This is a genomic window from Bacillus sp. LSHTCR4 (assembly GCF_057197025.1).
This window is the reverse complement of sequence record NZ_JBXUNO010000001.1, coordinates 876,508-991,850: the sequence shown is the minus strand read 5'-3', so window position 1 is coordinate 991,850 and position 115,343 is coordinate 876,508. Positions and strand designations below refer to the sequence as shown.

Here is a 115,343-nt window from a genome sequence, read left to right as displayed (position 1 = left end):
CGATTGGTACAACCAATAACTAAAATAAAAGGACCATTAAATTGGTCCTTTTATAATTTTTAAAGAATGATATGAAATTTTTAAAATAATATAAATTAAGACTAAGCCTCACTCTTCTTTAAAAACTTCTCTATTTCTTTTATTAAATATTTCGCTCCATCTATACTAACAGTAATGTTTCCATTTGCTAATGATATGTTTTGATTTGAAACATCACCTGTTATTTGACAAGCATTGTAAGGTTGATATTTTTGTAAAATGACTTTATCTTCTTCTACGAAAATTTCAAGTGGTGATTTGATTTGTATTCCCAATACATCACGTAATTCTTTAGGAATAACAATTCGTCCTAATTCGTCTACTTTTCGAATAACTCCTGTTGCTTTCATATTACTTCCCCCCTTACTTTTATTAATTTTTCCACCTTGCTTTTACCATTTTATCACTTTTTGGTAATACCTGCCTCTTTTTAGAAAATTTTGTACTCAAGTTAAAAAAACACATTTAACGAATACGTAATCTCTCTTTCAATTGTTTTAAATAACGAGATCGAATCAGTAAGAAATATACAACTTGAATTCCTATGAAAATACTTAATACAATCGCATTTTCTTTAAATAGTGAGTACTCAAACATCTGTCCGAGTGCAGTTAACGCTACTGCCCCGTGTAATGTTGCAACACATATTGGAACGAAGAATAAAAGTCCCAATCGGATTGTAACTACTTTCGATAATTCTCCGTTCGTTAAGCCTACTTTTCGAATCATTTCAAACAAACGAGCATCATCCTCCAAATCAGAAAACAAACGGAAATAAAGGAAGCTTCCTGCACATACGAAAAATACAATACCAATAAAGAAACCTACAAATAGAATTGGTCCTGCAATTTGTAAGCTTTGGTTTTGTTCGTACTCTTCTGCACTAAACGTTGTATGTTCTTCATAAGGCTTCATCTGATGCGTTAGTTCTTTACCAACCTCAATTTCATCTTTCGTCCCTTCTGTTTTGTACACATAATCTTTTTCCTCTTTAAATCCATCTTGTAATGCATCATACTGATTGTTAGAGATTACATAAACGTTACCTCTTATTATTTTACTTAATGAAGAAGTATTAACTTTTTTCACTTTTAATGGTTCATTCAAATGTGGCAAAGCAATTTCTTTTCTTTCTTTCATCGGTGGTCCTGGTATATCGACTGTCAAAAATAAAGCTTCTTTTTTTGATACCGCATGAAAGGGTTCTCCTGTTAACTTCGCATATTCCTTATAGTCTGATTCCTTTATAAAGGTGGCGCTTTTTAACGACCGCTCCTCTGTTTTCTTCGTCGAAATATTAGTTTTTGAAGCTGCTATACTATGTTTCTTTAATCCTTCGTCAATCATCTTCAAATGCTGTGATTCATTACTATTTTCTTGCTTAGAATGATAGTGAAACGCAATTGGTCTCTCCATAATTGCCTTTGTCATTGATGTAAAGCCCACTAATGTACCTATTGCTGAAAATGCTACAGTTGAAATGATGGTTACAATAAAGAACATTCTTGCGTTATCTCTCATACGGTAAGCTAAATCTGACAACGTAATAATATTTGTCTGTGTCCAATAGAAACGTTTACTTTTTTTACACAGTCTAATAATAAAGACACTCAACTGCTTATACAGCAAATACGTACCAATAATGACTACCGTTGTAACAGGAATCATCATGATAAATACCATTGCACCGTGTGACATAAGTGCTCCTGCATATCCCGCACTAAGCAATATGACTGCTAATATAGAAGAAATAATGGATGCTTTCGGTTCCGGCTTCGCTTCTGCCGATCCTCTAAACAATTTCATAATTTTATTCTTCCGAATCATTCCTGCACTAAACAATGAAATGATCATAAATAATACGAAAAACATAATACTCGTTACAACAATGGCTTTCATTGGTATGTAATAAGCTAAGGAAATATCTAACTTTAATATCATCGGAGCTACAAATATTAGTATTCCTGAAAATAGCATTCCAGCTACAATTCCAAAGATAATTGCCCCTATCCCAATCATAATATTTTCAAAAAAGATAAGACGCTTTAATTGATATTTCGTCATACCTAACATCATTAAAATTCCTAGTTCACGCTTTCTCGTTTTTAAAAACATTCCCATCGAATATAAAATAAAGAAAAATGTAAATAAGTAAATAATGGACTGTGCAAAAGACATACTTACGAACACGTACTTGCCCAATTGTCCAGCACTTAATGCCGGATGAAACGCAAAAAATGAATACACAAAAAAGGCCATAATAGCAAATGCACTACTTAAAAAATATGCTGAATATGTTCGTCTATTTCGCGTCACATTCCGATATGCGAGTTCTCTAATATTCATATTACTTCTCCGCCCTTCTACTAACTATGTTCTTATATTAGTAAAGTACGGAAATACCTTCCATCGATTCAAATGACAAAAACCTTACATTATTGAAAGGTTTCAAAAAAATTGCTTAAACGATGCAGTTTCATTATAATGACTACATTCATATTCATACACACATCCTATTGTATATTCGTTAATTTTGCGAAATAATAAAGGATAGAAGTATGTACCAATATACATATAAACTTATTTACCGCTTTAATATGAATAGGAGGAAAACATAATGACATTGCAAGAACAGATTATGAAAGCATTACACGTTCAACCTGTAATTGATCCGAAAGCAGAAATCCGTAAACGTGTTGATTTCTTAAAAGATTATGTAAAAAAAACAGGTGCGAAAGGATTTGTACTTGGAATTAGTGGCGGACAAGACTCTACATTAGCTGGACGTTTAGCTCAGCTTGCAGTGGAGGAAATTCGTAATGAAGGTGGTAACGCAACGTTTATCGCCGTGCGCCTTCCTTATAAAGTGCAAAAAGACGAAGATGATGCGCAATTAGCATTACAATTTATTCAAGCTGATCAATCTGTTGCATTTGATATCGCTTCAACAGTTGATGCTTTCTCAAATCAATACGAAAACTTATTAGGTGAATCATTAACAGATTTCAATAAAGGTAACGTGAAAGCACGTATCCGTATGGTTACGCAGTACGCAATCGGTGGTCAACAAGGGCTACTTGTGATTGGAACAGATCACGCTGCAGAAGCTGTAACAGGATTCTTTACAAAATTCGGAGATGGTGGTGCAGACCTATTACCATTAACAGGATTAACGAAACGCCAAGGACGCGCTCTATTACAAGAATTAGGTGCAGACGAGCGACTTTACTTAAAAATGCCAACAGCTGATTTATTAGATGAAAAACCAGGTCAAGCTGATGAAACAGAGTTAGGTATTACGTATGATCAACTTGATGACTATTTAGAAGGTAAAGCAGTTCCAGCTGACGTTGCAGAAAAAATTGAAAAACGTTACACAGTAAGCGAACATAAAAGACAAGTACCAGCTTCAATGTTTGATGATTGGTGGAAATAAATAACATATAAAAAGAAGCTAATCTCATTAGCTTCTTTTTATATGTTAGCGATACATTCCTACTCTTTTCTCTAGTAAGTCCTGCAAACAATCCTCATGTTGTTGATTAAACAATGGTGGCATTTTGTTTAGTGGGAAAAACTTCAAATCCAACGTTTCATCACCGTCTATTTTTTTCTCTCCTCCGGTAATTGAGCATGAAAAGAATATTAAAATGGACTGGGCTCTGTCTCCATTTGGATATGATTGAAAATATTTTGTGTACACACCGATAAGCTCATTTATTTCTACATCATAACCTGTCTCTTCTTTTATTTCTCGAATCGCAGTTTCTGCGGCAGATTCTCCAATTTCCATTGCCCCTCCAGGAAATCCCCAAGCGTTAAAATCGCCTCTTTTTTGCAGCAATATTTCTCCATATTCATTCAATACACAACCACCCGCAAAATTTATGAGAACACAGTCATGCCCTACTTTTTCACGTAATTCTTTTATATAATTAGCCATACTCTTCTCCTTTTCATATATCGCTATTTCTTATCTTTTTCAAGCAATTCAATAATTCGATCTAGCTTCTGATTCATATGCATCACCTGTTGTTTTTTTACGGCACTGCTTTGTAATACTCTTTTAATAAACAAAGTAAATGATATGAAAAACAAAACGATAAGTCCGATTACTAAACAAGTATATATCAATGTAAATATATTACTTTCGAACAAGTTCATTCAGCATTCACATCCTCTCTTTTTATTTTATCACATAATTCTTAATATTTTAAAGTGATCAAAAAACATAAAAAGAGCATCTTTTACAGATGCTCTCTTTCACCAATTAATACGTAAACGTAATTGTAGCTAACGAATAACCCGCCATAGCACTATAAGGCGCTACTTGATAAGACACACGCTTTGCACCCTTTGGCCAATTTATTTCATTTAATACTTTCTTTATATCTTGCATCGTCCCATCCATAGACTGCTTATATCGCACTTCTACTTTTTCTGGTTTAGCTGCAAACTGTTGCTGTAACTTTTTCTTAAATTCACTGTAATTGTCTGCCCCGTATTGTGCAGACAAATATTTTAAATTTGTTTCTTTTAACATTTGTTCATACGCAGCAGTTTTTAAACTGCCCGCTTTTATTTTGTTTGTTAATTCGTTAAAGTAACTTGTAGTTGCTGCTGGATATTTACTACGATCCCAATCGTGGTCTTTACTTAATTGCTCGTCAGACATATTAAAATATGAATATGTTACGCGCCCAGCTTTATCTGGTACTGGATCATCGAATGTTGTATCAAGATGATACCATTTGTTTTCAATGTTTACTAAATTCCATGCGTGAGCTTGTCCATTTCCTGTACCTGTTACAATATGGTTTTGGATACCTGCTTCTTTTAGCAATTCATATGTTAATAACGTATATCCTTGGCAAACGGCAGAGCGATTCGCTAATGCTTCATATGCTGTATATGCTTGATAAGACGTATCATACGATACATGTTTTACAACGTAATCATGAATAGCTTTTACTTTCTCATGCTCATCCATCCCTGGTTTTACAATCGAGCCGATAATCGCTTTTGCCTGAGATTTCACATATTGTGTTTGCTCTTTCGATTCACGGTACTTCACTTGCAGTGTAAACGTATAGTTTCCTGGTAACCCTTTAATGGAATATCTAGTAGACGCTACATTATATTTTACATACTCATCTGCATCTACAATTTTATTAAACTCGCCATACAATTGATCCATAATACTTCTAGCATTTCTATCTTTTGTTTTATATGTGATTGTAATATTTTCTTCTCGATTATCAATCTGTTTTTTTAATTCTTTTTTGAAATCATTTAACAACTTTGTATCTGATTGCGATGTCGCTACAGTTTGATTTGTAGCTGCATAAGATACAGATGACGCGTGTAAGCCCCCCATTACTATAGTTGAACAAAGTGCGGCAGCTGTCACATACTTACTTGTCTTTCCCATCTCGTCACTCCTTACATTCTATAACTATACGAAAAAGTATCGTATAGTTTCAGAGTATACAATACTTTTTCGTATAGGTCATATGAGATTATGCATATTTAACATTGTAAAAGGGTTGTTCTTTTTACAAGAACAACCCTTTTCATTAACAAGTTTGTAATACACAACACGCATTTTCAAAATGTCGATTTTTCAAGTCTTCATTTCCTATACAGAAATAAAGCATCCCTAAATCTCCCCACATCATATTACAATTTTTAGTATCTGAATCAATTTGGAATAAAAGCGTCATTTGCTGCGGATCTATGTCCATATATTGTCCAGTCTCGTACAATACCTCATTTTGTACAGAGAATGGTTCTCCAAACATTTGATGGTTATCGTAGTTATCTGGGATTAGTTCTTCAAGTAATTGCAAGAAACGATCTGAATCAGCCTCATCTTCAATGAAAAGCTCTGGCAATTTATACGTTAGTTCAAAAGTAGTTGCACACTGGTTATAATTCGGTTGCAATTCATCTGCTCTTCGTAATTGCTCTACAGGAACATCATAATAAAGTACACGACCTGCTTCAGTTGGATTCACGTCTTCTTCAAAATAATTTTCAATAGTAAAGAAATATAGCATCCCTGTCTTAGGAAGGTCGTGTTCCATACCAATACTTTGTAAATCCTTTAAATTAAATTGTGCAATAAACTGTAACGGATTTCCTTTATGCGTTGGATATTCAAATGCAAATGGCAAATCAGGAATTCCTCCCATTTTCGAACTACCTATCGTAACGGTTCTCTCCTGCCTTGGCACAACTATCACACAAGGAAATACAGTATTAATAAGTTCCTCTTTTAAATGTGTCAGCCCATATTTATCAATTAATACTTCAATTTGTTTATTCATACATTCTCCTTATATTTACATACTTATTTGTATCATCGCACAAAAATTATACTCCATTCTTCGCAAAAACAACAAGCCTTCAAAAAACGGGCTCTTCCTCCATACGCGAACAAGTTTAAAAAAGCATAGTATACATTGTTCCTACAAACACGATAGTTCATTATTTCTTCCAGTACATTTTCCCCTCGTTCATTTTTATTTTTAATTTAAGGAGGAATTCCACATGGGTTACGGATATAGTTGCGGCGGTTACGGTTACGGCGGTAGTTGTGGTGGATGTGGTTATGGAGGTTTCGCTTTATTAATCGTTTTATTTATCCTTCTAATCATCATCGGAGCTAGCTGTTGGGGCGGCTTTGTAGGCTGCTAGTAAATTTAAAAACTATTGTAAAAAAGCACGTACTATACGTGCTTTTTTTCCATTTTCAAATTTTTCACGTGAAAGGAAGTATGATTTATGAAGATTGATGGTGTTTTTGAAGGAGGCGGTGTACGCGGAATTGCGCATGTAGGGGCAATTTGCGCGTTAGCTGAAAAAGGCTATGAATGGGAACGTGTAGCTGGAACATCAGCTGGTTCGATTATCGCTGCGCTCCTAGCAGCAGGATACTCTTGCTCAGAGCTAAAAACGATTATAACAGATATTGATTATAATAAATTTACGAAGAGAACCTTTATTGACAGAATCCCATTTATCGGAAAAGGATTAAGCGCATGGACTACTCTTGGTATTTACTCTAATATTTTTATCGAAGAATGGATTGAAGAATTACTTCGAAAAAAAGGAGTTCACTTATTTACAGATTTACCTGATCTAAACAAGCTTAAAATTATTGCTTCTGATATAAGTAATGGTAAAATGGTTATCTTTCCTGATGACTTACCGAACTACGGATTTTTAAATTATCGCTTCTCTATTGCTAAAGCTGTAAGAATGAGTAGTACAATCCCCTTCTTTTTTGAACCAGTAAAATGGAGAACCCCTAAATGGAAGCAACCTTGTTATATGGTTGATGGAGGGATTTTAAGCAATTATCCGATTTGGATTTTCGACTCACCTACCTCTCCTCGCTGGCCGACTTTTGGATTTCATTTCGTAAAAGATGAGATCCAAGCTGATCCTGCCCACTATAATGAGCCTATCTCCATGTTCAAAGGACTATTTAAAACGATGATGCAAGCCCATGATTTACGTCATTTAGACAAAGAATCTAAAGCAAGAACAATTACAATTCCAACAGGGGCCATTACTAGTACAAACTTTGAGTTAACAAAGGAAGAGAAAGATTGGCTTTACAATTCTGGTTATAATGCCGCAAATAAGTTTTTACAATCGTGGAACTTCAGACAATATATTGATAAATATAGAAACGGAAATCAGGACCGAAAAACGAATCGTTATTTCCGTCAACTTGACTCATAACACTATTATTTTTCATACGAGAACACGTAACGCTTTCAAAAAAAATAAGCCTAGTAATATTATATATATTACTAGGCTTATTTACTTCCTGTATAATTTATTATACATTGGTTACGGATACGTTAAACCTTCAGCTTCCTCTGCAGTAATAACTGTGTATCGATTTCCAGTTCGTAATCCTAACAATTCTGCTTTTTCAATTGCCTCTTGCTTCGTCTCCGCATAAGCAGCTAAATATTTTTCTCCATTGATAATTTGGCAAATTACATATTGTTTCATTACTTTCTCCTCTTACTTTTTTATTAATTGTGCAAGTTTTTTTATACCTATTTCAATTTCTTCTAACGTTGCGTATGAATAGGATAGGCGCAAAAATTGATTTGCACTTCTATCATACAAAGTACCTGGATTTAATAAAATCTTTTCTTTCAAAGCTTTGTCAAATAAGCTACGGTTCGAAACGGATACATTCATATGTAACCAAATATAAAAACCACCTGTCGGTTCATACCATGTTGCTATTTCACTACAATACTTCTTTAACATACTCACCATAAAGTCCCTACGTTTTGTAAGCTCACCTCTTACAAACTGTAAATGTTCTTCATACAATCCATCTTTAAACCACTCGGCGGCAATTTGCTGCGATATAGAACTCGATCCATAATCTGTTTGCATTTTTATGTCTGCCAATCTTTGAATGACTGGCTCAGATCCAACAATCCATCCAATTCTTAATCCTGGACTAATTACTTTAGACATACTTCCAATATGTAGTACGATCCCATTTTTATCATATGCTTTTAAAGGTTTCGAAATAGGAGCATCAAACCATAAGTCTTGATACACTGCGTCCTCTATAATAGGCAATCCAATCTCATTGCATACCTCCATCACTTCTGTCCGCTTCTTCGTATCCATACTAAAATTCGTTGGATTATGAAAAGAAGGGATTGTATATAAAATAGAAGCATTAAATTGCTTCTTATATTTCGCAATATATGACACATCTAGCCCACTCTCATCCAATGGCATTCCAATTAAACGTATTCCTGCTGATTGAAAAACATTGAGAGAGTATAAATATGATGGTTTTTCTAATAAAATTGACGCTCCTTTCGGAAGAAGCCCAATAGAAATAAGTTGAAGCGCTTGAATTGCTCCTGAAACAATCAATATAGAGTCAGGAGATACATATATACCATGTCCTTTTAAATAGTCCGCAATTTGCTTCCTTAAATTAAGATTACCTTTTGGCTGTTCATACCCAAGTATCACGTTTGATTTTAAAAGCTTATTCATTACTACTTTCATCTTTTTTTCAGGTAAAAGACTTGGCGCGAGCTCACCTGTTCCTAAACGAATTACATGCGGATAAAACTCAGCTTGATTAATCTCTTGAATAGCAGGCAGATTCGGATAATGAATTCCTGTTTCTACATAAGACTGCCAATTAGGCGGGGGTGCGTATGTTGAAGCATTCTCATTATTATTTACAACAATTGTTCCTTTCCTGCCATTCCCTTCAATGTATCCCTTTGCGACTAGTTCATCAAAAGCCATTACAATCGTACTTCGATTCACACCAAATGTATGTGCCAAATCTCTTTGTGAAGGTAATTTCGTTCCAACAGTCCATTCTCCATTAACGATTTTTTCTTTTATATACGTTTCTATTTGTTTATACAAAGGAGTCGCTAGAGACGTATTTTGTTTCCAAACGAATCTTTCCATCATATCACCTTACATTCTTTTTGGTTGGCAACCTCCCCAACCGTATGGATGGATACAAATTTTCATTTCTTCTATACAATATACACTATCATAATGAATTTAAATAGGAGGTAATATGATGGGTGAAGCAATTATTCATGGTATCATTCTTGCATTTGGTCTTATTATTCCATTAGGCGTCCAAAATGTTTTCGTCTTTAACCAAGGTGCGAGCCAACCAAACATTTGGAGAGCAGCTCCTGTAGTATTAACTGCCTCTATATGCGATACGTTACTCATATTAATTGCAGTGCAGGGTGTCTCCCTTGTACTACTTACTTTTTCTTGGCTAACTAACACGTTATATATGATTGGCTTTTTCTTTCTCCTATATATGGGGTTGGTTATTTGGAGAAGTAACCCTTCCAACGATATAAAACAAGAAATAAGCATGCCAGTAAAAAAACAAATACTTTTCGCTGCATCGGTTTCATTATTAAATCCACATGCAATTTTAGATACAATCGGTGTAATTGGAACAAATTCGATTCAATACATAGGAAGTGAAAAATGGGCTTTTACAGTTGCTACTATTATTGTTTCTTGGATTTGGTTTATTTGCTTAGCTTTAGCGGGGAAATTTTTAAAAAGGCTAGACTCAACCGGAAAGACAATCGTATTATTAAATAAATTTTCTGGTCTCATCATATGGGGGGTCGCGCTTTATATGTTAAAACAAGTTATTTATTCCTAATGAACGAAAGAGAATTGCATGTTACTGAAAGCATCATGCAATTCTCTTACAAATTATGAAGTAGGTTCCGGTTTCTGTTTTACCGTCTTTGCATCTTTTGCTGGTTTGATCCAAATGATCGCTATAGCAGCACCGATCCCAGCGAATATACTTGTTAAATAAAATACTTCATGGTCAGCACCTTTCATGAAAAAAGAATATAGAGGTGGTCCAGCTGCTACACCGATAAATCGCATTGAACTATAAAATGACGTAACCGTTCCCCTTTGCTCCTTTTCAATTCCTTGTGTAATTAAAGCATCTAAACATGGGAGCGCCATACCAATTCCTATCCCCATAATAACGAGACAAAGAAGTAGTAAATAAATCCCTTTTATAAATAAAGGAATAATGACTGATACAGCTGCCATTAAAAAACCAATATAAATACATTTCTTCATCACATTTTGATTATCTCCAATTTTTTTACCAGCCATATAGGAACTAATTGACAGTACAAGTAATGGGATCGCAAGCACACACCCTTTCCATATACCATGAATGTCATACTTTGATTCCAGTATAGTTGACAAATAAAAGAGAATTCCGAATAAAATAAGCATAATAATTGCACCTAATGCAAAAATGGCAATTAACCATCTTCCTTTTTCACGAAACGTAGTAAGAATTGATTTTATAAACTCTTTAAGTGGTGGTACTTCTCCCTCTTGTTTCTTTGCCTTTACTAGAACAAGTAATAAAACAATTGATACTACGCATAAAACTGGAATCGCCCAAAAGGGTAAGAACCATACAACGGCAGCAAGAGCAGACCCTAAAATAGGGCTCAGAACTTTCCCAAATGTATTGGATGTTTCTATGATTCCTAAACCTGTACTAACTTGTTTTTCATCCTTGTATAAATCACCAACACACGGTATAACAACTGGCATTGCACCAGCAGCACCAATACCTTGAATCGCTCTACCAATCAATATCCAAGTGTAGGGATTATCCACTTTCCAAGATACCCAACCAGTTATCGCTCCTCCTATAGCCGCAATCAGCAAACTCGGAACCATTACCATCTTTCGTCCCCATCTATCTGATAAATAACCAGCAATCGGTATAAGTAGAATGGCTACGATAGAGTAAATTGTAATAATCATGGATACTTGAAACGATGAAATATGTAATTTCTTTTCAATAGTCGGCAAGATTGGGATGAGCATTGAATTCCCTAATGTCATAACAAGCGGAACTGATGCAAGCGCAATTAAACAACAGTTTTCTTTTTTTAACATGTTGGCTTCGAAACCTTTCATCATATATTTCTTACCATATAATAGCCCTGCTGGAACGTAATTTTTCATTCCACCAGGGCTATTACATCTTTACTACTTCCCATTTACAACAAAAGAAATTGGGGGAAATATAGTATTATTTCTATTCTTTGAATCCAGTTCGCAATATATTCATACCAATTAATTGAAAAAAAAAGAAAGGAAGAATCCTTCCTTTCTCCTATAACCTTCTACAATTAGCGAGTATATCCGCCACCAAGTTGTTGTTCTGCCATCGCTACTAGGCGTTTAGTGATTTCACCGCCTACAGAACCGTTTGCACGTGAAGAAGTGTCAGCGCCAAGTTGTACACCAAACTCTTGTGCAATTTCATATTTCATTTGATCTAAAGCCGCTTGTGCTCCATGTGATGCTAATTGATTAGAATTACGATTTCTAGCCATTACCAATCACCTCCTTATTTATATATAAATTGTGTTAAATTTCAATTTAAATACATGGTAATTTTTGGTTATTTATATTTTTAAAAAAGAGTCTCTACAATGAGAGACTCTTACATCATTTTATATTAAGAGGTTACTACTTCTAAATTTCTATTTGTTAATACTTTCATTTCTTCTTTTAATATATCTTTCGTATTATTTCCAAACCATTCAAGTGAAGCGAAATGCTCAGTATCTCTCACTTCCTGAATAATCTCATCATAATTTACGATACCTTCAAATAATGGAACCATACCAGTACGACTTCCCGCTGCTGCATATACATTACTCGGTTCAAACACATGTAAATAATCTGCTGACGATATATTCTTAAAATGGTAATGTTGTATCCATGGCTTTAGTTGATGAAAGCTGTCTATTGGCTTTGCTCCAGACTCCCATATATGAAGAAAATCAAGATTTATTTTCAAATTCGGATGATTTACTTCGCCTAATAGTTCCAAAGTAGAAGGCAACGTATCCGTTAACGTATTTGGATGTGTTTCTAAAAGTACATACATATTATGCTGAGCAAATAAATCACAAATCATGCGAATACGATTCACATACTCCTTTCTCTCCTGTTCCGAGAAATCCTCACTACCTTTTTGTCCAGCAAACGTACGAATTTTGTTCGTTTTAAACCAATTAGCTAGTATTGCAAGTTGTTCACATTTCTCTATCGTTTTTTCAAAATCTGCTGATAATGATATGTCTAAGTAATCACTTATCATCGTAATTTCCAAGGTTTTATCCTTTAAACAATTCAATTCTCGTTCTGTTGTTTCATACTCTTGCATATACAAATTTTGCGCATGAGTCCCCCACAATTCAATTCCTTCAAAACCGTTTTCGTATGCAAATTGAACAATATCAGTAAATGAAATTAATTGATGGCGAAATGAAATGGTACATAGTGAATATTTCATAGGTTTGAACTCCCTTATCTTAAATTCAGTTAGCTTTTTAAAATACTAAGACAGACTCGTTTGATTTCATTTCTTTCCATGATAAAAATTGTTTCTCTAATTCTTCCTTAATTTGCAGTTCAATTGCATTCATTTCATCCAGCTTTTCAACAATTGATAATAACATACCTTTATTTTTCGTCATTGCCATTTTAATTGCACGATACTGTACATTTGTAAATCCTTGTACAATATCCTCTACCCGATCACACCAATAATCAAATTCTTGCTCCGAATATTGCAACGTTTCACGGAAGTATGCAAAGGCATGTTCATAACTATATTTACGAATTGCAAGTACTGGTATTTGTTTTACTGCCGCTACAAGACCAGAAAGTGAATACCCTTCTTCTTCATTTGCCATTTTTATAATTAAGTTTTTCAGCTCCATAGTCAGTTCATTATCGTCTCTTTTGAAAGTTTCTATGAAATAACGTGCTACCATTTCTGCTGTTGGCTCCCGAATTTCTTCTACATCAATGAAATACCCTCCACCAAATGGGGTATCTTGAACAGAGTGAAGTACTTTTTCTCTTTCCATATTCCCTTCCCAGCGAAAATCGGGATCTAGCATGAACCACTCTTCTTCTTTCTCTGTCTTCGATATCATTAAATAATGTGGAAACGGTTTTTGATGAAATTTATTTTCCCTTTCTGGTAATAGAGACATATCAACCATTACAATGACATAGCGATTCTCTGGCTTATTTTCTACTAATTGTAAAAACGTTTCTACATTGCTATCTTTATCTTTTGCATGATTATACCATTCGTTTACTTTCATACCGTACAACTTTTCGTACCATACTAAATAATGATCATGGTTAATATTTTCCGAATGATACGAAATAATGCCGCCTTCTGTTATATCAAAATCGCCGTCCCATAGTCCAAAATAAAAGGGACGAAAATCTATGTCGCTACGCCTTTTTATAATTTCACAAAAACAACTCACTAAACAATGTACTTTAATTGATGTCATACTCTCATCCACTTTCCTAAAGGTTAGTTATTCACATTTATGTCCTGTAACGGCTGTAACTCTTCCATAAAATCAAGCAAAGATCCTACGGTAAGAAATGCTTTTGGGTCTACCTCATCCTCTGGAACGCATAGCATTACATCCATTTCTATGTAAACTATGAGTTGTAACATCATTACCGAATCAATATATAAATCTTGGTTTAAACGCATCGTTTCTTCTAAATGCGTTACATTTTTCAGTTCCATTTTTTCTGTCATAATTTTTAATACAGCATCCTTTAACGCTTCCCGCCTCATGTTGCAACCTCTCCCATCTCTAGTAACTTTCTACTTACTTTTCCAGTTTTATTTTTCGGAATTTCAGTTACACTTTCAATCTCATGCGGAACTTTATAAGATGGTAAATGCTGCATACACCATTCTCTTATTTGAACTGGATCAATATGAGAGATTACTTTCGCTTTAACAACTTCGCCCATCACAGGATGTTTACCTCGATATACAATTGCCTCTTGCACACCTTCCAATCGAAGCATCGTTTCTTCTACCTCTATAGGAAACACTTTTAATCCTGAAACGTTAATTACATCATCCATACGCCCCATAAAATGAATGCCACGCTCAGATTTATACCCTAAATCTTTCGTGAAAATTTCCTTATCATTGATTTTCACTACGATTTCTTCCGGTACATTTTCATCTGAACTGATGCTTATACTCGCATGAGGTAGAGGGTTTCCTAAATCTAAATGGCTTTTCATATCATGGCATATACTAATACAACCTGCTTCAGAACAACCGTATTGCTGCATCATATATGTTGTCATTTCTTTTAGTTTATAAAACAATGCTTCTGGCAAAGGCGCTCCAGATGTCATAATTTTATGAAACTGAAACGTTCCTTGCGGGAAACTTCCCATAATATGTAGCATAAGTGGTACTGCATATATGATATGTTTTTCTGTATTGCGAACTATATTTAATGCGAATTTAGGGTTTTTATTCGTAATGACGATAGGTTTGCTTCCCCTCGTAATTGCAGATAACGTACCACATATGAGTCCGTATGAATGTGAAACAGGAGCCATAACAATCGGCACTTCATCTACTTCACAGTTTAAAGCCTCATTATAAGCAGTAATTTCTGTATCCACTTCTGTCCATGCTCTACGAATCAGTTTCGGTTCTCCCGTAGTTCCAGAACTATATTGCAATAAAGAAGGCTCTTCTGCTAAAAAATTCACCACTTCTAATTTCGTAAAATCGCTATTTTCTCCATATAAAATTCCGATACAATTTGCACGCTTCGCCATTTCAATAGCCGTTTCTTTTGGCGTATCTTCATGTATAAGTAACACTGACGATTTCTTTTCTTTTAAGTAAAACACAAGCGTAATAATATCGAATGGATTTTTCAGACAAAGCGCAAATCTATTTCCTGCTGCTTCTTGAAATTGTTCCATTTCCTCATAACCTTGTAATCTCGAATCAAAATCACTTTTGCTATACTCTTCTTTATTAATGATTAGCATAATTTCCCCCTGTAACAACTGATTTTTGTTCCATAAGTTGCTTTGCTCTATACAATGGATTTGGAACTTCGTGAACAAGCGATTCCACATCCCTATATAATCGGCGCTTCGTTAATTGCTCAGCATTGAATGTAGGATTGTATAGTTGAATACTTTCAAACCTACCTTTCAAGTATGGATATTTTCTAAAATGATTTTCAATTTCCTCAACCACTATCATCCAAAAAATTTCTTCTTTCCATTCATATTCATCCGCAAGTACGAAAGCTAATTCTCCTACATTAAATAAGAACAGTGCATCTAGTACCATCTCTTGTAAACATTCGATACGATCCATTTCAAAGAAATCATTTATTTTTCCATTTGCATACGTTTTATGCATTTTAGTAAAGTCCGGACATTTATTCATTTCTTTTAAGAATGGACGATAAAACTCAAGTCCTTCATGGAAATCCTTTAATGCAATACGGACAGGTAGTCCTTCTTTATGAGCTAAAATCATATTTTGACCGTGTGATTCTAATGCGATCCCATGCTCTACAACAAGATGTATAACTGGTATTATCGCTTTTTGAATAAGTAATCGTAGCCAATTTTCTATCCCATATTTGTTTAACCATGCATCAATAACTGGTGTCCCGTCCTTCTCTTTTGCATATAATCCGTTAAAAGGAACTGCATCTTCTTGCTCATCTAAATAATGATGAACACTTTCACGCCAAATACACCCTATTGAGCCATATGTGACTTTTTTATTCGTATCATACGTTACACTCGAAAATTCCTTTAGCAAAATTACACGTAATTCATCCCTTAAATAAGTATCCTGACTTATGACATCACTTAACCAATTCGATATAGCTGGTGCACTCGCAACTGAATATGGTTTCAGCGTACGGAGTGTTGAAGTGTTAAGTATGTTCAGCGATAACTTTACATATGGTCTCTTTGGATTTGTAACATTTCTTAACGTTCTCATCGACTGTTGCGCACAATAATCGTCTGCTGATTCCCCTAAATAAATAATATTTTTATCTTGTATATGATCAGCGTAATTAGGAATGATAAAATTTTCCCACTGCCAAGGATGAACAGGTATAAACATGTACTGTTTTGGATTACATCCCGCGCTGTAAATTCGTTCCTTATACGCTTTTAATTTACGCTCGCCTACTTCGCCTTTTAAAATTTTGTCATAAATCACTTCATTTCCATAACCTACAGTCGCATATTTTTTATGCGCTGCAATCCATATAAATTTTATTGGCCTCATAAATTCATATCCATATTGAAAATTGTCACGATATTGAAACCCAATGCGCGCTTTATAACTAGGATGATAGGGATGACCATCTATTAAATGACTTTCAAACTCATCGTAAGATTTTTGAATGTATTCTTCCTTATTATTTCTTTCATATTGTGCAATCGTGTCTTTAAATATCGTTTGTTCTAATTCGTGAATAAAAGAATCTAATTTCGTTTGTTCTACGTTAACAACCCGAAAAACTTCTTCCAAAAATTGCGAAACTGATTGTACTTCTTGTTTTTCCTCTTGAACTCTTACTATTAATGAATCTATAGAGATGCGTCCAAATGTCATTCGTTCTCTTCCGTAACATTCGTACGTGACAATTTCGTTGTCCTCATCAAGTCCTTGTATAAGAAAAAGAATTTGTTCTTCTTTTTCTATACGAACTGGCGTAATGATCGCCTCATAAATTAACGACTCTACTAATTGACGTAACACTCTTCTTCGTACTGAAATGTAATCTTCTGACTCAAGCGCTTTCAATATTTTCGTATGATACATGTCCATTCTCATAACCCCCTCTACCTCGCGATAAATACCATTATTTGTATTACGTGAAATTTTAACGTTATTTATGAACGAACAGCCACTTCTCTAACGAGCGGATTCTGTACCTGTACGTAAATTGCTTGTTCTAAAGGATTACTTAACTCGTCAACATCGAAAAATCTCGTTAATAAATTAGCTTTACATGCCAACTTATCTTCGTCCAACAGTTCTCTTAAAAATGTAGAAGGTTCACGATTATAAGGAAGGTAGGATTCAAGTACAGATCTTAATTCCTTGAGAAGAATTTCCTCCCTAATTAATCCAGCTGTACCAAATCCATTAATGAGTCCAAACATATGATTAAAAATTAAGTAGTAACGAAATCTTTCATCTACAATATAGTCATCATATAAATTTCCTGTACGTTCTCCAATACCAGCTAACTCATTATTCAGCATCTCTTTCATTGAATTACAGAAATAAAAACCTTGATTATCACGGAAATAATATTTGACCGGATAACCATCCTTTAGCTGAACAACGCTATTTTGCTGATGAGCTTCTAATGCAATACCATACTGTAAATACATCCATACCATCGGTTTTAAAGAAATATTCATATATCGTCTAAACCACTCTAAACTTACTTCTTCACAGCTTCTACTTTCTAAATCTGCTAAGCGGTGAATAATATTTGATAGCCGAGTACGTTCTCCAGGTATAGCATCTTGAACTAGCCCAGCAATTAATGTAGCATCATTGGCATGTTCGCTATAAAAAGGATTCTCTCGAATAATCACTTCAAATCCAGATTCTTGTGTTCCATAATTTAATGTAATAAAGGCTGGATCGCAAATAAAATAAAAGCCAGGAAACTTTTCTAACACTTCACCAATAGCCGTATTTAACATTTCCTTCCCTTCAAGACCACTCTCAAGTTCCTTCAATTTATTAATGCGCATTGAATTTGTTACTTTTACCGGAAATGAAAACTTAAGCATGTACTTTGAGTCGGGATGATATAACGTCCTAAGTGATGATGTTGCCATATAACACTTACCGGCAGGACCGATATATTCAAGTACCCCTTGCGCTATCCAATCCTGGACGTAAGATTGGTGTAATAACCATTCTGCCTGAAGCGGATGAATTGGAAGTAATGAATATTCATCTTCATTACAATACTTCGATATAAATTCCTTACTAACCATTTCATCATTACGTAACTCTTCTTTTAAAATTACTGTTGTAGAATCTAATAATAATGATTTTTCATTCACTATACTTTTATGTGCCCGAAAATAATGAAGCTGACATTCTCCTTTTAATTCTGGAGAATACATTGCACTTTTCCATTCCAAAATACCTTGTCTACTCTTTGGAGTTGGATGAGTTAAATGTCCAAATAATAACGATTGTTCCGCTTCTATAAAGGATGTATGGACACCGTATAATGCAGATGTATCTTCTATTCTCTCTTTCGTAAATTCCTCAATATTTTGACAACTACGAATAACTCGAAGCATAAGTTCAGCAGGGTTCGTCCCTTCTCCGTAGTTGATAGACATCTCTTTTATTACGAATGTTATAACTGTAACGTAATCTGCTTTCATAACAGAATTACTATCTCCCATTTGGTAATAAAATTGTTCTCCAAACAAATGGCGATCTGTTGGTGATTTATATATAACTTCTCCATACAAAGTAATGTTTTGTGCCGATAACCGACAGCATAAATATGTGGGGACTGTATCTCTATTCAATGTATTACCGAACATACTTTCAATTCTTTCATTCTCTGTAATCCATTCTCCACTCCCTGTTTCTCTTAAATAACAGTTTAAAAAGCTTTGTAATGTTGCATGTTCTGCGATTTGTTTCGCATGCTGCATACTTGTCCTCCTCTTTATATTAAAGCTATCGAAATTTTATATAACAAACGATAATTGAATATCGTTATCAATTATGATTCTAATTGATAATGATATTCAATTCAATAGTATATTTCAGAATTTTTTTATGAAATGTAATTTTTATTTTTTTCTTTCTTTTCTTTAATCTAGTTAAAAATACACTAAAATAAATTCTTGTTTTCAAACTATTTAGCTACTATTTTTATAAATCTATCAAAAAGTGGAGAAAGGTATACCTTTCTCCACTTTTTGTTTACATAATAATATTATTTTAACTTATCTGTATAACTGTTTGTATAACAAATTCAAATCTCTCCAACAATACGCTGTCTCTTCCACCTGTACTCTCTCTAAAAATTTCGTATCCATTTTTTCTGGATTAAATTTTTCATAAAACTTTTTAGAAGGATTATTCGTAACGACCCAAACTAATAGTGATTGCATATCATTGTTTTTACAATCCGATAATAAAGCTTGAAATAACTTTTGTCCTATTTTCATTCCTTGATACTCTTGTAATAGGTAAATCGCATATAATTCTCCATCACAATTATATGTACCAGTTCTTTCTACTCCTCCATCGATGAATCCAACTATTTCTCCATTTAACGTCGCTGCTACAAATCTAAATTGATAATTACCTTCTTGTTGAAAAATGTTTTCCCATTGTTTTTCCCGTTGCTCATATGTTATATTTTCTAAAATCTCGTTAGGGAATATGCCTTTATATGTTGTTTTCCAACTATCAGCGTGGACCTTCGCTATACCTGGTATATCATCTTTTATCGCTCTTCTAATATGTATCTCCATCATTTTTCCCCCTCGTTTACTCATCATTATATCAATTTACTTCCTTAAAAATCCAAAAAAAAGAGTGAATTCGCTTCACTCTTTTTTCTTACAATTATCTACTTTCCACTTCAACTGAAACAACACGATCTATCTCTTTTAGTGAGCTATATAACTCAGTTGTATATAAATCTTCTGGAGCTAAAATAACCATTTCCAATTGCTGAAATGCTCCACTATCTATATCTTTAATCTTCACTCGTTTCACATGCATACCTAAATTTTTAATTTGCTTAAATATGCCATCTAACTCATGATGCTCTTTAACAGTAATTTTTATAGATAGATCCTTTTGTCTTAATGAATATGGTCCTGCAATTTTCACAAGTTGCGGAAGTACATTAATTGCTAAAATAATTAAAATCATAGCAACCGTCGCTTGTAAATAAAATCCTGCTCCAATCGCAATACCTAAAGCTGAAGCAGCCCACACCATAGAGGCGGTCGTTAATCCAGAAATAACATCATTACTTCTTCGTAAAATAACACCTGCCCCAAGAAAACCAATTCCACTCACAATTTGAGCAGCTAGACGCATTGGATCCATATTTGTATGCCCTGGAACAGAATATACATTTACGGATTCAATTGAGACCATCGTAATTAAACAACTTGCTACAGAAATAACCATACTTGTTTTCACACCAAGTGGTTTATTCTTTAGTTGCCTATCTATCCCGATGAATAATCCTAAAAAGAGTGCTAAACCTAATTTGAGTAAAAATTCATATGACATATTTCCAGTCTCCTTACTTAACAATGTTTCCCTTAGAATAATTCACTATAACTCTTTTATGATATCAATTCCAGTCTTTTCTATTCATTTAACGTAAAAAACCGAAAAAACATTTGTGACGATGTTTCTCCGGCTTTTTATTACGCTTAAGACTCTTCTTTATTTCTGATCTTTAATCTTAATCTCTGCATCTTTGTAGAATGCTAATTTACTGTCATTATACTCTTTTGTAAAATTGTTAAATTGCTCTTTTGATTTTTGTGCTTCCACAGTTAATTCATTAACAGCCTTAACTTTTTCACCAATCTCTTTTAATTTCGTTTCTTTTACTTTTAATTTTTCATACAGTTCTTTTTCAGTCGCTAGCGCCTTCGTATAATTTTCATTCATCTTTTGGAATGCATCATAACGGTTTTTATACGACTCTTCTACTGCTTTCGCTTGTTTTTGTAACTTTTTATCTTCAAGCTTCTCTATATTTCCTTGAACAGATTTTGTTTCTTTCTGAGCTTTTTCTAGCATTTCTTTCTCATTTTTCAATGCTTTTTCACGATCATCTACATTTACAGTAGCTTGTTCTATTTTCTTCATAACAGCGTCATTATGATCTTTACCTTCTTGTAAAATTTGAGAATATAGTTCTTGGCCTTCCTTCTCTAACTTCTCTAATTTTTTCGCTTCATCAACTAATGATTTCTCTTGTGTCGCCGCTGTTTCAAAAGCTGTATATAGGTTTTCTTCTGGTTTTTCACCGAAACAACCTGTTAATAGTCCTACTGATAGTGCTCCAACTACTGCTATTTTTCCATACTTCAACGTTCATTCCTCCATTACATACGGTTATCATGCCAGAAATTCACTGGGAAGTGACTCTCTTCATGATAAGCTTCAAACTCATAACCCTTTTCTTTTAACCCTTTTAAAATTGCTGGCACAGCAGCAACTGATTGCGGATGAATGTCATGCATTAAAATGACTTCTTGTGGTTTTGTTGCATTTGTTAATACATTTTGAGCAATTTGTGCTGCAGCTGCATCAACTTGCATTTTGTTATATTTCCAGTCTAATGAATCAATTGTCCAATCCCATACTTTAAAGCCGCCTTCTACCACTTTATTTCGAAGACTTTCATTTAATCCAGGCATTGAACCGTATGGTGGACGTGTTAATTTAGGTGATTTCCCAATAATATTGGCGATTAAGCTTTGATCTTCTTTCATCTCATTTACATACTCGCCATTTTTATATAACTTTGCAAAATTATGCGTCATACTATGCATTCCTACATAATGACCTTCTGCATTTTCACGTTTCACTAAATCTGGAAACTCCTTTACATTCGCTCCAATTAAAAAGAATGTCGCCTTCGCATCATGTTGTTTTAACGTATTTAATAATTCAGCCGTATATTTCCCTGGGCCATCATCAAATGTAAGATAAGCAACTTTTCTTTCCTTGCCATTAAAACGACTTGGTGCCGTTTTATTCATTTCTACTTTTGGTTGTTCACTTGCGAGTTGTACTACATTTTCTTGTTTTGCAACAGCCTTTGCTGGTGAAGTAATGGATTGAAACATGAAATACCCAATGGCTACTGCTGCAATCGCTATTAAAACGAATACTACTCGTTTAATTTTAAAAGCTTTTTCCATTCTATCGAATTCCTCTCCCTATTAATCTTATATATAAATCACCCAATATAATTATACATCTATTTATTTTATTACACTATATAAACAGACTTTATATGTATTATAATGGGAGTTTTATCAAAATGGTCGTTCCTATTCCTTCTTTACTTATAATATTTATTGTACCTCCATGAAGCTCCACCATTTTTTTAACGATGGCTAAACCAAGACCCGCACCTGTAGCATAATTATTAATCTGGTAAAATGACTGTTCTATATATGGTAAATGCTCTTTAGCAATTCCAATCCCTTCGTCTTTCACCTTTATCACTGCTTGTCCTTCACTTTTAGTCGCTTCAATATATACTTTACCATTTTTATGTGAATATTTAATGGCATTTTGAACAATATTCAAGAAAATTTGCTTTAGCCTATTTCGATCTCCTATTAATTCAATTCGTTCTATAGTTTTGATGAACTGCATTTGCTTCTCTTCAGCATTAGGAGTTAATTGCCAAATCGTCTCCTCTAGTATATCGTATAATTGCACCTTTTGTTTATATAAATTAAAATGATTTGATTGCAATCTTGAAAAATCTAGCAATTCTTCTACTAAATGAATTAATCTGTCTGTCTCACCTGAAATAATTCCCATGCCTTGCTTTATTTCTTCTTCCGTTAAATGATCTACCGTTTTTAACGTCTCACTCCAACCTTTAATTCCAGTTAAAGGCGTTCGTATTTCATGAGAAATAGAAGCAATAAATTCATTTTTCATCTGTTCCGCTTTTTCTATTTTATGAGACATATGATTTAAACTATGTGCTAACTCACCTAATTCACCAGGATAATCTTCTTTAATTTTCTTCTTTAATGTACCCTCTGCAATTTGGGAAGAAGCATGAATTATAGATTCGATCGGTTTAACAAATGAATTCGCTAATCGTCTACTGATTAAGAATACAATTCCTGAAATAATGATACCTACAGAAATAGTAAACATAATAATTTCAATAATCTTGGCATTTACATGTGTTAATACAGTCGTATATTTTAAAACACCGATCGTTTGTCCTTGATGAATCAGTGGACTAAGTACTTCTAATTGTTTCACTTTATCTTTCGTAGTAGTCACTTGATGGTACATTTCTCCTTCTAATAACGAATACGGAATAACTACTTTACCTTCTACCTTTTGTCCATTTGACGATTGTATAATCGTACCATGTCGATCAATTAATTGTAATTCGGTTCCTTCTAACTGAAAGCTCTCAATTATATCCCCACTATATTCTTGCAAACGAATAAAGTATAATGAATTGTATTCAGAGAAAAATCGTGTACTTGTCTTCGCATGAGATTCTATATATTGCACAATACCGTTATAATAATATCGATAAACGGAGACTGAAAATACGACTTCAAATAATACAAGCATAAGTATAATGACCGTCATAAAATATAAAGTCACTTTTCTTTTCATCTTATACTTTCCTTCCACACATATCCTTTTCCCCAAACAGTAAGAATAAATTCAGGGTCTGATGGATTACATTCTATCTTTTGACGTAACCGCCTCATATTTACATCTACTACTTTCGTCTCACCTACATAATTCGTTCCCCAAATCATATTTAAAATTTCATCACGTGAAACCGGCTTTGAAGCCTGGTTCATTAAATACTGTAATATCATATACTCTGTTGGGGTTAATTCGACTAGTTGTCCATTTTTATATAATCTTTCTTCTATTATATTTAAAGAAAACGGACCAGATGTGATAGTATTCGCTTTTTCATCATGTACTTCTATTCTTCTTAGTAACGATTGTATACGTGCAGTTAGTTCCACTGGACTAAACGGCTTTGCGATATAATCATCTGCACCAATTCCTAACCCTTGTACCTTATCTTCATTTTGTACGCGCGCGGTTAACATAATAATTCCTATTTTTTTATTTTCTTCGCGGATCGTTTTACAAACTTGAAAACCATCCATTCCCGGTAACATTACATCAAGCAATGCTACATCAACAGTATGTTCACATAAAATCTGTAACGCCTCTTCTCCAGTACTTGCTTCTAATACATAAAATCCAGCACGTTTCAAATTTAAGACGATAAAACTACGAATAGGCATTTCATCTTCTAAAACTAAAATTGTTGGCATCATTTCCACCTCCCTACTCTTGTTGATAATCTGCTAGCGGCTTTACATATGCTTTTACTTTTTCAAAATGTGGTTGTTTCGGTACAGCATATACGTGAGAAGCTGTTTTAACTGCTGCGCTGTATCCTTTTATTTCGAACCATTCTTTCCGCTTAAATATATGAACTTCAAGCCATGTTTCATTTGTACTTGTCTCCAAAAACTTTTGAGAATTTGATTCCTTTTGCTCATCTGGTATCGTAATTTTTCCTATTAACTCTTTAGGAATTTTCACATAATATCCTTTTTCTATATCGATATATCTTTCTTCAATTGGTTTAATTCCCGATTCACTCCACTGTATGTAACGTTCAAAGAGTGGACTATCACCATGTGATTTATCTTCCCAACCTTTTGGACGTACAGTGCGAACAAATTCAATAATGCCATCTTCATTAACATCTTTACTTTCTACAACATATTCATTGAATAAATCTTCTTTTCCATCTATAGGTAGTTTCTCATAATGACCCTTATCAAATTTCGCTACGTAAGTTATCCCTGAATGAGCCCCAGTTCCTGCATCAATGACAATGGCCTTTAATGTCTTAGAAATACGTCCCATTTGTATTCTTTGAATGCTATTTATAAATGGATCGAATGACGCTTCAGATAAAGTCTTAAATTGTTCAATGAACTCCACTGTCAACTTCTCATCTTTTTCATACGTAACAAGACTTAAATCTTTCAGTCCATTTTGATTTAGATCGTCTATGAATAACTTCGTATAATTTCGATTATATATTTCCCTCATATCTTCATTTTCTTCCGAAAAAACATACATAACATGTTTTAACGATTCACGGTCTACAGAGATTCCAATTAACAACTCTCGTTTCCCGTTCCCTGTAAAATCACCAACTTCAACAATATCTACATCTCCACCATCAAATTTATGTGTGGACTTCATTTTGCAACCATTCTCGTTTATTTCGTATACAGCTAAATATACACTATGATCTGCATTCGGCAATTTATAAAATATGATAGCTTCTTTCTTATTATCTTGTTTAAAATCCATTGACCAAATCATCTGTTTATCTTTATTAGACATTGGAGTAAGCAATCGATAATTAACAGGCAAATCTTTATCTATTTGCTCTTTTAGTTCACTAATCCATTTTTCATTAGCAGGAGCTTCCATTAAATTTGTTGGAGCTTCAGACATTTTACATCCAGTCAATATAAAAATGATTCCCATAATGCCTATCCATTTCTGCATATAATATCTTTCCTTATTACAGATTTTAATTATTTCTTTTTACTTTTTGCTTCTCCAATATTCTCATACATATGAGTATAATTTTTCTAAAATAAAAAATCGTTACAGAAAAGTTACAAATCGACTCCGATAAAAAAAGATTGGCAAAAGCCAATCTTTTTTATTATTCATTTCGAACTGATTTTGGTGTTACACCTAGATGCTGATTCAATTTATTCGAAATGTCTTTCACATTTTGTTCATTTGGAATGTAATAATAAATACCGCCGATACGTTTATCCGTACCTTCTACTTGCATTTTTTCCATTTCCAAATTAGATCCTGCCATATTTTTCGTAATAGCAAGCATATCATCGAAAGTTAAGTTCGTTTTCATATTTTTATCAACTGCATCAAGTAAAGAGCCCATTTTGCTAATTGATTGAACAGACATCGCTTTTTTTGCAATTGCTTCAATTACAAGTTGTTGTCTTTGACCACGCATTGCATCACTGTCAATTTTACGCGTTCTTGCAAGCGCAAGTGCTTGTTCTCCATTTAAATGTTGATACCCTTTTTCTAAATGAATCATACCAGCTTGGTCTTTACTATCTTGTTCTGTGAAAGTAACTGGTACATCAATATCAATCCCACCAAGTGAATCGACAATTTGTACGAATGATTCAAAGTTAAACTTCACATAATAATCAACAGGAACATTTAAAAATCTTTCCACCGTATCGCGTGTACTTTCAACACCACCAAATACGTGTGCATGTGTAATTTTATCTAATTTCTTTCTAGATGGAATATATACACGTGAATCACGCGGAATACTTACTAATTTAACAGATTTATCATCTTTATTAATTGTTGCTAATAAAAGTGCATCTGTTCGAACAGCTTCTCCGTATTGACTTTTTCTCATTTCACTACCATCAACACCCATGATTAGAATTGAAATGTTATCCTTTAAAGGTTCGACTTCTTTATCACGCTTCGATGACTTATCAATTTTTGCATACGCATCACTTACAACTGCTTTTGCTTTATTATATATTAACGATCCATATCCTACTCCACCAAAAATAAGTAGGAAAAATGGAATTAAAATGAACCATTTTATTGACTTTCTTTTAGAACGTTTTTTACTGCTTCTCGTATTCTGTTCTAATTCAGAGCTCATATCCATTCGCCTCTCTTTCTCTTTCCCAATTATAATGCAAGTCTATTAACCTTCATATTGAATTTCCTTTCAATTACCTTACAATTTTGTAAGGTTACTGAGCGAATCCAATAGGTACTCCATTTCACATTATACTCTCGTGCTTATTTTTGGCAAGTCACTATTTATATAAAATTATAATAAAATTTATATATTATAATTTTATTCGTTTGGTGTATACATAATTTGCTTTCCATTATTAACAATGAAAGCTGATTTTGCTTTTATTTTCGTCTTTTCTATTTCCTTATCTTCATTTGAGAAATTCACAATAATTTTAATATTTTTTCCATACGAAGCTGATTGTACTAACTTATCTTCTGACAAATATGCAAAGTTCGTCATTTCTTCTTTTACTGCCTTTTCATGAACTTCATTCCAAACTTTCAGATGCTGCGTAATTTCTTGTTTATGCTTATTCCACTCTACTTTATCTAAATGGTACAACGGAGGAACGTTATACAATAATTCATATAACATACGGTTTCCTACCTCATCTTTTACTTTCAAACTTCCCCATTCCCAGTGATGCGTTGTAATTACAGAATCATTGTATACTAATTTATATAATGGTACTGAATATACTGGATTTAAATACACTTGTTTATACTCTTCTTTTAACGGTACTTGTTTTGCATATTTTTCTGGAACATTTTGATTCGGTGACCAATATCCGCCTACATAATACGGACTTATTTTATTTTTCCTCATATCTTCATCGTCCCATTTAATAACAGGCGTTTCAATGCCGTGAGCAAATGCTATCGTGCTACTTGCAAAATCATTTCCACCCTCAGAGCCAACTACCATACCTTTTTCTTGCGCAATATAATCCATTCGTTGCAGTCTTGCTTTTACATCTTGTTCTTGTGTCGTTATATGTTTAGCCGAATAGTCATCATAAATTTCACCTGTTGCATCACAATCAATAAACCATGAATTGTATTTAGGTCCATTTTGTAATATATCGTTCATTCGTTCCTTTACACTAGGAAGAGATAAAGTGGGATTTAATTTTCGCCCTCTACCTAAAAACCCTTGCACCTTTTCTCCATTTTTCTTCGTCACAGTTGCCTCTTCATATAACGATGGATCAGTAAAAGAAGCTGTATTCCAATTTTTATCAGCTTTTTCGTGAATAGAATGGTAAGAATCATACGGACCAACTAAATAACCCATTTTCTTAGCTTCTGTCACGAAATCAGGCTGCATATACCCTTGTTCCCAGTTTGGTAACCCAATCCATGCATTGTCTATTCCTGCTTCTTTCATTTCCTTTATAATATCTGTTCCATCTGCGTTACCCCATTTACTTACTTCTTCAACCGCATCACCGAATACTGACTTTAATAAATGTTTATTTAAGCTATACAGCTCTGTCTTCGATAAGTGATCTAGACCTTTCTTTAATAACACACTAGCTTCCTGATCAACTTTCGGAAATATATCCTCTTTATAAAATTCCTTCATTGATAATACTTCGTTTATATAACGTAAAATAACATTTTTTTGATACTTATCAATGAAATCTTGTTTACTTACTTGATCTAATACATTCAGTTCCCCAGGCTCTGAACTATTCTTTTGAATAAGTTCTTTTATATGGCTAAACAGCGGACTATTTATTTGCTCTCTTAATTTTGGCCAATTTACATTACTTTCTGATAAACCATTTTGATTCCAAAAATAAAAATGCGCCGCTCCATATAACTTTTCGATTTCTTTATTTTTTCTAGCCTTTTCTTGTAATGTTTTAAATTCACCTTTTTCAATAATATAATCCTTATACAATTTAGCAATACTGACTGCATCATTATTTGTCACATATATTTGAAATCCATATGTTTTATTTTTATTTATGCTCGGGAATTCATGTGTAAAATCAAATCCTATTTTCGGATCCGAATGAAATTTCAATTCATTATTAAACATATTGTTCGCAATATATACAATCGAATATTTCGAACCATTTAACGCGAAAAACTGCATAGAAAATGATTCAGCAAATGAATATGCATCATCCTTTAAAAACTTCTTCCAATTTTCATCATTACTCGGAATTTGTTTCCCTTCCCATAACGGAAGTGTATAATTTTCAGCTTGTACTTTCGGCCAAGTAAAGCTTTCTGCACCAGTCGATTCCACTTCAATGTTTAGGTGATCTTTTTTCTTCTCTAGATTCACTTTTACTTTTTGATCTGGATATTCCCAAGATGTATGATCCTTATCTTTTTTTACATTCGACACCTTCATTTTCGGAAAAGGCTTTGATGCCAGTTCCTTTACGCCATCATGTTCTACAGTTAACGTGAAAGTCTCTGGATTTACATCGTAAGTAAAATCTTTATACGTCGCTTTCTTTATTTTAGACTCTTGTACAGCATTACTACCTTTTACATCACACCCGACTAAAGTCGAAAATGACATCGTTGTAAGAAGACATATTGCTATCATTTTTTTCATCTTCTGCACCTCCACCACTGAATATACAGGGGCTTTGTTACAGGAATGTGGCAAAAAAATAGAACCAGCATAACGCTAGCTCTATTTTGGGTATTAAAAATAAATATAGATATATGGACAACTATAATCTGCTTAATATATATGTAGTACAATAACCGTGTTTTTTTCATCCTCACTAATTATAAAAGCAAATCATTCAAAGCTTTAGCATGCATTTCTTAACTAAAAAAATAAGTGTATATACTATACGCTAAAAATAGCACTAAAATTACTAGCGCTGTACCTTTCCAATTCATACCACCCGTCATATCAACTGGACTACCCGTTTCAGCTCTGTTGATTCCATCATGTAAAGAACCGGTAGGATTGTTTTTCAATTCAATTTGCCTTATACGTTCTCTTTTTTCTTCCGGTGACTCTTTCTTCATATGATCACCTCCAAATGAATACACGCTTTACTAAATTATATATTAATATTTTTCTTTTATATACAATCATATTTACAACATAAAGAAAGCTAGTGATGCTAGCTTTCTTTATGATCCAATATGTTCTTCCTTATTTACAGTAATTCCTCTATGATCGATTTCTAGCTCACACACTTTCATAGACGTAAATACTCTCGCTAATTGCTCAGCAATTTCTCGGCGCTTTTCATACGGTGTTAATATAAAAATGGATGGTCCTGCACCGCTAAGCGCTGTGCCGTATGCTCCAAACTCTTTTGCACATTTACGAATAGATGGTAATAACGGTACAAGTTCTAAACGATAGGGCTCGTGAAAATGATCTCTTTCCATCATTTCGCCTACAACTTCCCATTTCTTTTGACAAAACGCAGCTACTAATACGTTACTGATCGCACTAGCCTTAACAGCTTCATGAAACGGAAACATATCTGGTAATACAGACCGGCTTTCCTCTGTATTTAACTCTTCATTCGGAATAAGAGAAATTACGCCTAATTCCTTACTTTCAATTCTTACAACCGAAACATTCTTTCCATCAAGTGCTCCGATTACAGTCCCTCCTAATATAGAAGCAGCAACATTATCAGGATGTCCTTCAAAATTTGTAGCAATTTGTACTTTTTGATTCGTAGTTAAATTCAAATTGCCTAGTTGATTCGCAAGCTCTATCCCAGCTACAATTGCTGATGCACTACTTCCTAGTCCTCTTGTTAATGGGATATTACTAGTAACTTCTATTATATAGGGTGATAAAGAAGGACTCACTTTACATGCCGTACTAACGATTAAATTTTTATCATCTGTCGGAATTGAATCATCAAAGGAATGGATTACTTGCCATTTATCAGCTTTCTCCTTTACTACTACATGTAAATACAATGACAACGCTATTCCTACTGAATCAAATCCAGGTCCAACATTCGCTGTACTAGCAGGAACACGAATACTGAATGGTATCACGACATAATCACCCCTTTAATATGCTCTTTAATTTGTTCTATATCATTTGAAACACTTGCAATATCCAATGTATTAGAAGAAATTGCGATATCAGGATCTTTTAAGCCATTTCCAGTTAAAACCGCAACAACTGTTTCTCCTTTTTTGATTTTTCCGGATTGCACATGTTTCATTACGCCAGCTAATGAAGCATTTGACCCTGGCTCAGCGAAAACCCCTTCCGTTTTTGCTAACAATCTATACGCATGTAATATTTCCTCATCTGATACCATATCTATTTCACCATGAGACTGCTCAGCAGCCTCTACTGCATATGACCAACTTGCTGGGTTACCGATGCGAATCGCCGTTGCAATTGTTTCAGGTTCTTCAATGACATGTCCTTTTACAATAGCAGCTGCTCCTTCCGCTTCAAACCCGTGAATTCTTGGCTTCTTATAGCCCTTTTCTTTCTCATATTCACAGAAACCTTTCCAGTACGCTGTAATATTTCCGGCATTCCCAACAGGAATCGCTAAAACATCTGGTGCACTTTGTAATTGATCACAAATTTCAAACGCTGCTGTTTTTTGCCCTTCAATTCGATAAGGATTCACTGAGTTTACTAATGTAATTGGCTCTTCCGCAGCAATATTTCTTACAGCCTTTAGTGCATCATCAAAATTCCCTTCAATTGAAATAATTTCAGCACCATAGGCAACTGCTTGCGCTAATTTCCCATGAGCAATTTTCCCTTCTGGGATTACGATAATACATTTCATTCCAAGACGTGCTGCGTATGCTGCAGCCGATGCTGATGTATTACCTGTTGACGCACAAATGATTGCCTCTGAACCTTCTTCTTTCGCCTTTGCGACTGCCATTACCATACCACGATCTTTAAAAGAACCTGTCGGATTCGCTCCTTCATACTTACCGTATAACTGAATTCCTAATTGTTTTGATATATTTAATAACGGGATAAGCGGTGTATTCCCTTCCATTAAGCTCACATCAGGTGTATTTTCATTCACCGGTAAATAAGAAGCATACTGTTTTAATAACCCTTTATACATATTGTTTTTCCTCCTCAATAATGTAATAACTGTTTATTTCACTTGCAACCTCTTCTATCACTCCTAAAACTCGTTCAAATTGATACTTTGAAGTTTGATGTGTCACAACAACGACTTCTGCAAGTTCACGATTTAAAGGTAACTGAATAACTTCTTTTAAACTTACAGAATAATTAACGAAACATTCTGTTATTTTTTGTAACATCCCAGGTTCGTCTCGTAATGAAATACGTAAGAAATATTTCGAAACAACTTCTTCATCTCCCTGTAATTCATACGGTTCTGGCTCTTTTAACGCACTTTTATTTTTCGGAACTTGATTCATATTTTTAACGATTGAAATAATATCACTTACTACAGCAGAGCCAGTCGGTAACTTCCCAGCTCCAGGTCCGTAAAACATTACTTCTCCCACCGCTTGCCCGTGAACATACACTGCATTAAATTCATTATTTACATTCGATAATGGATGATGACTTGGTAAAAGAGTCGGTTCTACACTTAAATGAATGGCTGATCCTTGTTTCTCTGCTTTCCCAATTAACTTCATAGTAAATCCTAATTTTTCAGCCATTTGTAAATCTTCTTTTTCAACCTTTCGAATCCCTCTTACTTGCACATCATCTAAAGAAACATTCATCGAAAAACCTAAGTTTGCCAGAATGGCTACCTTTCTCGCCGCATCTAGCCCATCTACATCCGCTGTTGGATCTGATTCTGCGAAACCTAATTTTTGTGCTTCCTGTAAAGCCTCTTCATACGACCATCCATTTTGACTCATCTTTGTTAACATGTAATTTGTTGTGCCATTTACAATTCCCATTATTTTTTCAATTTGATCTGATGCTAATCCGTCTGTTAACCCTCTTAACACCGGAATACCGCCCGCTACACTTGCCTCATAACATAAATCACAATCATTATCGTTTGCCAGTTGGAGAAGTTCTGCACCGTATACAGCCATTAAATCTTTATTTGCTGTTACGACATGTTTCTTATTTCGTAAAGCCTTAACAATATGCTGCTTCGCTTCTTCAATTCCGCCCATTACCTCTACTACAATATCAATATTTGAATCATTTAGAACTTCATCGACATGACTTGTTACTACGATTCCATCAATGCAAACATCACGTTCTTTTTCTAAGTCACGTACAACGACTGTCTTTACCTTCACTTCATACCCTGTATCAAGTGCAATTTTTTTATAATTTTCTTTCAAAATATGGACAACACCACTTCCGACCGTACCTAATCCTAACACCCCAACATTAATAACGTTATTCATCTTCTAATCTCCTCCTACAATTTTATTATTTATCTCTATCAATCACCTTGCTCTGCTTTTCAACTATGCAGGTGGTGGTTATTTCTGTACGTACAAATCGTTTCATGTTACTGCACCTCCTTTCAAAATAATAAAAAAAACACACTCATCCCTAGGAAAGGGACGAATGTGTTTTCGTGGTTCCACCCTTGTTCCAATCTAGACGTGCTCCTCCCTAGATTGCTCAAGTTCAGATAACGGCTGATTCCGTCAATAATTACTAGATTGCTCGTTCACTATTGAAGTTCAAAGGTGGTAAAATCATTTCTCGTGTTAGGAAGCTCACACCCTTGACTTCCCTCTCTGTAAACCGTAAAAATGATTTCATGTCCTTATCGTTACTTTTCGTTCATGTTTATTTGTTAACTCATTATACTCGCATAAAAAACAAAATCAATACTATTTTTAAATTATTTTAAATTTTCAATCTTTAAAACTATAAAAAAACACACTCATCCCTAGGAAAGGGACGAATGTGTTTTCGTGGTTCCACCCTTGTTCCAATCTAGACGTGCTTCTCCCTAGATTGCTCAAGTTCAGATAACGGCTGATTCCGTCAATAATTACTAGATTGCTCGTTCACTATTGAAGTTCAAAGGTGGTAAAATCATTTCTCGTGTTAGGAAGCTCACACCCTTGGCTTCCCTCTCTGTAAACCGTAAAAATGATTTCGTGTCCTTATCGTTACTTTTTCGTTCATGTCTATTTGTTAACTTATTATAGTTATCAACTTTTTAAAAAGCAAGCCTATTTTTACTAACAATTTTCAAAATCATTTTTTATTATATTTTACAATAATATTATGCCACTACCGCTCGATTTACCTATTTTGTTGTTTATTCCTCTTGTAAATCAACGATTCGTATATAAATATCCCATTCTAATACATTTACATATTCACCTTATAAAACTATATAAATAAAACTTTTTTAATACAATCTTTTCGTATAACTTTCTTCTAAAGAACGTGCAACATCCTCTTCAGAAGTATTTACTTTCGCGTGCTCCAGCAACATTTTCGCTGCTGAAGGTAACTCTTTTTTATTCAACCAAGATTCTGGATCCCACATTTTCGAACGAATAAAAGCTTTTGCACAATGCATGTAACATTCTTCTATTTCAACAACAATTCCAAGTAGCGGAGTGCGTCCATTTGCCTGCATTTCTTGCAAAATTTCTTCGTCTTTTGTTATATACGCTCGGCCATTTATTCGGAGTGTCTCCCCAAGACCTGGAATAAAAAAGAGTAACCCTACACGTGGATTGGAAATAATATTCAAAATGGAGTCTATACGGCGGTTGCCTGGTCTTTCTGGAATAATAATTTTATTATGATTTAATACGTAAACAAATCCAGGTGCATCTCCTCTCGGCGAAGCATCGCATTCTCCTAATTTATTTGCAGTAGATAATACTAGAAAAGGAGATTTAGACAGAAAATCTACGCAATGATAGTCTAATGATGAAATAACCTTTTTCAAAGCTCTCTCACTTGGTTGCCCTAATATTTTCCGTAATTCTTCCTCTGTTGAAATAATCGATTTTATTTCCGCGCTCTCTATTCCCATTAATAACGACCCCTTTTTTCTTTATTTTCCCAAAATTCAATACAAATATTGTATAATAACATTTGCAGAAAGGGGAATTAAAATGACAGAGTGGTTAACAATATTTGATACTGAAAAAAATATACTTGGGAAGAAATTACGTGATGAAGTGCATCGTGACGGTGATTGGCACGAAACATTTCATTGTTGGTTTGTAGAAAAAGATGATGAAGATATGTTTTTATATTTCCAATTACGCTCTAAAAATAAAAAAGAAGCTCCGAACATTTGGGATATTACTTCAGCCGGACATATTATGCATGATGAAGATGTACAAAGTGGTGGTCTTCGTGAAATTGAAGAGGAATTAGGACTTTCTTTCCAAACGACTGATTTAGCATACAAGGGCATCTTTAAAATAGATTATGAAATTTCAAATCTTACGGATCGCGAGTTTTGTCATATGTATTTCCACAATGTCATCAATCCACTTCCATTCGCACCAGGTGAAGAAGTAGACGATGTGATGAAAATACATGCAACTTCTTTTCTACAGTTATTAAAAAGAGAAATTTCATCATTTACAGCTACTTCTGTTTTGAGCAATAAACCGATAATGATAACTTTTGATGATATTTATCCATATGATCTTGCGTACTATGAATTTGTTGTTGAACAAGGAAAAGACTTACTAGAAAAGAATAGTTTATAAATAAAATAGGACTCCTAGCATTCTATTGCGTGGAGTCCTATTTTTTCATTATTGTTCAAGTATTTTCAATCTACTCTCTATTCGTATAAATAAACGAATGATTAATAACAACATAATCACCATAATCGCTATCATTGTATGTGGATATCTAAACAGTATACTAACAACACTTCCAATTAACATCATGATGAATCCGTTTTGCTTCATCACTTCTGCACTATACCTATTACCTGTATCCCATAACTCTTTATTTTTCATAGATCGTTTCGTACGATAACCATATGCCGCATTAATATCGGTCGGTGGATTTTTTTGAAGGACAATTGCCGCAAGTATAAATATAATACCTATTAAAATACTCATTCCTATGTTTATTAGTGCATACATCAATTATATCCCCTCCTAACCTACAGCTTCATTATACGAAACAATCCTGTTTTTTCTAATTCCACAATACATTCACTTTCGCTCTTTCGATGTTTGGAACATACTTGGCAGCGTTACAAAGCGTGCCCCTTTCGTTTTTAACTGCGGAATGATTTTGTCTAATGCATCTACAGATCCTTGTAAATGCCCACCTGGTGTTGAATGCTGAAGGATGACACTTCCAGGAAATGAATTCCCTAACACATTATTTGTAATTGTATCAGCGCTTACGCCTTTCCAATCAACTGTATCAACACTCCACTGTACAATCATAAAATTTTGCTCTGTTGCCCACTTCAATTGATCTTCAAGTATTTCACCGTACGGTGGACGTATAAACTTCGGTGCATAACCAGCTAAACGATTTAATATTTCTTCTGTTTTCATAATTTGATTACGGTACTCAGCATCATTTACTTTCGCTAAATTCGGATGGCTATACGTATGATTGCCAATTACATGCCCTTCATTCGCAATACGCTTTACTACATTCGGAAACTTTTCTGCGTTTTCACCAAGTAAGAAAAAAGTAGCTTTTACATTATGTTGTTTTAACTTATCTAATATTTTTGGCGTAAATTCTAAATCCGGCCCATCATCAAATGTAAGAGCGACTTCCGCTTTATTGTACGGTCCTGAAAATGCGTACGCATATTTTTCAACCCAAGAAAATGGTGTCCACGATCCACGCTCATCTGCTTTCATTTGTGCTTCATAATTTTTAGGGATATATGCGTATGGCAATGAGTTTATATAGTCTCCATAATAAAATGAGTTATATGGCATATAAGCATACGAAACATCTCGTTCTAGTCCCCATTGATATGGAGCAAACATTTCTGGTGAATAAAAATAATACATGATAAAAACCTCCCTAAAATTTCATATGTGATTCATCTGCACTTTGTTAGAGAAATTGTTATTCATAAACAAAAATAAGACTGTCCTTAATTAGGACAGTCTTACTGCTTTACATTATTAATAAATCGATGTACTATCTTTTGGCAAAGCTTTCACATGTTTTAAATAGTTCGTCACTTTATCATCATCATCTTGCGGATATCGATACCCATATGTGTTAGCAATTTCATTCGCCACTTCCCTAAATAAATCACCCATGACAAAGAATGACTCCCATATGTTTTCATATTCTGCATTAGAACATGTCCTTTTAAATTGCTCCCACATATCTTTTTCAATATATTGCTCGAAATGCTTTCCAAACTTTCCTGCATTAACTGTAAAGTCTGTTTTCATACCAATATGCCATTCTAGCATTACGATGAACATATCTCGCACTGGACCATCAAGCATTCCTTTTGCATAAGAAAGTTCCTCACGCCATAACCCTTTTGCCACATTCGTACTACACCACCAAAACTCATTACAGCAACCTAAAAACTCTTTTTCTGTAGGCTTTTTTATTAAGTAATCTTTATCGCTTGCTGGCGGGAATTCTTCTATACAATTATCTTTATCGAGAAGTAATTTACTTAAACTATCTTGTCCAACGAAATTATTTATTAATTCAACTGGCACTAGTGTTAAATCAATCCGATTCCCATCCATGAACTGCATTAAATACGGAAACTTTCCGTCTCCATCTGGTGGAACTAATGACATTTCTTCCGGCATTTGTACAATCATTATTTCTCCAAATCTATGAATCCAATTATGATTAGACGTAAAGGATTGTATATCTTTTACAACATAAATAATATCATAGTCTTGAAAACAATCTCTTTTCACATGTGGATTTACACGCGATCCATTCATAATGACAGCTCGAATTCTTTCATCCTCTTTTGCTGTATTAATAATTAAGTCTAACATTTCTTTTTCAGTTCTCATCTATTCCTAACCTCCAATTTTTAATATAAACTTATATTTTTAAGTATGTTGGAGGTCCACGAGCTAACTGCGTTGTATACGATACACGTTATAATTTTTCAAACATCTTTTTCATTCTATTTATCTCCTTTCGTTATTCTTTTACGACTGCCATTACAAATCCATCGTACCCTTTACTTCCGACTGTTTGAAGCGCTGTAGCACTTACACGCGGCTCAGCAGCTATTAGCTCATAGAAACGACGTATTCCTTGTATGCGAGAGTCGCTGCTAGTACTATCAATAACTTCTCCTTCACGTACTACGTTATCTCCAATAATTACAGTACCTGGGCGTGATAGTTTCAGTGCCCATTCAAAATAAGCAGGGTTATTTTGTTTATCCGCATCTATGAAAATAAAATCAAAAGGTTCATACTTCTCATTTTCTATTTGTTGTAAAGAATCTAACGCTAATCCTGTTCGTACTTCAATTTTATCATTCAAATTAGCAAGTTCAATATTATTACGTGCAATTTCTGCATGTTTTTCATTTGCTTCCAATGTAACAACTCGGCCTTCAGATGGCAAGCCCCTTGCAAGCCATATCGCACTATATCCACCTAGAGTACCAATTTCTAAAATGTTACGAGCTCCTTGAATTTGTACTAATAGTTGTAAAAACCTCCCTTGCGTTGGCGATACATCATGTGCCGGTAAATTAGCTGTAGCATTAGTTTGAAGAACTTCTTCTAATGTAGAATCTTTCGGTATTAATACATCACTCATATATTGATCAACAGCCGTCCATTTCTCAATTGTACTCATATAAATACCAGCCCTTTCAATTTTCCAGTGCTTTCTACCATTCACTTTTAATTATACCGAAAATTCCGTCTCTAATACAAAAAATAAAGAAGGGACATCCACTCCATTACAGAATAGATATCCCTTCTTTTAAATATAAATTTAATTCCTATGGATTAGTAGACCAAAGCCCAGCAGATTTAATAAATGTACGTTTATTTAATTTCAGCTGCGCTACGATAAACTCTGCAATATCTTCCGCTTGCATAACTTTATCAGGATTTCCGTCAGTTAATCCTAAATCTACAGCCATATCTGTTGCTACTGTACTTGGTGTTAAAGCCGTTACACGAATATTATGTTTACGAACTTCCATCGCTAACGATTCTGTTAAGCCAAGAACACCAAATTTAGAAGCACTATATGCACTTGTTACAGGTGCACCTTTTTGTCCCGCTGTAGATGAAATGTTAATGATATCACCAGATTGTTGTTCAATCATGCTTGGTAAAGCTGCACGAGTTGCATAATATACACCCATTAAGTTTACTTGAATGATTTTTTCCCAATCAGCAACGTCTAATTCTAAAAACTTACCGAACTTAGAAATACCAGCGTTATTAATTAAAATATCGATAGAGCCTAAACCGTTTTTTAACGTCTCAATTGCAGTAGTCACTTCTTCATATGAAGAAACATCAGCAGTCGCAATAACAGCTTTTACGCCTTCTGCTTCTACTTCTTTCGCTACAGCTTTTAAGTTTTCTTCTGAACGAGCTAATAGGCCTACATTTACGCCTTCTTTCGCTAATGCGATTGCGACAGCGCGACCAATCCCTCTACCTGCTCCTGTAATTAAAGCATTTTTACCTTGTAATAATTCTGCCAAGTGTAACACTCCTTAATCATCTCTGTTATGTATTATATTAAAATTGTATCTATGTTTATGTAAAAAGGCAATGATGCACTTTCATGTGCGTAGGTTACTTGTAGGTAACTATAGAAGGTTTTATTTATAAGTCTCATGTTTTTTCCATTATTCATGTAAAATAAAAATAAATCCACCATAGGAGAGGATATGTGTATGAAAAGAAAAAAATGGTTCTTGTCACTAACTGCAATCGGACTATGTATCATATTTTTGGCTATGTACTTTATATTTGGTAATCCTCTAAACTATAAAGTTATAGAAAAAGATACCAGTGATTACCTTCATACTATAAAAGGTTATAAACAAGAAGATATACAAAGTATCACCGGAAAATATACTCCCCTTTATAATATCGGCTATTATGCAACAGTAGTATATAAAGACGAACCTTATTTTACATACTCTTATACATACGATAATAATAAAGAAATAATACAAGACAACAGCATTTTAGGAAGACATACTGAATCATTTGAGCATCTTAATTTAAACTGGTCACTGTTCGACCAATTAATAAAAAGTATTCATACAAACTTACAAGAAAGGGGTTTAAGTGAAAAAAGGGATTATTCTATACGACACGTTCAATTCATTGATATAGATAATGATAAAAACGGTGCAGAAGCATACGTTGATTTTAAGAAAGATAAAGAATCTGATTACTCTTATCGTATGAACAGTGAAGGAAAAGCTTATCAATATAGCTGCAGCAATGGTAACTGTATGTATAAAGAAAAATAGTGTTAGAAGATATCCTCCTAACACTATTTCTCTTTATACTTAGGAATACACACAGTAAATTCAGTACCATTCCCTTCCTCACTCTCGACTTTTATTTCTCCTCTATGAAGGTCGAGTACTTTTTTTACGATAGCCAAACCTAAGCCACTTCCTCCATACGCACGATTTCGTGAAGAATCCGCTTTATAAAAACGTTCAAAAATATGTTGCTTCTGTTCTTCGGATATACCAATTCCCGAATCGCGAATACACACTTCCACTACTTTCTCATATTCGTTTAACTGGATTGTAATTGTGCCACCACTTGGAGTAAATTTAATACTATTATAAATTAAATTAATCCACACTTGACTCATACTTTCTTGATCGGCAGTTATATGCACTTTTTCTAAATCCAGGTCTAATTCAATTTCTTTTTCATCCCAAAGCGGTTCACTATTTAACACAATTTGCTTTAATTGTTGATCTAATCGATAGTTCACTTTTTCTGGTGTATATTCTTCCGACTCTAAAAGAGTTAACTTCAGTAAATTTCGACTTAGTTTAGATAATCTCGTTGTTTCCGTTTCAATAATGGTAAGGTAATGCTTTCTTTTTTCCTCGGAAAGATTATGGTCTTGTAGTGCTCTAGCAAATCCTTTTATAGAAGTTAATGGTGACTGTATTTCATGAGAAACATTCGATACAAATTCCTGGCGCATTTTCTCCATCGCATTCAGTTCATCTGTCATATCATTTATGCTTTTTACGAGCACACCAATTTCTCCATCATACTTCTCTTCATTTCGTATTTTTACGGAGAAGTCTCCTTTTGCAATTTTTTGTATCGGTTCAATAATAGTCCAAATCATTGCCTCTCGCTTCGGTCTCATTAATACTCCAATCAATACCCAAATAAGAACAATAAATACAAAGCCGACCATATCACTAATTAAAAAAGTAATAAAAGGCGATACTTGTATTTCAAGAGCATTCATTACACTTGATGATACATAAAAGGCTATAGACCAAATTATAGTGAGAAAAGAAAAGAGAGCTATTATCGCTCCAATTACTTTCAGTATCTTCACCTTATTCATTCGCTCTCTTCTTCTCATTTACTTACCTCTAAGCGATACCCTAAGCCTCTTATCGTTTTAATACTAAATTTCGACTTCTCTTCTCGGAACTTCTCACGCAAACGATTCATATGAACATCTAGTGTACGTTCATTTCCTTCAAAATCATATCCCCATACATCTTCAATTAATTGTTCTCTTGAACATGTCCTTCCCGCTTTAGAACCTAAAGTAAATAGCAATTCGAATTCTTTTAGCGGTAACGTAACTGTTTGTTCTCCGGTTGTAACTTCAAATGTTTTACGATTTAACAGTACATTTCCAACTTGAATCGATTGCGATACTGTAATTTGGTAACGTTTCAATAACGCCTTAACTCTCACTACTAGTTCTATCGGATCAAATGGTTTTACAAGATAATCATCCGTACCAAGATGAAACCCTTTTACTTTTTGAGATGTTTCTCCTTTAGCAGTTAGCATCAAAATAGGGATATCATAGTATTTTCTTAATTCAAAACATACATCAAACCCATCCATATTCGGCATCATAATATCAAGAATAACCATTTCAACTTTCACTTCATCTATTTTTTGAAGTGCATCTAGACCATCAATTGCCTCATATGTTCGAAAACCTTCTCGCTCTAAAAATACAGAAACAAGTTCTCTAATATGTGGATCGTCATCTACTATTAAAATTTTTGGTAGCAAAGAAAACCTCTCCTTTCTACGTAGCATCTTTTATATAACTTTTAAAAATGAATCATCAGCGGAGTATAAGCCCCACTGATGATTCATTTTATAATACGCCCTCTTTAATTTTCAATTGTTGCGTTGCAAATTCACGATACATGTCATGTGTGCGTAACAATTCATCATGTGTACCGCTTCCTGTAAGATTCCCTTTTTCTATAAAGATAATTTTATCTGCATCTACAACTGTAGAAAGTCTATGTGCAATAACTAACGTTGTTCTGCCTTTCATTAAGTTATTTAATGCCTTTTGAACGACAGACTCTGATTTACTATCTAAACTTGAAGTTGCCTCATCTAACATAAGAATTTTTGGATTTCGAAGTAATGCTCGGGCAATGGCAATTCGCTGTCTTTGTCCTCCGGAAAGCTTCACACCACGTTCTCCAACTTCTGTTGCATATCCGCTCGGTAAATCATGAATAAATGCATCAACATATGCCATCGCCGCTACTTTTTCAATTTCTTCATCTGTCACTTCGCCCTCAACACCGTAACAAATATTATCACGAATCGTTCCATCGATTAACGGACTATCTTGTGAAACGTAACCGATTTGACGTCGCCATGACTGTAATGAATAGTTCGTAATTGAGTCTTTTCCTAATTTAATGGCACCGTTAGTTGGCTCATAAAAACGTTCTAATAATGAGAATAACGTTGTTTTCCCACTACCACTTGGCCCTACAATCGCTGTCACTTTTCCTGATTCAATTGTGAAATCAATATTTTTCAAGACTTGCTCTTCTTCGTTGTACTCAAAATGTACATTTTCAAGAACGATTGGTTGTTTAGCATTTGTAACTTTCACACCAGTTTCATGGTCTTCTACTTCATATTCTAATATCATATTAATTCTTTCCGTTGCACCAATTGCCTTTTGGAATTGTGTAAAGAACATAGATAATTGACTCATCGGCATAATAATTTGAACTAAATATAAAATAAACGCTACAAGTTCACCCGTTGTTAATGCACCACTAGAAACTCGCATTCCACCATAGCCTACGATGATAACAAGTAATGCCATTAAAACAAACGACATAACTGGTGAAATTAACGCTTGCACTTTTCCCTCTTTCAAACCAAATTGTAATAACTTTTGTATACCTGTATTCCCTGTTTCATATTCTCTTTTTTCTGTATTTGAAGATTTCACTAAACGAATTTCTGATAATACTTGCGTTAGCACACTTGTAAAAGAAGCTGTTTCATCTTGAAGTGCTTTTGAAATCTTATACATTTTTCGTCCAAGTGGAACTAAAATTAGTACTGATAATGGGATAACCGTTAAAAGTAAAAGTGTCATTTTCCAATCTAAAACGAATAGTACAATTAATGATCCGACGATTGAAATACCACCTGTTAATAAGTTTGATAAATGCTCAGAAATTAATGTTTTCACAACTCCTGTATCATTTGTCATTCGGCTAATTGTATCGCCTGTTCTATTTTGATCATAATAAGATACTGGCAATATAAGCACCTTTTTCCACAAACGTTCTCTCAGTCCAGCTACAATCTTCTGTCCTATATAATTTAATAAATATATAGATAATCCTGCAGCTACCGTTTGCATTATAAAGAATGCAACTAGCCCAACAATTTGTCCTGTACTAATTGACGAAAATGAAAAATTATCTACTAATCCTTTTGTTAACATCGGAATAAATAAACTTGCTCCCGTAGAAAGCAAACTCATTAATAACGCAAAAACAAGAATCCCTTTCGGAGGATTTGTATCTTGAATAAGGCGTAAAAACTGCCTCCAGCTCCCTTTTTTCTTTGTCTCATTTCTAACTTCCATACATGTCATCTCCTCGTGTTAAACCAAACTGTTCTTTCTAAAAATAGAATACAATACAAATGTAAACTGAATGTAAACACACTTTTTCTGTTTTTACAAAATATACATACAAACGCATCTTTACAACAGATATAAACATCTGATATTATTACCTAGTACTAATTATTATTCTATGTGAATTATAGATAACTAATTTACAATACTATATAAATCTCCAGTTATTGAAAGGAGTATCCTTTTTGCAAACAAATATACATTCCGAAAAGGAAACAATCATTTTTATTCATGGATTAGTCGGCAATCGTCGTGCTTTCAAAAAAGAGCATAAACGATTTTCCGCCTCTTACAACATTATTACTTATGACCTATTAGGTCACGGCGATGATAAAGGAGAAGCTATCGAATTTTCATTACAGCGTCTCGTGGATCAATTATTGAACTTATACGAAAAAGAAGGCATTCAAAAAGCTCATATTTGCGCTTTAAGCTACGGTTGTTATATCTCTACCATTTTTGCACAAATGCATCCAGAAAAAGTATTAAGCATTTGTCATATTGGTGGACATTATAATAATCCTTCCCTTTTATATAACGTATTTCAAAAGTTTTGGGAGAAGCGAGGAGACGATTACTCTAAATGGCTCTCTCAATACGCAAATACCATTTTTCCAAGTGGCATACTAAAGGTAAATCCGTTCGCAGTCATTTCAAGAAATATTTATTACCGTTTCGGATTGCAATTGCATTCATCAATTATTGCCCAATCATTACGCCACCGGTTAGAATTCGATCTAAAATCTAAATTAAAATCACTTCCCCACCCTATTTTATGGGTAATGGGCGAACATGATCATCTCTATAAATCTTGTCTTTTTGATTTAAAGTCCATTCTTCCTAACGTTTTATATAAAGAAATACCTTTAGCAGGACATGCAGCAAACTTATTCCGTCCCAACTACTTTCATGACCTATACGATCAATTTTTAAACGGGAAGTTACAGTGAAAACTATTACATCCCAATTTATGAAACTATAAAAAGGCTTCCCAAGTTTCCCTGGAAAGCCTTTTCTCTATACAAATAGTATATAATCTACTTTTTCTTAGTATGCTTTTGTGTAACCTAATAGGTGCTTGCTCCAGTAAGAGTTGCTTACAGAACTAATACGTACACCAGTTGCATCAGTTTCTGCACTAATGAACTGACCGTTTCCTAAGTAAACACCCATGTGAGAAGGACCTGATTTATAAGTATTTTGGAAGTATACTAAATCACCTGGTTGTGGATTGCTAGTTTTTGTTTTAGAGCTCCAGTATCCAGCAACTGTTTGACGAGCGCCTTTATGACCAGTTTGATTTAATACGTAGTGAATGAATCCACTGCAGTCAAAACCAGCAGGTGTTGTACCAGCAGTTCTGTATGGTGAACCATTTAAAGATCTAGCGAATCCAGCGATTGAAGATGTATCTCCACCAGTTGTTGGTTTTTGTACGTCTTTACCTGGTTGTTGAACGTTATTGTTATTTGTAACGTTGTTTACTCCGCCTTTTACAAACTTAACAAAGTCTGCACTTACGTAACCTGTGCGGCCGTTATGGTTAATTTTGTACCAACCATTTTCAGCGCCAGTAACGTTTAATACTGTACCGTTTGTTACACCACCGATTACAGCGTTGTATGTAGCTGGGCCTGTACGTACTTTTAAAGCACCAGTGTTAACAACATAAGAACCACCAGTTTGAACTGTAGTAGTATTGTTGTTTGTAGTTGGTTGTTGTATTTGGTTAGATACAGCAGAACCACCTTTTGTTACGAAGTCTTTGCTTACGTATCCAGTTCCACCATTGAAGTTGATTTTAAACCAATCTTGTACTTCACCAACAACTTGTACTGTTTTACCTTTATTTACAGAGCCTAATACTGTATGAGATGTACTTGGGCCTGTACGTACGTTAAGTGAAGAAACGTTTACTGTGTAAGTACCAGTTCCTTGTTGAACAGTAGTTCCTGTTTTACCGCCAGTTGTTACGAAGTCACCACTTACATAACCAGTTTGACCGTTTACAGTTACTTTGAACCAACCGTTTTCTTGTCCAATTACTTGTAGTACTTGACCTTGTTTTACTTTAGAAATAACGCTATGTCCTGTACCAGCACCTGAACGAACATTTAATACATCAGCAGTTACTGTGTATTTTAAGTCAGATTTTGTTTCTACAGTTTTTGTTTCAGTTACAGTCGTTTGAGTTTGAGTTTGAGTTTGTCCATTAATTTCTTTTAGCGCTTCGTTTGAAACTTGTGCTTGAGCAGAATCCATACCTGGAACTGCAACACCTACTACAGAAGCTGCTGCTAAACCTGCAATTACTTTTTTCATAAGTTGTCTTTACTTCCTTTCCCTACTATCCTCTTAAAAAAACTTTTAAACTTAATACTTTACAATATTATCAAAGTAAAATATTCATTAAGTTCCATTTTTTAGCAAGAGTTTTATTTTTCACACAGAGTTCATTTTAAATGAATGAAGTGAAATCCGTGTGAACTTCATGTGAACTTTACCATTAAACTTACTGTTTTTGCAATGCTTTTTTCATATTTCTTATGTATTTTATTGAAAATTCGACATACCATTCATTATCTTAGTAAATATTTTTCTATCCACCTTGAAAAATTCTATTCATCTAACACAATGCAAAGAATGTATTGCTTAGTATAGTTCCTCCCATGAAGCATACTCTTATCATGACAAAAAATACTTTTTTTATCAATAGTATAATATTTTCAGAAAACTATTTTTGATACTATTTATCGTTTTTAAAAGATTTGACGATTTGTAAGATTTAACTTCAAAATTCGTGTTCTAATTTGACGAAAAAACGCATTCCACTACCTATTTTTCACTATCTATGGAATTTCCAGGATATTTATATTATCATATATATACTGACATTTTAATCTATTCAAGTTCTATTTATCCTACACGGAAGTCTTATTGCCCGCAAATAGCGAGATTAAAAAGGGGGGATATTTATGAAAAATATAATAGACAATCCTATAAATAAAAATATAGAACTGTACTATGCTTTTTTTCAATTCGTTTCATGTATCACCTTACAAAAAATATCAACTATTGAAACACGTAAAAAAGAATTAAAAAATTATATGAAGAATTCCTATCAAGAAAATCCTTATTACTTATAAAAGGTGAACAGGTTGTATTCCTGTTCACCTTTTATCGTGCCTACCTTATTTATAAATTTTTACACGGTTTTCTAATGGTTGGTATTCTTTTTCACCTGCAGGTACCACCGGTTTACCAAACGGCATTTGCGCAGTTAGTTTCCATTTCTCTGGAATTCCCCATTCTTTTCTCACTTCTTCATCAATTAATGGATTGTAATGCTGCAATGTAGCACCAAATCCTTCGATTTCTAAAGCTGTCCAAATTGCAAATTGTAACATTCCTGAGGATTGTTGAGACCAAATTGGAAAATTATCTTTATATAACGCAAAGTTTTCTTGTAGTTGTTCCACTACTTGATTATCTTCGAAGTATAAAACCGTTCCATAACCACTTTTAAATGCATTCATTTTTTCTTCAGTAGATGCAAAGTTATTTTCAGGTACAATTTTTCGTAACGTTTCTTTCGTAATATCCCATAACTTATCATGTTGTTCTCCTAACAAGACAACAACGCGAGCGCTTTGAGAGTTAAAAGCTGAAGGTGTATGTTTTACAGCATGATAAATCACTTCTTGAATTTTCTCATCAGAAACTACTTGCTCTTTACTAATCGCATAAATAGATCTTCGGTCTTCAATTGCTGAGTAAAAATCTTTTGCCATCATAATTCCCTCCAATTTTCATTTGAGGCTTTTTCATATGTATACATCATAATCCGCCTCCCAAAACTTATCATTAATAAGTTTCTAACTTTATACTATCAATAAATAATATTAAACTCAAATAATAATACTCACATATTTTACCTTTTTATTCCCTACTATTAAAAATAAAAAGGCGATGTATTGTTACTCGTAATACGTAACAATACATCACCTTTCTTATATGATGATCCAACTCAATATTTCACTTAATTAACTAAGCCAAATGCATAAGACATTAGCTTATTCGTCTCTGTAAAACGCTTTGTTTTACCTTTCGTTCCCATTACAACTGTAATAATACGAGTATCGCCTTGTTTTGCTGTCCCCGTAAAACAATACCCTGCGCTATCTGTGAATCCTGTTTTTAATCCGTCTATTCCTTCTATATATAAAGCTTTATTATTTTTGTTTAACATATCATTTGTACTTATAACATTAATATTATTAAATGCTAACTGACTTTGACGTAAATGAGTTACTTCTAATATTTCTGGATAATCTTTTATAAGATGATACGCCAAGTTTGCTACATCAGCAGCTGTCATCTTCGTCTCACTTCCATCGGGCTCCTGTAGTCCTGAAGCATTTGCGAATTTTGCATAATCCGACATTTTTAACTGCTTTGCTTTTGCATTCATAAGCTGAACGAAATCTTTCTCCGTCTTTGCCATATGTTCTGCTAAAGCTACAGCCGAATTATTTGCTGATTCAATCATTAATGCATGGTATAAGTCTTTTACAGTTAATGTGTCATTAACTTGAACTGGGATTCTCGCCCCCTCTGTTTGTGCCGCTTTCGCACTCATTTTCACCGGATCTTCCCAGCGAACTTTCCCATTATGTACATTTTCTAATAGAAGATATGCTGTCATCATCTTAGACATACTTGCTGGCGCAAAAGCCTCATTTTCATTCTGTTGATAAATAACATCTCCATTACTCGCATCAATAATCATAGCTGCTTTTGCATCAATTTCCGGTGGTATGTATTTTGGTGGCACTACTTTTTCAGTTAACCCTGTTTTAGGTAGTTCTGCCACTTGTAAAGGTTGTCCCTCTACATTCGTTACACTCTTTTGAGTTCCTTGGAATAAGAACCAACATATTCCTAAAACAATGACTACTAGGATCGTCAGCCTTCCCCATTTTAACCGCTTCATTTCAAAACTCCTTTAGCAAACCTTTTATACACTCACATTCAACCATAACAACTTTCCCTTAATATCGTCAAGGTAAAAAGCATATTTATTCATCTACAGCAATTATTATTTCAATGTATTTATGTTACAATAAAAACACTGAAATATAAAAATATTCAATTATAAAATCTCGCGAATAAACTTTTTAATAGAAGGGATTTATACAAATGCTACTTCCAAAATCATTAAAATACGGAGACACAATTGGGATCTACTCACCTTCTTCTCCAGTAACCTACACTTCTCCCAAAAGATTTGAACGAGCGAAATCTTACTTACAACAGAAAGGATTTCATATATTAGAAGGTTCACTAACAGGTCAATATGATTATTATCGTTCAGGTAGCATACAAGAACGTGCCGAGGAACTGAATGCTTTAATAAGAAATCCTAATGTATCCTGTATTATGTCAACAATTGGCGGTCTAAATTCTAATTCCTTATTACCTTATATTGATTATGATGCTTTTCAAAATAACCCTAAAATAATGATTGGCTATTCAGATGCAACAGCTTTATTACTAGGGATTTATGCAAAAACAGGAATCCCTACATTTTACGGCCCGGCACTCGTTCCCTCCTTTGGAGAATTTGAGCCTTTTGTAGATGATACATACAAATATTTTGTAGAAACATTACTGCATGATCAAGCGCTTCCTTACAACATAAAACAACCTTTATTTTGGTCAGACGAATTTATTAATTGGGAAGAGAAAACGAAAGAAAAAGAACTTAGACCAAATAATTGGATTTCTGTAACAAATGGACAAGCTACCGGACGGATAATTGGCGGCAACTTAAATACAATACAAGGAATTTGGGGCAGCTCTTTTATGCCATGTATTCAAGAAGGCGATATTCTATTTATTGAGGATAGCTCAAAAGATGCAGCTACTATTGAAAGAAGCTTTTCATTACTTAAAATTAACGGTGTATTTGATAAAATTTCAGGTATTATTCTTGGAAAACATGAGCAATTTGATGATTGTGGCTCAAATCGCAAACCTTACGAAATACTTTTAGAAGTACTGCAAAACAAAAGAATTCCTTTACTAGCTAACTTTGATTGTTGTCATACCCATCCGATGATTACTATGCCTATAGGTGTTCAAGTGAACCTGGATGCAACCAATAAAACAATACATATTTTAGAAAAATGGAAGATATAAAATGAAACTTTTATCAACTCTTACCAATTGGAATGCCCTGCAAACAGCGTGATAAAAAACACTTATACTATAGGAAGAAAATATAATGAATTTTTCCATTAGACAACATAAAAAGCTCCGTTATTACAACCGGAGCTTTTTATTATTGCCCTAAATTTTGTATCTTATCTTTCAAATCTCGAACTTGATCTACTGTCTGCATAAGCTCAGAGTTTTTAAATTGCTCTACATCGACTTTCCCTTCTTCTATCTTTGTCATCGCCGTATCAATTAACGTATTTAGCTTTTCGTTATATCCGACGATTTGCTGATGAAGATCCTTTGCTACATCAGGTGGCGTTAATTCATTGAAGGCAGGTATATCTTGTTTAATTTCACTAAGTTTTGTTTCTAATTCTTTTCGAGCTTCGCTATCATTAACGGCCTTTTCAGCTAATGCTGGTGCATCATTTGCAAACGCACTTATTTCATTTACATAGTCTGTCGCTTTTTGAGCATAATCTATGGAGTTCTTTCCTTGTTCAACTAGTGAACATCCCATCAAACCAATTGTAACTATACATACTAATAAAATTGATTTTATTTTCATTTTAGGCTCCCTTCGTCTTTATAATTGTCTGTAAGTTTCTCTATCCTAACTTCTAGCTAAATTACTTATAACCTTTTTTCAAATAGCTATTTACCCTCTTACATGCCCGATTACTGTTACAACATCTACTTCTATATGTACGCTAATAATATCTTCAATTATATCCGTATACCCTTGTCCTATAGCTGTTCCATAGTGTAATGTAAGCCCCTTCTTTTCATACACTGACTTTGGTACTGAAAAAATAAATCTCCTCCAGTTTCTTTCATCAGCCGGTTCCATAATTAAAACAATCCCATCCTCATCAAACATATACGCTCGCCCTCCAACTTTACATTCACTATGGCTCAGTATTGCCTTGGTCAGCAAAATTTAAAACATAATAAGTTAAGATACACACTCTGCTGCACCATAAAAATAAAAAACATTCATTCTTTTTGTTAAGAATGAATGTTTTTTAAAAAATCAATTTCTAACTCTAGCATCTTTCTTTGACGAGGTTTTATTTTTCTTACGGGAACTCCAGCATAAATATACCAATCTTCTAAACTCTCTTTCACCATACTCATCGCACCTACTGCCGTGCCTTCTCCTATAGTTACATTTGGAAAAATAATAGAATTAGCACCAATAATCGCATGTTTTTTAAAAATAACTTTTTCTGTTTTCACATTCCTATATTGATTCGGGACGGTTGGCCCCATTAATGTATTCCCACTGAAATCATCAAGTACTGCATATACGATGGTTTTAGCTGAGATATTTGCAAAGTCATGCATTTCAATCCCAACTTCCCCTCCATATAACGCTGTATACGCTGATATATGCGAATAACTTCCAATTGTAATTTTGCCACTTAAAATGCAAAAATCATCAATCCTTACATGATTACCAATTGATATAACACCTGGATTATATATACTTGCTTTTTTACTAATCAATACATTTTTCCCAATAGATAAAAATCCAATTTTCTTTAGTTCTTCTTGGCTATAAAAACTATTCATCTACCGTCCCCACCTTCTGTCCTAAACAGATTACAATTTGTTCTACTATTTCTTCCGTCATTCCTTCCCATAAAGGTAAACTTACTATTCGTTTTGCTATTTTATTCGTTGTTGTTAAATCTGTAGACTTATAGTTTCTAAAAAGAACTTGTTGGTGGCATGATGGCGAAAAGTATAATCTAGCTTCTATTTTCTGTTTTTTCAGTTCTTCTATTACTTGTATGTTGCGAACTTCTTCTGGACAAAGAATAGGCATAAATTGTTGAATAACTGCTTCTGTCTTTTGGACTTTCCATCCTTTTTTCATTAATCCATTACTTTGTAACAATTGTTTATACCATTCAGAAATACGGGTGCGTTCTTTTAATTTTTCATCCCATTTTTTCATAGTTGCAATCCCAATAGCGGCTGCATATTCAGACATTTTACAATTAAACCCCATCATCGTGCATTCACGATTTGTATCAAATCCGAAATTCCCCATGCTTTTAATACGTTGTATATCTTCTTCATTTTTACTATATATGAGCCCTCCTTCACCAATTCCGAAAGGCTTTGTTGCATGAAAACTATATACGATCATCCCACTAAAATCCTGACCATAATGCACGCTTCCATTCATTAATCCGAATCCCGGTGCCGCATCTACGACAACCGGAACACCCTTTTTCTCTAATTCTTCATAGTCTTCTAAGTTCATCCATGAGCCAAAAGTTGCGTATGGGACAACAATCGCAACCTCTTCTTTTAATTCTTCAATCTTATCCAAAAGTACTGTTTTATCCATATACCAATCATCTAGTGAAATATCAATAAAATAAGGTTCCAACCCACACCAAATAGCCGCTAATGGGGTCGCAGGGAATGTAAAACTAGGCATGAGGGCATACTTTCCTTTTTTTCTTTTCTTAAGTTGAATGGCCACCATTAACCCTAACGTTGCGTTTGCTACTGTTGTAACAGCTCCCCTGTTCTGAAAAAATCCCGACATAATTGTTTGTTCAAAACGTTGATTTATAGGTCCGTAATTCGTATATATGTGAGATATATCAATTTCCTTCAATTCATCCAAATACTCAATTACAGGTACAGTTGAAGCACGTAAAAAAGGAATATTCTCCATATCTATCTATTCCTTCCTATCATTTTCGGACAATATAGAGCATATCTGTTTCAGATAAGCCAAATTTCCTAGCACTTTTCATCCCTTCTTTTTCCACTATGTTATATAATTCCACCTTAAACCCCGCATTCATTAATCGTTGAATGAACCCTGATTGATTATAAATTCTCACATGATCTTCTTGACCAAAAGCTAATTTCCTCAATTGTGGAGTTACAATTAATTCATTCTCTATAATAGAATCCACATTCATTACGATGGGTACTTGAATAATTCCCCATCCACCTGGTTTTAGAACCCTATATAACTCTCGCATTGCTTTGCCATCATCAAGAACATGTTCTAATACGTGGCTACATAAAATTACATCAAAAGTATTACTATCATATGTAATGCTTGTAACATCAATTTCCTTCATTAATGGATCCTTTGGCTCTAAATCCCCACATACATACGTAATATTTTTATACTCGTTAAGCCAATCTCTTACATTCGCTTCAGGTGCAATATGAAGCATAGTATATTTTCTACTTAACAAGTCCGTTTCCGTTTCAATGTACACACGATACAACCTTTCACGATCCATCGAACTACAAACTGGACATATCCCTGTATCTTTATTCCACATCTCAAATTTATATTTTGGAAAATCATAATCTGCCGGCCAAGGTGAAAATTTTTCAAATTGTTGATTGCAATATTGACAATAACAACATTCTTTCTCAAACATATGGGCAACTAGTTTGTTTAACCCCTTTTTAATCTTTTCATTATAAATTTGATCTAGTTCTCCATTTCTTACTGCATCCTTAACTATAAATCCCGCATTCTCTAAACAATAGGATAAGCTCTCTTTATAATCTCTTTCAGAACTTAAAAACCCACTATTATATGCATCAATAATTAATTCAATCCATTCTTCAATTGTCATTAAAATAAAATGCATTTGTTTTTGATTTTGTCCACTATGTTGTCTAAAATAACTAAGAGGTTCTTGTATATAAACTACTTTTCCTTTCCTCATCATGTCTAGCCAAGTTGCAATGTCATTAATAGCAGAATAAGCCTTCCCTTTAAAATACCCAAACTTCCCTTCAAACATATCTCGATTAAATAGAACAGTTGTCGGCTCACCCACTATATTTTTTAAATTTTTCAATATGTAATTCCCTAACTCTTTTCCTTCAAAAAGTGTATTTTCTTTCGCAATTTTCATATTCAATGTTGAGGCTGGTAATATCTCTCCGTTCTCATCAATCAGTTCACGATAAGACGTCACAAATGAAATATTTTCTAACGTCAAAAAGTATTTCATCATTCTCTCGATCTTTTCATGATGAAATAAGTCATCATCTAATAAAAAGTTTATATAATCCCCGTTCGCAAGTTCTATACACTTATTAAAGTTTTCAGCAACTAACGGCGTTTCATTTTTAACATATGTAATACACTCATATTCACGTAAATACGGTTGAATCATCGTATTGACTTCATTATTTGTACTGTCGTCAGAAATAATAATTTCAATATTTTCATATGTTTGATTCAGAGCACTATTAAGCGCCAATTCCAAGTAATACGGTCTATTGTACGCAGGAATAAGTATACTTACTTTCGGTAAAGGAGAATTATTATTTATATATTGTTTTTTCTTTTCTATATTTATTTTCTTTTCTTTAATTTTTTGATAATAGTCTAATGTATATAATATTGATGATGGAACAATCCTTCTTGCATAATCTAGAAAATTAGTTATCGCTTTATCTAACTCTTTTTCGTTAGATAAGAAACCATATTTTTCTCCTGCTATAATACTATGTGAAAAATCTTCTAATCCATCCATCATTTTATTAGATTCATTTAACTGTTGATCTGGATGTAATCGAAAGTAACTCAGCGTCTCTGCTATATATACCGCTTTTCCTTTACTTAATAAAGACAACCATGAAGCTATATCTACGTTACAAAGATACCTCCTCTTATCAAAAATCCCATACGGTTCTTGTAAATCATTTTTACGAAATAAAACTGTTGTCGGTTCTCCAATATAATTTTTTTGATCCACAATTACCCTATTTGCTAATTCTGTTCCCTCTATAATCGTATCCTCTTCAAATAAACGGACAGTTGAATAAATATGTCGTAGCTCTTTCCCTTTTTCATCAATTACTTGACGATGGGATGTTACAAGCTTAATTTCATTATCTAAATCATTGAAAAAACAATTTATCATCTTTCTAATTTTATCCACATGAAATATATCATCATCCATTAAAAAATTTATATACTCACCGTTCGCTTCATGAAATAACATAAGCGCATTTTCAAATTGTCCGAGAGTTGACCTGTTTTTTATATAAATAATATTTGAATGATCACATAAGTATTTTTGTAACACCTTTTCTGTTTCGTCATTCGTACTATCATCTCCAACTATAATTTCTATATTAGGGTACGTTTGTTCCAGCACACTACATAACGCCTCTTCAAAGTAGCGAGGACGATTATACGTAGGAATTAATACACTTACTAACGGAAGTTGCTCTACCACCTCTTCAGTACTTTCAATACAAGTGCTCATTTTACTCTCTCACCTCTTCGCATATTATTTATATACGCGACACAAAAATCACATCACTTTAACCGAATGGAGCCTATATACTTTTATGCAGACATGAAACGAAATATCATACTTTTCGTTCTTGAATAAACATATTTAATAACACGGACATTTTATTTGCACCTTTTTTATTCATATGATCACTATCATAAAAATCTTCATCACAAAATAATGGTGAATCAAATAAATCTATAATTTCAAAAGAATATTGAGCTTGAAAATCGTTTATAACTTTATAAAAATCTTCTTTTAATTTCTTACTACTACAATTGAAATAATGTGAAGTAACGGGAAACACAACAATTAATGGCTTTATATCGTTTTTCAACAGTAATTCTAAATATTTCTTAAAAATCATTTTATTTTCAACTAAAGTATGAGGATATGACAATTTAGCATGTGAAGCTGCTCTTATTTTTCCGTGTTCTTCAAAAGGAATGTGAAGAGGAGTGATATTCCATTCAGCATTTATCCAGGGCAGTATCAATGATTCATCTTTTAGTTCGTCTAATAAAGTATATTCAAAATGCAAATTAAAAATAGAAAAAAGTGGTTTCGGAGTATTTAAATGTGAGAATCCATCAGTGGGTAGAGGAGAATGAACTACAGTATGATGACCATCTTGAAACAATGGATAATATACTTTGTGAATTCTATATGATTCAGATGATAACGACATATCAAAGTAAAACGAGAAATAAGCTATTCCTATTATACAATATTGAAAGGAATGATCGCTTGATAGAAGTTGTGACGCTATTAAATAATCATAGTATAGATCTTGCGATGGAAGTGTAAATTTTATTGACTTTTTTGAAAGACACTCTGTACTTATACCACAATGCGGATAAGACAAGCCCGTCGCAAACAATTCATACGTCGAATCACTCTTTGCTTTTTTCATAGAAATGTATAGAGACATAAGATCCGGATTTATTTGATAGATAGAAATTAATTTATTCTTCCATTCATACATGTATTTTGTTAAATTAATAATTTTTGTACTTTGCACGCCCCTGTTTATCAATTCATTTGTAAGTTTTTCTGCGTCCACTCTCCAAATGACTATATATTGAAAAGAATTTTCTATTTGAACAATAGCTGAAACGTCTACAACATAAACGATTGTTTTACATTTATTTTTGTCTAATACATTTTGAATCTTCTCCCTTGATAATTCATCACTTAAAACAATAATTTTATACTGCTCCTTCATGTATATCCCCTCCATTATATGTATAATATAAAATTCATTTTTCATTCGTAACAATCATATGCATTTGCCATCCATCATTAAAACAGAATAGAATATTCATTTCAAAACAAAAAAATAGCTCCACCATTAGGCGTAGCTATTTTTCCATTACATACTTAATAAAATTATATTCCTTTGTCTAACTCATAAAGCATACGATACTTTTCGTTTTCTTTCAGAAGTTGTTCATGACTACCTTGCATCACAATTTGACCATGATCAAGGAATATTACTTCATCAACATGCTCCATTCCTACAAGATGGTGCGTAATCCAAATTACTGTCTTTTCTTCCGTTGCAGAAAACATTGTTTCTATTAAAGATAATTCTGTCTTTGGATCTAAACCGATTGTAGGTTCATCAAGTACAATAATTGGAGCTTCTTGCATGAGCGTTCTAGCAAAAGCAACCCGTTGTCTTTCTCCGCCAGAAAACCTTTTTCCCATTTCATGCATTTTTGTTTGCAATCCGGCTGGAAGAGAAACTATATGCGAAGCTAATTGTGCTTTCTCTAAAGCTGTCCATATCTCTTCATCCGTAGCCTCTGGTTTACCGATTCGTACATTATTTCCAATTGTCGTATCGAATAAATGCGGCTTTTGATTCAATACAGAAATATATTTTGATAAAAGATTCGTATGAGCATGTTCACTATTCAATAAAACTTCACCCTGTAACGGGCTTAGCGCACCTGTTAACAATTTTAACAAAGTAGATTTTCCTGTTCCGCTTCTTCCTAAAATGGCGATTTTCTTTCCTGCCTTTATTTCCAGTGATACTTCTTTCAATACAAATTCATTACTATCTGGGTAACTATACGATACATGATTTAATTCAATGTCTATATGTTTTGATGCAACATAATCTTTATCTCCATGTAATTCCTCTTCATCCTGTAAAACACTATCACCTTCTACTTGATTTAGACGATGAGCAGATTCTACATATGATGGAATTCGATCGATAGCATCTGAAAGAGGAATAAGCGCGTTTGTGACTGATAACGTCATTAAGACGAAAGCCGCAATAACGGTAGGTGCAATCTGTTCACTTGCCGCCTCATTTCCAGTCCATATGATCATTGCAATAACTACAATCCCCACTACTAATTGAATGATACTGTCCCGAATATGATTCCAGCGTTTCATTCTTTTTTCCGTTTTTAACAACTGATTATTTTGCTCTACATACTTATCAATGAATTCATCTTTTCTACCACTTGCTTGCCAATCTGATAATCCAAAAACAGCGTCTGTTAATTGTTGATATAAACGGCTTCTTCCTTGTTTTAAAGTAACATGATGTTGCTTCATTAAAAGTAATGATACAAATGGAAGCAGAAAAACGATAATCGCTAACATACACCCCGCAATAAGTGCAAACACTACGTCAAATGCACCGATAATAAGTACGAATATGCTATATACAACTAATGCTAATATGCTAGGAAATATTGTACGTAAATATAGGTTTTGCAAATGCTCTATATCTTCGGATAATACACCTAACATATCGCCCGTTTGAAATCGTGAACGGAAAAATAACGCCTGCGGTTCTACTATTCTATATAGTTTCGTTCTCATTTTTTCTAATATGCGTAGTACGACATCGTGTCCAACTAAACGCTCTAAATAATGAAATACCGCTTGTCCTATACTAAACGCACGTGTTGCAACAATAGGAACATATACAGCCATTACATTTTCTGGTCTAAGAGCAGATTTAGAGATTAAATAACCTGAAATGAAAAGTAACATCGCACCTGAACTAACTCCAAGAAGACCAAGGAAAATAGTTACAGTCATTCTACCTTTATTTTGCTGTATATAAGGTTTAATCCAGTTACTCATCTCTATTCCCTCTCTTTCCTGTGAAAATGTAATGCCTCATTCTTTACAAGTTCTTCATACGTTCCACTTTCTATCATTTTCCCTTCATTTAAAATAAGAATATGATCCATCTGTTTCATCCAGTGAAGACGATGTGTTGCAAGAAATACTAACTTACCTTCAAACAGACGTAACATCGCTTGTTTTATTTCAAATTCAGTTTCAATATCAAGATGTGCCGTAGGCTCGTCTAATAAAATAATTGGCTTTTTACTTAAAAGTGCACGCGCCATAGCGACACGTTGTTCTTGTCCACCACTAAGCATACGTCCACCTTCTCCAATTCTTTCGTACATTCCATTCGGAAGCGATGCAACGAGCGTATGAAGACCAACTTCATTAATAACTCTTTCCACTTCTTCATCAGTTGTATTTGTTTCATAGAAACAAATGTTATCTTTTAATGAAAACGGGAAAATATAAGGTTGCTGCGGAATATAAGCAATATTCTTTTGCCACTCTTCACGAGTAGCCCCTTCAATTTCCACACCATTTACGATCATCTTTCCACCCGAAGGAGTTAAAAATCCTGCTAATACGTCGATTAACGTTGATTTCCCTGCCCCACTTTCACCAATTACACCTATAGCGCCGGTGCCTCTCCAAGTAAAATCAATTCCCTCTAATATAGCTTTTTCAGATTCATCACTCTTTACTTTTACATCTTGTAATTTCAAGTTACTAGAGGAATTCCATATTAAATCTACATTTGATTCTTTCTTTCCTATTTCTTTTTGTTGCTGTAAAATCTCTTCTATTTGCTCCATTGCAAGTTGTCCATCTAACGTAGCATGATAATTCGCTCCAACTTGTTTAATCGGCAGAAAATATTCCGGAGCTAAAATTAAAATCGTAAGGGCTGGCAATAGTACAATTGTCCCATCTATTAAACGTATCCCTAATCCGACCGCTACAAATGCTATGGATAAGCTCGTAAAGAAATCTAATGCAAAAGAAGAAAGAAAAGCAACTCGCAAAGTACGCATCGTTGCTTTTCTATACCTTTTACTTACTTTTTCAATCTTTCCCTCGTGCTGCTTACTTTTTCCTAAATACTTTAATGTTTCTAATCCTTTTAACGTATCTACAAAATGATTAGAAAGAACACGATATGTTTCATATTGGCTATCCGCCATTTTCTGCGCTGCTAATCCTAGTAGGATCATAAAAATAATTACGATAGGAATCGTTACAACTAAAATGATTCCAGACTCAATATCTAACGTAAAAACATATAGTACAATTAGTCCTGGCACGATACTACTTCTAATCATTTTAGGAATTGTTAATTCAATATATGTTTTAAATTTCTCAATACCTTCAATCGATAAGGTAACCAGATGACCTGTTCCAGCAGTTTGAACATACCGTGGACCTAATGTGAAATACGCCTCTATTAATTGTTTTCGCAGTAGCGATCCTGTTTTTTCAGCGAAACGTTCCACTAATATTTGCGATATTCGAACTAGCATGTGACGTACTGCAAACGTGATTCCAAAATAAACCGTTTCATTTAACACAGATTGCACTGTTTCTCCTTGAAATAAAAACGTAATAGCCCGCGCTAAAAACACTGTTTGCGCAATAATACTTATAGCTTCTAAAATGCTAATGATTGTTAACACTACATATAAAACTCGGCTACCAGGATACGATGGAAGTCCTCTTTTTCTTTTCATTAGTACTCCAAATCTTTATCTGACTTAACAGGTTGTCTAAACACATAGAAACTCCATATTTGACTTCCCAAAACAAACGGCAATATAGCAATTGAAAAATACGTCATCAGTTTTAGTGCATAATCTCCCGATGCTGCATTATAAATTGTTAAATCGTATATTGACCCTAACGAGCTAATTAAGACACGTGGGAACATGCCGGCAAACACACTCGCACTTAGTAAAATGATTGTTAAACTCGTCATAACGAAAGCCCAACCATCTCTTCTTCTTTTATTTAATAATGTTGACGCACATAATGCTACAAAAGCTCCGATTGGAACCATAATCCACTCTGTACCATGACCAGTGAATATATCTGTTTTCCATAACCCTACACCGGCAAAAATAAGAAGTGCTATAATTGTAAGCGGTGCAATTTTCAACGCAGCAATACGTGCACGTTCTCTTAACTTACCAGTTGTACGTATAGTAAGGAATTGCAAGCCGTGAACAATACATAGCAGAAGGAACATAACTCCTCCAAGTAATGCAAATGGATGTAGTAATTGTAAGAATCCACCTACAGCATTTTTCGTCTCATCAATTGGAATACCTACCATAAAGTTAGCAATGGCAACTCCCCAAAGGATAGGCGGTAGTAAACTTCCTAAAAACATACCCCAATCCCAAAAACCTTTCCATTTATGATTGTCTATTTTCGCACGGAATTTAAAGGAAACACCTCTAATAATTAAAGCAAGAAGCATAAACACAAAAGGAATGTAAAACCCACTAAATAAAGTTGCATACCAGTGCGGGAATGCCGCGAACATAGCGCCACCTGCACAAACAAGCCATACTTCATTCGCGTGCCAAAATGGACCAATTGTATTTAAATATATTCTTTTCTCTAAATCGTTTTCTCCTAAAAACCTTGAAACTATACCTACACCGAAATCGAAACCTTCAAGTACAAAGAAGCCAACGAATAAAACTGCAATAATAATAAACCACAACTCATTAAGAGATAACATACTCATCCTCCTTATCAAATGGATCATGGCTTTGAGAATCCTGTTTCGCTTTCTTATTCTCATGTCCTTTAATGATACGAACGAATAAGTAAACTGTAATTCCACCTATAATTAAATATAGTGATGTGAACGAAACTAAAGAGAATAACACTTCTCCGAACGTAACATTTGGAGATACAGCATCTTCCGTTTTCATAACACCGAAAACTACCCAAGGTTGACGTCCCATTTCAGTCATAATCCATCCTACTGTATTACCGATAAACGGTAGTGAAATTGCATACACCATTAATTTTAAATACCAAGTTTTTTCAACTAATCGATCTTTTCTCGATAAGAACCATCCGTACGCTCCTAGAAGAAGCATAAATGTTCCACTCATTACCATCGCTCTAAAACTCCAGAACATAGTGTGTACCGGTGGAATATAATCTCCGGGCCCATATTTTTCTTCATATTGCTTTTGAATTTGATTCATCCCTTCTACTTGACCGCTAAATTTATCATATGATAATAGACTTAGCATATAAGGGATTTGAATTTCAAACGAGTTTTCTTGCTTCTCTGCATCAATTTTCGCAAATACTGTAAATGGCGCTGGATCCTCACTCGTATTCCATAACGCTTCAGCTGCTGCCATTTTCATTGGGTGTGTCTTAATTAATTGTTGTGCTTGCGCATGACCAAAGAATAGTACTAGCGCAGTTGTAAGTGTTCCAACAATGATAGAAATGCGGAACGATTTTTTAAACACTTCAGTTTCTTGAGCTTTCGTTATTTTCCATGCACTCACACCTGCAATAAAGAATGCACCAGTTGCAATTGCCGCTGTAATTGTATGCGGGAATTGTACCCATAATTGTGGGTTTTGAATAATCGCTAAGAAATCATTCATTTGTGCACGTCCATCTGCTGCCATTTCATATCCTACTGGCGATTGCATAAATGCACTTGCAGTTAAAATCCAAAATGCTGATAACATTGTTCCAATTGAAAGGAGCCAAATACATAAAAGGTGAATGCGCTTCGGTAATTTATCCTCACCGAATACCCATAAACCTAAAAATGTAGACTCAATGAAAAATGCTAATAAACCTTCAATCGCAAGTGATGGACCAAACACATCACCTACGAAACGTGAGTAGGTTGACCAGTTCATACCAAACTGAAATTCTTGTAGAATACCAGTTACTACACCTACCGCAAAGTTAACAAGGAATATTTGCGTCCAAAACTTCGTCATCTTCTTATAAATTTCTTGTCCCTTTACCACATATAACGTTTGCATTAACGCAATGATAAAAGCTAAACCAATAGACAGCGGAACAAAAAAGTAATGGAAAATCGTTGTTGATGCGAATTGTATTCGTGCCAATTCGAGCGTTTCCATACTACAATCACTTCCTTCATAATTTTTTATATCGTAATTTCGATTGAGTTGTATTCATAAAACAACAAACCTTAGAAATATAGAAAGATAAATTTGTTTATGTACTTTTAGAAAATATAAATTTTCAGTTTTCAAGATAATTACAAATGAACTTTCTCATAAAATTTACCTTTTCACTATTTCAGTAGTGTTTTATTCGTTAATCGAATTGTATAATATACCTGCATAGTAAATTCAGCTGATTTTTGACGTATTATTGACATCATTTTGTCTGAAATATGTCTTTTGTCATTTTTTTGAATTAGATTTTTCTCATTAATAAAATGTATTTTTTTAATATAAGACTTACTTTCATATCGATAAAATAATCATTTCTCTCTTCATACACTTGACTTTCACGCAAAAAAATGTCCTCTAAACTCACGAAGAAATCAGTTGGTTTTTTGTCAAGAAAAAAATATATTTCTAAAATTCAAACACGAAATAATGTTATTCAAAAATAGAAAACATCCTCCCTTTCCCTATACTAAAAATTCATTTTTTTGTCATTTTTCCAAACGAAATTCATACATAAAAAATACCGAGAATCAATTAGACTCTCGGTATTTTTTATATTATTTTGCTGTATGTTTTCTAATAGCCGGTAAAATTTCAGTAGCAATTAGCTCGATGTTTTTCTCAATTTTATCAAATGGTACGCCACCAAAATCAATTTGTGCCATAAAGCGTTGTTGCCCAAACAATTCATATTGGTAAAGCATTTTTTCAATAATTTGTTGCGGGCTACCAACCATTAACGCGTCACGGTAATCTACCGCATTTGTAAATTGTTCTTTCGGATACTCACCACCGCGTAGCGTAAGCATACCAGCATTAATATGAGGATAGTATTCGCTAAATGCATCTTGTGAATTTTTTGCTGTATAAAATAAACTCGTTGTTGCAACTGGCAAACTTGCTGGATCAAATCCACTTTGCGCAGCCGCCTCACGGTAAGCATCTACTGATCCTTTAAAGTTAATAGCTGGACCACCTAGTGTTGTTATCATCATTGGCACACCCGCACGTCCTGCTTTAATCGCACTAGCTGGTGGGCCACCAACTGCACGCCAAATTGGTAAGTTATTATTTTTAGCTCTTGGAATAACCGCTGCATGTGCAAGTGGTGCTCTAAACTGTCCATTCCATGTTACATGTTCCTCATTATTAATTTTTAATAAAAGATCCATCTTCTCTTCAAATAATTCTTCATAATCATTTACGTCATAACCAAGTAAACTATATCCCCCAATACGTGATCCACGACCAGCCACGATTTCTGCACGTCCATTAGAAATCATATCAATTGTAGCAAAGTCCTCATATACTCGTACCGGATCAGACGTACTTATTATCGTTGCTGAACTTGCAATTTTTATATTTTTCGTAGCTTGTGCAATCGCTCCTAAAATAACTGTATGAGCTTGCGTTGTAAAATGCGTTTGATGACTTTCACCGACAGCAAATACATCAAGTCCAGCTTCATCGGCTAACTTAGCTGTTTCAATTAATTCATGAATTCTTTGTTCTGCACTAATTTTCTCTCCATTATGCGGATTTAAAACGTGATCCCCAATTGAATATAATCCAAACTCCATTCCTTTACTTGTATCCATACGGTATTTTTCCATCATTACTCTCTCCTTTGATGAGATGTTATTAGTTTCTCTTTTAAAAACATTTGTAAATCAAATGTTTTTCCCTATTGCTTACAACATCACTTGATTAGTCAATTCATAGCGTAAAAAAAATTACTCTTGCGGTAATTCTTTTTTTTCACTATGCTTATGAACTTTCGTCATTAGCTCGTATAACATTTTCTGTTCCTCTTCATTTAATACGTCATCAAAAAATGATGATTGAAATGCAAGTTGCTCTGGCAATGCTCTCTCTAAAGCTGCTTCTCCTTGCTCTGTAAGACTAATCGTTTTCGTTTTCCAATCTTGTTTTCGTACTATATATCCTTCTTTTTCAAGACGTGTTAACATTCGAGAAATACCGCCCTGTGTAACAGTTACCTTTTCTGCTAACTCCATTTGTGTTAATGGCTGATACGTACGTATTTGCAAAAGCACATCAAATTGAGCAGTCGTTAAATCAAAACGTTTTAAAAACTCATTTGACATCTGATTACTTTGGTTCGTAAATCGTATTAAACGTAACCATATTAATGATCCTATCGTATTATCACGCATATTTGATCACTTCCTATCGTGAATCTTACTATCACTTTACTACGCAAGTGATAAAAAAGCAAGAGAAAAAGTGAAAAATATCTGATTAGAGTATTACATAAATAACGATAAGAAAGAATTCATGTTTAAGTGAATTTTTTCTTATCGTTATTCTTAACTTTCCATTTCAATCATTGCTATATGTAAAGCTACCACCGCTTTTGGCCAACCAACATAAAAAGCCATATGTGTTATTAAAGCAATCATTTCATTTTCCATAATTCCATTTTGCTTTGCCAGCCGCAAATGAAATGGTAATTGTTCTGTCTGATTAAGACTAATTAATGCCGCCACTGTACATAAACTTCTTTCTCGTAATGTTAAAGTGTCATCCCGCCACACTTCCCCGAACAATATCTCTTCACTATAATGTGCAAATGCAGGTGCCTTTTCTCTCATTTTCTTTTGAATACAATATTCAATGGATTCATTCATCATTTCTCTCCCCTTTCATTTCACTAATTGCGCCAATCCTTTACCAAACGACCAATTTTCAGCGGCTGTCTCGTTAAGTGTAATAAAAATGTCTGCACTTTTTATACTAGAACATTCAGAAACCCTCAAAGATATTGACTGATACAGATCGCGTTTCTGTTTTATCGTTCTTCCCGGTCCACATGTAATAGAAACATAAATCATATTCTCTGTTCTCTTTTCTCCTCTTTCTAACAAATAATATGGATCATATAAAAATTGATTTTGTTGATAAGGTAAAAACATTTCAAAAAAATCATTTTCAGGGATATTAAAATGTTTAATTAATGAAAGATGAATACATTCACCTATCTTTTTCAATTCTTCTTCATTTAATATATTTTCATGATAATAAACGTTCACAAAAGGCATACATTTTCATTCCTTTTTCTTAATTTAACTTCAACATATCTTCATCGTGAAATGTGCAAAACCTCATATACTGTAGTACCTTTATTCGATACCATCTCAGGCTTTTCTTCATAAAAATTAAACTGGCTATATCCCCATTTATCTGGATTATATACTACTACATTGCCTAAACAATTCTCTACCTTTTGATCCACAATGGTAGATTGAATCCCAATCAATGATTCACTTTGAGAAATACTTCCTTCATATTCAACAACATATCTACATTTCTTGAAATCATTTTTTAAATTAACAACTAATGGAACACCTATATTTATTTGTTGCCATCCAAAAGATTGTAAAATATTATCGTAATACCCTTCAAAGATAAATTTGTTCATTCCTTCATGGCCATTCCAAATATATAAAGGTGCATAACAGTTATAGAAATCCCCATGCTTACCTGACTCAGTAATTAAATATGCTTTGAAATTCAATTCTTGAAAACCATCCGTTTTATGTCCATTATCCTCTACCCTTTTCCTAATAATCTCCATGTCATAATCCTTTGGCAAAATGACCTTATATTGCATTCCAATCATATTTATCACTCACTTTCTATCTTATATACACAATGATAAAGCGATGACTGGCTAACGTAAAATAGGTATAAATTATGTTTGGTATCATTTATAATGATATTGTATAAGGGGCTGTGATAAATGGAAATCAATGATCTTATTATATTCAAAACTGTAGCTAGCGAAGGTTCTATTAGTAAAGCTGCGAAAGAATTAGGTTATGTTCAACCGAACGTAACTGAAAGAATTAAAAAATTAGAACAAGAGTTAGAAACACCTTTACTACATAGAGATAACAAAGGCGTTTCGTTGTTACCTCCTGGTGACATTTTATTAGACTACACGAATCAAATATTAACTTTAGTAGAAGAAGCGAAAGACAAAATTAAAACGAGTGGGTCTTCTTATATAATCGCGACTTCACAATCGATTTTGACTAATTATGTAAGTAAGCGCATTAAAGAAAATTTCAGGAATTATCAAATATATGTAGAAAATAGTAGTCATTTGCAAAAATTACTGCAGCAACAAAAAGTTGATATGGTCATTACTTATGAGGATTACCCGGACACAGCGTTTAAAAAAGTATTTTCCACTTCAATTTCTACAGGTTTATTAAAAGCCAAAGAAAAGTATACCGTTGACTATTCAAAGGAACTCTTCTTCGTTAGCAATGACAAAAAGTGCCCTTTTAGAAATAAGACGATACAATTTCTAAAAGAAAATAATTTATCTCAGCGTCAACTTCAACAACTAGATTCTTATTCGCTTATGGAAGAGTTTATTCAGGATGGAAAAGGGGTAGCCTTTTTACCGATTAATAATGATAAATTGGTACCAATTGAAGATGTTCCAATTGAGAAATTAACTGTTCATTTCTTTACAAATCAAAACTCTTTAAAACAAATCCCTGATGAATTATTTAATTAATAAAAGATCCCTCCTTTACGAATCTAAAAGAGGGATTTTCATATTTTATACAATCGATTTTTCACACGTTTTGCTCCACTTCTGCACTTTTCTCCTTCTTACTCCGCTTCGTATTCTTCAACCTCTTAACCGTGCCAACTAATCCTTTCGGAAAAGCTAGCAATACGATAATGTACAATAAACCAAGGATAATCGTCCATCGTTCAAAGATCGGATACTCTGTAGCTAGTTCTGATAAATAATATTTCAGTGATTCAATAATTCCGGCCCCAGCAATTGCCCCTATTAACGTTCCAACGCCTCCAATCATTGTCATCAATAATGCATTTAATGTCATTTCAATTGAAAATACAGTTGTATTAACAAAGCGTAGTGTAATAACAAATAAACCACCGCTAATCGCAGCTACTACTCCTGCAACAATGCTAGCAATAATTTTATAATGAAGAACTTTATATCCTAATGCTTCAACACGTTGCTCATTTTGTGAAATTGCCTTTAATACTTTTCCAATAGAAGATTTGGTGAAAAGACGTAGTAGAATGAAAATGAAGAGTAAACATATAAGTGTTACATAATAAAACGTAAAACGATCACGGAATAAGTCTGGTACACCAAATGTAAAACCATCCCCTCCGTGAGTGAGCCCACGCCATTTTTCAGCAAGAACGAAAAACAACTGTGAAATAGCAAGTGTTAACATTGCATAAAAATGACTTTTTAACCGTAAAGAAAGCAAACCGATTATATAACTAACAATTGCTGAAATGATAATTGCAGCTACTATCCCTATAAAAAAGTTCGTTATGGATACTCCTTGTCGATCAAATAAAAGCGCTACGCCATATGCTCCTATTCCAAAGAACATACAATGGCCGAACGATACAATTCCGGTATATCCAAGCAATACATCAAAACTCATTGCAAAAATAGCAAAGATGAAGATTTGAGTGAACAAAATTAACAAGCTCCGTGAATCATTTACGAATGGAAATACACTTAAACAAATGAGCAAACATACTCCGAAGTATACTTTAATTCGATTTGATGTGCTGTTCACCATTTCACCCCTTTTCACCAACAAGTCCATTTGGCTTCACGATTAAGAAAAACAGTAGCATTAACATATTGATTGCAAGTGATAAATCCGGTATAAAATACGCTGTAAAAGCACCCGCTAATCCGACAATTAAAGAAGCGATTGCTGAACCTTGTACGCTTCCTAACCCTCCAATGATTACTACGATGAAAGCCAAAATCGCATACTGCATACCCATCTCGGCGAAAATAACGCCCGAATACGGTGCTAATAAGAAGCCTCCCAACGCTGCCATTCCTGCGCCTAATAAAAAGACGAAAGAAAATATCGCTTTTACGTTAATACCGAGCGCTTGAACCATCTCTTTATCCATTACGCCTGCGCGTATCATAAGACCTACCTTTGTTCTTTTGAGCAATAATAGTAAGGCAATATAAATGATGATCCCAATTAAAATAACAAATAGACGATATTTAATTAATATAATGCCTTCAAATGTATAGCTGCCTTGTAACCATAACGGTAATTTCGCCCCAATTGGATTTGGCCCCCAAAATACTTTAATACATTCACTAAGTACAAGCATTCCTCCAAGCGTCACAAGAAGCTGTCGAACATGATTTCCATATACCGGTCTAATAAGGAATCTTTCTAAAATGAATCCAAGAAACATCCCCATAGCAATTGCTCCAATTAACGCTAATACATAACTACCTGTCATATTAAATAGCCAAACACCTGTAAACGCTCCCCACGCAAATAAACCACCATGTGCGAAGTTTAGAACGCTCATTAAACCGAAAATAAGTGAAAGACCTGATGCTAATAAAAAAATGAGCATCCCTGTTGAAATCCCATTTACAAATAAATTGATTAACACATCCATCCTTCTCACCCCGGATTCATGTTAAGAGATTCCTAAATATTTGTGACACATTTCCTTATCCTCTTTTAATTCATACATAAAACCGTTATGAACAATTCTTCCGTTATCCATAATATAAAAGTAATCACCAATTTGACTAGCCATCATAAAGTTTTGTTCAACGAGTAAAACTGTTGTTTTCTCCTTCATTTTTAAAATAGCTATCATTAACTTTTCTATCATTATGGGGGACAAGCCTTTACTCGGCTCATCAATAAGTAATAAACCATCACTATTAATAAATGCTCTTGAAATTGCTAGCATTTGCTTTTGTCCTCCGCTTAATAGTCCGCTTTTTTTATGCCAAAACTGCTTCAAATCTGGAAATAGTTCAAGCATCCACTCAATTTTCTCTTCCGCTTCTTCGCCCTTCCCTCTGGCAAGAGCAAATGTTTCTTCTACTGTTAGATCGTGAAAAATACCTTGATTTTCTGGTACATACCCTATTCCTTTTCTTGAAATTAAATGTGTAGATAGTCCATTTACTTGTGTACGATCATAATAAATTTCACCATGTGCGATATGGTGAAATCCCATAACCGAACGTAATGTCGTAGTCTTTCCTGCCCCATTTCTTCCAAACAGTACAGTAATCGTCCCTTTCTCAACAGCAAGAGACACCCCTTGTAAAATATGAAACTGATCTAAATACGTCTCTATATTATTTACTTGTAATAGTGCCACTATATAATCCCCCTAAATAAGCACTTTGTACACGCTCATCTTTCATCATTTCTTCGGGCAAACCTTCAGCCAATAGCTCTCCATGGAATAAAACGATAAGATGGTCTGACAAACCTAGTACCATATCCATTTTGTGTTCAATTAGTACAATTGTGCTCTCTGGATGTTTCTTAATATTTTCAATCACTTGTAAAATAGCCGGTACCTCCTCAACTGATATACCTGCCGTCGGCTCATCAAGTAGTAACACATCCGTTTTTAAAGCTAATAACATCGCAAGCTCTAACTTTCGTTTTTCCCCATGTGCTAAATCTTTCGCTAATACATGTTCTTTCTCATGAAGTAATACTGTTTTTAAGAAACGTCTCGCCTCTCCAACTTGTTGCTTACATTTTGCTGAACTTGGAAAAAAACTATAGTAATCTTGCACGAATGATTGAACACTTAAACGAACATTTTCAAGTACCGTTAACTCTGGGAATATATTTGTAAGTTGAAAAGAACGACCAATTCCTAATCGAGTTCGATCTGAAATTGATAACTTTGTAATCTCTTGTCCTTTAAAATATACTTCACCCTTTGTTGGAGAAATTTGTCCACTTAGTAAATTAAATAACGTTGTCTTTCCTGCACCGTTTGGTCCAATAATGGAAATGAGCTTTCCTTTTTGTACTGTTACATTCACATCCTTAATAACATGATGCTCGCCAAAAGACACGCTAAGATTTTTCGTTTCAAGCAAATGTGTCACGAAATCCCTCCCTTTAAAGCTTTAAATTTGAAAGAAATACGTATAAAGAGGGTGTCACCCTCTTTATATAAAAACAACAGAAAATTCAGTCTATTTATTTTGAACTGGTGGTTCTGTCTCTTTCATCGTTAATTCTCGCTCTAATACTGGCACCGGATAGTCAACACCATCTTGCTTTTTCAACGTGATAGAATAAAGCGTCTGCATCGCTTGATGATCCTTCTCTCTAAATTTCATCTTTCCTTTCGGCGTATCAAATTCCATTCCTTCCATTTTCTTAATCAATGTATCTACATCTGTATCACCTTTTGTTTTCTTTAACGCCTCTACAATAGAAATTGCCGCTGACATTCCTCCTGCTGTAAACAAATCTGGCACCGCACCATTAAATCGTTTTTTATGTTCTTCCACTAACCAATCATTCACCTTATTTTTCGGAAGTGTGTGATAATATACAGAAAAACCTTGCATACCTACTAATGCATCCATTGTTTTTAATGCTGGTATATCTGGCGCACCTGTAGAAATTTTAATACCTTGCGCTTCCACATTCATATCTTTCAACTGTTTCCAAGGTGAATTTGCCCCTGCCCAAACGATAAATAAATAATCTGGTTTTGAGCTAATGATATTTTGAATATTTGCAGTGAAGTCAGTCGAATTTGTATCTGCGTATTGCTCGTTTACAATATTTGCCCCTAATTTCTTCGCTCCAGCTTTAAATGCTGCAATTCCCTCACGGCCGTAAGCATTATCTTGTGCTAATGTTGCTATTTTCACATCTTTTTTAGCGATTGACGCCGCACCAGCGACTGCATCTTGAGAGGAATTTCTACCTGTTCTAAAAATATATTTATTCCAGTTCTTCCCGGTAATACTATCCGCTACTGCTGGTTCTACAACCATTATTTTTTCATATTCTTCAGCTAATGGTAAAACCGCTAATGTATCACTTGAACTAGACGATCCGACTAAAAAATCGACTTTCTCTTCTTCTAATAGCTTCGTAGCTTTTTTAACCGCCACATCAGCTTTCGTTTCCGTATCTTCTACAACAAACTTAATCTTCTTCCCTTCAACTTTGCCAGTTCCACCAGTTGCATAGTCTAACCCTAATTCAAATCCGTTCATGGTTTGTTTTCCATAGGATTCTAATGGACCTGTTAATGAAGCAAGAACACCTACCTTAATCGTCTTGTCAGCCTCTGTACTTGTTTTCTTTCCTGAACAAGCTGCCGTTATTAATAATGAACCTAAAACACAACCAGTAGCCATCATTCTTAGCCATTTACGTTTTTTCATCGACATTGTGATCCTCCCCATACTTTACTTTCTGATAGAATCAAACACGCCAAAGTTACCCAACCGTAATTATGACTTTTCCTTTGAATCATACAAACAAATCTGTTGAGAAAATTTAATGAAGTACCATTACATTCGCCACCCCTTTCCAAATACCTCCATTTCTCATATGTTCATTTCGAATTTTTCACCACCTAATCACAGTAGCTGCCCACGTATACCCAGTCCCTGCACTAACTACTACTGCAATATCTCCGGCCTGTAATTTTCCCTGTTCATTTGCAAAGTGAAGACCAATGCAAGGATCAAGCGCTGACATATGTCCGTAATGATCTAAATATACAACTTGTTCTTCTGCTAGCCCTAGCCCCTGTATCAATTCTATTAACATAGAACGTTTTGTATGCAGTGGTAACAATACTTTAATATCTTTAGGAGTAAATCCACTTTTTCTTAACGCCTCCCGAATCACCTTATCAAAATTAGGGGTTGAAACCCTGTCTAGACGTTCTTTCATACTAATAGGATCTATTACATCAATATAATGCTGTCGATTCTCAACTGTATCGTAGCTCGCAACCTGCTTCGATCCACCTGCTGGAATACGAACATCTTCATGAAATGAACCATCTGTTATAATCGCACTTCCTAATATTTCACCGTTTCTAGCGTCTTTTTTCACTAAAGCTGCACTTCCGCCATCAGCGAAATTAAACATAAAACGTGAGCGTGGATTATCATAATCTACAATTTGAGATTCTTTACATCCACCAACTAATAATATATTTTCAATTGAGTTATCGGAGTAGAGCATATCTTTTGCGACTTTGAGAGCAATAGGAAAGCAAGAACTAACATTCATAATTTCAAAAGCATAAGCATTTTTCAATCCAAGTTCATGCTGAATTTTTGGGGCACTAGACCATACGTGGTAATCTTTATGTGGGCTGCCAAAATAAATGACTACATCAATAGATTGAGGATCAACTTTTAATAATATTGGCTTTGCAGCAGCAATAGCTAAATCTGATGCATGCATCGTTTCGTCTGCAACATGTTTTTCATATAACCCAAATTTTTCTATAATAATATTCTCTGGGATACCTGTTTTTTTAGATAAATCTGCAGCCGTCTCTATGTCTTTTGGGAAGAATACTCCAGTCGCTTCAATCCCAATATTCATTAGACTACTCCCCCTTCTATTGGCACCATCATAGTCGCTACACCTGTTAATACTAAATCTCCTTTTTGGTTATGACACTGTGTTAACAATTTCAAAACTCTCTTTTCTATCATAAATTCTTGTACTGTAGCCGTAGCTGTAATCGTATCTCCTATAAAAACTGGTGCTGTAAATTTAATAGTTTGTTCCATATAAACGGATCCTTTTCCAGGTAAATGAATCCCAAGCAATTGAGATAATAAACTTGAAGTTAATAAACCATGTGCAATCCTTTGATTAAATCTAGTTTGTTTTGCATACTCATGATCAATATGAATCGGATTAAAATCCCCACTCAAACCTGCAAATAATACAAAATCCGTTTCTGTTATTGTTTTACTACATGACGCCTGTTGACCAGCGCTATATATAGTCATCTCTTCACCTACTTTTTAATTGATTTGCTAATTGTGCTTTTTGAATTTTACCCGTTGCATTTTTAGGCAATTCTTTTAGAAAAACAATTTCTTTCGGTATTTTATATTTTGCTAGAAATAAACGACAATGTTCAATGACTTCCTTTTCCGTTAATACACTACTATTCTTTTTCACAATAAAGGCGATTGGAACTTCTCCCCATGTCGAGTGTTTCATACCAATGACGGCTACTTCACATACCTCTGAAAGCTTGTTAATGACTTGCTCTACTTCAAGTGGATAAATATTTTCACCACCTGAAATAAGCATTTCTTTTTTTCTCCCAACGATGTATACAAAACCATCTTCATCAACTCTAGCTAAATCTCCCGTATATAACCAACCATCTTGAATCGCTTCTTTTGTTGCATCTGGCCGATTCCAATACTCTTTCATTACATTTGGTCCTCTAATAAGTAGCTCTCCAACTTCACCAATCTCAACTTTATTTTTGTTTTCATCAACAAGTACATACTCACAAAACAGAACAGGTTTCCCAATTGAGCCTACTTTACGTCTTGCATCTTCTTCTGAAAGCATAAATACGGTTGGTGATGTTTCAGTCATACCAAAACCTTGACCAAATAATAATCCTCTATCTATAAATTCTCTCATCAACTCTTCTGGACATGGAGCACCACCGTTATAAAACCATCGAACTGATTGTAAATTTGTAGTTTCAAACTTTGAACAATTTATTAATGCTTGATGAATTGTAGGTACTCCCATCACAACAGTCACTTTATGTTTTTCTATCATAGAAAGAGCTGTGGTTGGTTCAAATTTTCTTGGAACAATGATTACACCGCCTGCAAATAAAGTTGGAAATGCGAACAAGCCAATACCACCAATATGAAATAAAGGCAATAATACAATGGAGCAATCGTGCATAGTTAGATCAATCGCAAATGTATTATTAAGCGCATTCCAAAACATATTTTCTTGTGTAAGTACAGCTCCTTTCGGTTTTCCAGTTGTCCCTGAGGTATAACATATAATAAAGGATGCGCTTTCATTTATCTCTTCAAAGTTATCAATTTTTCTATCTTCTATTTCTTTTAAACTTGTAATCGAAATAACTCTTTGTACATACGATGCCTTCTGCACTGACAATGCCATATTTTGAAATGTTTCCTCTACAAATAAAACTGTAGTTCCACTATCTTTCAACTGAAATGTAAGTTCATTTTCTGTTAACCGTATATTAAGTGGAACAGCAATACATTCTACTTTTGCTATAGCAAACAAAAGAACGATATATTCCAAGCTATTTTGTGATAAAATAGCTATCCTTTCTCCTTTTTGCACATTTAAGTCGTAAATGAAATATGCGGCTACTTTACTTACATACTCATGTAACTGCTTATATGTTATTTCCTCCTCTTCTGTAATAATGGCAATGCGATCTGGATGTAAATAGGCCCGTTTTTCAATCCAATAAGCAATGCCTTGCATATTCTCTCCACTCCCTTATCTCTTTCTCAATCCTTCAAATATTAATGACATCGCTGCTTCAAATACATCTTCCGGAACATCTTTCTCTTCCCAATAACCCCATCGCATTCCTAAAAATTGCCCAATTGACATAAGACAATACGCAATTGTTTCTTTATCAAGTTGTTTAAACTCTCCCGCTTCCATACCAGCCGATAAACTTTTTAAAAATCCATTTGCGAGTTTTGCATAGTACCATCTATATAAGTTATCATCAACAACTACTGCCTGTTGTACAATGTTATACAGATTAGGTCGATCCTTCACCCACCGAAAAAAAGCCTGAAAACCTCTTCTTTGCGCCTCTTCATAACTTGATATTCCCTTCATTTCTTCTTTAATAATTAAGCGTAACTCACGGTTTAATCTGCGAATCAATTCATCAAATATATCTTTTTTAGATGGAAAGTAATTATAGAAAGTTCCGTGTGCTACCTTTGCTTCTTGTGTAATATTCACGATAGAAGCCTCGTAATATCCTTTACTACCAAACACCTTTTCTGCAGCACACAATAATTTCTCTCTCGTTTCTAGTCCTTTTGTTGTTAGGTTTTTTACATCCATTATTATTTTTTCTGACACCTGAATCACCTCTTAGATTTGATTATAAATATTTTTCTGAATTTTACAATTATTATTGTTAGACAAAATCTGCAAGTGTTTTTCTACATACAAAAAGGCCTAACTTAAAAATAAGTTAGGCCTTTTATCTTAATTAGAATTATTTTCTACTTTCTCTAATCCTTCAGCCAATTGTTTCTTATCTAGCCCTTCCCCTATCACTACCAAGTTCGTCGGGAAACCGAAGTCTTGTTCCAGTAAAGTCGGTACCCCGAACGAATATTGGAATAAGTGCGGGTATTTATCTCCATGAAATTTCACAAAACCTTTCACACGATAAATACTATCTGGTAAATTCGAAAGCCATTCGTATAATTTATCTTGATCAATCGATTTCGTAAATTGATATGTCATCGTTTGTATATGTAAATGCTGTTTTACATGTAGTGTCTCACGTTCCGCGTCATTCGTAAATTCAGCTTCTTCTATGTCTTCTAAAGATATATTACAATATTTTGTTTCAAACAATTTCGCATGATTATTTATCGTCTTCACTTCTTCAATTACTTTGTTCTTGTCCGCATCTGTTAGTAAATCTGATTTATTAATTAAAATGTGACTACCAAACTTTAGTTGCTCATGCAATAATTGCTGAACGTTTGCACTTAATACACTTCGATTTAACCATCTTACTGCATCTAAAACGACTACAATGGACTTCACTTCTAAAAAAGGTGCTAAAATTGGTGATACACATGCATCTAACACTTCAATTGGATGCGCAACACCTGTCGTTTCTATATAAATGACATCTGGTCTTTCTTGTTGGTATAACGAATGTAATTGTATTTCAAGCTCTTCTTTTAACGTACAACAAATACACCCTTTAAGAAGTTCTCTTAAAACATTCTCTTTTCCAATAATATCTGTATCTACCGAGTATTCACCAATTTCATTCATTAATACTGCAACTTTTCTATTCTTCTTTTTCTCTGCTAACAATAAATTTTGTAATAATGTTGATTTTCCACTACCTAAAAAACCACCTAATATATGAATCTCCACTTTATTCATTCAACCGACCATCCATTTCTTTACTTCAAATGTATTCAAAGCGTAATAATTACGATTTATATTTATCATTTTATTAAAAGAATGACCATTTGTAAATATAAGAGATTCACTGTTCATTTACTTCATATGCAACTCTAACTCCAGACTCAATTGCCCCTTGCATCCATCCATGTGTTAATGTCGTATGCTCTCCTGCAAAGTGTACTTTTCCAGATGGTGGTGTAATATACGGAAATAACTCGAGCTCTTGGCCCGGTTCAAAAGCTGTAAATGCACCGCAGGAATACGGATTTTTACTCCAGCTAAAAGATGTTCCAGTAACAAACTCACTATAGACGATGTCACCGTATATTTCCGCTAAATTTTTTAATGTGTAACGAATACGATCTCTTTGCGAGAGACTATCCCATGTTAACGCTTCATCTGCCCACGTATAACTTGCTATAACGATAGCTGGTCCTGGAGTATGAATACCATAGCTCGGATAGTATGTAAACCGTATCGGTAAATCAGTAATAGATTTACCGCCACACTGTCCCGCTTTCTCCCAAAATCTACTTTTAAACTCTATCGCAATTTTCGTTGCAGCAATATAATTTAATTCACGAATTGCTCTTCTTTTAAAATAAGAGAATAAATAATATGGCCGAACTTCTACAAATCGTAACGCTGAAAACGGAATTGTGACAATAGCAATGTCGCCTGTTACCATAAACGATTGTAACGTTTGTTCATTTGTTACTTGCATCATTACCTTATTATCTTCCTGTATAATTTTTTCTACTTTATACGGCATAAAAATATTATCTTTTAACTCTGGTAAAAATGAATTTGGTAATGCATCCATTCCGCCTGTTATCTCATAATATTTCGTCGTTGAAGTAAAGAAAATCATTTCACGTAATACTTCAATTAAGGACATTCCCATATAAGCTTCCATATCAAGAAGTACCCCAATCATATCTATTGCACCATCTGAATAATACTCCATTAAAAATGAACCAAGCGAATACGTTTTATACTTTTTTTCAACGATAAGCCAATTTTTATCAGGATCCTTCTTAATGTAATTTAGTATTGGTTCTAATACCTCAAGCATTAGCTCTTCTGCCGTTTTTCCTCTTTCCTTATCCAAAACCGGATATTCAAGTACACTTGGATCATTTTCAAACACATTCAATCTTGTTTGAATGTTATTCGTGTAAATGATATCTGCAAAAGTTTTATTTATAAAAAGGTTTAAAGGTAGTTTAAATTTATGAATATACGCTAAGGTTAACTTATGGGTATCAGGGATTCTCATCGGTCCAGCATTAAAATATAAACCCACACTAAATGGTTCCCGAATTGTATACACCCTGCCACCTATTCTGTTATTTGCTTCTATAATCGTTACTTCATGCCCAGCCTCTTTTAATAAAGAACCTGCAACTAATCCAGAAATCCCTGCACCGGCAATCGTAATTCGTTTTGGATTATTCTTTTTAACAAGCCCTTCATGAATAATATGAAGCATTTCTTCCATTGCTAATGGGTTTCCCATGCCATTTCCCCTTTTACAAAGGATTTTACTGAATTATATTCGATTCACTTACTTCCTATGTTTCATGCAAAGAATTGCACTGATACATTTTCAATTACTTGAATATCTTTTATAAAATGTAATAAACTAGATATGACTCTATAGAAGTAAGACGTATTATCTTACATAATAAAATCAATGAAATTGCGAGGAATTTTGAAATGAAAAAAGGGATTAACCGTGTTGTATTAGTAGGAACAGGAGCAGTGGGATGTAGTTATGCTTACTGCATGATTAACCAAGCTGTGGCTGAAGAATTTGTTTTAGTTGATGTAAACGAGGCAAAAGCTGAAGGAGAAGCAATGGATTTAAGTCATGCAGTTCCATTTGCTCCAGCACCAACTAGAGTATGGAAAGGTAGCTATGAAGATTGTAAAGATGCTGACCTTGTAGTCATTACGGCTGGATTACCACAAAAGCCAGGTGAAACACGTTTAGATTTAGTTGAGAAAAACGCTAAAATCTTTAAACAAATCGTTCGCAGTATTATGGATAGCGGTTTTGATGGCATCTTCTTAATCGCGACAAATCCTGTAGATATTTTAACTTACGTAACTTGGAAAGAATCTGGTTTACCGAAAGAACGTGTAATCGGTTCTGGTACAACGCTTGATTCTGCTCGTTTCCGCTATATGTTAGGTGAGTACTTCGATATTGGCCCACACAACATTCATGCCTATATTATCGGAGAACATGGCGATACTGAACTTCCAGTTTGGAGCCACGTTTCCGTTGGTATCCAAAAACTACAGACACTGCTTGAAAAAGACAACACGTATAATCAAGAAGATTTAGACAAAATTTTCATAAACGTTCGTGATGCAGCTTACCATATTATCGAGCGAAAAGGCGCAACTTACTATGGTATCGGCATGTCACTTCTACGTGTTACTAAAGCAATTTTAAACGATGAAAATAGTGTATTAACTGTATCAGCTTACTTAGAAGGTCAATACGGTCAAAAAGATGTGTATATCGGTGTACCTGCTGTTTTAAATCGCGGCGGTGTTCGTGAAATTTTAGAAGTAGAATTAAGTGAAGACGAAGAATTAAAATTCGATCACTCTGTTCAAGTGTTGAAAGAAACAATGGCTCCGGTTCTTTAATTAAGATAAAAAGCAATCCAATTTATTTTGGATTGCTTTTTGCTTTATTTTCTATTTTTTAGCCAATTCCTCATTATTTACATCAAGTACATCTAATAAAAAGATGAAGATCGGTATCCCGATAATAAGTCCCCATATTCCAAGGAAATGTTCTGAAAAGATGAGAATCATAAATGTATAAAAGATTGGTAAATTCGTTTTCGCAGACATAAACTTCGGGTTTAAGAAATAACTTTCAAGAGCATGGATTACTGTAATGAAAATAAGTATGTATACCACGTACATAACTCCGCCTACGTTATATGCAATAATACAAAGTGGAAACAAGGAAATAATTACCCCCGCAACAGGAATTAATCCAAGTAAAAAAATCATAACAGCTAATACGAGAAGCTGCGGAAATCCTAAAACAATTAATGCAATGACAGTAAGAATACAATTTACAACCGCAATCAAAAACTGCGCTTCAATTACTTTACCGAACGATCTTGCAAACCTTTCGCCAAAATATGCAATCTCCTCATAAAAAATCTTTAGCTTACTCTCTTTAAATTTAGAAGTAAATGTAATAATACGCTCTTTTTCTAATAAGAAAAATAAGCTTAATATGAGAGACAATAATATTTGTAAACTTACCTTCCCTATATTTGCTATCGATTGATAGATGACATCTACACCTTGTTCTATATACTTTGATACTTCCATTCCGTTAATTGTCGAAAGTGCATATCTAATGATTTCATTATCAGGCGGGTTTTGAAAAAACAATTTAAATTGATAAATCAATTGCGAAATTTGTATCGTTAACACAGGTAAATATTTATACAACGTCGTGCCAATAAAGGAAACTAATATGATATATAAACAGGCAATAACAATTTTCCGGTTCACTTTCAATTTCTTTGAAATAAAACGTTGAAATCGATCCATTAAAAATGTCAGTATAAACGTAATTAATATTAAATTGATCATACTTTTTAATCCATATAATACTAACGCTACTATTATTAAAACGAGAAACCGTTGAAACCCTCTACTTCGAAAGAAATTTTTCACTTCATTCATTAAAATTTAACCTCCCCCTTCAATGGATGGAAATTGAATATATTACATTTTATGAACTTCTATAGACAATCTTTCTTACTAATTAGGAAGAATCCTTTTTTTCTTCTTATATTGTTAGATTCTGTTTATATTAGCCCACCTACTTACTTCAGTTGAGCTCTTTTTTTCGTTTACCCTTTTACAATTTAGGTGATTTTCTATTTTTAGACTGCTGCTCATACGCATATCCAATATTGAAAAGCTCTTTTTCACCAAACTGTTTCCCTACAAACACTACACCGATTGGTTCTCCATTTTTATCATATCCAGCAGGAACCGCTAATTCCGGATAACCAGCTACAGCGGATAGAAGAACTTCATCGTTATTAATCATAACTAGAGCATCCAAACCTTTTTCTACTAAATATCTATCTAGCTCTTTTCTAGCATTTTCTTGACTCGTTTGCACTACTTTTTCAAACTCATCTTTCGTTATAGCAGATTTTTCAGATCCCTCAATTAATGTTTGTCCATATTTTATTCGTCTCTTACTATCCTTTTTATTAAACGCTATAATCTCTTCTAACGATTTTACCGGTACATTTTTTTGCTTTGAAAGAAAATCGTTAACATTATGTTTGAATTCATATTCTAATGTTTGTAGATTATCTACACCCTCAGCGTTTAACTGAATATCATCGGTCAATATTGCACCTGCATCTTGAAGGTCTTTTCTTATCTTTTGCGCTACTTCTTTTCTATTGTCATCTTGTCGATCTATTGAAAATAGTACTCCTACTTTTTTCCCTTTCAAACCGTCTATTGATAAGTCCTTCGTATAATCCATTCTTTCTTTATCTTTCATTTTTTCTGTCATAGCATCTTTTTCATCATAACTTTCCATTATGTTAAATAACGTTGCAGCATCCTTTACCGTTCTTGCCATTGGTCCTGCTGTATCAAGTGTTTCAGCTAATGGAATAATGCCTGATCTACTCACCATACCTAGTGATGGACGTAACCCAACTACTGATTGCTGCGCCGCTGGTGCAACAATCGATCCCGTCGTTTCTGTTCCGATTGCAAGCGGCGCAAAATCTGCCGCAACTACTGTAGCAGATCCTGAACTTGATCCTGAAGTATCAAATGTGACCGGACCGTACGGATTTAAATTTTGTCCTTTTTTCCCGCTATATCCGCTGGGCATTGTAAAAGATAAATAATTCGCCCACTCAGACATATTCGCTTTTCCTAAAACAAAAGCACCTTCTTCTTTCAACTTTTTCACAATCGTCGCATCCTCATCTGCAATCCAATCTTTTAACACATACGTTCCTGCACTAGTCGGCATCACTTTTTCCGTCTGTACATTATCTTTTACAACGACAGGAATACCATATAAATTCGACTTTTTGTTTCTACCTCGCTCTTGATCTAACTTTCTTGCTTCTTCCATCGCATTAGGATTTATCTCTGTAACAGCATTTAATGTTATTCCATTTTGATCATGTTCTCGTATTCTAAAAAGATAAATACTCGTTAACTCTTCATATGACAACTTTCCATCATCAATCATTTTTTGAAGCTCATCTACAGTCGCATTTACGACTTCTTTTTCTTTTATCTTTACATTTTCTATGTTAATTCCTTTTAACTGGTTATGTATCGGTTTTAACACCCTATCTTTATCATATACGATACGCTCAGGTTCCTTTGGAAAATAATTTTTATATACGTAATATCCGCCAGCACACGCTAATAAGACAATGCCTCCAGTGATAGACAGCGTTACCTTTACCCATTTCTTCATGTTGCTTCCTCCACTCTATAAGATGCTTAGCTATACAAAAAAGAGAGTTACCTTTTACTTAACTCTCTCCAATCAAAATGCTAAATGAAAAAATGAAAGATTTCAATCTAATTACTTCTTTTTTTGCATTTGCTTTGCTAACATTTCTTTCACTTGATTATACGTTAACCCTGAATTTTTATTTAAACGCTTTACTTCCTCAACATCAGTACCTACCACTGTATATTTTTTCTCATCACTCATTTTCCTAATTCCCTTCTCAACGGATTATTTCTTATATTTCTTCCCTAAATGCGCATAATTTAACACCACTACAAAAAAGGAAGCTGTTTTTAAGCACAGCTTCCTTCTCGTTACATATTGTATTTCTTAATAAAATTTCACTACATCTTCAGTAGGCAAGAACGTTCTTTCTGCTGGTTGTTCATTTGGTTCACCAAATGGCATTTGACCTACTAAGCTCCACTCTGCTGGAATGTTCCAAGTTTCTTTCACTTCAGCATCTACGATTGGGTTGTAATGTTGTAATGACGCCCCAATTCCTTCAGCAGATAATAGCATCCACACAGTATGTTGTAACATCGCATTTCCTTGATGAGACCAGAATGGGAACTGATCTTTGTATAATGGGGCATTTTCTTGCATTTTTTCTACAGTTGCTTGATCTTCAAAGAATAGAACTGTTCCTACACCTGCATGGAAGCCTTTTAGTCTTTCTACAGTCGCTTCAAAGTTTTCTGCTGGTACGCGGGCTCTTAGTGTTTCTTTCACAATATCCCAAAACTTTTCATGCTCTCCATCCATTAATACGACCATACGACCACTTTGCATATTGAAAGATGTTGGTGCGTGTAAAGCTGTTTTTAAAACTTCTTCAATTCTTTCTTTCGTAATTGCATCGTTTTTTGTTACTTTACGAATCGAACGGCGGTTCACGATTGCTTCTTTTAAGTTTGTTGTAGTTGCTGACATTTTAATTCCTCCAAATATTTGTTTTTTAATTTATTTTGTTATTTCATAACAAGCGAATTAGCAGTATCCATCTGTATTACATTGCATGCCTTCAAATGAATTTGTTTTTTCTTTTTCAATTTCTTTATCAATGACTCTTTGTAGCGTTTCTTTACTAGCAAGCCCTTGAATGACTTCATCTCCAATCATGACAGTTGGAACAGCCATAATATTCGCTTCATCATATGCGTGCTGAATTTCTTCTTGATGCTTTTCTTTATATTTACGAGTTACTAAAGCATCTTTAAATTCGGCCTCAGGAAGCCCTACTTCTACCGCTAATTTTGTTAACACATCAATATCTTCAATGTTTTGCTCTTCTTGGAAAAACGCTGTGAATACGCGATGATGATACTCATTACCTAGTCCACGTTCTTTCGCAAATTGACATCCTTCGAAAGCTAAATGTGTATATGGATGTGGTGAAACACGTGGCAAGCGCATTTCAATTCCTAACTTCTTCGCTGTCGGAAGAATGAAAGCGTCCCATGAACCTAATTTTTCTGGCTCATTCCATGGATCTATTTTTGAATATGGACTTGGACGCAGCTCAAATGGCATCCATTCAATCTCTACATCTTTCTCTTGCGCTACCTCATCTAATGGACCTTTTGCTAAAAAACAAAACGGACATATAAAATCTGAGTATACTTTCATTTTTACAGTCATAACTTTTACACCTTACCTTTATCGTTGTAATCAAACTAGTTACATTAATGACAAAAAAATATAAATATGATTTAAGCATTCATTTTTTCTTGCAAAGTTTCAAACAAATGCCCCATCGTAATATTTCTCAAAACTTCTTCCATCGCGGATTGCGCCTGTATTAATATAACTTCTAACACCGCTTGAATATTTGCTCCAATTGGACAATCTGGATTTGGTTGCTCGTGAATGTGAAATAATTTATCCTCTTCCACTACATTCACTGCATGATATACATCCAACAATGTAATCTCATGTAAATCCTTTAATAATCCCGCACCACCTGGGCCGCGATTTACATATACAAAACCAGCTTGCTTCAGGTACGACATCATTTTACGAATGACTACCGGATTCGTATTTACACTCTCAGCCATATAGTCTGAAGTACAAAGTGAAGATGGATTGTTTTTCAAAATAGATAAAATATGAACAGCTATGGAAAAGCGGCTACTAATTTTCATCGTAATCACCACCTCGATGTAATCATTATAGTTACAACTAAAAAATAAGTCAATCCTTTTCACAGATTTTTTATAAGTAAATTAAAAAGTGTCCCATTACGATATATGAGACACCTCTTTTCATTCTGCAAATAGCGCTTGAAATTCTTCAATAAATAGCTGCACAGCGATTGAAGAATCCTTTAATGAAGGAACCGCTAAAGCAATTTCTCTCCATACTTGCGGTTCTAATTCTCTCGTTTGCACATTTTTTGGTAAATTCGTTAAAGATAATTCAGCTAATATTGCAATGCCTAACCCTTCTTGAATCATATTTAAAGCTGTCGTAACTGTCGAAATTACATACTCAGCTCGAAGTGGTACGTTTGCTTGTTTAAACATATCGATAATGGGTGGTTCGTATCCGCCCTTACATAATATGATCGGTTCATTCTCCAAATCACGAATTGTAATAGCGTCCTTCTTGCAAAGAGGATGATCCTCTCTTAAGATAGCAACCATTTTTCCCTTCGTTAATGGGACAATCTCCATCTCTTTATTAGGCAAAATAACAATTCCTATATCAACAACCCTCGAGACTAACCAATCTTCAACTTCTTTAATTGTTCCTTCGCAAAGAACGACCTCTAAGCTCGGATATTTCTCCTTAAAATGGTTTATCATTTTCGGTAAGAAATGTGCAGAAGCACTCGGAAAACTCCCAATTCGAATCGTCCCCACTTCGTGTCCTTTCTCCATCGCAACTTCTTGTTCAATTTTCTCTACACCGTTCAAAATCTCTCTAATATGTACAAGAATTCTGTTTCCTACATCCGTAACAATTAATCCTTTTCGTTTATCACGTATAAGAATCGTAACTCCTAACTCTGACTCAATACTTGAAATGGCATGACTTACAGCCGGCTGTGTCATATTTAACACCCTGGCAGCCTTCGTAAAACTACCTAACTCAACAGTTTTTATTAACACTTGCAGTTGTGTTATGGTCATAACTAATCACTTATACTCCTTATAAAAAAGATTCATTTTATTTATTACATTCGATATCATATCATAGTGAAATGAATAACAACAAGGAGGTCTTACCGTGACACAGCTTTCTCGAACTAAGACGGCCATAATCCTTACCTTCCTGGTTTTTATGTGGGGAATCAATTGGCCTTTATCTAAGTTTGCCCTGCATTATACACCACCCGTTTTATTTGCAGGCGTTCGAACTTTAATTGGAGGATTCATTTTATTACTTTTCGCTCTACCAAAATATAAAGAATTACATCTAAAAGAAACTTGGCATTTATACGTTATTTCTTCTTTACTTAACATTATTATATTTTACGGGTTACAAACTGTTGGTCTTCAATATATGCCTGCTGGTCTATTTTCCGCCATCGTATTTCTACAACCCGTTTTACTTGGTATTTTCTCGTGGATATGGCTTGAAGAATCAATGTACGGTTTAAAAATTTTCGGGCTTGTACTCGGATTTATTGGTGTAGGTGTTATTAGCTCTAGTAGTTTAACTGAACATATTTCTGTCATTGGCATTCTTCTTGCATTAGGATGTGCTGTTGGCTGGGCACTTGGAACAGTATTTATTAAGAAAACTGGACACCGCGTGAATGCTATTTGGATGGTAACACTGCAGCTTATTATTGGTGGATTTTGCTTAATTGGATTTGGATCAGAGTTTGAAAGCTGGTCTAGTATCGCTTGGAGCATACCATTTGTTAGCGTACTTCTCTTTATTTCATTCTTTGTTATTGCAATGGGGTGGCTTGCTTACTTCACACTCGTTGGAGCTGGTGAAGCAAGTAAAGTTGGCGCTTATACATTCCTTATTCCTCTAATTGCGATTATTGTAAGTTCAATTTTCTTACATGAGGGCATTACAATGAGCTTATTTATTGGCCTATTATTTATTGTTGTGAGCATTTGTTTTGTAAATATAAAGCCGAAAACACTTGCTGTAAGGCAGCAGGTTGAAGTGAAATAAATATGAGAAAGAGCCTACTATTTGTAGGCTCTTTTTATATCTTATTTTTTACGACGCACTACAAAAACACACGCACCTACCGAAGATACAATTGCCAAAATAGATAAAACAATCGCTATCAATTGCATATTACTAGTACCTTCATTCTTTTCTACATTAGATACTTCACCATGTTCTCCTGTTAATGACGTACCTTTTGCAATTGTAGTAAGTGAATGCGGTTTTTCAGCTTTCTCATCGCCTGTCCATTCAACAATTTCTCCATCTTTATATTGTTGATATGCATCCCAAGCTATTCTTTGTTCTTTATCCGGATTTTTAGCGACGAAAGTAAACCGCTGGAATTGGCCAGGTAAAATCCCTTCTCCTGTTGCTTCCCATACTACAGTTTTCACTTTTCCGGCATTATCTTTTTGCTCTTCCATTTTCCACCCTGGCACTGGTTCATACTGTTGGAATTCCACACCAGACGGTATTTTCAGTGTAACTTTTGTTGTTGCTACATTCTTTTCAACTGGTACTTTTATCGTGTAAGTCTCCCAAGAGCCGATGTCAGAAGTTGCTGGCTTCACAGTGACGTGCGCACTAACAGGTAACGAAAAAATTCCCATCGCAATTACTGTTGCGATCATTGTTGTTCCTAATTTTTTTATGCGTTTCATTTTCTATTAGCTCCTTTTTATCTATACCTACTCTTTATCCCGCTATTCGCCGGGCAGCCCAATTGATGAGGGCTGCTTAAAGTTTCACTTTATCTGCCACCTACAATAAATTTATAATCCGTATCGAAGCTATCAAGCGACTTCGTTAATCCGTGTACTTGTATATTCCAGTTGCCTGTCATGTTAATATACATACCTTCTGCTTCATATTCTCCCGGTGAAACTGCCGAGACTTTAAATGAACCTTTTCCCATATTCATATCTAACGATTGAGTCGTTAATATGATTTGTTCCATATCAGTAACAGCTTGTCCATTCTCATCCTTTAAAGTAATATGGAATATATTTTGTCCTACTCTATTAGGACTTACATTTAGCGTCATTTCATATCCATTATCTAATTGTTTACTCTCTGTAAAAGGTCCAGTAGGAGGCATCGGTGGTGTTTGTACGTTTGTCATAAAAGCTACGATTACGAAAATGATAATTCCAATGATAAACTCTACTTTCACCGTAGCACCTAATCCTTGCTCCGCTCTCATTTTCCCTTTCACATAATGAATAATTCCCAATATCCCCATGAAAACGAATAAAAGTATCTTTGCTAATAAAGCTAATCCATACTTCGTATCAAATAACGAGTGGATTGTTGGAATAAAAAATGTACTGTTAAAAAGACCTGTTATTAAAATCACAATGACAGCACATGTTGCCCACGGTGAAAAACGCTTAATCATATCCCAATACATATTCCATTTGTTATCCTCTTTACGTAACAGAAGAATAATGGACGATAAACCACCAATCCATAATGAAGCTGCGAATAAATGTAAAAAATCCATAACAACAGCAATGTCTTTAAACCTTAAACCATATGCGTGACTATTACATGCTTTCATAACAAGTATCCCGATAAACAATACTATTGGAATACTCCATACTTTAAAAGACGATAGCTTCTCACGCCTCATCGCAAAATACGTAACGATTATAAGCGAACTAATTAAAGCCATTTGAGTAATCCATACATAACTAAAAACAGAAAGCTGTAACGTTTCTTTTAATAGGAAAGGATTGAATACTTCTAGCCATGAAACATCAGCATTTATTTTCGCTTGCAGTGGTAGATTAAATAACAAGCTAATAAATATCCCTAATAAGGAAATCCATATTATGTTCTTACTACTTGATCGAACCGAGGTTGCATTCCCTTTATACATAATAAGATTAAAGAATAGCACTCCTATAAATAGTGAGAAACTTGTATATAAAATTCCACGTTCCATGATCATATCAATTTGCGGAACATATCCCATCTCTTCTACTTGTATATCATCTGCTCCAGCTTCCGCTAATCCAATACGGAATGGAATAACTCCTTGAATGGGATGTCCATCAGCTGAAATCACTTTCCACTGAATAGAGTAGAGACCATTTTTAAGATTCTCTTTTAATCCAGCTTCTAATAGCTTTTTATTTTTTTTATCAATATGAGCATCTTTTAAATCGACCCTTTTACCTGATGTATCTCTCACATACAATGTATTAAAACTTGAAATTTGTATGTCCTCATCGAACTCGATTTTCACAACAGACGGTGCTTTCTTCAATGTTTCATTTTCAATAGGGTTTGATTTCACAACGTATGCATGAGCAGATGCACTTTTCGGTATCAATATGATAAGCATACATACAATGAATAGCAATGTCCCTAACCTTTTCATTACTTTCACACTCATTTCACTTCTTTCTTCCTCATCGCTATATTTTCATTATTTTTACTTCCCGAGTTGGATTCTCGGGCGAAATATTAACCTGATTAAATATAATCTTCTATACAGTATAACTATTTATTTCTCTCTCACCTCTAAACTTCTAATACAATAGTAACTACCTTCATACATACAACTTACATTTTTAAAGCAGATTGTTATTATATCATAAAATATATTTATGTAAGTCCCTGAAGAGGAAAAGTTATCGTGAATCATTTGTGAAGAAAGTGTGAAATACATAAATAAAAAAGGTATTACGTTATTACGTAACACCTTCTTAAAAATATCCTTCTTCTATTTCTCTTCCGGATAATCACAATACTCTATGATTGTTCCCTCTGTATCCGCTGGATTAAGATAGATTAATCTTCTGCCGTGTTTATTAATTCGAAGCGTATGCTCTAACGTTCGAATGCCTTGTTCTTTCAATTCCTCTAAAGCTACATCTAAATCATCTACTCGATATGCAACGTGATGAACACCTTTACCTTTTTGTTTTATAAATCGGGCAATTGGTGAAGTGGTGTTATTTGTCGGCGCAAGCAATTCAATTCTATCTCCATCCACTTCAAGAATGGCTACTTCACTTTCAACACCAAGCGCTTCACTTACGTAACGATCTATTAAAGTTCCTGACAACACTTTTTCATAAAAACGTATCGTACTATCTATATCTCGAACTGCGATGCCGATATGATCAATTGTTTTTTTCATTTTATTTCCCCTACTACTTTATTTTCTTTCATTATTAATAGTAACAAAAAAAGCTATAGAAACAAGTTCTATAACTTTTTTATTTAACCTATTTTCTTATTCGTATTTGCTGCTGGTTGAATTTGATTTTTTACTTTTAAAACGCTAATGCCATATCCGATAAATCCACCGATAATCGCTGGGAAGATCCAGCCTAATCCTACTTCCTGCATCGGAAGGAATTTAGTGAACACTTGACTTACTACTTCAACGTTAACTCCAGCTGCACTTAATCCATCGAATAAACTGATAATAAATGTTACAGTTAAGCTCACTTGATAAACTTCAGCTCTTCCTTTGAATAATGAATGGAAGAATGTTAAGAAAATCAATACGATTGCTAGTGGATAAATTGCTGTTAATACTGGAACAGAAACTGCAATTAATTGTGTTAATCCTACATTTGCAACAATTGCACTAAATACACATAGCGTGATTGCAATTGCTTTGTAAGGAACATTTGGGAATAACTTATGGAAGAATGAAGAACATGCTGATACAAGTCCCACACTAGTTGTTAAACAAGCTACTGTAATCATTAACCCTAATAATACTCCGCCATATGATCCAAAATAGTAGTTAGAAACTTTCGCTAATACTTCTCCGCCGTTCTCTAAATGTCCAAGCTTTGCAACACTTGAAGCACCCATATAAGAAAGTGCTGTATAGATAATTGCTAAAATAGATGCGGCAATGATTGTTGCTTTCGCACAAACGACCATAATTTGTGTTTTCGTTTTTGCACCTTTTTCTTTAATTGCATTAATGATGATGATTCCGAATACGAACGATGCAAGCGTGTCCATCGTTAAGTATCCTTCTTGAAACCCTTTAAAGAATGCATGTGATGTATAAGCTTCAACTGGTGCTTGCATTCCTCCAATCGGATGAATAAAAGCAACGATTACTAAAATACCGATGAAAGTTAACTTAATTGGCGTTAAGATTTTCCCAACAATATCGACAATTTTCGCGGGATTTAGCGAAAAAAAACAAGTGATGCTAAAGAATACAATTGTGAAAAGAATTAAAGGTGTAGAACCTAATCCCTCTGGCATAAACGGTTTAAGCCCAATTTCATAAGAAACATTTCCTGTTCTTGGTATTGCAAATAACGGGCCAATCGCCAAGTATAAAACTGTTGTAAACACAATCCCGAACACTGGGTGAGCACGACTTGCTAATGACTGTAAATCATCTTTACCCGAAAAACCAAATGCTAGTACACCTAGTAATGGTAATCCAACACCTGTTACTAAAAATCCAGCGTTAGCAATCCATACATTTTCTCCTGCCGATTGACCAAGCATTGCCGGAAAAATTAAATTTCCTGCTCCAAAAAATAGTGCAAATAACATTAATCCAATAACTACTATGAACGAAAACGGTACTTTATTCGCCATAATATAACCCCCATTCAAATTTCCTTATCTCATTTTCCAATTTTAACTAATTGAATTTTCTGAATATTTAATTTAAGTATCAACTATTCTTGAACTCATTATAGTTTGCTATATAATATTTTGCAATACTATTTTCAAACTTTTCTTTTATTTTATAAATATACATTTTTTAACATGAAAAATAGACTAAAAAACCAACATGGTCATCCATGTTGGTTTTTCCATTTTACTATCAATTAATTAAAATTTCGCCGCTACTTTCTTAACGTTCTCTAGACCTTCTTCAACAATTTGTTGTGAGCGATCTGGATATTGGTTGTGCCCTTCAATTACAACAGTCTCTGGATTTGTAATGCCCCAGAATCCAAGTACAGTTGTTACGTAATTAACTGCCATTTCCATAGGAGCCATTTGTTCTGAAGAGTAATCTGAACCACGAGCACCTAACACAACTACTTTCTTACCACCAGCTAAACCTTCTGGGCCATTAGCTGTATATTTAAACGTTTTTCCAGCTTGAGATAAGTATGAAATATATGTGATTAATGGTGCTGGTACTGTAAAGTTCCATAATGGGAACGCAAATACAACTTTATCAGCTTCTAAAAACTGATTTAAATATTGATCTACTGTAGCAACTGCCTTCTCTTCTTCAGCTGTTAACTCCATACCTTGGCTACGTTTGTATCCACCTGAAATAGCAATATTTCCGTAATAAGGAAGATCTAATGCAAATAAATCTAACTCTGTAATTTCTGTATTCGGATTTGCTTCTTTATAAGTACTTACAAATGTTTCATACATTTTTGAACTAACTGCTTGCTCCGCTGGACGATCGTTTGCTTTTACAAATAATACTTTTGACATTGTTTTATTCCCCTCTACTTTTGTATTTTCTTCTTTTTTACCAAATAACGAGCTAAATAATCCCATTTTCTTCACCTAAACTTTCTTATCATATTCATTATTCAACTTCATAAAAATTCTTATTCTAATAAAAAGTTCCAATTGATACCTTAAGGAAAGTTAATTAAAACTTTTTGTTATTTAATTACCTTATGTAAGTGATTGTAATATAGTCACTTACTTTAGTCAAGTAACTTTTGATAAAAAAATAAATCTCGAATTAAAAACATTAACTAAAATACAATTGAACACCAAATACGCCTTTATTACTTGTATAATAAAATTAGAGAGGAAAATTCATATTTAGAAAGGATTTATTCATGAGCACGATAGAAAAGATTCAAACTTTTATTATTCTTTTTGCTGTTACATGCGGCATTATACTCGGGCAATTTAATTTCATACATATGTATTCAGAACAATTTATTGTCCCCTGCTTATTTTTTATGCTTTATGGATTATTCCTCAGCATCCCATTGAAAGAAATAAAAAATGGATTTCGCAATTTAAAATTTGCTGGAACAAGCCTTACTATTAACTTTTTATGGACACCTTTACTCGCTTGGGGATTAGGAGCACTATTTCTTTCAGATCACCCTGCGCTTTGGGTTGGATTTATTATGTTAATGGTTACTCCATGTACAGATTGGTACTTAATCTTTACTGAAATAGCGAAAGGAAATGTAGCACTTTCTACTGCGATTTTACCTGTAAATTTAATTTTGCAAGTACTACTACTTCCCATTTATTTATTTTTATTCGCTGGTGTTATGAAGACTGTAGCGGTTTCTGTTTTAGTAGAAAGTATTGTTATCGTAATCGTCTTACCATTTTTACTTGCACACGCCACAAAATTCATTATGAATAAACTGAAAAAAGCTGAAACGCTCGAGAATAAAATTATTCCTTTTTTCAGCTCTGCTCAAATTGTATTTTTAAGTTTAGCAATCGTAGCGATGTTTGCATCGCAAGGTAAATATTTACTACAAAATATGAATGTCGTTTTATTATTACTCATTCCTGTTCTATTGTTCTTCATCATTAATTTTGTACTAGGACAATTTATTGGGCGCGTTATGCGTTTATCTTATAAAGATACAGTAAGTCTAAACTTAACAACGTTAGCAAGAAACTCACCTGTTGCTCTTGCTATTGCTGTGACTGCTTTCCCAGACGAACCTCTTATTGCACTTGCACTTGTTATTGGTCCGTTAATTGAGTTACCAGTTCTTGCTTGTGTTTCACAAGTGTTGTTACTTATTAAGAAAAAACGGCAATATACATAATAAAAAACGTCCTACTTTAGGACGTTTTTTTATTGTCAAGAAATTATAGGATGAACGATAATTATCAACTCTTACTCATTATAAAAAGTGAAATAACCGAAACTAAAAACGTAATAATACCAATAATAATAAATAGAATAGACGCGGAAATTGACTCTAGGGAATATCCCGTTATTGCAATTCCAACCGGGGTTGATACTAATAATAACGAATTTAAAAAACCGAAAAATCTTCCTTGCACTTCATTTGGAATTAACTTTCTATACAACACTCCAAAATATACATTACTTACCCCAAATGCAATTCCTGACAGAAAATAATAAACTGAAAATAATACCGGATTTAACGTCGTACCCATTGCAGCGTTAAAAACCCCCATAATGGCTGTAAATATAAAGGCAGTGGTAATCGTTTTATATGTCCGAATCTTTTTCGTAATAAATGCCCCAATTAAAATTCCTATCGGTGATGCCGCAAAAACTATACTATACCACAGCGTAGAAAGATCCATTTCTCTAACAACTATTACTTGCAGTGAAAGTATACATGCTGCTCCAAGTAAATTAATGACCGCAGCGCTCATTAGTAATATCTTCAACGATTTGTTACTATTAATAACAGAAAATCCCTCTTTAAAATCTTCATAAAAAGGCTTCTTCTTCTCTACTTTTAATTCACGAGGAAATTTAATTCTCATTAAAATTAAAAATGATATAAAGAATGTAAGTGCATCTAACAAAAATACTCCGTGAAAACTAAAAATACTAATTAAAAAGCTTGCCAATAAAGGAATTGCCACAGATATAATTTGTATTGATACTTGTCTTAATGAAATAGCTTGTTGAACATGCTGTTCTTCCACATATGTAACTAACGCTGCATTTGAAGCTGGTGTAAATAAGACACTTCCAATTGAGCGTATAATAAGTAAAATTAGTAACGGCATGTACAGCATATTATTATAAAATGCTATTACTGCAATTAAAATCATGACGATGCATCTCATCACATCTGCAATCATCATAAGCTTTCTTCTCGACATTCGATCTGCTAACGTTCCTGTTACAGGTGCAAACAGAATCGCCGTCGTCGCTATTGCAATGTTTACTCCCGAGACAAGTAATGGTGAATTCGTTAATTTCATTACCCATAACGGTAAAATGAGCGTAACCATAGAATTACCTATTAAAGAAATACAACTTGCCAAGAAAAAATACGAAAAAATTTTATTGCTCCAAATACTTGTGCTATTCTCTTTTAAATCCTCAATTTCATTATTCACTGCATCCTCCATTTTCCTCTTGTATATTTTCTTTAATTCTTCCTCACCACCCTTCAAAACCTCTATTTAAATGAGAAAAAACCTTCTTCAAAATAAGAAGAAGGTTTACTTATAACCGCATTCTTATCTATTAGGACCTTTAGATCCTACAGGATTTAGCACCTTTATTTAACATTAGGTTGCTGAGGCTTCGAAGGGCCAGTCCCTCCACCTCTCTTAATAAGAAGTTTTTATTCAATTATCTAAATTTATTATATATTACATTAAAATAGTTTCAATATATTTTTCTATGCACTTAAAAGAGGATGACATCTATCATCCCCTTTTCACAAATTTGTCATTACATTCACAAAGCCTTCCTAATTAAAAATTATCGGAAACGTAAATATAACGAAAGCTGCCCAAAGTCCGTAGATTGGCAAATACTTCGTAATGGCATCTTGGATAGCTGTCGGTCCTGATTTGTTTTGCAAGAAACGCATATAGGAAAACATAATCCAAATTAGATTTGCCCAGATCAGTATGTTTACCCCTAAAACAGCAAGCCTATTAGGTGTAATCCCGTATGAAGAAAGTCTGAATATGATGGCTGATAATGCGACAGTGTCAATAATAAGCGCCAGAACAATTAAGGCAAAATTGATATAGTCTGAAATGTTCTTTTTCTCATCTGAATCACTCTCAACGATAGAAAATATAGTAACAGCCAATACACCAAGGAGTATTCCGTTAAAGGCCATTAGGAAATTTCGGTCCAAGAATGGATTTTTCCCGACCCAAATTACCGTTATTAGATAGATAAACAATGTGATCAAGACAAGCGGACTAAAAATTTTAGATATGTATGGTGTAATATTTTTAGCAAGTTTAAGATTCAATGATACTAAGTATGCAGCCACAATAGCGAGAGCGGCAGCTCCAAATAAAACAACATTACTAAAATAGAATTCTCCTATATCCAATTCAACAAAGCTAAATAATCGCATGGTGAATACTGCTAGTATCATTCCGCTCACTGCCATGCTCGCGTAGAGAAGACAATATTCTAAATTAAATTTAATATAAGCTAATCTTGTACTGCCTTTTGAATATTCATTTCCGGTAAACGCAAGCCCTACTAAGACCCATAACAATATAGGAAGATGTAAATAAACAAGGATACTACCATCTTTATAATTTAATGGCAACATATTAAGATACAAACCGGCAATTAAGAACAACGCTGCAAGGAAATAAATAATACTTTTTTTCGGGGTATTATTGTAAACAAAATAAGCAGCGATAAAGGGAATTACACCAAAAGCTAGGTTAATTGGAGCAATTGCTTCCTGCTCGACAAAGTGGAAAATGATTCTAGTGCTTAGCCCAGCTAGAATAGCTAACATGCCCATAAATAAGAATCCTTTTTGAAACAGTGATATTTTTTCTGCATTTGTCTTTTCCTTGAAATGCAACCTTTCATACCAGGCAGCTAGCACCTGAGAATCAGAGTTTTCATCCCATGCTTGTGAGAATGACTTTTTAAAAGCTTTCGGGTCTTTTCTGTACATTCTCTCCAACTCATGAGGGTTATCCATATTTTCAATAATCAAATTTTGATTGTTCATAGTTTTACCTCCTCTAATAAAGTGAAACTTTAATCAGTGGGGGTTTTCTGCATCCCCCACTGATTATTAGTTGAACCAATCGGACTTTTATGGGCAGTTGATTCCCCACCTAACTTCTTTGCTTCCGCTGAATTTTGAGGTGGGGGTCTTACTGCCCATTAAAGTGGGATAAAAAACAGCGTTGTTACCTTTCTACAAAAAGCATCTCACTGATTTATCACGATATTGATTTTAATACACAATTTATTGTTTTACAATAAATAATTATCAATTATAAAGATTTTTTTATTGTATATTTTATTTCAAATAAAAACAAATAGCACTCCTTATTCAAAAAAATATCCTATAGTATAGACTTTTTTAAGTGTCTATTCTATAGGATACATTTTAATTATCATATTTTTTTATTTGTTGAAACAACTTAATTCTCAAACACAAAATTAATCTTATTATCTTTCCACTCTAACTTCGCATCAAATGTTTTCTCGCCCTTTTTAAAGCCTTTAATTAAATCTGTCTTTTCACCTTTTAAGAGCTTTGTCATATTCTTTTGCGAGATTGTTTTACTTAATATTTTCTTTGAGATGGTAAAATCACATTGCGTTGTATTGTAGTTAGAACAACCGTAAAACGTTGACTTATCAATCACATCGCCATCACATTTTTTACAGCTACCAACCTTTTTACCCGTTGTAAATTTCGATCCTTTTCGCTCAATCGATTCAACATGTAATCCAGTGAAATCCCACTTCTCAGACATTTCAACCGCATCTTCAATAATTTTAGCTGATAGCTTTTTCGTTTGTTCCATAAAAGTTGCTGGTGATGCTGTACCTTCCCCAATTTCCGCAAGACGTTGCTCCCATTTTGCGGTCATTTCTGGTGAAGCTAGTATTTTGTCACCGATTGCGGTAATTAATACTTTTCCTTTATCAGTCGCATACACTTGGTTTTTTTTCACATCTATATATTTACGGTCTTTTAGCATCGTAATAATACCTGCACGAGTCGCTTCCGTACCTAAACCTTCTGTTTTCTTTAATACTTTCTCCAGCTCTTCATTCTCTAAATACTTACCAGCTGTTTTCATTAACGTAATAAGTTGTCCTTCTGTATAACGCTTCGGTGGTTGTGTTTTTCCTTCTTTCACTTTCACCTTTACAACTTTTCCTTCTTCACCTTCAGCTACAATTGGCAGAATGGTTTCATCATCTTTATCGTCTTGGAAAATAACTTTACGCCATCCTTCTTGAATTTGCTGTTTTCCTTTTGAAATGAATTCAGCACGTTCATCTACAAGCGTTACAATCGTTGTATAATCAAAGATTGCAACTTCATAATGAGCTGCTATAAGTCTTCTTACAATCATATCGTAAATTTTCTTTTCATCACCTGATAGTCTGCTTGGATTTGTAACTTGCTCTGTCGGAATAATGGCGTAGTGATCCGTTACTTTCTTTTCATTCACATAACGCTTATTATTCATAATCGATTCAACCGGAGCTGGTAATAAACCTTTATATTCATCAAACTGACTTAACTTCTGTAAAATATCAGGGAACGTTGCTGCCTCTCCTTGGGTAACATAGTTGGAATCCGAACGAGGATAAGAAACAATCCCTTTTTGATATAGTGCTTGCGTTATATCAAGCGTCTTTTTCGGTGAAAACTTAAAGGCTTTATTTGCCGTTGCTTGCAGTGATGATAAGTTAAATAAAAGCGGCGGCTGAAATTCTTTACGCTCCGTTTTCATTTCCTTCACTACTGCCGGTTTACCTTGGCAAAATGCCGCAATTTTATTCGCCATATCAGGGTCTTTTAAGCGGGATTCACTATCCTTCTCCCATTTCCCCTCATACTTCTTTCCTTCTATATTAAAGGTTGCGAACACTTCCCAGAACGGCTCTGACTTAAAGTTTTCTATTTCCTTTTCACGCTTTACGATTAACGCGAGTGTCGGTGTTTGTACACGACCAGCTGAAAATACATCATTCATTCCTTTTTTCTTTAACAAAATACTAAACACACGTGATGCATTCATACCAACAACCCAGTCAGCACAAGATCTTGTGTATGCTTCGTAATACGTATTAATCGTGTCTGATTCATCAAGCAAGTTTTTAAATCCTTGGTAAATAGCTTGCTTCGTTAAAGAGGAAATCCAAAGACGCTTCATTGGCTTTTGCACGTTGCAAAGATTAATTATATTCCGTACAATCAATTCCCCTTCACGCCCAGCATCGCCCGCGTGAATAATTTCTGTTACCTGTGGATTATGTAACAGCTGTTTCACAACGTTAAACTGTTTATACTTCGACTTTGTTACTTCAAATTGAAAACGTTCAGGAATCATCGGTAACGTATTAAGTGACCATTTTTTCCACTCTGCGTGATAATGTTCTGGATTACATAACTGCGTCAAATGACCAATTGCCCATGTACAGTACGCTCCATTTGGAAATAACTCATTCGCTTCTACTTCTAAATATCCGTCTTTCCGGCGATATTTAAATTGTGAAACAAGAGCCAAACCTTGATCTGGTTTCTCGGCAATAATTAATTTCATTGTATAACTCCCTATCTGTATTCCAGTGTTACTTTCATTGTCTATCTGTTTAGAAGCGATGATAAAACAACAATCTTATTTATCATTCGCGGGTTATCCCGAGTAATGGGATAACTATAATATTATACGCTTATTCTTTATTGCTTCACAATAGAAACTCACTATATAACAATTTCTTTCACATACTCACAAATAAAAAAAGAGGCCTTGAAACATTAAGTGCCTACTTGCTTACATTCCTGAAATTGTGCAGATAATATGCAGATTTAAATACGCATAAGTGCTCTCCATATAAACATATGATGAAGTGAATGATAGGACAGGGAGGTATCATAATGTTTGCTTATATGTTAACTACCTTAACACTTTGTTGTATCTCGATTCTTATTACATCATATATTTCTAAACGTAAGGGTACCCTAATGGAGTATATGGTATTTATTATGTCTTTTAGTATGAGTCTCGGCTTAAGTATCGGTTTTTATTTAGGTATTCTCTTTAAAGGAGAACTACTATATTCTACTTTTCTTGCGATTTTAATTAGTGGTTGTATTGGTTTTTTAGTTGGTCTACGTTTTCACCTATATACTGCTTTAGAAGGAATGTTCTCTGGGTTAATGGCAAGTATGATGGGAGCAATGATTACAGAAATGCTAAATGCGCAACAAGCTCATAGTATACTGTTCATTAGTCTCTTACTCACTATAACAATAACTATGTCATGTATGATTCAACTTTTATCAGAAACTTTTTCTGCTTTTATCCAAAGACGTTTTTTATTATTACTTTCCATTAGTGTGGTAATTATCGTTGCCGTATTCGTGACATTCCCAGATCATACTCCCCCACCCTCACCCGGGCATGATCAACATATACATTGACATTTGGAATATAATTGACTTTATAAATTGAAGATGTTTTTCGAGAAAATATCGCGGTTTCAAATGAACAAAATAAAAAGACGCTCAAACTTGAGCGTCTTTCCCGATCATTATTTCGTAACTACTTCATCTTCTTTTACATTCACATTATTTTCTCTCATAAACGCTTCAATCTCTTCAACTTCTCTAATGATATCTTTTGACAAGTTTTCGTATCCGTCTTTCGTTACAAGAATATCATCTTCAATACGAATACCAATTGATTCTTCTTCAATATAAAGACCAGGTTCAATTGTTATAACCATACCTTCTTCTAATACTCTATCTTTGTATGTTCCTACATCATGTGTATCTAAACCAAGGAAATGGCTGACACCATGATAATAGTATTTTGATAACTCTTCATCTTCTTGAATTAAACCAACTGCTTTGCACCCTTCTGCGAGTACTTTTTTAGCGTGTTCATTTAATGCAGCGAACTTTAAGCCTGGCTTAATAATCTCTGTTGTTTCTTTCAATGCTTTTAATACGATATTATAAATTTGTTTTTGGCGACTAGAGAATGTTCCATTTGCCGGGAATGTATAACTAATATCAGCGTTATAGTAGTCTTTTTGAGCGCCTAAATCTAGCAGTACTAAATCACCATTTTGAATTTGTGCATCATTGTCTTCATAATGAAGAACTGTAGCATTTTTCCCACTTGCCAAAATTGTATTGAACGCATGATGTTTAATGCCAGATGATTTCAATGTGAAATCAAATTGAGCTTCTAATTCATACTCCATCATGTCTGCTTTTGCATGCTTAAGTACGTTGTAAATACCGTCTTTCGTTACAGCAATCGCTTCTTTCATAATTTCAATTTCTTCTTCTGTTTTAAACACTCGTAATTCACAAATATTTGGATATATATTACCAATTGTTACGTGGGGGTATTGTTCTCTTACATGTTTAGCAAACGCTAATGTTTTTGTCTCTGTACCATTCCACTCACGACGCTCTAAATCTAAAAATAGATGCTTCACATTTTCTGTAAAAAATATATTTGACATTGTCTTTTCAAAGCTATCTAAATATACAACTTTCTTTATACCTGAAATTTTCTCTGCCTCTTCGCTAGAAACTGTTTTACCGACCCACTTTTCCATTACTGGATCTGACTTTTCAATGAATAGTGTTTCTTCAACACTCTTTCCAATTTTCTTCAACATGAAAATAACATTTGGTTCATCGATTCCTGTTACATAATAAAAATTCCGATTCGGCACAAACTTATAATGTGCATCCGCTGACATATGAGGTGCTTGTCCAGCAAATAAAATTGTAATTGATTCATCTGGTAATGTGTTTACTAATCGTTCTCTATTTTGAGCAAAAAATGTTGATTTCATAATAATCCCCCTAGCGTTCTATGTATGATTAAAAAATAATTATCTAATCAATTCATTTTATTATTGTTACAATTTTTCGTCAATTTTTAACCTTTTTAGATGTTGTTGACATAATTAAAATTAAACGTTACAATAACTATATATTAGTAAGTAACTAATATTATTAAATCTAACTAGAGGTGAAACAAATGAAAAACATTTTATTCCGTATTAACGAATTGTCAAAAAAAGAAAAAGCAACTGGATTAACAGTTGATGAAAAACAAGAACAACAAATGTTGCGTCAAAACTATACAGAAACATTTCGTGGAAGCTTAGATTCCATTTTATTAAACACAAAAATTGTTGATCAAAATGGACTTAACGTTACACCAGCCGCATTACAAGATGCTCAAATACGTTTAAAATTAAGCAAATGAGTTCCGCGTTAAAGAATTTTAATAAAACATAAAAAGAGCTGGATTTCCTATATAGAAATTCCAGCTCTTTTTATTGTTTTTTCTAATTTAGCATAGGAACGATACATAGCAATTCTCCACGATACAATCATTGCAAAAGCGAGTAAGAAAAACATTCCACTTAACTCTGCTAAGTCAATCGATTGACTTAAATACGATTTCATTACTACTCGCACTGCTAGTAATCCAACTAAAATAAATATAAATGCTTTTGACGGTTTCATATATATTTGTTCATTTCTTATTTCAAACTTCGTTGTTTTAATAAGGAATATTGAGAAAATAAGTCCTACAGTAATTGCTTCTACTATTTCTATTGACGTTAACCGAAATGCTGGTAAGAAGTACATCATAGCACCAGTACTCATAAAAAATGGGGGTAATATAATTTTCTTTTTCGTTACCGGTTTTTTCGCTGCTTTAAAGCGTAGAAACATTACTCCTACAGCCATACAAACCGCTACTATACTTGATAAAAGTGTTATCATCCTCTCCACTCCTATCTATTTAACAGACTTTTTGAGCAAAATCATAAACCAAACGAGCCCGATACTTATAATAACATGACCTAATCCAGCCATATGACTTAAACCGTTAAAGTCAGTTCCATTTACTTGTAGAAGACCTCTCCATAGCATTGTAACAATAGTAAAGATTACTCCTACATTATAAACAACAAACCATGCACAAAAGCTCTTTGTTTCTTGCATTTGAAACACTTTAAATAAAGCGAAAGCAATTAAAAAGAATACGAAACCGAGCACTAATACATGTGTATGCACCAATTGCAACATTGTGGACCCTTTAATCCCTTGTGCTTTCGAGTATTCTCTTGCAAATACTCCGGATAATAAACCAATAATTAAGTAAATGAATGCTGCATTATATAATTTCTTCATTCTATTCCTCCTGCTGTAAACTTTCCATATTCGCTGCAATCATTTTACGCAAAGTTTATGAACGGAATATGAACAAAATATTACATTCAACTTTTGAAAATAAAAAAGCCATTCCACAAATAATAATTGTAGAATGACTTTTTTATTTATTTTAAATCTTCTATTGAGAAAGCACCTGGCAGTAACTGCTCAACAGTCACTTCTTTTTCATCACCTTTTACATTCGTTAATAATACAGGCATTTTCGGATCACAGAATTCAGCAATTACTTGTCTACAAGCACCGCACGGTGAAATCGGTCCGTCCGTTTCTCCTGTAATAACTAAGTAACTAAAATCTCGTTCCCCTTCTGATACTGCTTTAAAGATCGCTGTTCTTTCTGCACAGTTACATAAGCCGTAAGAAGCATTTTCTATATTACAACCAGTATAAATTTTACCTTCTTTCGTAACTAACGCTGCACCAACAGGAAATTTTGAATACGGAATATATGCTTTTGCTAACATCTTATTTGCTTCTTCAATATATTTTTTCTTATCCATATTATTTCCTCCTCAAAGTAAGTGTACTTATGATTAGTCAGTAATAACTGTATGCACTAATTTAGGAGCCTCTGCTGTTTCAGCGATAGAAATGTTCTCATAAATTTTAGCTTTTACATCTTCTACATTTTCGCGATTTGCATAGATTGTTACGAATGGCTCGCCTTCTTTTACTGCATCGCCCACTTTTTTACGTAACATTAGTCCTACCGCTAAATCAATTTCGTCTTCTTTCGTTGCACGGCCAGCACCAAGTAGCATAGCTGCGATACCGATTTCATCTGCAACAATGTTAGAAATAACACCTGAAGTTTTAGCAGGTACATCAATTACATACTTCGCTTGTGGCATTTTTTCTGGATTGTCTACAATTGAGCTATCTCCGCCTTGATTGCTTAAGAACTCTTTAAACTTCTCAGTTGCTTTTCCGTTCTTCATCACTTCAATTAGCATTTCACGAGCTTCTTCTAATGTATTTGCTTTTTTCGCAAGTACGACCATCTGACTTCCTAATACGAGTACTAATTCTGTTAAATCTTCTGGACCTTCACCTTTTAACGTATCAATCGCTTCTTTCACTTCTAGAGCGTTACCAATTGCAAAACCAAGTGGTTGTGACATATCTGAAATAACAGCCATAGTTTGACGTCCTACATTATTTCCGATACGTACCATTGCATGCGCTAATTCTTTTGCATCTTCTTCTGTTTTCATAAATGCGCCAGCACCTGTTTTTACATCAAGTACGATTGCGTCAGCACCAGCTGCAATTTTTTTACTCATAATTGAACTTGCGATTAAAGGAATTGAGTTAACCGTTCCTGTTACATCGCGTAATGCATAGATTTTTTTATCCGCAGGTGTTAAGTTTCCTGTTTGTCCAATAACAGCTACTTTGTCACGGTTTACAATATCAATGAACTGCTCTTTCGTAATTTCAACGTGGAATCCTTCTACCGCTTCTAATTTATCAATTGTTCCGCCCGTATGTCCTAAACCACGACCAGACATTTTTGCTACTGGTACATCTAAAGCAGCTACTAATGGTCCTAATACTAATGTTGTTGTATCACCAACACCGCCAGTTGAATGTTTGTCTACTTTAATTCCTTCAATTGCTGATAAGTCGATTGTTTCTCCGGACTCCACCATTGCCATCGTTAAATCTGCACGTTCGCGATCTGTCATATCTTTAAAGAAGATTGCCATTGCAAGTGCACTTACTTGATAATCAGGAATACTTCCGTTTGTATATCCATTAATAAAGAATTTGATTTCTTCAGTCGTTAATTCTTTACCGTCACGTTTTTTCGCAATAATATCTACCATTCTCATTACAATCACCATTCCTTTTTATATGATATGAATCTATTAAAATAATAAGCCTACGATTGTTGCTGATAAGAAACTTACTAATGTTGCACCGAAAAGTAATTTCAGACCAAATCTTGCGACTACATTCCCTTGCTTTTCATTTAAGCTCTTAACCGCTCCTGCAATAATTCCAATTGAAGAGAAGTTTGCAAATGAAACTAAGAATACAGATATAATCGCTGTCGTTCTATCTGAGAAATTAAAGTTTCCTTGTGCTAAATCTGTCATAGCGACAAATTCATTTGATACTAATTTTGTTGCCATAATATTTCCGGCATTAACTGCTTCATGCCAAGGTACACCCATAATAAATGCAAATGGCGCAAATACATAACCGAGTATTTCTTGGAATGAAATACCGATTACACCTTTAAATACGGCATTTATGAATGCGATAAGAGCAACGAAACCAATTAACATAGCTGCTACTGTAATCGCAACTTTAAATCCATCTATAATGTATTCCCCTAATACTTCAAAGAAAGTCTTTTTCTCTTCTTCTTGTACTTCTAACATATCTTCTTCTTCAGTCACTTCATACGGGTTAATGATAGAAGCAATGATGAAGCCACCGAATAAGTTAAGCACTAAAGCGGTTACAACATATTGTGGTTTTAATAACACCATATACGATCCAACGATAGACATAGAAACGGTAGACATTGCTGATGCACATAATGTATACATTCTTTTCTCTGGCAATAACCCTAATTGTTTCTTAACTGAAATAAATACTTCAGATTGTCCTAAAATCGCAGAAGCAACAGCATTATATGATTCTAGTTTCCCCATTCCATTTACTTTACTTAATGCTAGACCGATAGATTTCACAATAATAGGTAATACTTTAATGTGCTGCAAAATACCGATTAAAGCTGAGATAAATACGATTGGCATTAATACACTTAAAAAGAACGAAAACTCTTTTTGATTTACTAATCCACCAAATACGAAATTCACACCGTCAGCGGCATATTTTAATAGCTCTCCAAAACCATCTGCTATTCCGCTAATTAATATATTCCCTATACTTGTATTTAATAATAAAAATCCCAAAATGAATTGTAATATAACCATCGTTATGATTGGGCGATATTTGACTTTCTTTCTATCATTACTAGCAAGCCAAGCGATACCTAAAATCAATACGAGGCCAAAAATACCGATTAAGTATTTCATAAGCCGTCTCCTCCCATCCGTATCCGCTTACATTCTTTCAATTGTTAAAGCAATAGATACACTTTACTTTGTGTATCTATTGCTTTTGACTTCATTAATGATTAGTAGTTATCTGTAGCACCTTTTGCATCATTTAATACGATTGCAACACTAGCACTTGCTCCAACGCGAGAAGCTCCAGCCGCTACCATTTTGTCTGCATCTTCACGTGTACGAACGCCACCAGATGCTTTTACACCAACGTTTGGTCCTACTGTTTTGCGCATTAATGCGATATCTTCAGCAGTTGCTCCGCCAGTTGAGAATCCAGTTGAAGTTTTTACGAAATCAGCACCAGCTTTTACTGATAATTCACAAGCGCGTACTTTCTCTTCATCTGTTAATAAGCAAGTTTCAATGATTACTTTTACAAGAGCTTTTCCTTTTGCTGCTTGTACTACTTCATAAATGTCTTTTTCAACAAGTTCGTTGTCGCCATCTTTTAAAGCACCTACGTTGATTACCATATCAACTTCCGTTGCTCCTTTTGCGATAGCATCTTTTGTTTCGAAAGCTTTTGTTTCAGTCGTGCTTGCTCCTAATGGGAAACCGATTACAGTACAAACATCTACATCATGTCCAGCTAGTTCTTCAGCAGCTAGCTTTACCCATGTAGGATTAATACAAACAGAAGCGAATTTATATTCCTTTGCTTCTTCGATTACTTTCATAACATCTTCTTTTGTAGTATTAGCTTTTAAAATTGTATGGTCAATTAACTTTGCAATATTCATTATCTTCACTCCTCATATCTTTTAACAACTTCATTCTAACTCTTAGTTGAACAAATGTAAATACACTTTTGAAATTTTGTTCATTCTTTTTAAAAAGGAATTTTCTTGCAGTAAATAAAGCTCATTCTAACAAAGAACACTTCATATATAATCAAATTTTTTACGTTAACAATGGTAGTATGTATCTCCATATCCATAATTATTTTTAAAAAGGCAATTTGTGTTCAAAAAAGACTCCTATCATTCATACATAACCAAATAAAAGGCGTTCTCAAAATTAACATCTTGAGAACGCCTTTTATTTCTAACCTTTTTCATAATGCAACAGTTCTTTTGCTGTATGCTGATCGATAATTAATACATTTGCATACCCGCCACGTAACGCACCATGAATTGCTTTTATTTTTCTATTACCACCTGCAACTAAAATAGAGCGTTTCTTTAATTTCAGTTCCTCTAACTCAATTCCAATTGTCCGCTTATTAATCTCTTCGCTACTAATATTTCCGTCTCCATCAAAGAAACGTGAACAAATGTCACCGACCGATTGTTTTTTGAGTAGACTCGTTTCATCCTTATCGAAATAACCTAATCGGAATAATAGCGCTTCGTCTCGCACTGTTCCTACAGTGAAAATTGCAATATTCGCTTGTTTCCCCATTTCGATAATGTGATGAATATGTCGATCCTGCTCTACTAATTCTTTTGTCACTGCATTATCAAATATAACTGGAAGAGGTAGATTTCTTGGCGTCGTTTGAAAAGCATCTGCAAATAAAGCTATCGTCTCATTGGCATATGTATTTACACTCGAATGACTAATACCACCTTTTAGCTGGACAACTTCTACACCTTTTACATGTTGCGGTACGATTTTTCTAGCGATTTCATACATCGTCATTCCCCAGCTTACACCAACGATATCACCATTTTTAACCGTCTTTTCCATATACTCAGCAGCATATTTACTTATATACTCTGTAATCGTTGCATATTCTGGAACTGGTGAAAATACGACATGCGCCTCTAACAAGTTGTACTTTTCTTTCAGTAAATTTCCAACGTTATCTAAATCAGCAAATGGATCAGCTATACTAATTTGGACAAATCCTTTTTCTTTCGCGTACTTTAATAATCTAGAGATCGTCGGTCTTGAAATATTTAATTTATTAGCAATTTCTTGCTGACTATAATCTGATTGATAATATAATCTTGCAACTTCGACACTTAATTGTTGTTTATCTTTATCCATAGTAACTCATTACATATCCTTTCCTGCATTTCCTTTTCGTTACAAGCATTATACAGCTTTATGCAAGAAATTTCGACTATCGAATTTTATCTACCTGAACTTCTATTACATTTATTATATACAACGAAACCTTATTGTGTAGATTTACAAACTCAATATAGATACACTTGAAACATATAAATCGATTTATATGTAATTCCTTTTTTATTGCTTTTTCTATAGTAACGATAACAAAGCCGTCCAATAAGAAATATGAAACATCGTCTAAAAAGCTATTCAAACACCCCTCATAAACAGAAGATACATTTTATGAGGGGTGTTTATTCAATTTAAGTCTATAAAAATTGGATGAAAGCAATGTAAGTTCTCACTTATTTAGAATAAGAGAAAAGATGATGTTTTATTTGTTCAATAAAATAATGATGGTGTATATTATCGTTAGATACTCGACTTGCCATAATAGCCCCCTCCATTGAAGATGAAAGAAAAGAAGCGAGTGATATAATATCTATATCTTCTTTAAGTTCTTGTTTCTCTATTCCTTCTTTTATGAGAGAAGCCATTAACATTACTGTATTATCATAACCTTGTGCTGCAGCTTTTTGTAATTCTGGAAATACTCCCGTACTTTCTATTGCACTATTAAGCAATGGACAGCCTCCAGCAATAGGTGGATTGTTAGCTGCATCTTGATATACAAGGAAAATTGCAAGAATTTTATCGATTGCTGTCTTTTTATTTTCCATTGCTTTATGAAAATGACTCCACATAATCTCACCACTTTTATCGTAGGCAGCAAGAACAATTTCTTCTTTATTTTTGAATCTACGATAAATAGATCCTTTAGGCAGTTCAGTAGCTGTCATTATATCCTGGATGGATGTGCGAGTTATCCCATTAGTATTAAATAAATATAAAGATGTTTCAATAATTTTTTCTTTTATCTTATCAACTTTAGTCATGCTTTTTAATCCTCCTAATAAAAACGAGCTTAATATCCCAAATAATTTTTTATTGTAAGTATAAATAAGTTTGGTACAGAAATATAGTATCACTCCTACCTTGTGAAAACCTCAAACAATACAGTTTGAAAAGAGGTTAGTCAAAATTCATTATCTATATCATCCGAATGAATTTTCTGTCAAAAGAAACATGACCAATTGTTTAATTCGGTCATGTTATACAACTAATTTTACCTAAAATCGTAGAACATGTAAAAATTATATAGTTAATTTTAGTGTATAGACATATGACTATTATATAGTTTTTATTAATATGTTTAGCTAAAGGGTTTAAACTACTCCCACTCTCACTTCATTCTATTAAAAGGTTAATCATTAATGATTACTGGAATTAAATTGCAACAAAGAAACTGAGATATAAATATATTTGCTTTTTTACCATTTTGATTTTGTTAATACTTTGTAAAAAGGGTTTAAAAAACTAAAAACTTATAGTATCATTAGATTCCGGACCGAACCGTCCGGTTTAAAATCTTGTATAAATAAAGGAGAACGTTATGCAGAAAGAAAAATTAAAGATTATAAGTAATTTAATTATGGGGGCAATAAAGTGAACTTTATAAAAATGAACAAAAAAGAAATTATTATGCTAATAATTTATACACTGTTTGCACTACTTCAAATTGGTTTGTTCATATTATTTGGCATATCACTTTTAACTAACAGCAATTTAGTTGAGTCAGACTTTGCTCTTAGTGCCATCGGTTTGACTGTACCTGCTGTTGTAGGAATCATCTTCTTTAGAAAAGAAATTATTGAAAGTTTTACTTATTTCAAAGAGAAAACAATTCTAAAAATAGTAAGTATTCCTATGGTGGTTTTATTTACGGTAATTGTAGAACAGGCTGTTATGCATTTTCTAGCAACTGATCAACCAGAGAACCAAGAACAGCTCCTTGAAAAAGGCGTGGAGGTACCTCTTATATTTACATTGCTTGTATTTGGTATTCTCGGCCCAATAATTGAAGAAATTGTGTTTCGTCATATATTATTAAATCGTTTTTCACATTACATTGGTACCGCAATTGCATCTATCATTTCGATTATAATTTTTACAGTTCTTCATACGAACCAGCTTTCGGATATTGCTATTTATTTACCTGGCTCGGTGATACTTACTGCGGCTTATCTTATTTCTAAGAGATCCATTGCATATGTTATGGCGATACATATGTTAAACAATTGCATTACTTTCATTCTAAACTAGACTTATTTCTGTTGCAGAGTTAAAAAATTTGAAATAAATATTAATAAATGGGGATTACAAGTTAGATAGCGACTAATGATTTGTGTAATTCCTTGCACTTCAAAAAACCACAGTTTAGATGTAAACTGTGGTTTTTTTACATCTTTATTTTTGGAAAAATAATCTAACTCCAAATACTAATAGTACTGTGCCCGTAATCCCCTCCATTATACGGTTCACTCGTTCTTTTCTTAAAAAAGTTCTTAATTGACGTATTAGCGAGATATAAAGCAAATACCATATTGCGGTCAAAGTCGTAAATGTGAGTCCTAACAAAAGAAATTGGAAGAAATGACTTTGATTACCCACAATAAATTGTGGGAGAAAGCTTAGGAAAAATACAGCAGTTTTTGGGTTTAAGATTGCCGTTGTAAATCCTTGTCTAAAACTTTTAATCGTCCCAATATCCTTAGCGTTCATTTCCACGGAAACTGGCATATCTTCTTTTTTAGAAAAAGCACTTTTAATTGACTTTACAGCTAAGTAAATTAAATACAAAGCCCCAGCATATTTAATAAATATAAATAACATAGAAAATTTCATTAGAATGGCCGAGAGTCCTAGCGTAGCCATTATTGTATGAATCATCATTCCAGATATCGTTCCTAAGACAGTCTTTATTCCACCATTTGTGCCATACGAGATAGTATTTTTTGTAACTAGTGCGAAACCAGGACCAGGCATTATTATAATTAGCATTGCTGTAAGGATAAACAATAAATAATTTTCCATGTTCTAGTATTTCCTTTCCAATTTTTTAGTTTTGCTTACAGTATAGCTTTTTTCATTAAAACATTACATATAAAAGGCTTGATCAGAAATTTATCTAGGTTATTAGTATCAATTTGACTAAATATTACCCCAAAGCCTCATGGATAAAACACATGAAAACTTATATATAAAATTACAAGTTCAACTCTCACAAAAAACAAGATAAAAAAATAAACAGCAGAACTAGTCCACTGTTTACTTTGCCACACCTTCATGTAATTTTTCTGTATAATCCTTTACATCTTTCCAGCTATCTTTCGCTGTACGTAAATCTTCTTTTATAAACGTAAACTCTTCCGGACTAATTCCTTTTACGTTTTGTAGTAAATTATTGTATTTTGCACCAACTGTATACCATTGATTTGATATGTTTTGTAGTGCTGTAATTGCTGCATCGATCGTTTCGGTCATATTTGTTGTTTTATTTTTTACATCCGTTAAAATTGCGACTTCTGCTTGTGCTCCTGAAATTCTATCTTTTAAATTGGCGATTTCTCTTTCTGCATTTGCGATATCTTTTTTCGCAACCGCAATCATCGGCCCGCCAGCAAGACATGTTATTAGCGCTACGCAAAGTACGCCACCAGCAATGACCATATCATTACTCTTTTTAATCGAATCGTTATATGTATTTATTTGTTGCTCTAGAGCTGGAATACCAGCATTCGTACTTGCCAATATCGATGTTAACTGATTTGTATCTTCTTTGAAACTATTTGTATCTTTCGCCATTCTATCGCGAAAAGCTTTCAAATTCCCTAATAATCCATCTACCTCATTTTGATTCTTTACAATATCCGCATACAACTTTTCTAAATCCGCTTTTAATTTTCCGCTATCCTTTTGATCAATCGCTATTAACATGTCATTATAATACGATTGAAAAGTATTATTGTAATTTATAATATTTTGATCCGTTTTCATAATTTGAGGCTTCATATTATTTAACCAATATGTTGCATTAATTTTTGCATCTCTTTGATGCTGAATCATATTCCCTTTAAATTCACTATTAATCGAACTTATTTTACTTAAATCCGTCTCTTGTTGATTTTGAATTAATTTTGCATATGAATCCATTGCAAATATACTCGATGTCGTTTGTGCCATTACATCTTGGAATCCAGCTGGTCCAAGGGAATAGTTTTTCACATTTTCTTGTAGCACCTTTACATTTTGTTCTGCTGCAAAAGGATATAAAGGAAATGCGTTACTCGTTGCCACCCCAGCAATCATTACCGCTAAAAGACATTTTTTATAAAATCGTTTCTGCATATTTTTCACCTATTCTCTTTATAAGGATATCAAAAGCTCCTGCTCACAACTGAACAGGAGCTTCAAATCATTCATCAACACTTAACGCTCTAACGATTCGTATTCAATTATGCTTTTTTCGTATCTACTACTTTAATATCTTCAGCATAAATCTTTTCTGCATAGTCTTTAATGTTTTTCCAGCTATCTTTCGCAATGTTTAAATCTTCTTTAATGAAAACAAGGTCGTTCGGACTAATTGAATCTACATTTTGAAGTAAAGAATTGTATTTTGATCCCATTGTATACCATTGATTTGAAATGTTTTGCAACGCTGTAATAGCAGTATCAATTGTATTTGTTAAATACTCCGTTTGTGTTTTAATGTTTGTTAATCCTGCTACCTCTAATTGAGCAGTTGTAATTTGTCCAGTTATTTTTTGAATTTCCGCTTGTGCATTATCAAGCTCTTTCTTCGCTAATACGATTCCAGCTGTGCCACCGCCCACAGCCGCTGCGCCTCCTGCAATTAATGCGACTCCTAGCGGCGTTCCTGCACCTGTCGCAATAACTACTGCACCACCAATAATTGCAATTGGTCCTAGAGCTGTCGCAACAGATGAACCGATAATAATTGCATTATATTTACTAATTGCTTCATTGTACGTTGTAATCTGATTTTGCAATAGCGGAATCCCTGCATCTTGACTAGCTAAAATAGATGTGATTTGATTTGCATCACCCTTGAAGTTTTGCGTATCCGAAGTCATTTTATTTCGGAATTTCTTCAAGTCTTCTACTAATTGGTCTACTTGTGCTTTATTTTCATTAATACTACTTGATAATCTAGTTAATCCTTTCGTAAGCGTCGCTTTATCTTTTGCATCAACCGCAGCAACTAAAGTATCATAATAGTTTTGGAATTTCGTATTGTAGTTAATGATATTTTGATTCGTTGAAATAAGCTGTGGCTTCAATACATCTAACCATTGCTTCGCATTTCCTCTAGCTGTATCCTGGTGCTGAATCACTTTTCCTTTTAAAGCAGCATCAACAGTCGATACATTTCCAAAGTTAACATTACCTTGTTTAATGATTGTTAAAGCGTATAGATCCATTACTAAAGCGTTTGAACCTGTTCTTTCCATTGCATCTTTTAAGCCTTCTGGTCCTAATGAATATTCTTCATAGTCATTATAAGTTTTTGCGGTCGCATGAACTGGAACTTGTTTCACTGTACTTTCAGCTGCATACGTATGGGCTGGCATAATGTTTCCTGCTGCAAATACTGCCATAAGTGCTGATAGAGCCATTACTTTATAAGGTTTTTTTGTCATTTTTCTTCTCTCCCTATATCGTTACTTATTTTTAATGTACTTCAACGTTTGTAACGTAATCTTCAAATTGATTTGTTTGTTTATTCATTTCATCACTAACTTTTTTAATTTGATTGAAATGTTTTTGAAGTAAACTACTGTCTGTATATGTGCCTTCTTCAACATTCTTTTGAATTTGGATCATATTGTTGTTTAAAACTTTCCAATCCGTTAATAACGTTTCTAAAGTTGTAATTTGACGGTCAATTAGTTCTGTAAAGCTACTTACTTGATCTTCAACGAATGTAATTTGTGTCGCCTCTGCTTCAGTTTGTGATAATTTTTGAATAAGTGGTAGGAGCTCTTTTTGTTTTTGCTGAATACGAAGAGCCGCTTCTCTCGTTTGACTATCGGCAGCATTTACAATTTCATTACTTAAAGTACCGATAGAAACAAAATCAATTGTTTTCGTTTGTGCAGTTTGATTTGTAATTGTAAATACTTGTTTACCGATATTAATAGAACCTTTAATAATTTCTTGAGGTCTATTCAAAATAGTCGTTAATTCAGCTTGAATTTCCCCTTGAATTCTTTTAATATCTTCTCTTAATTTCACAATATCTCCACTTGATCCTTGCAGTGTTTTTATTGCTTCATCAGCTTTAATTGATAAGTTATTACTATCTTTGTCCAATACCGTTTTAAATCGATTTAACTCTAATAAATCTTGCTCCATACTCTCTTGGATGCTTTGTACTTGCAATTGCAGTTTTCCATATGCATTTGTAAAATCTGCTTTTGATTGTTCATCTTCATTTATGTTTCCTGCTAGTTCATAGAGCTTACTGTAATAACTGTTAAATCTAATACTATATCTCATCATCTCTTGATTTAAGTCAATGAGCTTCGGATTATATTCATCAATCCACTCTCTTACATTTGCCTTTGCAAACTTTTGATGATTCGTTAAACTACTCATCGCGTTTACCTTAATGTCTGGCTGTTGTAAAATAACTAGTCCATATGCTTGTATAAGCGGTGACTGTGATCCTAACATTCTAATTGAATTGGATAATGTATTTGGAGCAATTACATTTTGTGCATATACTGTTTTCACTTCTGTTTGCCCCTCCTTAGCGTAAGCGCTTACAGGAATGAAGCAACTCGTAGATACTGCTGTAACCAATAACCCTGTAATTAAAGTCTTTTTCACTTTAACTCCTCCTATGTATTAGCAACTATTACTATCGCATTTTATTATTCTATTTTCTTGTACATAGTTTGAGATGGTTAAAATAGAGAACGTCCTCACCGCGATTCACGCACGAACCATCTCTCCCAAATTTTATTGCTACAGTACTTACTTATCGTTATAAAACTTTTCATATTTGATTAGTATGAATAACATTGTATAAAATTTCTATTTTATAGCAATTTCCACATTCACACAGTGAATATATTACATAAAAATATTATTCATTTTAAACTAAATAACGTACGTAAATATGAAATTTCGTTTTGTTTCCATGTAAGTTTTGTACTGTAAGGTCATTTAAACACAGCTATTTATATAACGTAAAGAAGTATTTTCATTCCCTTTATTTTCAAACTTTCATGTCTTTATTTCAAAATATAATCCGCTTTACTTTTTCAATTGAAATATCCATATATCACAAGAAAAACCTCTACTTACTCATAGATACGAAAATTATATTGATATATCTTTTTAACTCGTATGCAATTATGCATAGCATATACACAAAAAGGATAGCTTCATTTTCGCGAAGCTATCCTTAAAAAATTTCCTTATTTTTTCAAATGATATGGAACTGTCGTAATAACAACATTTCTTTTATAAAGTAAATACGCACGTATGAGTAAACTGGATTGATTATGAAGAATGTTATGCCAACCTTTTTTGGGAATAAACTGTGGTATAACGACCGTAACACGGTAATTCGATTCACTCGCCTTATATTGCACTGTATCGATAAACTTCGTTAGCGGCTGAATAATACTTCTATAATGAGAATGTAAGGTAACAAGCCTTACTTCAGGTTGCCACTTCTTCCATTTCTCTTCAAATTTCTTTTCCTCTTCTCTGTCAAAAGCAACATATACGGCGATAACTTGATCTGCCGAAAGCGATTTCGCATAGTTCAATG

The 115,343-nt window shown here is 34.0% G+C and carries 112 protein-coding genes, 1 riboswitch and 2 other annotated features (1 of these 115 running past the window's edge); of the genes, 16 read left to right on the top strand and 96 right to left on the bottom strand.

All coding sequences use genetic code 11. The features are described from left to right. Positions 1-101: 101 nt before the first annotated feature. Both AC2CGR_RS05060 and AC2CGR_RS05055 read right to left on the bottom strand, forming a co-directional pair. The gene (locus AC2CGR_RS05060; RefSeq protein ID WP_029439400.1) at positions 102-389 is read right to left on the bottom strand and encodes an AbrB/MazE/SpoVT family DNA-binding domain-containing protein; all 288 of its coding nucleotides are present in this window, start codon (positions 387-389) and stop codon (positions 102-104) included. A gap of 115 nt (positions 390-504) precedes the next feature. Next, positions 505-2,385: an ABC transporter permease gene (locus AC2CGR_RS05055; RefSeq protein WP_484480594.1), complete on the bottom strand. Its 1,881-nt coding sequence runs from the start codon at positions 2,383-2,385 to the stop codon at positions 505-507. Positions 2,386-2,656: 271 nt separating this feature from the next. Between AC2CGR_RS05055 and nadE the strand changes: the two genes are divergently transcribed. Next, a complete protein-coding gene (nadE, locus tag AC2CGR_RS05050; RefSeq protein ID WP_000174883.1) occupies positions 2,657-3,475 on the top strand; it encodes an ammonia-dependent NAD(+) synthetase in 819 nt (272 codons plus the stop codon). A 45-nt stretch (positions 3,476-3,520) separates the two neighbouring features. On the opposite strand, the gene AC2CGR_RS05045 is transcribed toward nadE, so the two are convergent. The 4 genes from AC2CGR_RS05045 to AC2CGR_RS05030 all read right to left on the bottom strand — a co-directional run bounded on the left by AC2CGR_RS05045 (position 3,521) and on the right by AC2CGR_RS05030 (position 6,368). Beyond that, positions 3,521-3,982, bottom strand: coding sequence for an NUDIX hydrolase (locus AC2CGR_RS05045; RefSeq protein WP_000024988.1), 462 nt, complete (start codon positions 3,980-3,982; stop codon positions 3,521-3,523). A 23-nt stretch (positions 3,983-4,005) separates the two neighbouring features. Next, complete coding sequence (locus tag AC2CGR_RS05040) at positions 4,006-4,203, bottom strand: DUF4083 domain-containing protein (protein WP_001048099.1); 198 nt, start codon at positions 4,201-4,203, stop codon at positions 4,006-4,008. A 106-nt stretch (positions 4,204-4,309) separates the two neighbouring features. Continuing rightward, a complete protein-coding gene (locus tag AC2CGR_RS05035) occupies positions 4,310-5,470 on the bottom strand; it encodes a transglutaminase domain-containing protein (RefSeq protein WP_087968168.1) in 1,161 nt (386 codons plus the stop codon). A gap of 145 nt (positions 5,471-5,615) precedes the next feature. Then, on the bottom strand, positions 5,616-6,368 hold the full coding sequence (locus AC2CGR_RS05030; protein WP_131101949.1) for a YwqG family protein: 753 nt from the start codon (positions 6,366-6,368) through the stop codon (positions 5,616-5,618). A 223-nt stretch (positions 6,369-6,591) separates the two neighbouring features. Here AC2CGR_RS05030 and AC2CGR_RS05025 point away from each other — a divergent pair, with 223 nt between their 5' ends. Together AC2CGR_RS05025 and AC2CGR_RS05020 are read left to right on the top strand one after the other, a co-directional pair. Further along, the gene (locus tag AC2CGR_RS05025; protein ID WP_000540425.1) at positions 6,592-6,738 is read left to right on the top strand and encodes a YjcZ family sporulation protein; all 147 of its coding nucleotides are present in this window, start codon (positions 6,592-6,594) and stop codon (positions 6,736-6,738) included. 87 nt (positions 6,739-6,825) lie between these two features. Further along, a complete protein-coding gene (locus AC2CGR_RS05020) occupies positions 6,826-7,791 on the top strand; it encodes a patatin-like phospholipase family protein (protein WP_087968170.1) in 966 nt (321 codons plus the stop codon). Positions 7,792-7,902: 111 nt separating this feature from the next. Here AC2CGR_RS05020 and AC2CGR_RS05015 read toward each other — a convergent pair whose 3' ends face one another. Both AC2CGR_RS05015 and AC2CGR_RS05010 read right to left on the bottom strand, forming a co-directional pair. Next, positions 7,903-8,070, bottom strand: a complete 168-nt coding sequence (locus tag AC2CGR_RS05015) for a DUF3933 family protein (RefSeq protein ID WP_000816383.1) — start codon at positions 8,068-8,070, stop codon at positions 7,903-7,905. 12 nt (positions 8,071-8,082) lie between these two features. Then, positions 8,083-9,525: an aminotransferase-like domain-containing protein gene (locus AC2CGR_RS05010; protein WP_087968230.1), complete on the bottom strand. Its 1,443-nt coding sequence runs from the start codon at positions 9,523-9,525 to the stop codon at positions 8,083-8,085. A gap of 118 nt (positions 9,526-9,643) precedes the next feature. On the opposite strand from AC2CGR_RS05010, the gene AC2CGR_RS05005 reads away from it, so the two are divergent. Beyond that, positions 9,644-10,258 (top strand): LysE/ArgO family amino acid transporter, encoded by a 615-nt coding sequence (locus AC2CGR_RS05005; RefSeq protein ID WP_087968171.1) that lies wholly within the window; start codon positions 9,644-9,646, stop codon positions 10,256-10,258. 53 nt (positions 10,259-10,311) lie between these two features. Here the strand turns inward: AC2CGR_RS05005 and bcbE are convergent, their stop codons facing one another. From bcbE to AC2CGR_RS04895, 22 genes are all read right to left on the bottom strand, one after another. After that, entirely contained in the window at positions 10,312-11,541 is a 1,230-nt protein-coding gene (gene bcbE, locus AC2CGR_RS05000) for a bacillibactin exporter BcbE (protein WP_131102727.1), read from the bottom strand. Between the two features lie 236 nt (positions 11,542-11,777). Next, entirely contained in the window at positions 11,778-11,984 is a 207-nt protein-coding gene (locus AC2CGR_RS04995; RefSeq protein ID WP_000113545.1) for an alpha/beta-type small acid-soluble spore protein, read from the bottom strand. 125 nt (positions 11,985-12,109) lie between these two features. Continuing rightward, a complete protein-coding gene (asbF, locus tag AC2CGR_RS04990) occupies positions 12,110-12,952 on the bottom strand; it encodes a petrobactin biosynthesis 3-dehydroshikimate dehydratase AsbF (protein WP_029439390.1) in 843 nt (280 codons plus the stop codon). A 37-nt stretch (positions 12,953-12,989) separates the two neighbouring features. Continuing rightward, positions 12,990-13,973: a petrobactin biosynthesis protein AsbE gene (gene asbE, locus AC2CGR_RS04985; protein ID WP_484480593.1), complete on the bottom strand. Its 984-nt coding sequence runs from the start codon at positions 13,971-13,973 to the stop codon at positions 12,990-12,992. Between the two features lie 23 nt (positions 13,974-13,996). Then, entirely contained in the window at positions 13,997-14,272 is a 276-nt protein-coding gene (asbD, locus tag AC2CGR_RS04980; protein ID WP_087968174.1) for a petrobactin biosynthesis protein AsbD, read from the bottom strand. Further along, complete coding sequence (gene asbC, locus AC2CGR_RS04975; RefSeq protein ID WP_087968175.1) at positions 14,269-15,507, bottom strand: 3,4-dihydroxybenzoic acid-AMP ligase AsbC; 1,239 nt, start codon at positions 15,505-15,507, stop codon at positions 14,269-14,271. The genes asbD and asbC overlap by 4 nt, the downstream gene beginning before the upstream one ends. Next, positions 15,494-17,332, bottom strand: coding sequence for an IucA/IucC family protein (locus AC2CGR_RS04970; protein WP_484480592.1), 1,839 nt, complete (start codon positions 17,330-17,332; stop codon positions 15,494-15,496). The genes asbC and AC2CGR_RS04970 overlap by 14 nt, the downstream gene beginning before the upstream one ends. A gap of 59 nt (positions 17,333-17,391) precedes the next feature. Then, positions 17,392-19,200, bottom strand: a complete 1,809-nt coding sequence (gene asbA / locus AC2CGR_RS04965; RefSeq protein WP_484480591.1) for a petrobactin biosynthesis protein AsbA — start codon at positions 19,198-19,200, stop codon at positions 17,392-17,394. Positions 19,201-19,497: 297 nt separating this feature from the next. Beyond that, complete coding sequence (locus AC2CGR_RS04960) at positions 19,498-20,034, bottom strand: GNAT family N-acetyltransferase (protein ID WP_087968178.1); 537 nt, start codon at positions 20,032-20,034, stop codon at positions 19,498-19,500. 91 nt (positions 20,035-20,125) lie between these two features. Next, a complete protein-coding gene (locus tag AC2CGR_RS04955) occupies positions 20,126-20,806 on the bottom strand; it encodes an MgtC/SapB family protein (protein WP_029439384.1) in 681 nt (226 codons plus the stop codon). Between the two features lie 159 nt (positions 20,807-20,965). Beyond that, positions 20,966-21,622: a YkyA family protein gene (locus AC2CGR_RS04950; protein WP_087968179.1), complete on the bottom strand. Its 657-nt coding sequence runs from the start codon at positions 21,620-21,622 to the stop codon at positions 20,966-20,968. 14 nt (positions 21,623-21,636) lie between these two features. After that, positions 21,637-22,458 carry a peptidoglycan-N-acetylglucosamine deacetylase gene (locus AC2CGR_RS04945; RefSeq protein WP_000409387.1) on the bottom strand — a complete coding sequence of 274 codons (822 nt, stop codon included), beginning with the start codon at positions 22,456-22,458 and terminating at the stop codon, positions 21,637-21,639. A 100-nt stretch (positions 22,459-22,558) separates the two neighbouring features. Next, positions 22,559-23,920 (bottom strand): HAMP domain-containing sensor histidine kinase, encoded by a 1,362-nt coding sequence (locus AC2CGR_RS04940; RefSeq protein ID WP_087968180.1) that lies wholly within the window; start codon positions 23,918-23,920, stop codon positions 22,559-22,561. Further along, the gene (locus tag AC2CGR_RS04935) at positions 23,917-24,606 is read right to left on the bottom strand and encodes a response regulator transcription factor (RefSeq protein ID WP_087968181.1); all 690 of its coding nucleotides are present in this window, start codon (positions 24,604-24,606) and stop codon (positions 23,917-23,919) included. The genes AC2CGR_RS04940 and AC2CGR_RS04935 overlap by 4 nt, the downstream gene beginning before the upstream one ends. A 13-nt stretch (positions 24,607-24,619) precedes the next feature. After that, the gene (locus AC2CGR_RS04930; RefSeq protein ID WP_087968182.1) at positions 24,620-25,867 is read right to left on the bottom strand and encodes a hypothetical protein; all 1,248 of its coding nucleotides are present in this window, start codon (positions 25,865-25,867) and stop codon (positions 24,620-24,622) included. Positions 25,868-26,030: 163 nt separating this feature from the next. Continuing rightward, positions 26,031-27,032: an LCP family protein gene (locus AC2CGR_RS04925; protein WP_087968231.1), complete on the bottom strand. Its 1,002-nt coding sequence runs from the start codon at positions 27,030-27,032 to the stop codon at positions 26,031-26,033. 201 nt (positions 27,033-27,233) lie between these two features. After that, on the bottom strand, positions 27,234-29,534 hold the full coding sequence (locus AC2CGR_RS04920) for a glycoside hydrolase (RefSeq protein WP_484480590.1): 2,301 nt from the start codon (positions 29,532-29,534) through the stop codon (positions 27,234-27,236). 218 nt (positions 29,535-29,752) lie between these two features. Next, entirely contained in the window at positions 29,753-29,962 is a 210-nt protein-coding gene (locus AC2CGR_RS04915) for a DUF6366 family protein (RefSeq protein WP_087968184.1), read from the bottom strand. A 108-nt stretch (positions 29,963-30,070) separates the two neighbouring features. Further along, positions 30,071-30,964 carry a homoserine kinase gene (thrB, locus tag AC2CGR_RS04910; RefSeq protein WP_087968185.1) on the bottom strand — a complete coding sequence of 298 codons (894 nt, stop codon included), beginning with the start codon at positions 30,962-30,964 and terminating at the stop codon, positions 30,071-30,073. Continuing rightward, positions 30,961-32,019 (bottom strand): threonine synthase, encoded by a 1,059-nt coding sequence (thrC, locus tag AC2CGR_RS04905; RefSeq protein WP_270185281.1) that lies wholly within the window; start codon positions 32,017-32,019, stop codon positions 30,961-30,963. Before thrC ends, thrB begins: the two co-directional genes overlap by 4 nt. Continuing rightward, positions 32,012-33,307 (bottom strand): homoserine dehydrogenase, encoded by a 1,296-nt coding sequence (locus AC2CGR_RS04900; protein ID WP_484480589.1) that lies wholly within the window; start codon positions 33,305-33,307, stop codon positions 32,012-32,014. The genes thrC and AC2CGR_RS04900 overlap by 8 nt, the downstream gene beginning before the upstream one ends. Positions 33,308-33,462: 155 nt before the next feature. Then, positions 33,463-33,694 (bottom strand) — a binding site (T-box leader). A gap of 114 nt (positions 33,695-33,808) precedes the next feature. Then, positions 33,809-34,040, bottom strand: a binding site (T-box leader). Between the two features lie 235 nt (positions 34,041-34,275). Then, positions 34,276-34,914: a pyridoxamine 5'-phosphate oxidase family protein gene (locus AC2CGR_RS04895; protein WP_270185282.1), complete on the bottom strand. Its 639-nt coding sequence runs from the start codon at positions 34,912-34,914 to the stop codon at positions 34,276-34,278. A gap of 82 nt (positions 34,915-34,996) precedes the next feature. On the opposite strand from AC2CGR_RS04895, the gene AC2CGR_RS04890 reads away from it, so the two are divergent. Then, positions 34,997-35,605 carry an NUDIX hydrolase gene (locus AC2CGR_RS04890; protein ID WP_270185283.1) on the top strand — a complete coding sequence of 203 codons (609 nt, stop codon included), beginning with the start codon at positions 34,997-34,999 and terminating at the stop codon, positions 35,603-35,605. Between the two features lie 48 nt (positions 35,606-35,653). On the opposite strand, the gene AC2CGR_RS04885 is transcribed toward AC2CGR_RS04890, so the two are convergent. The 5 genes from AC2CGR_RS04885 to AC2CGR_RS04865 all read right to left on the bottom strand — a co-directional run bounded on the left by AC2CGR_RS04885 (position 35,654) and on the right by AC2CGR_RS04865 (position 39,555). After that, positions 35,654-35,992 (bottom strand): SdpI family protein, encoded by a 339-nt coding sequence (locus tag AC2CGR_RS04885; RefSeq protein WP_484480908.1) that lies wholly within the window; start codon positions 35,990-35,992, stop codon positions 35,654-35,656. Between the two features lie 72 nt (positions 35,993-36,064). Then, positions 36,065-36,892 (bottom strand): peptidoglycan-N-acetylglucosamine deacetylase, encoded by an 828-nt coding sequence (locus AC2CGR_RS04880; RefSeq protein ID WP_484480588.1) that lies wholly within the window; start codon positions 36,890-36,892, stop codon positions 36,065-36,067. 117 nt (positions 36,893-37,009) lie between these two features. Beyond that, positions 37,010-37,882, bottom strand: a complete 873-nt coding sequence (locus AC2CGR_RS04875; protein WP_087968192.1) for an aminoglycoside 6-adenylyltransferase — start codon at positions 37,880-37,882, stop codon at positions 37,010-37,012. A 133-nt stretch (positions 37,883-38,015) separates the two neighbouring features. Further along, positions 38,016-38,687: an O-methyltransferase gene (locus tag AC2CGR_RS04870; protein ID WP_484480587.1), complete on the bottom strand. Its 672-nt coding sequence runs from the start codon at positions 38,685-38,687 to the stop codon at positions 38,016-38,018. Between the two features lie 148 nt (positions 38,688-38,835). Continuing rightward, the gene (locus AC2CGR_RS04865; RefSeq protein ID WP_000818985.1) at positions 38,836-39,555 is read right to left on the bottom strand and encodes a 3-ketoacyl-ACP reductase; all 720 of its coding nucleotides are present in this window, start codon (positions 39,553-39,555) and stop codon (positions 38,836-38,838) included. A gap of 195 nt (positions 39,556-39,750) precedes the next feature. On the opposite strand from AC2CGR_RS04865, the gene AC2CGR_RS04860 reads away from it, so the two are divergent. Continuing rightward, positions 39,751-40,338 (top strand): DUF3139 domain-containing protein, encoded by a 588-nt coding sequence (locus tag AC2CGR_RS04860; protein ID WP_131101939.1) that lies wholly within the window; start codon positions 39,751-39,753, stop codon positions 40,336-40,338. Positions 40,339-40,361: 23 nt separating this feature from the next. On the opposite strand, the gene hitS is transcribed toward AC2CGR_RS04860, so the two are convergent. The 3 genes from hitS to AC2CGR_RS04845 form a co-directional block, all read right to left on the bottom strand. Next, positions 40,362-41,435: an envelope stress sensor histidine kinase HitS gene (hitS, locus tag AC2CGR_RS04855; RefSeq protein WP_131101937.1), complete on the bottom strand. Its 1,074-nt coding sequence runs from the start codon at positions 41,433-41,435 to the stop codon at positions 40,362-40,364. Beyond that, positions 41,432-42,109, bottom strand: a complete 678-nt coding sequence (gene hitR, locus AC2CGR_RS04850; RefSeq protein WP_131101936.1) for an envelope stress response regulator transcription factor HitR — start codon at positions 42,107-42,109, stop codon at positions 41,432-41,434. Before hitR ends, hitS begins: the two co-directional genes overlap by 4 nt. Positions 42,110-42,197: 88 nt before the next feature. Then, positions 42,198-43,958, bottom strand: a complete 1,761-nt coding sequence (locus AC2CGR_RS04845; RefSeq protein ID WP_484480586.1) for an ABC transporter ATP-binding protein — start codon at positions 43,956-43,958, stop codon at positions 42,198-42,200. Positions 43,959-44,197: 239 nt separating this feature from the next. Between AC2CGR_RS04845 and AC2CGR_RS04840 the strand changes: the two genes are divergently transcribed. Continuing rightward, positions 44,198-44,962 carry an alpha/beta fold hydrolase gene (locus tag AC2CGR_RS04840; RefSeq protein WP_087968197.1) on the top strand — a complete coding sequence of 255 codons (765 nt, stop codon included), beginning with the start codon at positions 44,198-44,200 and terminating at the stop codon, positions 44,960-44,962. Between the two features lie 97 nt (positions 44,963-45,059). Here AC2CGR_RS04840 and entFM read toward each other — a convergent pair whose 3' ends face one another. Continuing rightward, positions 45,060-46,334: an enterotoxin EntFM gene (gene entFM, locus AC2CGR_RS04835; protein ID WP_484480585.1), complete on the bottom strand. Its 1,275-nt coding sequence runs from the start codon at positions 46,332-46,334 to the stop codon at positions 45,060-45,062. Between the two features lie 653 nt (positions 46,335-46,987). Between entFM and AC2CGR_RS04830 the strand changes: the two genes are divergently transcribed. Further along, a complete protein-coding gene (locus tag AC2CGR_RS04830; protein WP_484480584.1) occupies positions 46,988-47,158 on the top strand; it encodes a DNA mismatch repair protein MutT in 171 nt (56 codons plus the stop codon). A gap of 45 nt (positions 47,159-47,203) precedes the next feature. Here AC2CGR_RS04830 and AC2CGR_RS04825 read toward each other — a convergent pair whose 3' ends face one another. Next, on the bottom strand, positions 47,204-47,806 hold the full coding sequence (locus AC2CGR_RS04825; RefSeq protein ID WP_484480583.1) for a nitroreductase family protein: 603 nt from the start codon (positions 47,804-47,806) through the stop codon (positions 47,204-47,206). Between the two features lie 245 nt (positions 47,807-48,051). Then, on the bottom strand, positions 48,052-49,005 hold the full coding sequence (locus AC2CGR_RS04820) for a D-alanyl-D-alanine carboxypeptidase family protein (protein WP_042515318.1): 954 nt from the start codon (positions 49,003-49,005) through the stop codon (positions 48,052-48,054). A 206-nt stretch (positions 49,006-49,211) separates the two neighbouring features. Between AC2CGR_RS04820 and AC2CGR_RS04815 the strand changes: the two genes are divergently transcribed. Next, a complete protein-coding gene (locus AC2CGR_RS04815; RefSeq protein WP_131101933.1) occupies positions 49,212-50,213 on the top strand; it encodes a S66 family peptidase in 1,002 nt (333 codons plus the stop codon). A gap of 142 nt (positions 50,214-50,355) precedes the next feature. Here the strand turns inward: AC2CGR_RS04815 and AC2CGR_RS04810 are convergent, their stop codons facing one another. The 15 genes from AC2CGR_RS04810 to AC2CGR_RS04740 all read right to left on the bottom strand — a co-directional run bounded on the left by AC2CGR_RS04810 (position 50,356) and on the right by AC2CGR_RS04740 (position 66,481). Next, positions 50,356-50,802 carry a DUF6376 family protein gene (locus AC2CGR_RS04810; RefSeq protein ID WP_263704252.1) on the bottom strand — a complete coding sequence of 149 codons (447 nt, stop codon included), beginning with the start codon at positions 50,800-50,802 and terminating at the stop codon, positions 50,356-50,358. 90 nt (positions 50,803-50,892) lie between these two features. After that, positions 50,893-51,114, bottom strand: a complete 222-nt coding sequence (locus AC2CGR_RS04805; RefSeq protein ID WP_033691611.1) for a hypothetical protein — start codon at positions 51,112-51,114, stop codon at positions 50,893-50,895. A 128-nt stretch (positions 51,115-51,242) separates the two neighbouring features. After that, positions 51,243-51,809, bottom strand: coding sequence for an acyltransferase (locus AC2CGR_RS04800; RefSeq protein WP_484480582.1), 567 nt, complete (start codon positions 51,807-51,809; stop codon positions 51,243-51,245). Then, positions 51,802-52,932, bottom strand: coding sequence for an aminotransferase class I/II-fold pyridoxal phosphate-dependent enzyme (locus tag AC2CGR_RS04795; RefSeq protein WP_484480581.1), 1,131 nt, complete (start codon positions 52,930-52,932; stop codon positions 51,802-51,804). The genes AC2CGR_RS04800 and AC2CGR_RS04795 overlap by 8 nt, the downstream gene beginning before the upstream one ends. A 19-nt stretch (positions 52,933-52,951) precedes the next feature. Continuing rightward, a complete protein-coding gene (locus tag AC2CGR_RS04790) occupies positions 52,952-55,513 on the bottom strand; it encodes a glycosyltransferase (RefSeq protein WP_484480580.1) in 2,562 nt (853 codons plus the stop codon). A gap of 106 nt (positions 55,514-55,619) precedes the next feature. After that, the gene (locus AC2CGR_RS04785) at positions 55,620-56,768 is read right to left on the bottom strand and encodes a hypothetical protein (protein WP_484480579.1); all 1,149 of its coding nucleotides are present in this window, start codon (positions 56,766-56,768) and stop codon (positions 55,620-55,622) included. Between the two features lie 164 nt (positions 56,769-56,932). Then, positions 56,933-58,657 (bottom strand): thiol reductant ABC exporter subunit CydC, encoded by a 1,725-nt coding sequence (cydC, locus tag AC2CGR_RS04780; protein ID WP_484480578.1) that lies wholly within the window; start codon positions 58,655-58,657, stop codon positions 56,933-56,935. A gap of 2 nt (positions 58,658-58,659) precedes the next feature. Next, positions 58,660-60,375, bottom strand: coding sequence for a thiol reductant ABC exporter subunit CydD (cydD, locus tag AC2CGR_RS04775; protein WP_484480577.1), 1,716 nt, complete (start codon positions 60,373-60,375; stop codon positions 58,660-58,662). Further along, entirely contained in the window at positions 60,375-61,391 is a 1,017-nt protein-coding gene (gene cydB, locus AC2CGR_RS04770) for a cytochrome d ubiquinol oxidase subunit II (RefSeq protein ID WP_087968210.1), read from the bottom strand. Before cydB ends, cydD begins: the two co-directional genes overlap by 1 nt. Continuing rightward, positions 61,378-62,781 (bottom strand): cytochrome ubiquinol oxidase subunit I, encoded by a 1,404-nt coding sequence (gene cydA, locus AC2CGR_RS04765; protein WP_087968211.1) that lies wholly within the window; start codon positions 62,779-62,781, stop codon positions 61,378-61,380. Before cydA ends, cydB begins: the two co-directional genes overlap by 14 nt. A 614-nt stretch (positions 62,782-63,395) precedes the next feature. After that, positions 63,396-64,451, bottom strand: coding sequence for an LLM class flavin-dependent oxidoreductase (locus AC2CGR_RS04760; protein WP_484480576.1), 1,056 nt, complete (start codon positions 64,449-64,451; stop codon positions 63,396-63,398). 120 nt (positions 64,452-64,571) lie between these two features. Further along, positions 64,572-65,015: a MarR family winged helix-turn-helix transcriptional regulator gene (locus AC2CGR_RS04755; protein WP_001205526.1), complete on the bottom strand. Its 444-nt coding sequence runs from the start codon at positions 65,013-65,015 to the stop codon at positions 64,572-64,574. A 153-nt stretch (positions 65,016-65,168) separates the two neighbouring features. Beyond that, the gene (locus AC2CGR_RS04750) at positions 65,169-65,492 is read right to left on the bottom strand and encodes a carboxymuconolactone decarboxylase family protein (RefSeq protein WP_087968214.1); all 324 of its coding nucleotides are present in this window, start codon (positions 65,490-65,492) and stop codon (positions 65,169-65,171) included. 12 nt (positions 65,493-65,504) lie between these two features. Next, positions 65,505-65,900 carry a tautomerase family protein gene (locus AC2CGR_RS04745; protein ID WP_087968215.1) on the bottom strand — a complete coding sequence of 132 codons (396 nt, stop codon included), beginning with the start codon at positions 65,898-65,900 and terminating at the stop codon, positions 65,505-65,507. 41 nt (positions 65,901-65,941) lie between these two features. Beyond that, positions 65,942-66,481 carry a DUF4865 family protein gene (locus tag AC2CGR_RS04740; protein ID WP_087968216.1) on the bottom strand — a complete coding sequence of 180 codons (540 nt, stop codon included), beginning with the start codon at positions 66,479-66,481 and terminating at the stop codon, positions 65,942-65,944. 120 nt (positions 66,482-66,601) lie between these two features. On the opposite strand from AC2CGR_RS04740, the gene AC2CGR_RS04735 reads away from it, so the two are divergent. Beyond that, positions 66,602-67,390: a LysR family transcriptional regulator gene (locus AC2CGR_RS04735; RefSeq protein WP_087968218.1), complete on the top strand. Its 789-nt coding sequence runs from the start codon at positions 66,602-66,604 to the stop codon at positions 67,388-67,390. Between the two features lie 61 nt (positions 67,391-67,451). On the opposite strand, the gene AC2CGR_RS04730 is transcribed toward AC2CGR_RS04735, so the two are convergent. The 11 genes from AC2CGR_RS04730 to AC2CGR_RS04680 all read right to left on the bottom strand — a co-directional run bounded on the left by AC2CGR_RS04730 (position 67,452) and on the right by AC2CGR_RS04680 (position 78,402). Beyond that, complete coding sequence (locus AC2CGR_RS04730; protein ID WP_140349818.1) at positions 67,452-68,405, bottom strand: branched-chain amino acid ABC transporter permease; 954 nt, start codon at positions 68,403-68,405, stop codon at positions 67,452-67,454. Between the two features lie 49 nt (positions 68,406-68,454). Beyond that, entirely contained in the window at positions 68,455-69,315 is an 861-nt protein-coding gene (locus AC2CGR_RS04725; protein ID WP_087968222.1) for a branched-chain amino acid ABC transporter permease, read from the bottom strand. Positions 69,316-69,336: 21 nt separating this feature from the next. Further along, on the bottom strand, positions 69,337-70,038 hold the full coding sequence (locus tag AC2CGR_RS04720; protein WP_087968225.1) for a branched-chain amino acid ABC transporter ATP-binding protein: 702 nt from the start codon (positions 70,036-70,038) through the stop codon (positions 69,337-69,339). After that, positions 70,016-70,789 carry an ABC transporter ATP-binding protein gene (locus tag AC2CGR_RS04715; RefSeq protein WP_087968227.1) on the bottom strand — a complete coding sequence of 258 codons (774 nt, stop codon included), beginning with the start codon at positions 70,787-70,789 and terminating at the stop codon, positions 70,016-70,018. The genes AC2CGR_RS04720 and AC2CGR_RS04715 overlap by 23 nt, the downstream gene beginning before the upstream one ends. A 90-nt stretch (positions 70,790-70,879) precedes the next feature. Continuing rightward, a complete protein-coding gene (locus AC2CGR_RS04710; protein ID WP_061687267.1) occupies positions 70,880-72,097 on the bottom strand; it encodes a substrate-binding domain-containing protein in 1,218 nt (405 codons plus the stop codon). Between the two features lie 181 nt (positions 72,098-72,278). After that, on the bottom strand, positions 72,279-73,274 hold the full coding sequence (locus AC2CGR_RS04705) for a 3-oxoacyl-ACP synthase (protein ID WP_087968228.1): 996 nt from the start codon (positions 73,272-73,274) through the stop codon (positions 72,279-72,281). Further along, a complete protein-coding gene (locus AC2CGR_RS04700; RefSeq protein ID WP_087968229.1) occupies positions 73,274-73,690 on the bottom strand; it encodes a MaoC family dehydratase in 417 nt (138 codons plus the stop codon). The genes AC2CGR_RS04705 and AC2CGR_RS04700 overlap by 1 nt, the downstream gene beginning before the upstream one ends. Positions 73,691-73,694: 4 nt before the next feature. Beyond that, on the bottom strand, positions 73,695-75,185 hold the full coding sequence (locus AC2CGR_RS04695) for an o-succinylbenzoate--CoA ligase (protein ID WP_131101917.1): 1,491 nt from the start codon (positions 75,183-75,185) through the stop codon (positions 73,695-73,697). A gap of 15 nt (positions 75,186-75,200) precedes the next feature. Continuing rightward, entirely contained in the window at positions 75,201-75,806 is a 606-nt protein-coding gene (locus AC2CGR_RS04690) for a TetR/AcrR family transcriptional regulator (RefSeq protein WP_029439342.1), read from the bottom strand. 129 nt (positions 75,807-75,935) lie between these two features. Next, positions 75,936-76,859 carry a CobW family GTP-binding protein gene (locus AC2CGR_RS04685; RefSeq protein ID WP_087965120.1) on the bottom strand — a complete coding sequence of 308 codons (924 nt, stop codon included), beginning with the start codon at positions 76,857-76,859 and terminating at the stop codon, positions 75,936-75,938. 106 nt (positions 76,860-76,965) lie between these two features. Further along, positions 76,966-78,402 carry a flavin monoamine oxidase family protein gene (locus AC2CGR_RS04680; protein ID WP_087965118.1) on the bottom strand — a complete coding sequence of 479 codons (1,437 nt, stop codon included), beginning with the start codon at positions 78,400-78,402 and terminating at the stop codon, positions 76,966-76,968. A 200-nt stretch (positions 78,403-78,602) separates the two neighbouring features. Here AC2CGR_RS04680 and AC2CGR_RS04675 point away from each other — a divergent pair, with 200 nt between their 5' ends. Further along, positions 78,603-79,547 (top strand): L-lactate dehydrogenase, encoded by a 945-nt coding sequence (locus tag AC2CGR_RS04675; protein WP_000715321.1) that lies wholly within the window; start codon positions 78,603-78,605, stop codon positions 79,545-79,547. Between the two features lie 51 nt (positions 79,548-79,598). On the opposite strand, the gene AC2CGR_RS04670 is transcribed toward AC2CGR_RS04675, so the two are convergent. The 7 genes from AC2CGR_RS04670 to AC2CGR_RS04640 form a co-directional block, all read right to left on the bottom strand. Then, positions 79,599-80,612 (bottom strand): AI-2E family transporter, encoded by a 1,014-nt coding sequence (locus AC2CGR_RS04670; protein WP_049122624.1) that lies wholly within the window; start codon positions 80,610-80,612, stop codon positions 79,599-79,601. Between the two features lie 178 nt (positions 80,613-80,790). After that, a complete protein-coding gene (locus tag AC2CGR_RS04665; RefSeq protein WP_087965116.1) occupies positions 80,791-82,401 on the bottom strand; it encodes an amidase family protein in 1,611 nt (536 codons plus the stop codon). Positions 82,402-82,512: 111 nt separating this feature from the next. Further along, complete coding sequence (locus AC2CGR_RS04660; protein WP_087965114.1) at positions 82,513-82,644, bottom strand: hypothetical protein; 132 nt, start codon at positions 82,642-82,644, stop codon at positions 82,513-82,515. A 126-nt stretch (positions 82,645-82,770) separates the two neighbouring features. Further along, positions 82,771-83,373 (bottom strand): nitroreductase family protein, encoded by a 603-nt coding sequence (locus tag AC2CGR_RS04655; protein WP_001277021.1) that lies wholly within the window; start codon positions 83,371-83,373, stop codon positions 82,771-82,773. Positions 83,374-83,430: 57 nt separating this feature from the next. Beyond that, positions 83,431-84,081 (bottom strand): DsbA family oxidoreductase, encoded by a 651-nt coding sequence (locus AC2CGR_RS04650; RefSeq protein WP_087965112.1) that lies wholly within the window; start codon positions 84,079-84,081, stop codon positions 83,431-83,433. Between the two features lie 71 nt (positions 84,082-84,152). Continuing rightward, positions 84,153-84,584 carry an Rrf2 family transcriptional regulator gene (locus AC2CGR_RS04645; RefSeq protein ID WP_087965110.1) on the bottom strand — a complete coding sequence of 144 codons (432 nt, stop codon included), beginning with the start codon at positions 84,582-84,584 and terminating at the stop codon, positions 84,153-84,155. A gap of 120 nt (positions 84,585-84,704) precedes the next feature. Further along, a complete protein-coding gene (locus AC2CGR_RS04640) occupies positions 84,705-85,574 on the bottom strand; it encodes a LysR family transcriptional regulator (RefSeq protein WP_087965108.1) in 870 nt (289 codons plus the stop codon). Positions 85,575-85,671: 97 nt separating this feature from the next. Between AC2CGR_RS04640 and AC2CGR_RS04635 the strand changes: the two genes are divergently transcribed. Then, complete coding sequence (locus AC2CGR_RS04635; RefSeq protein WP_087965106.1) at positions 85,672-86,577, top strand: DMT family transporter; 906 nt, start codon at positions 85,672-85,674, stop codon at positions 86,575-86,577. A 41-nt stretch (positions 86,578-86,618) separates the two neighbouring features. On the opposite strand, the gene AC2CGR_RS04630 is transcribed toward AC2CGR_RS04635, so the two are convergent. From AC2CGR_RS04630 to AC2CGR_RS04610, 5 genes are all read right to left on the bottom strand, one after another. Further along, complete coding sequence (locus tag AC2CGR_RS04630) at positions 86,619-87,239, bottom strand: YcnI family copper-binding membrane protein (RefSeq protein WP_484480575.1); 621 nt, start codon at positions 87,237-87,239, stop codon at positions 86,619-86,621. An 89-nt stretch (positions 87,240-87,328) separates the two neighbouring features. Beyond that, entirely contained in the window at positions 87,329-88,978 is a 1,650-nt protein-coding gene (locus tag AC2CGR_RS04625; RefSeq protein WP_484480574.1) for a copper resistance CopC/CopD family protein, read from the bottom strand. Positions 88,979-89,308: 330 nt separating this feature from the next. Next, complete coding sequence (locus AC2CGR_RS04620; RefSeq protein ID WP_484480573.1) at positions 89,309-89,728, bottom strand: VOC family protein; 420 nt, start codon at positions 89,726-89,728, stop codon at positions 89,309-89,311. An 83-nt stretch (positions 89,729-89,811) separates the two neighbouring features. After that, positions 89,812-91,170, bottom strand: a complete 1,359-nt coding sequence (gene brnQ / locus AC2CGR_RS04615) for a branched-chain amino acid transport system II carrier protein (RefSeq protein WP_484480572.1) — start codon at positions 91,168-91,170, stop codon at positions 89,812-89,814. Between the two features lie 240 nt (positions 91,171-91,410). After that, complete coding sequence (locus AC2CGR_RS04610) at positions 91,411-92,103, bottom strand: FMN-dependent NADH-azoreductase (protein ID WP_000522524.1); 693 nt, start codon at positions 92,101-92,103, stop codon at positions 91,411-91,413. 293 nt (positions 92,104-92,396) lie between these two features. On the opposite strand from AC2CGR_RS04610, the gene AC2CGR_RS04605 reads away from it, so the two are divergent. Continuing rightward, a complete protein-coding gene (locus AC2CGR_RS04605; protein ID WP_087965100.1) occupies positions 92,397-93,362 on the top strand; it encodes an arsenic resistance protein in 966 nt (321 codons plus the stop codon). Positions 93,363-93,426: 64 nt separating this feature from the next. Here AC2CGR_RS04605 and AC2CGR_RS04600 read toward each other — a convergent pair whose 3' ends face one another. From AC2CGR_RS04600 to topB, 3 genes are all read right to left on the bottom strand, one after another. Further along, the gene (locus AC2CGR_RS04600) at positions 93,427-94,656 is read right to left on the bottom strand and encodes an MFS transporter (protein WP_412678156.1); all 1,230 of its coding nucleotides are present in this window, start codon (positions 94,654-94,656) and stop codon (positions 93,427-93,429) included. A 108-nt stretch (positions 94,657-94,764) separates the two neighbouring features. Further along, a riboswitch (SAM riboswitch) is annotated at positions 94,765-94,870 on the bottom strand. Between the two features lie 133 nt (positions 94,871-95,003). Further along, on the bottom strand, positions 95,004-96,251 hold the full coding sequence (locus AC2CGR_RS04595; RefSeq protein WP_484480571.1) for a DUF4153 domain-containing protein: 1,248 nt from the start codon (positions 96,249-96,251) through the stop codon (positions 95,004-95,006). A 421-nt stretch (positions 96,252-96,672) separates the two neighbouring features. Then, positions 96,673-98,817, bottom strand: coding sequence for a DNA topoisomerase III (gene topB, locus AC2CGR_RS04590; RefSeq protein WP_087965067.1), 2,145 nt, complete (start codon positions 98,815-98,817; stop codon positions 96,673-96,675). Between the two features lie 335 nt (positions 98,818-99,152). On the opposite strand from topB, the gene AC2CGR_RS04585 reads away from it, so the two are divergent. Beyond that, positions 99,153-99,698 carry a hypothetical protein gene (locus AC2CGR_RS04585; RefSeq protein WP_484480570.1) on the top strand — a complete coding sequence of 182 codons (546 nt, stop codon included), beginning with the start codon at positions 99,153-99,155 and terminating at the stop codon, positions 99,696-99,698. A gap of 110 nt (positions 99,699-99,808) precedes the next feature. On the opposite strand, the gene AC2CGR_RS04580 is transcribed toward AC2CGR_RS04585, so the two are convergent. Then, positions 99,809-101,092, bottom strand: a complete 1,284-nt coding sequence (locus AC2CGR_RS04580) for an aminopeptidase P family protein (protein WP_071708799.1) — start codon at positions 101,090-101,092, stop codon at positions 99,809-99,811. Positions 101,093-101,280: 188 nt separating this feature from the next. Between AC2CGR_RS04580 and AC2CGR_RS04575 the strand changes: the two genes are divergently transcribed. Continuing rightward, a complete protein-coding gene (locus AC2CGR_RS04575) occupies positions 101,281-101,511 on the top strand; it encodes a DUF896 domain-containing protein (RefSeq protein ID WP_000789782.1) in 231 nt (76 codons plus the stop codon). A gap of 47 nt (positions 101,512-101,558) precedes the next feature. Here the strand turns inward: AC2CGR_RS04575 and AC2CGR_RS04570 are convergent, their stop codons facing one another. The 8 genes from AC2CGR_RS04570 to AC2CGR_RS04535 form a co-directional block, all read right to left on the bottom strand. Beyond that, complete coding sequence (locus AC2CGR_RS04570; RefSeq protein WP_000631585.1) at positions 101,559-102,038, bottom strand: CcdC family protein; 480 nt, start codon at positions 102,036-102,038, stop codon at positions 101,559-101,561. 15 nt (positions 102,039-102,053) lie between these two features. Further along, positions 102,054-102,449, bottom strand: a complete 396-nt coding sequence (locus AC2CGR_RS04565) for a DUF2871 domain-containing protein (RefSeq protein ID WP_103627520.1) — start codon at positions 102,447-102,449, stop codon at positions 102,054-102,056. A gap of 146 nt (positions 102,450-102,595) precedes the next feature. Next, positions 102,596-102,991, bottom strand: a complete 396-nt coding sequence (locus AC2CGR_RS04560) for a cytidine deaminase (RefSeq protein ID WP_000358520.1) — start codon at positions 102,989-102,991, stop codon at positions 102,596-102,598. A gap of 33 nt (positions 102,992-103,024) precedes the next feature. Further along, positions 103,025-104,326 carry a pyrimidine-nucleoside phosphorylase gene (locus AC2CGR_RS04555; protein WP_029440896.1) on the bottom strand — a complete coding sequence of 434 codons (1,302 nt, stop codon included), beginning with the start codon at positions 104,324-104,326 and terminating at the stop codon, positions 103,025-103,027. A gap of 36 nt (positions 104,327-104,362) precedes the next feature. Next, positions 104,363-105,544: a NupC/NupG family nucleoside CNT transporter gene (locus AC2CGR_RS04550; protein ID WP_000876168.1), complete on the bottom strand. Its 1,182-nt coding sequence runs from the start codon at positions 105,542-105,544 to the stop codon at positions 104,363-104,365. Positions 105,545-105,645: 101 nt separating this feature from the next. Further along, positions 105,646-106,317: a deoxyribose-phosphate aldolase gene (gene deoC, locus AC2CGR_RS04545; RefSeq protein WP_001017445.1), complete on the bottom strand. Its 672-nt coding sequence runs from the start codon at positions 106,315-106,317 to the stop codon at positions 105,646-105,648. A 304-nt stretch (positions 106,318-106,621) separates the two neighbouring features. After that, the gene (gene deoR / locus AC2CGR_RS04540) at positions 106,622-107,569 is read right to left on the bottom strand and encodes a DNA-binding transcriptional repressor DeoR (RefSeq protein ID WP_071724314.1); all 948 of its coding nucleotides are present in this window, start codon (positions 107,567-107,569) and stop codon (positions 106,622-106,624) included. Positions 107,570-107,940: 371 nt separating this feature from the next. Continuing rightward, positions 107,941-108,531, bottom strand: coding sequence for a TetR/AcrR family transcriptional regulator (locus tag AC2CGR_RS04535; RefSeq protein ID WP_484480569.1), 591 nt, complete (start codon positions 108,529-108,531; stop codon positions 107,941-107,943). Between the two features lie 610 nt (positions 108,532-109,141). On the opposite strand from AC2CGR_RS04535, the gene AC2CGR_RS04530 reads away from it, so the two are divergent. Then, on the top strand, positions 109,142-109,798 hold the full coding sequence (locus AC2CGR_RS04530) for a CPBP family intramembrane glutamic endopeptidase (RefSeq protein ID WP_087965048.1): 657 nt from the start codon (positions 109,142-109,144) through the stop codon (positions 109,796-109,798). 144 nt (positions 109,799-109,942) lie between these two features. Here the strand turns inward: AC2CGR_RS04530 and AC2CGR_RS04525 are convergent, their stop codons facing one another. The 5 genes from AC2CGR_RS04525 to AC2CGR_RS04505 all read right to left on the bottom strand — a co-directional run. Then, positions 109,943-110,569 carry a LysE family translocator gene (locus AC2CGR_RS04525; RefSeq protein ID WP_484480568.1) on the bottom strand — a complete coding sequence of 209 codons (627 nt, stop codon included), beginning with the start codon at positions 110,567-110,569 and terminating at the stop codon, positions 109,943-109,945. A gap of 234 nt (positions 110,570-110,803) precedes the next feature. Then, entirely contained in the window at positions 110,804-111,883 is a 1,080-nt protein-coding gene (nheC, locus tag AC2CGR_RS04520; RefSeq protein ID WP_087965046.1) for a non-hemolytic enterotoxin NHE subunit C, read from the bottom strand. 107 nt (positions 111,884-111,990) lie between these two features. Then, positions 111,991-113,199, bottom strand: coding sequence for a non-hemolytic enterotoxin NHE subunit B (nheB, locus tag AC2CGR_RS04515; RefSeq protein WP_087965044.1), 1,209 nt, complete (start codon positions 113,197-113,199; stop codon positions 111,991-111,993). A 31-nt stretch (positions 113,200-113,230) separates the two neighbouring features. Continuing rightward, a complete protein-coding gene (gene nheA, locus AC2CGR_RS04510; protein WP_046940657.1) occupies positions 113,231-114,391 on the bottom strand; it encodes a non-hemolytic enterotoxin NHE subunit A in 1,161 nt (386 codons plus the stop codon). 593 nt (positions 114,392-114,984) lie between these two features. Further along, positions 114,985-115,343 carry the final stretch of an APC family permease gene (locus AC2CGR_RS04505; RefSeq protein ID WP_087965040.1) on the bottom strand. It continues 1,468 nt past the right edge of the window, so the window shows 359 of its 1,827 coding nt (coding positions 1,469-1,827); the start codon falls outside the window, past its right edge; its stop codon occupies positions 114,985-114,987.

Excerpts from the sequence above, each read along its gene's own strand:
- AC2CGR_RS05060 (WP_029439400.1), bottom strand. The coding sequence starts at position 389 with ATGAAAGCAACAGGAGTTATTCGAAAAGTAGACGAATTAGGACGAATT.
- AC2CGR_RS05055 (WP_484480594.1), bottom strand. The coding sequence starts at position 2,385 with ATGAATATTAGAGAACTCGCATATCGGAATGTGACGCGAAATAGACGA.
- nadE (WP_000174883.1), top strand. The coding sequence starts at position 2,657 with ATGACATTGCAAGAACAGATTATGAAAGCATTACACGTTCAACCTGTA.
- AC2CGR_RS05045 (WP_000024988.1), bottom strand. The coding sequence starts at position 3,982 with ATGGCTAATTATATAAAAGAATTACGTGAAAAAGTAGGGCATGACTGT.
- AC2CGR_RS05040 (WP_001048099.1), bottom strand. The coding sequence starts at position 4,203 with ATGAACTTGTTCGAAAGTAATATATTTACATTGATATATACTTGTTTA.
- AC2CGR_RS05035 (WP_087968168.1), bottom strand. The coding sequence starts at position 5,470 with ATGGGAAAGACAAGTAAGTATGTGACAGCTGCCGCACTTTGTTCAACT.
- AC2CGR_RS05030 (WP_131101949.1), bottom strand. The coding sequence starts at position 6,368 with ATGAATAAACAAATTGAAGTATTAATTGATAAATATGGGCTGACACAT.
- AC2CGR_RS05025 (WP_000540425.1), top strand. The coding sequence starts at position 6,592 with ATGGGTTACGGATATAGTTGCGGCGGTTACGGTTACGGCGGTAGTTGT.
- AC2CGR_RS05020 (WP_087968170.1), top strand. The coding sequence starts at position 6,826 with ATGAAGATTGATGGTGTTTTTGAAGGAGGCGGTGTACGCGGAATTGCG.
- AC2CGR_RS05015 (WP_000816383.1), bottom strand. The coding sequence starts at position 8,070 with ATGAAACAATATGTAATTTGCCAAATTATCAATGGAGAAAAATATTTA.
- AC2CGR_RS05010 (WP_087968230.1), bottom strand. The coding sequence starts at position 9,525 with ATGGAAAGATTCGTTTGGAAACAAAATACGTCTCTAGCGACTCCTTTG.
- AC2CGR_RS05005 (WP_087968171.1), top strand. The coding sequence starts at position 9,644 with ATGGGTGAAGCAATTATTCATGGTATCATTCTTGCATTTGGTCTTATT.
- bcbE (WP_131102727.1), bottom strand. The coding sequence starts at position 11,541 with ATGTTAAAAAAAGAAAACTGTTGTTTAATTGCGCTTGCATCAGTTCCG.
- AC2CGR_RS04995 (WP_000113545.1), bottom strand. The coding sequence starts at position 11,984 with ATGGCTAGAAATCGTAATTCTAATCAATTAGCATCACATGGAGCACAA.
- asbF (WP_029439390.1), bottom strand. The coding sequence starts at position 12,952 with ATGAAATATTCACTATGTACCATTTCATTTCGCCATCAATTAATTTCA.
- asbE (WP_484480593.1), bottom strand. The coding sequence starts at position 13,973 with ATGACATCAATTAAAGTACATTGTTTAGTGAGTTGTTTTTGTGAAATT.
- asbD (WP_087968174.1), bottom strand. The coding sequence starts at position 14,272 with ATGAGGCGGGAAGCGTTAAAGGATGCTGTATTAAAAATTATGACAGAA.
- asbC (WP_087968175.1), bottom strand. The coding sequence starts at position 15,507 with ATGCTAATCATTAATAAAGAAGAGTATAGCAAAAGTGATTTTGATTCG.
- AC2CGR_RS04970 (WP_484480592.1), bottom strand. The coding sequence starts at position 17,332 with ATGAGAATGGACATGTATCATACGAAAATATTGAAAGCGCTTGAGTCA.
- asbA (WP_484480591.1), bottom strand. The coding sequence starts at position 19,200 with ATGCAGCATGCGAAACAAATCGCAGAACATGCAACATTACAAAGCTTT.
- AC2CGR_RS04960 (WP_087968178.1), bottom strand. The coding sequence starts at position 20,034 with ATGATGGAGATACATATTAGAAGAGCGATAAAAGATGATATACCAGGT.
- AC2CGR_RS04955 (WP_029439384.1), bottom strand. The coding sequence starts at position 20,806 with ATGTCATATGAATTTTTACTCAAATTAGGTTTAGCACTCTTTTTAGGA.
- AC2CGR_RS04945 (WP_000409387.1), bottom strand. The coding sequence starts at position 22,458 with ATGGAAAAAGCTTTTAAAATTAAACGAGTAGTATTCGTTTTAATAGCG.
- AC2CGR_RS04940 (WP_087968180.1), bottom strand. The coding sequence starts at position 23,920 with ATGAAAAGAAAAGTGACTTTATATTTTATGACGGTCATTATACTTATG.
- AC2CGR_RS04935 (WP_087968181.1), bottom strand. The coding sequence starts at position 24,606 with ATGCCAACAATTTTAGTTTTAGAAGATGAAATGCCTATTCGTAGTTTT.
- AC2CGR_RS04930 (WP_087968182.1), bottom strand. The coding sequence starts at position 25,867 with ATGCAGAAATGGATAGGCATTATGGGAATCATTTTTATATTGACTGGA.
- AC2CGR_RS04925 (WP_087968231.1), bottom strand. The coding sequence starts at position 27,032 with ATGAGCTCTGAATTAGAACAGAATACGAGAAGCAGTAAAAAACGTTCT.
- AC2CGR_RS04920 (WP_484480590.1), bottom strand. The coding sequence starts at position 29,534 with ATGAAAAAAATGATAGCAATATGTCTTCTTACAACGATGTCATTTTCG.
- AC2CGR_RS04915 (WP_087968184.1), bottom strand. The coding sequence starts at position 29,962 with ATGAAGAAAGAGTCACCGGAAGAAAAAAGAGAACGTATAAGGCAAATT.
- thrC (WP_270185281.1), bottom strand. The coding sequence starts at position 32,019 with ATGTATAAAGGGTTATTAAAACAGTATGCTTCTTATTTACCGGTGAAT.
- AC2CGR_RS04900 (WP_484480589.1), bottom strand. The coding sequence starts at position 33,307 with ATGAATAACGTTATTAATGTTGGGGTGTTAGGATTAGGTACGGTCGGA.
- AC2CGR_RS04895 (WP_270185282.1), bottom strand. The coding sequence starts at position 34,914 with ATGGGAATAGAGAGCGCGGAAATAAAATCGATTATTTCAACAGAGGAA.
- AC2CGR_RS04890 (WP_270185283.1), top strand. The coding sequence starts at position 34,997 with ATGACAGAGTGGTTAACAATATTTGATACTGAAAAAAATATACTTGGG.
- AC2CGR_RS04885 (WP_484480908.1), bottom strand. The coding sequence starts at position 35,992 with ATGTATGCACTAATAAACATAGGAATGAGTATTTTAATAGGTATTATA.
- AC2CGR_RS04880 (WP_484480588.1), bottom strand. The coding sequence starts at position 36,892 with ATGTATTATTTTTATTCACCAGAAATGTTTGCTCCATATCAATGGGGA.
- AC2CGR_RS04875 (WP_087968192.1), bottom strand. The coding sequence starts at position 37,882 with ATGAGAACTGAAAAAGAAATGTTAGACTTAATTATTAATACAGCAAAA.
- AC2CGR_RS04870 (WP_484480587.1), bottom strand. The coding sequence starts at position 38,687 with ATGAGTACAATTGAGAAATGGACGGCTGTTGATCAATATATGAGTGAT.
- AC2CGR_RS04860 (WP_131101939.1), top strand. The coding sequence starts at position 39,751 with ATGAAAAGAAAAAAATGGTTCTTGTCACTAACTGCAATCGGACTATGT.
- hitS (WP_131101937.1), bottom strand. The coding sequence starts at position 41,435 with ATGAGAAGAAGAGAGCGAATGAATAAGGTGAAGATACTGAAAGTAATT.
- AC2CGR_RS04845 (WP_484480586.1), bottom strand. The coding sequence starts at position 43,958 with ATGGAAGTTAGAAATGAGACAAAGAAAAAAGGGAGCTGGAGGCAGTTT.
- entFM (WP_484480585.1), bottom strand. The coding sequence starts at position 46,334 with ATGAAAAAAGTAATTGCAGGTTTAGCAGCAGCTTCTGTAGTAGGTGTT.
- AC2CGR_RS04830 (WP_484480584.1), top strand. The coding sequence starts at position 46,988 with ATGAAAAATATAATAGACAATCCTATAAATAAAAATATAGAACTGTAC.
- AC2CGR_RS04825 (WP_484480583.1), bottom strand. The coding sequence starts at position 47,806 with ATGATGGCAAAAGATTTTTACTCAGCAATTGAAGACCGAAGATCTATT.
- AC2CGR_RS04820 (WP_042515318.1), bottom strand. The coding sequence starts at position 49,005 with ATGAAGCGGTTAAAATGGGGAAGGCTGACGATCCTAGTAGTCATTGTT.
- AC2CGR_RS04815 (WP_131101933.1), top strand. The coding sequence starts at position 49,212 with ATGCTACTTCCAAAATCATTAAAATACGGAGACACAATTGGGATCTAC.
- AC2CGR_RS04810 (WP_263704252.1), bottom strand. The coding sequence starts at position 50,802 with ATGAAAATAAAATCAATTTTATTAGTATGTATAGTTACAATTGGTTTG.
- AC2CGR_RS04805 (WP_033691611.1), bottom strand. The coding sequence starts at position 51,114 with ATGTTTGATGAGGATGGGATTGTTTTAATTATGGAACCGGCTGATGAA.
- AC2CGR_RS04800 (WP_484480582.1), bottom strand. The coding sequence starts at position 51,809 with ATGAATAGTTTTTATAGCCAAGAAGAACTAAAGAAAATTGGATTTTTA.
- AC2CGR_RS04795 (WP_484480581.1), bottom strand. The coding sequence starts at position 52,932 with ATGGAGAATATTCCTTTTTTACGTGCTTCAACTGTACCTGTAATTGAG.
- AC2CGR_RS04790 (WP_484480580.1), bottom strand. The coding sequence starts at position 55,513 with ATGAGCACTTGTATTGAAAGTACTGAAGAGGTGGTAGAGCAACTTCCG.
- AC2CGR_RS04785 (WP_484480579.1), bottom strand. The coding sequence starts at position 56,768 with ATGAAGGAGCAGTATAAAATTATTGTTTTAAGTGATGAATTATCAAGG.
- cydC (WP_484480578.1), bottom strand. The coding sequence starts at position 58,657 with ATGAGTAACTGGATTAAACCTTATATACAGCAAAATAAAGGTAGAATG.
- cydD (WP_484480577.1), bottom strand. The coding sequence starts at position 60,375 with ATGAAAAGAAAAAGAGGACTTCCATCGTATCCTGGTAGCCGAGTTTTA.
- cydB (WP_087968210.1), bottom strand. The coding sequence starts at position 61,391 with ATGTTATCTCTTAATGAGTTGTGGTTTATTATTATTGCAGTTTTATTC.
- cydA (WP_087968211.1), bottom strand. The coding sequence starts at position 62,781 with ATGGAAACGCTCGAATTGGCACGAATACAATTCGCATCAACAACGATT.
- AC2CGR_RS04760 (WP_484480576.1), bottom strand. The coding sequence starts at position 64,451 with ATGGAAAAATACCGTATGGATACAAGTAAAGGAATGGAGTTTGGATTA.
- AC2CGR_RS04755 (WP_001205526.1), bottom strand. The coding sequence starts at position 65,015 with ATGCGTGATAATACGATAGGATCATTAATATGGTTACGTTTAATACGA.
- AC2CGR_RS04750 (WP_087968214.1), bottom strand. The coding sequence starts at position 65,492 with ATGATGAATGAATCCATTGAATATTGTATTCAAAAGAAAATGAGAGAA.
- AC2CGR_RS04745 (WP_087968215.1), bottom strand. The coding sequence starts at position 65,900 with ATGCCTTTTGTGAACGTTTATTATCATGAAAATATATTAAATGAAGAA.
- AC2CGR_RS04740 (WP_087968216.1), bottom strand. The coding sequence starts at position 66,481 with ATGATTGGAATGCAATATAAGGTCATTTTGCCAAAGGATTATGACATG.
- AC2CGR_RS04735 (WP_087968218.1), top strand. The coding sequence starts at position 66,602 with ATGGAAATCAATGATCTTATTATATTCAAAACTGTAGCTAGCGAAGGT.
- AC2CGR_RS04725 (WP_087968222.1), bottom strand. The coding sequence starts at position 69,315 with ATGGATGTGTTAATCAATTTATTTGTAAATGGGATTTCAACAGGGATG.
- AC2CGR_RS04710 (WP_061687267.1), bottom strand. The coding sequence starts at position 72,097 with ATGTCGATGAAAAAACGTAAATGGCTAAGAATGATGGCTACTGGTTGT.
- AC2CGR_RS04705 (WP_087968228.1), bottom strand. The coding sequence starts at position 73,274 with ATGAATATTGGGATTGAAGCGACTGGAGTATTCTTCCCAAAAGACATA.
- AC2CGR_RS04700 (WP_087968229.1), bottom strand. The coding sequence starts at position 73,690 with ATGACTATATATAGCGCTGGTCAACAGGCGTCATGTAGTAAAACAATA.
- AC2CGR_RS04695 (WP_131101917.1), bottom strand. The coding sequence starts at position 75,185 with ATGCAAGGCATTGCTTATTGGATTGAAAAACGGGCCTATTTACATCCA.
- AC2CGR_RS04685 (WP_087965120.1), bottom strand. The coding sequence starts at position 76,859 with ATGAATAAAGTGGAGATTCATATATTAGGTGGTTTTTTAGGTAGTGGA.
- AC2CGR_RS04680 (WP_087965118.1), bottom strand. The coding sequence starts at position 78,402 with ATGGGAAACCCATTAGCAATGGAAGAAATGCTTCATATTATTCATGAA.
- AC2CGR_RS04675 (WP_000715321.1), top strand. The coding sequence starts at position 78,603 with ATGAAAAAAGGGATTAACCGTGTTGTATTAGTAGGAACAGGAGCAGTG.
- AC2CGR_RS04670 (WP_049122624.1), bottom strand. The coding sequence starts at position 80,612 with ATGAATGAAGTGAAAAATTTCTTTCGAAGTAGAGGGTTTCAACGGTTT.
- AC2CGR_RS04665 (WP_087965116.1), bottom strand. The coding sequence starts at position 82,401 with ATGAAGAAATGGGTAAAGGTAACGCTGTCTATCACTGGAGGCATTGTC.
- AC2CGR_RS04660 (WP_087965114.1), bottom strand. The coding sequence starts at position 82,644 with ATGAGTGATGAGAAAAAATATACAGTGGTAGGTACTGATGTTGAGGAA.
- AC2CGR_RS04655 (WP_001277021.1), bottom strand. The coding sequence starts at position 83,373 with ATGTCAGCAACTACAACAAACTTAAAAGAAGCAATCGTGAACCGCCGT.
- AC2CGR_RS04650 (WP_087965112.1), bottom strand. The coding sequence starts at position 84,081 with ATGACTGTAAAAATGAAAGTATACTCAGATTTTATATGTCCGTTTTGT.
- AC2CGR_RS04645 (WP_087965110.1), bottom strand. The coding sequence starts at position 84,584 with ATGAAAATTAGTAGCCGCTTTTCCATAGCTGTTCATATTTTATCTATT.
- AC2CGR_RS04640 (WP_087965108.1), bottom strand. The coding sequence starts at position 85,574 with ATGACCATAACACAACTGCAAGTGTTAATAAAAACTGTTGAGTTAGGT.
- AC2CGR_RS04630 (WP_484480575.1), bottom strand. The coding sequence starts at position 87,239 with ATGAAACGCATAAAAAAATTAGGAACAACAATGATCGCAACAGTAATT.
- AC2CGR_RS04625 (WP_484480574.1), bottom strand. The coding sequence starts at position 88,978 with ATGAGTGTGAAAGTAATGAAAAGGTTAGGGACATTGCTATTCATTGTA.
- AC2CGR_RS04620 (WP_484480573.1), bottom strand. The coding sequence starts at position 89,728 with ATGAAAAAAACAATTGATCATATCGGCATCGCAGTTCGAGATATAGAT.
- brnQ (WP_484480572.1), bottom strand. The coding sequence starts at position 91,170 with ATGGCGAATAAAGTACCGTTTTCGTTCATAGTAGTTATTGGATTAATG.
- AC2CGR_RS04610 (WP_000522524.1), bottom strand. The coding sequence starts at position 92,103 with ATGGGATTATTTAGCTCGTTATTTGGTAAAAAAGAAGAAAATACAAAA.
- AC2CGR_RS04605 (WP_087965100.1), top strand. The coding sequence starts at position 92,397 with ATGAGCACGATAGAAAAGATTCAAACTTTTATTATTCTTTTTGCTGTT.
- AC2CGR_RS04600 (WP_412678156.1), bottom strand. The coding sequence starts at position 94,656 with ATGGAGGATGCAGTGAATAATGAAATTGAGGATTTAAAAGAGAATAGC.
- AC2CGR_RS04595 (WP_484480571.1), bottom strand. The coding sequence starts at position 96,251 with ATGAACAATCAAAATTTGATTATTGAAAATATGGATAACCCTCATGAG.
- topB (WP_087965067.1), bottom strand. The coding sequence starts at position 98,817 with ATGAAATTAATTATTGCCGAGAAACCAGATCAAGGTTTGGCTCTTGTT.
- AC2CGR_RS04585 (WP_484480570.1), top strand. The coding sequence starts at position 99,153 with ATGTTTGCTTATATGTTAACTACCTTAACACTTTGTTGTATCTCGATT.
- AC2CGR_RS04580 (WP_071708799.1), bottom strand. The coding sequence starts at position 101,092 with ATGAAATCAACATTTTTTGCTCAAAATAGAGAACGATTAGTAAACACA.
- AC2CGR_RS04575 (WP_000789782.1), top strand. The coding sequence starts at position 101,281 with ATGAAAAACATTTTATTCCGTATTAACGAATTGTCAAAAAAAGAAAAA.
- AC2CGR_RS04570 (WP_000631585.1), bottom strand. The coding sequence starts at position 102,038 with ATGATAACACTTTTATCAAGTATAGTAGCGGTTTGTATGGCTGTAGGA.
- AC2CGR_RS04565 (WP_103627520.1), bottom strand. The coding sequence starts at position 102,449 with ATGAAGAAATTATATAATGCAGCATTCATTTACTTAATTATTGGTTTA.
- AC2CGR_RS04560 (WP_000358520.1), bottom strand. The coding sequence starts at position 102,991 with ATGGATAAGAAAAAATATATTGAAGAAGCAAATAAGATGTTAGCAAAA.
- AC2CGR_RS04555 (WP_029440896.1), bottom strand. The coding sequence starts at position 104,326 with ATGAGAATGGTAGATATTATTGCGAAAAAACGTGACGGTAAAGAATTA.
- AC2CGR_RS04550 (WP_000876168.1), bottom strand. The coding sequence starts at position 105,544 with ATGAAATACTTAATCGGTATTTTTGGCCTCGTATTGATTTTAGGTATC.
- deoC (WP_001017445.1), bottom strand. The coding sequence starts at position 106,317 with ATGAATATTGCAAAGTTAATTGACCATACAATTTTAAAAGCTAATACT.
- deoR (WP_071724314.1), bottom strand. The coding sequence starts at position 107,569 with ATGGATAAAGATAAACAACAATTAAGTGTCGAAGTTGCAAGATTATAT.
- AC2CGR_RS04535 (WP_484480569.1), bottom strand. The coding sequence starts at position 108,531 with ATGACTAAAGTTGATAAGATAAAAGAAAAAATTATTGAAACATCTTTA.
- AC2CGR_RS04525 (WP_484480568.1), bottom strand. The coding sequence starts at position 110,569 with ATGGAAAATTATTTATTGTTTATCCTTACAGCAATGCTAATTATAATA.
- nheC (WP_087965046.1), bottom strand. The coding sequence starts at position 111,883 with ATGCAGAAACGATTTTATAAAAAATGTCTTTTAGCGGTAATGATTGCT.
- nheB (WP_087965044.1), bottom strand. The coding sequence starts at position 113,199 with ATGACAAAAAAACCTTATAAAGTAATGGCTCTATCAGCACTTATGGCA.